General features: G+C 69.9%; 116 protein-coding genes, 2 tRNA genes, 2 pseudogenes and 1 riboswitch. Of the genes and pseudogenes, 70 read left to right on the top strand and 50 right to left on the bottom strand.

Translation table 11 applies throughout. The annotated features are described in order from the left end of the window. Positions 1-141: 141 nt before the first annotated feature. Positions 142-783: an IclR family transcriptional regulator gene (locus AQI88_RS20910; RefSeq protein WP_067001476.1), complete on the top strand. Its 642-nt coding sequence runs from the start codon at positions 142-144 to the stop codon at positions 781-783. A 6-nt stretch (positions 784-789) separates the two neighbouring features. On the opposite strand, the gene AQI88_RS20905 is transcribed toward AQI88_RS20910, so the two are convergent. Beyond that, complete coding sequence (locus AQI88_RS20905) at positions 790-2,331, bottom strand: PucR family transcriptional regulator (protein WP_067001473.1); 1,542 nt, start codon at positions 2,329-2,331, stop codon at positions 790-792. A 132-nt stretch (positions 2,332-2,463) separates the two neighbouring features. Here AQI88_RS20905 and AQI88_RS20900 point away from each other — a divergent pair, with 132 nt between their 5' ends. The 3 genes from AQI88_RS20900 to AQI88_RS20890 are packed head-to-tail and all read left to right on the top strand — an operon-like array spanning position 2,464 to position 5,177. Then, positions 2,464-3,237, top strand: coding sequence for a chorismate synthase (locus tag AQI88_RS20900; protein WP_244184240.1), 774 nt, complete (start codon positions 2,464-2,466; stop codon positions 3,235-3,237). Next, positions 3,234-4,343: an o-succinylbenzoate synthase gene (menC, locus tag AQI88_RS20895; protein ID WP_067001467.1), complete on the top strand. Its 1,110-nt coding sequence runs from the start codon at positions 3,234-3,236 to the stop codon at positions 4,341-4,343. Before AQI88_RS20900 ends, menC begins: the two co-directional genes overlap by 4 nt. Positions 4,344-4,385: 42 nt before the next feature. Continuing rightward, complete coding sequence (locus AQI88_RS20890; protein WP_067001464.1) at positions 4,386-5,177, top strand: S16 family serine protease; 792 nt, start codon at positions 4,386-4,388, stop codon at positions 5,175-5,177. Between the two features lie 91 nt (positions 5,178-5,268). Here the strand turns inward: AQI88_RS20890 and AQI88_RS20885 are convergent, their stop codons facing one another. The 4 genes and pseudogenes from AQI88_RS20885 to AQI88_RS20870 all read right to left on the bottom strand — a co-directional run bounded on the left by AQI88_RS20885 (position 5,269) and on the right by AQI88_RS20870 (position 7,757). Further along, the gene (locus tag AQI88_RS20885; RefSeq protein ID WP_067001461.1) at positions 5,269-6,159 is read right to left on the bottom strand and encodes an ABC transporter permease; all 891 of its coding nucleotides are present in this window, start codon (positions 6,157-6,159) and stop codon (positions 5,269-5,271) included. Between the two features lie 2 nt (positions 6,160-6,161). Beyond that, a pseudogene (locus AQI88_RS47800) lies at positions 6,162-6,596 on the bottom strand (ATP-binding cassette domain-containing protein); the annotation flags it as partial. Beyond that, on the bottom strand, positions 6,589-7,236 hold the full coding sequence (locus AQI88_RS20875) for an ABC transporter permease (protein WP_067001456.1): 648 nt from the start codon (positions 7,234-7,236) through the stop codon (positions 6,589-6,591). The pseudogene AQI88_RS47800 and the gene AQI88_RS20875, both read right to left, overlap by 8 nt. Positions 7,237-7,274: 38 nt before the next feature. Then, the gene (locus AQI88_RS20870; RefSeq protein ID WP_067001454.1) at positions 7,275-7,757 is read right to left on the bottom strand and encodes an Lrp/AsnC family transcriptional regulator; all 483 of its coding nucleotides are present in this window, start codon (positions 7,755-7,757) and stop codon (positions 7,275-7,277) included. Between the two features lie 122 nt (positions 7,758-7,879). Between AQI88_RS20870 and hppD the strand changes: the two genes are divergently transcribed. Continuing rightward, positions 7,880-9,028 (top strand): 4-hydroxyphenylpyruvate dioxygenase, encoded by a 1,149-nt coding sequence (gene hppD / locus AQI88_RS20865; RefSeq protein ID WP_067001451.1) that lies wholly within the window; start codon positions 7,880-7,882, stop codon positions 9,026-9,028. Positions 9,029-9,037: 9 nt separating this feature from the next. Here hppD and AQI88_RS20860 read toward each other — a convergent pair whose 3' ends face one another. Further along, positions 9,038-10,555 carry a tetratricopeptide repeat protein gene (locus AQI88_RS20860; RefSeq protein ID WP_067001448.1) on the bottom strand — a complete coding sequence of 506 codons (1,518 nt, stop codon included), beginning with the start codon at positions 10,553-10,555 and terminating at the stop codon, positions 9,038-9,040. A gap of 92 nt (positions 10,556-10,647) precedes the next feature. Between AQI88_RS20860 and AQI88_RS20855 the strand changes: the two genes are divergently transcribed. Continuing rightward, on the top strand, positions 10,648-12,054 hold the full coding sequence (locus AQI88_RS20855) for an FAD-binding oxidoreductase (protein WP_067001445.1): 1,407 nt from the start codon (positions 10,648-10,650) through the stop codon (positions 12,052-12,054). A gap of 25 nt (positions 12,055-12,079) precedes the next feature. On the opposite strand, the gene AQI88_RS20850 is transcribed toward AQI88_RS20855, so the two are convergent. Beyond that, the gene (locus AQI88_RS20850) at positions 12,080-12,493 is read right to left on the bottom strand and encodes an SsgA family sporulation/cell division regulator (protein ID WP_067001442.1); all 414 of its coding nucleotides are present in this window, start codon (positions 12,491-12,493) and stop codon (positions 12,080-12,082) included. Positions 12,494-12,726: 233 nt separating this feature from the next. Here AQI88_RS20850 and AQI88_RS20845 point away from each other — a divergent pair, with 233 nt between their 5' ends. Both AQI88_RS20845 and AQI88_RS20840 read left to right on the top strand, forming a co-directional pair. Then, the gene (locus AQI88_RS20845; RefSeq protein WP_067001439.1) at positions 12,727-14,166 is read left to right on the top strand and encodes an RDD family protein; all 1,440 of its coding nucleotides are present in this window, start codon (positions 12,727-12,729) and stop codon (positions 14,164-14,166) included. 72 nt (positions 14,167-14,238) lie between these two features. After that, positions 14,239-15,000 (top strand): RDD family protein, encoded by a 762-nt coding sequence (locus AQI88_RS20840; RefSeq protein ID WP_067001436.1) that lies wholly within the window; start codon positions 14,239-14,241, stop codon positions 14,998-15,000. Between the two features lie 93 nt (positions 15,001-15,093). Here AQI88_RS20840 and AQI88_RS20835 read toward each other — a convergent pair whose 3' ends face one another. Then, positions 15,094-15,330 carry a hypothetical protein gene (locus AQI88_RS20835; protein WP_067001432.1) on the bottom strand — a complete coding sequence of 79 codons (237 nt, stop codon included), beginning with the start codon at positions 15,328-15,330 and terminating at the stop codon, positions 15,094-15,096. Between the two features lie 364 nt (positions 15,331-15,694). Between AQI88_RS20835 and AQI88_RS20830 the strand changes: the two genes are divergently transcribed. Together AQI88_RS20830 and AQI88_RS20825 are read left to right on the top strand one after the other, a co-directional pair. Next, positions 15,695-18,049, top strand: coding sequence for an immune inhibitor A domain-containing protein (locus tag AQI88_RS20830; RefSeq protein ID WP_067001429.1), 2,355 nt, complete (start codon positions 15,695-15,697; stop codon positions 18,047-18,049). A 121-nt stretch (positions 18,050-18,170) separates the two neighbouring features. Then, complete coding sequence (locus AQI88_RS20825; RefSeq protein ID WP_067001426.1) at positions 18,171-18,512, top strand: hypothetical protein; 342 nt, start codon at positions 18,171-18,173, stop codon at positions 18,510-18,512. 275 nt (positions 18,513-18,787) lie between these two features. Here the strand turns inward: AQI88_RS20825 and AQI88_RS20820 are convergent, their stop codons facing one another. Both AQI88_RS20820 and AQI88_RS20815 read right to left on the bottom strand, forming a co-directional pair. After that, positions 18,788-19,381: an isochorismatase family protein gene (locus AQI88_RS20820; protein ID WP_067001423.1), complete on the bottom strand. Its 594-nt coding sequence runs from the start codon at positions 19,379-19,381 to the stop codon at positions 18,788-18,790. A 98-nt stretch (positions 19,382-19,479) separates the two neighbouring features. After that, the gene (locus AQI88_RS20815) at positions 19,480-20,826 is read right to left on the bottom strand and encodes a nicotinate phosphoribosyltransferase (protein ID WP_067001420.1); all 1,347 of its coding nucleotides are present in this window, start codon (positions 20,824-20,826) and stop codon (positions 19,480-19,482) included. A gap of 57 nt (positions 20,827-20,883) precedes the next feature. Between AQI88_RS20815 and clpS the strand changes: the two genes are divergently transcribed. Then, positions 20,884-21,201: an ATP-dependent Clp protease adapter ClpS gene (clpS, locus tag AQI88_RS20810; RefSeq protein WP_067001417.1), complete on the top strand. Its 318-nt coding sequence runs from the start codon at positions 20,884-20,886 to the stop codon at positions 21,199-21,201. Between the two features lie 12 nt (positions 21,202-21,213). Continuing rightward, entirely contained in the window at positions 21,214-21,819 is a 606-nt protein-coding gene (locus tag AQI88_RS20805; RefSeq protein ID WP_067001414.1) for a DUF2017 domain-containing protein, read from the top strand. A 51-nt stretch (positions 21,820-21,870) separates the two neighbouring features. Here the strand turns inward: AQI88_RS20805 and AQI88_RS46690 are convergent, their stop codons facing one another. Then, complete coding sequence (locus AQI88_RS46690; RefSeq protein ID WP_167357467.1) at positions 21,871-22,011, bottom strand: hypothetical protein; 141 nt, start codon at positions 22,009-22,011, stop codon at positions 21,871-21,873. Between the two features lie 150 nt (positions 22,012-22,161). Here AQI88_RS46690 and AQI88_RS20800 point away from each other — a divergent pair, with 150 nt between their 5' ends. The 7 genes from AQI88_RS20800 (at position 22,162) to AQI88_RS20775 (ending at position 28,576) form a co-directional block, all read left to right on the top strand. Further along, the gene (locus AQI88_RS20800) at positions 22,162-23,580 is read left to right on the top strand and encodes an amino acid permease (RefSeq protein ID WP_067001411.1); all 1,419 of its coding nucleotides are present in this window, start codon (positions 22,162-22,164) and stop codon (positions 23,578-23,580) included. 143 nt (positions 23,581-23,723) lie between these two features. Then, positions 23,724-24,146, top strand: a complete 423-nt coding sequence (locus tag AQI88_RS20795) for a M67 family metallopeptidase (protein ID WP_067001409.1) — start codon at positions 23,724-23,726, stop codon at positions 24,144-24,146. Positions 24,147-24,246: 100 nt separating this feature from the next. After that, complete coding sequence (locus tag AQI88_RS48840; RefSeq protein ID WP_020940333.1) at positions 24,247-24,342, top strand: putative leader peptide; 96 nt, start codon at positions 24,247-24,249, stop codon at positions 24,340-24,342. 86 nt (positions 24,343-24,428) lie between these two features. After that, entirely contained in the window at positions 24,429-24,707 is a 279-nt protein-coding gene (locus AQI88_RS20790; RefSeq protein WP_067001408.1) for a MoaD/ThiS family protein, read from the top strand. Between the two features lie 8 nt (positions 24,708-24,715). Then, positions 24,716-25,666: a PLP-dependent cysteine synthase family protein gene (locus AQI88_RS20785; RefSeq protein WP_067001406.1), complete on the top strand. Its 951-nt coding sequence runs from the start codon at positions 24,716-24,718 to the stop codon at positions 25,664-25,666. Between the two features lie 263 nt (positions 25,667-25,929). Continuing rightward, the gene (locus tag AQI88_RS20780; protein ID WP_067001404.1) at positions 25,930-27,999 is read left to right on the top strand and encodes a putative Ig domain-containing protein; all 2,070 of its coding nucleotides are present in this window, start codon (positions 25,930-25,932) and stop codon (positions 27,997-27,999) included. Positions 28,000-28,126: 127 nt separating this feature from the next. Beyond that, positions 28,127-28,576 (top strand): hypothetical protein, encoded by a 450-nt coding sequence (locus AQI88_RS20775; RefSeq protein WP_067001402.1) that lies wholly within the window; start codon positions 28,127-28,129, stop codon positions 28,574-28,576. Between the two features lie 6 nt (positions 28,577-28,582). Here the strand turns inward: AQI88_RS20775 and AQI88_RS20770 are convergent, their stop codons facing one another. Continuing rightward, positions 28,583-29,044, bottom strand: a complete 462-nt coding sequence (locus tag AQI88_RS20770) for a type II toxin-antitoxin system PemK/MazF family toxin (protein WP_067001400.1) — start codon at positions 29,042-29,044, stop codon at positions 28,583-28,585. A 243-nt stretch (positions 29,045-29,287) separates the two neighbouring features. On the opposite strand from AQI88_RS20770, the gene AQI88_RS20765 reads away from it, so the two are divergent. Beyond that, the gene (locus AQI88_RS20765; protein ID WP_067001397.1) at positions 29,288-30,040 is read left to right on the top strand and encodes an MBL fold metallo-hydrolase; all 753 of its coding nucleotides are present in this window, start codon (positions 29,288-29,290) and stop codon (positions 30,038-30,040) included. 72 nt (positions 30,041-30,112) lie between these two features. Here AQI88_RS20765 and AQI88_RS20760 read toward each other — a convergent pair whose 3' ends face one another. Both AQI88_RS20760 and AQI88_RS20755 read right to left on the bottom strand, forming a co-directional pair. Further along, the gene (locus AQI88_RS20760) at positions 30,113-31,366 is read right to left on the bottom strand and encodes a PTS transporter subunit EIIC (RefSeq protein ID WP_067001394.1); all 1,254 of its coding nucleotides are present in this window, start codon (positions 31,364-31,366) and stop codon (positions 30,113-30,115) included. A 90-nt stretch (positions 31,367-31,456) separates the two neighbouring features. Then, a complete protein-coding gene (locus AQI88_RS20755; RefSeq protein ID WP_067001391.1) occupies positions 31,457-32,746 on the bottom strand; it encodes a PTS transporter subunit EIIC in 1,290 nt (429 codons plus the stop codon). Positions 32,747-32,932: 186 nt separating this feature from the next. Between AQI88_RS20755 and AQI88_RS20750 the strand changes: the two genes are divergently transcribed. The 3 genes from AQI88_RS20750 to AQI88_RS20740 all read left to right on the top strand — a co-directional run bounded on the left by AQI88_RS20750 (position 32,933) and on the right by AQI88_RS20740 (position 34,510). Then, complete coding sequence (locus AQI88_RS20750) at positions 32,933-33,166, top strand: PTS sugar transporter subunit IIB (protein ID WP_067001388.1); 234 nt, start codon at positions 32,933-32,935, stop codon at positions 33,164-33,166. A gap of 77 nt (positions 33,167-33,243) precedes the next feature. Further along, positions 33,244-33,981: a ribonuclease PH gene (gene rph / locus AQI88_RS20745; protein ID WP_067001386.1), complete on the top strand. Its 738-nt coding sequence runs from the start codon at positions 33,244-33,246 to the stop codon at positions 33,979-33,981. Between the two features lie 127 nt (positions 33,982-34,108). Further along, positions 34,109-34,510, top strand: a complete 402-nt coding sequence (locus AQI88_RS20740) for a hypothetical protein (RefSeq protein WP_067001383.1) — start codon at positions 34,109-34,111, stop codon at positions 34,508-34,510. 57 nt (positions 34,511-34,567) lie between these two features. On the opposite strand, the gene AQI88_RS20735 is transcribed toward AQI88_RS20740, so the two are convergent. The 4 genes from AQI88_RS20735 to AQI88_RS20720 are packed head-to-tail and all read right to left on the bottom strand — an operon-like array spanning position 34,568 to position 37,974. Then, the gene (locus tag AQI88_RS20735; protein WP_067001381.1) at positions 34,568-35,377 is read right to left on the bottom strand and encodes a DUF1707 SHOCT-like domain-containing protein; all 810 of its coding nucleotides are present in this window, start codon (positions 35,375-35,377) and stop codon (positions 34,568-34,570) included. A gap of 9 nt (positions 35,378-35,386) precedes the next feature. Next, on the bottom strand, positions 35,387-36,355 hold the full coding sequence (locus tag AQI88_RS20730; protein WP_107118611.1) for an ABC transporter ATP-binding protein: 969 nt from the start codon (positions 36,353-36,355) through the stop codon (positions 35,387-35,389). A gap of 4 nt (positions 36,356-36,359) precedes the next feature. Continuing rightward, complete coding sequence (locus AQI88_RS20725; RefSeq protein WP_067001755.1) at positions 36,360-37,124, bottom strand: ABC transporter permease; 765 nt, start codon at positions 37,122-37,124, stop codon at positions 36,360-36,362. Between the two features lie 49 nt (positions 37,125-37,173). Beyond that, positions 37,174-37,974, bottom strand: coding sequence for an ABC transporter permease (locus AQI88_RS20720; protein ID WP_067001378.1), 801 nt, complete (start codon positions 37,972-37,974; stop codon positions 37,174-37,176). 1,096 nt (positions 37,975-39,070) lie between these two features. Here AQI88_RS20720 and AQI88_RS20715 point away from each other — a divergent pair. The 3 genes from AQI88_RS20715 to AQI88_RS20705 all read left to right on the top strand — a co-directional run bounded on the left by AQI88_RS20715 (position 39,071) and on the right by AQI88_RS20705 (position 42,926). Next, entirely contained in the window at positions 39,071-41,746 is a 2,676-nt protein-coding gene (locus AQI88_RS20715) for a transglycosylase domain-containing protein (protein WP_244184249.1), read from the top strand. Positions 41,747-41,862: 116 nt separating this feature from the next. Then, positions 41,863-42,246: a hypothetical protein gene (locus AQI88_RS20710; RefSeq protein ID WP_067001376.1), complete on the top strand. Its 384-nt coding sequence runs from the start codon at positions 41,863-41,865 to the stop codon at positions 42,244-42,246. Positions 42,247-42,350: 104 nt separating this feature from the next. Further along, positions 42,351-42,926, top strand: coding sequence for a PASTA domain-containing protein (locus AQI88_RS20705; RefSeq protein ID WP_159050368.1), 576 nt, complete (start codon positions 42,351-42,353; stop codon positions 42,924-42,926). Here the strand turns inward: AQI88_RS20705 and sugE are convergent. The 3 genes from sugE to AQI88_RS20690 all read right to left on the bottom strand — a co-directional run bounded on the left by sugE (position 42,920) and on the right by AQI88_RS20690 (position 44,154). Beyond that, positions 42,920-43,240, bottom strand: a complete 321-nt coding sequence (sugE, locus tag AQI88_RS20700; RefSeq protein WP_067001751.1) for a quaternary ammonium compound efflux SMR transporter SugE — start codon at positions 43,238-43,240, stop codon at positions 42,920-42,922. The two genes, AQI88_RS20705 and sugE, sit on opposite strands and share 7 nt — an antisense overlap. 31 nt (positions 43,241-43,271) lie before the next feature. After that, positions 43,272-43,340: riboswitch (guanidine-III (ykkC-III) riboswitch) on the bottom strand. Between the two features lie 81 nt (positions 43,341-43,421). Beyond that, positions 43,422-43,781: a GroES family chaperonin gene (locus tag AQI88_RS20695; RefSeq protein WP_067001370.1), complete on the bottom strand. Its 360-nt coding sequence runs from the start codon at positions 43,779-43,781 to the stop codon at positions 43,422-43,424. Between the two features lie 43 nt (positions 43,782-43,824). Continuing rightward, on the bottom strand, positions 43,825-44,154 hold the full coding sequence (locus AQI88_RS20690) for a DUF3618 domain-containing protein (protein ID WP_067001367.1): 330 nt from the start codon (positions 44,152-44,154) through the stop codon (positions 43,825-43,827). A gap of 93 nt (positions 44,155-44,247) precedes the next feature. On the opposite strand from AQI88_RS20690, the gene bcp reads away from it, so the two are divergent. From bcp to AQI88_RS20670, 4 genes are all read left to right on the top strand, one after another. After that, positions 44,248-44,715, top strand: a complete 468-nt coding sequence (bcp, locus tag AQI88_RS20685) for a thioredoxin-dependent thiol peroxidase (RefSeq protein WP_067001364.1) — start codon at positions 44,248-44,250, stop codon at positions 44,713-44,715. A gap of 143 nt (positions 44,716-44,858) precedes the next feature. Further along, positions 44,859-45,521 (top strand): HNH endonuclease signature motif containing protein, encoded by a 663-nt coding sequence (locus AQI88_RS20680; protein WP_067001361.1) that lies wholly within the window; start codon positions 44,859-44,861, stop codon positions 45,519-45,521. Between the two features lie 8 nt (positions 45,522-45,529). After that, complete coding sequence (locus AQI88_RS20675) at positions 45,530-46,192, top strand: HNH endonuclease signature motif containing protein (protein ID WP_079057694.1); 663 nt, start codon at positions 45,530-45,532, stop codon at positions 46,190-46,192. Further along, a tRNA-Leu gene (locus tag AQI88_RS20670) sits at positions 46,192-46,275 on the top strand. The genes AQI88_RS20675 and AQI88_RS20670 overlap by 1 nt, the downstream gene beginning before the upstream one ends. A 51-nt stretch (positions 46,276-46,326) precedes the next feature. On the opposite strand, the gene rdgB is transcribed toward AQI88_RS20670, so the two are convergent. Together rdgB and AQI88_RS20660 are read right to left on the bottom strand one after the other, a co-directional pair. Next, complete coding sequence (gene rdgB, locus AQI88_RS20665) at positions 46,327-46,929, bottom strand: RdgB/HAM1 family non-canonical purine NTP pyrophosphatase (RefSeq protein ID WP_067001355.1); 603 nt, start codon at positions 46,927-46,929, stop codon at positions 46,327-46,329. Between the two features lie 46 nt (positions 46,930-46,975). Further along, a complete protein-coding gene (locus tag AQI88_RS20660; protein WP_067001749.1) occupies positions 46,976-48,289 on the bottom strand; it encodes a DUF445 domain-containing protein in 1,314 nt (437 codons plus the stop codon). A 209-nt stretch (positions 48,290-48,498) separates the two neighbouring features. On the opposite strand from AQI88_RS20660, the gene AQI88_RS20655 reads away from it, so the two are divergent. Beyond that, complete coding sequence (locus AQI88_RS20655) at positions 48,499-49,863, top strand: SGNH/GDSL hydrolase family protein (protein ID WP_067001352.1); 1,365 nt, start codon at positions 48,499-48,501, stop codon at positions 49,861-49,863. 9 nt (positions 49,864-49,872) lie between these two features. On the opposite strand, the gene AQI88_RS20650 is transcribed toward AQI88_RS20655, so the two are convergent. Beyond that, entirely contained in the window at positions 49,873-51,324 is a 1,452-nt protein-coding gene (locus AQI88_RS20650) for an alginate lyase family protein (RefSeq protein WP_067001745.1), read from the bottom strand. Positions 51,325-51,364: 40 nt separating this feature from the next. Next, positions 51,365-51,814 carry a hypothetical protein gene (locus AQI88_RS20645; protein WP_067001349.1) on the bottom strand — a complete coding sequence of 150 codons (450 nt, stop codon included), beginning with the start codon at positions 51,812-51,814 and terminating at the stop codon, positions 51,365-51,367. A gap of 204 nt (positions 51,815-52,018) precedes the next feature. Between AQI88_RS20645 and AQI88_RS20640 the strand changes: the two genes are divergently transcribed. After that, on the top strand, positions 52,019-52,993 hold the full coding sequence (locus AQI88_RS20640; protein WP_067001346.1) for a GlxA family transcriptional regulator: 975 nt from the start codon (positions 52,019-52,021) through the stop codon (positions 52,991-52,993). Positions 52,994-53,006: 13 nt separating this feature from the next. On the opposite strand, the gene AQI88_RS20635 is transcribed toward AQI88_RS20640, so the two are convergent. Both AQI88_RS20635 and AQI88_RS20630 read right to left on the bottom strand, forming a co-directional pair. After that, positions 53,007-53,309, bottom strand: a complete 303-nt coding sequence (locus tag AQI88_RS20635) for a hypothetical protein (protein WP_067001338.1) — start codon at positions 53,307-53,309, stop codon at positions 53,007-53,009. 88 nt (positions 53,310-53,397) lie between these two features. Then, on the bottom strand, positions 53,398-53,940 hold the full coding sequence (locus AQI88_RS20630) for an MOSC domain-containing protein (RefSeq protein WP_067001335.1): 543 nt from the start codon (positions 53,938-53,940) through the stop codon (positions 53,398-53,400). A 118-nt stretch (positions 53,941-54,058) separates the two neighbouring features. On the opposite strand from AQI88_RS20630, the gene AQI88_RS20625 reads away from it, so the two are divergent. The 3 genes from AQI88_RS20625 to AQI88_RS20615 all read left to right on the top strand — a co-directional run bounded on the left by AQI88_RS20625 (position 54,059) and on the right by AQI88_RS20615 (position 55,869). Then, positions 54,059-54,583: a GNAT family N-acetyltransferase gene (locus tag AQI88_RS20625; protein WP_067001332.1), complete on the top strand. Its 525-nt coding sequence runs from the start codon at positions 54,059-54,061 to the stop codon at positions 54,581-54,583. A 78-nt stretch (positions 54,584-54,661) separates the two neighbouring features. Next, a complete protein-coding gene (locus AQI88_RS20620; RefSeq protein WP_244184239.1) occupies positions 54,662-55,498 on the top strand; it encodes an inositol monophosphatase family protein in 837 nt (278 codons plus the stop codon). A gap of 134 nt (positions 55,499-55,632) precedes the next feature. After that, on the top strand, positions 55,633-55,869 hold the full coding sequence (locus AQI88_RS20615) for a chaplin (RefSeq protein WP_067001739.1): 237 nt from the start codon (positions 55,633-55,635) through the stop codon (positions 55,867-55,869). 75 nt (positions 55,870-55,944) lie between these two features. Here the strand turns inward: AQI88_RS20615 and AQI88_RS20610 are convergent, their stop codons facing one another. The 10 genes and pseudogenes from AQI88_RS20610 to AQI88_RS20565 form a co-directional block, all read right to left on the bottom strand. Beyond that, the gene (locus AQI88_RS20610; protein WP_067001329.1) at positions 55,945-56,181 is read right to left on the bottom strand and encodes a hypothetical protein; all 237 of its coding nucleotides are present in this window, start codon (positions 56,179-56,181) and stop codon (positions 55,945-55,947) included. Between the two features lie 159 nt (positions 56,182-56,340). Beyond that, a complete protein-coding gene (locus tag AQI88_RS20605; RefSeq protein WP_067001325.1) occupies positions 56,341-56,877 on the bottom strand; it encodes a DUF6879 family protein in 537 nt (178 codons plus the stop codon). 262 nt (positions 56,878-57,139) lie between these two features. Further along, positions 57,140-57,598, bottom strand: coding sequence for a hypothetical protein (locus AQI88_RS20600; protein ID WP_067001314.1), 459 nt, complete (start codon positions 57,596-57,598; stop codon positions 57,140-57,142). Between the two features lie 117 nt (positions 57,599-57,715). Further along, positions 57,716-58,153 (bottom strand): glycine-rich domain-containing protein, encoded by a 438-nt coding sequence (locus AQI88_RS20595; protein WP_067001312.1) that lies wholly within the window; start codon positions 58,151-58,153, stop codon positions 57,716-57,718. A 206-nt stretch (positions 58,154-58,359) separates the two neighbouring features. Then, on the bottom strand, positions 58,360-59,208 hold the full coding sequence (locus tag AQI88_RS20590; RefSeq protein WP_067001309.1) for a helix-turn-helix domain-containing protein: 849 nt from the start codon (positions 59,206-59,208) through the stop codon (positions 58,360-58,362). Further along, positions 59,205-59,945 carry a DUF6879 family protein gene (locus AQI88_RS20585; RefSeq protein WP_067001306.1) on the bottom strand — a complete coding sequence of 247 codons (741 nt, stop codon included), beginning with the start codon at positions 59,943-59,945 and terminating at the stop codon, positions 59,205-59,207. Before AQI88_RS20585 ends, AQI88_RS20590 begins: the two co-directional genes overlap by 4 nt. A 406-nt stretch (positions 59,946-60,351) precedes the next feature. Continuing rightward, positions 60,352-60,399: pseudogene (locus AQI88_RS49095) on the bottom strand (hypothetical protein); the annotation flags it as partial. Between the two features lie 448 nt (positions 60,400-60,847). Then, positions 60,848-61,702 (bottom strand): hypothetical protein, encoded by an 855-nt coding sequence (locus AQI88_RS20575; RefSeq protein WP_067001302.1) that lies wholly within the window; start codon positions 61,700-61,702, stop codon positions 60,848-60,850. Between the two features lie 72 nt (positions 61,703-61,774). Then, on the bottom strand, positions 61,775-61,969 hold the full coding sequence (locus AQI88_RS20570) for a hypothetical protein (protein ID WP_067001299.1): 195 nt from the start codon (positions 61,967-61,969) through the stop codon (positions 61,775-61,777). A gap of 8 nt (positions 61,970-61,977) precedes the next feature. Then, positions 61,978-62,829 (bottom strand): helix-turn-helix domain-containing protein, encoded by an 852-nt coding sequence (locus AQI88_RS20565; protein ID WP_079057691.1) that lies wholly within the window; start codon positions 62,827-62,829, stop codon positions 61,978-61,980. A gap of 272 nt (positions 62,830-63,101) precedes the next feature. Between AQI88_RS20565 and AQI88_RS43300 the strand changes: the two genes are divergently transcribed. The 3 genes from AQI88_RS43300 to AQI88_RS20555 all read left to right on the top strand — a co-directional run bounded on the left by AQI88_RS43300 (position 63,102) and on the right by AQI88_RS20555 (position 65,188). Beyond that, positions 63,102-63,755: an ATP-binding protein gene (locus tag AQI88_RS43300; protein ID WP_107118610.1), complete on the top strand. Its 654-nt coding sequence runs from the start codon at positions 63,102-63,104 to the stop codon at positions 63,753-63,755. Further along, the gene (locus AQI88_RS20560) at positions 63,752-64,153 is read left to right on the top strand and encodes a hypothetical protein (RefSeq protein ID WP_067001296.1); all 402 of its coding nucleotides are present in this window, start codon (positions 63,752-63,754) and stop codon (positions 64,151-64,153) included. The genes AQI88_RS43300 and AQI88_RS20560 overlap by 4 nt, the downstream gene beginning before the upstream one ends. A gap of 69 nt (positions 64,154-64,222) precedes the next feature. Continuing rightward, a complete protein-coding gene (locus AQI88_RS20555; RefSeq protein WP_067001294.1) occupies positions 64,223-65,188 on the top strand; it encodes a NaeI family type II restriction endonuclease in 966 nt (321 codons plus the stop codon). Here the strand turns inward: AQI88_RS20555 and AQI88_RS20550 are convergent. The 4 genes from AQI88_RS20550 to AQI88_RS20540 form a co-directional block, all read right to left on the bottom strand. Then, the gene (locus tag AQI88_RS20550; protein ID WP_067001292.1) at positions 65,185-66,300 is read right to left on the bottom strand and encodes a DNA cytosine methyltransferase; all 1,116 of its coding nucleotides are present in this window, start codon (positions 66,298-66,300) and stop codon (positions 65,185-65,187) included. The genes AQI88_RS20555 and AQI88_RS20550 overlap by 4 nt on opposite strands. A gap of 130 nt (positions 66,301-66,430) precedes the next feature. After that, the gene (locus AQI88_RS20545) at positions 66,431-67,342 is read right to left on the bottom strand and encodes an NgoMIV family type II restriction endonuclease (RefSeq protein WP_244184238.1); all 912 of its coding nucleotides are present in this window, start codon (positions 67,340-67,342) and stop codon (positions 66,431-66,433) included. Between the two features lie 71 nt (positions 67,343-67,413). After that, a complete protein-coding gene (locus AQI88_RS43295; RefSeq protein ID WP_079057689.1) occupies positions 67,414-67,887 on the bottom strand; it encodes a very short patch repair endonuclease in 474 nt (157 codons plus the stop codon). Positions 67,888-68,212: 325 nt separating this feature from the next. After that, on the bottom strand, positions 68,213-69,223 hold the full coding sequence (locus AQI88_RS20540) for a hypothetical protein (protein WP_067001290.1): 1,011 nt from the start codon (positions 69,221-69,223) through the stop codon (positions 68,213-68,215). A gap of 163 nt (positions 69,224-69,386) precedes the next feature. On the opposite strand from AQI88_RS20540, the gene AQI88_RS20535 reads away from it, so the two are divergent. After that, positions 69,387-70,430, top strand: a complete 1,044-nt coding sequence (locus tag AQI88_RS20535; protein ID WP_067001287.1) for a permease — start codon at positions 69,387-69,389, stop codon at positions 70,428-70,430. Next, positions 70,427-71,146: a TIGR03943 family putative permease subunit gene (locus tag AQI88_RS20530; protein WP_067001286.1), complete on the top strand. Its 720-nt coding sequence runs from the start codon at positions 70,427-70,429 to the stop codon at positions 71,144-71,146. The genes AQI88_RS20535 and AQI88_RS20530 overlap by 4 nt, the downstream gene beginning before the upstream one ends. Before the next feature lie 17 nt (positions 71,147-71,163). Here AQI88_RS20530 and AQI88_RS20525 read toward each other — a convergent pair whose 3' ends face one another. Beyond that, positions 71,164-72,639, bottom strand: a complete 1,476-nt coding sequence (locus tag AQI88_RS20525) for a glycoside hydrolase (protein ID WP_067001278.1) — start codon at positions 72,637-72,639, stop codon at positions 71,164-71,166. A 248-nt stretch (positions 72,640-72,887) separates the two neighbouring features. Here AQI88_RS20525 and AQI88_RS20520 point away from each other — a divergent pair, with 248 nt between their 5' ends. From AQI88_RS20520 to AQI88_RS20510, 3 genes are all read left to right on the top strand, one after another. After that, the gene (locus AQI88_RS20520; protein ID WP_067001276.1) at positions 72,888-73,670 is read left to right on the top strand and encodes a class E sortase; all 783 of its coding nucleotides are present in this window, start codon (positions 72,888-72,890) and stop codon (positions 73,668-73,670) included. Positions 73,671-73,730: 60 nt separating this feature from the next. Continuing rightward, positions 73,731-74,297 carry an Imm50 family immunity protein gene (locus AQI88_RS20515; protein ID WP_244184236.1) on the top strand — a complete coding sequence of 189 codons (567 nt, stop codon included), beginning with the start codon at positions 73,731-73,733 and terminating at the stop codon, positions 74,295-74,297. Positions 74,298-74,385: 88 nt separating this feature from the next. Continuing rightward, on the top strand, positions 74,386-74,694 hold the full coding sequence (locus AQI88_RS20510) for an Imm50 family immunity protein (protein ID WP_244184234.1): 309 nt from the start codon (positions 74,386-74,388) through the stop codon (positions 74,692-74,694). A gap of 21 nt (positions 74,695-74,715) precedes the next feature. Here the strand turns inward: AQI88_RS20510 and AQI88_RS20505 are convergent, their stop codons facing one another. Next, on the bottom strand, positions 74,716-76,122 hold the full coding sequence (locus AQI88_RS20505) for an MFS transporter (RefSeq protein WP_067001258.1): 1,407 nt from the start codon (positions 76,120-76,122) through the stop codon (positions 74,716-74,718). Between the two features lie 68 nt (positions 76,123-76,190). On the opposite strand from AQI88_RS20505, the gene AQI88_RS20500 reads away from it, so the two are divergent. The 4 genes from AQI88_RS20500 (at position 76,191) to AQI88_RS20485 (ending at position 78,963) form a co-directional block, all read left to right on the top strand. Beyond that, entirely contained in the window at positions 76,191-76,718 is a 528-nt protein-coding gene (locus tag AQI88_RS20500) for a winged helix-turn-helix transcriptional regulator (RefSeq protein ID WP_208615844.1), read from the top strand. Between the two features lie 65 nt (positions 76,719-76,783). After that, positions 76,784-77,110 carry a DUF6412 domain-containing protein gene (locus AQI88_RS20495; RefSeq protein WP_067001256.1) on the top strand — a complete coding sequence of 109 codons (327 nt, stop codon included), beginning with the start codon at positions 76,784-76,786 and terminating at the stop codon, positions 77,108-77,110. Positions 77,111-77,249: 139 nt separating this feature from the next. After that, positions 77,250-77,966 carry a YidC/Oxa1 family membrane protein insertase gene (locus AQI88_RS20490; protein ID WP_067001255.1) on the top strand — a complete coding sequence of 239 codons (717 nt, stop codon included), beginning with the start codon at positions 77,250-77,252 and terminating at the stop codon, positions 77,964-77,966. A gap of 139 nt (positions 77,967-78,105) precedes the next feature. Then, the gene (locus tag AQI88_RS20485) at positions 78,106-78,963 is read left to right on the top strand and encodes a fumarylacetoacetate hydrolase family protein (RefSeq protein WP_067001252.1); all 858 of its coding nucleotides are present in this window, start codon (positions 78,106-78,108) and stop codon (positions 78,961-78,963) included. Positions 78,964-79,062: 99 nt separating this feature from the next. Here the strand turns inward: AQI88_RS20485 and AQI88_RS20480 are convergent, their stop codons facing one another. From AQI88_RS20480 to AQI88_RS20470, 3 genes are all read right to left on the bottom strand, one after another. Further along, entirely contained in the window at positions 79,063-79,947 is an 885-nt protein-coding gene (locus tag AQI88_RS20480; protein WP_067001247.1) for an LLM class F420-dependent oxidoreductase, read from the bottom strand. Between the two features lie 92 nt (positions 79,948-80,039). Next, positions 80,040-80,540, bottom strand: a complete 501-nt coding sequence (locus AQI88_RS20475) for a heme-degrading domain-containing protein (RefSeq protein ID WP_067001241.1) — start codon at positions 80,538-80,540, stop codon at positions 80,040-80,042. Further along, the gene (locus AQI88_RS20470; RefSeq protein WP_067001239.1) at positions 80,540-81,607 is read right to left on the bottom strand and encodes a Gfo/Idh/MocA family protein; all 1,068 of its coding nucleotides are present in this window, start codon (positions 81,605-81,607) and stop codon (positions 80,540-80,542) included. Before AQI88_RS20470 ends, AQI88_RS20475 begins: the two co-directional genes overlap by 1 nt. A 48-nt stretch (positions 81,608-81,655) precedes the next feature. Here AQI88_RS20470 and AQI88_RS20465 point away from each other — a divergent pair, with 48 nt between their 5' ends. From AQI88_RS20465 to AQI88_RS20380, 18 genes are all read left to right on the top strand, one after another. Beyond that, the gene (locus AQI88_RS20465; protein ID WP_067001236.1) at positions 81,656-82,798 is read left to right on the top strand and encodes an ROK family transcriptional regulator; all 1,143 of its coding nucleotides are present in this window, start codon (positions 81,656-81,658) and stop codon (positions 82,796-82,798) included. A 453-nt stretch (positions 82,799-83,251) separates the two neighbouring features. Further along, positions 83,252-84,250, top strand: a complete 999-nt coding sequence (locus tag AQI88_RS20460; protein WP_079057687.1) for a GNAT family N-acetyltransferase — start codon at positions 83,252-83,254, stop codon at positions 84,248-84,250. Then, positions 84,247-85,599: an ABC transporter substrate-binding protein gene (locus AQI88_RS20455; protein WP_208615843.1), complete on the top strand. Its 1,353-nt coding sequence runs from the start codon at positions 84,247-84,249 to the stop codon at positions 85,597-85,599. The genes AQI88_RS20460 and AQI88_RS20455 overlap by 4 nt, the downstream gene beginning before the upstream one ends. Next, a complete protein-coding gene (locus AQI88_RS20450; protein WP_067001233.1) occupies positions 85,593-86,543 on the top strand; it encodes a carbohydrate ABC transporter permease in 951 nt (316 codons plus the stop codon). Before AQI88_RS20455 ends, AQI88_RS20450 begins: the two co-directional genes overlap by 7 nt. After that, positions 86,540-87,409: a carbohydrate ABC transporter permease gene (locus AQI88_RS20445; protein WP_067001230.1), complete on the top strand. Its 870-nt coding sequence runs from the start codon at positions 86,540-86,542 to the stop codon at positions 87,407-87,409. The genes AQI88_RS20450 and AQI88_RS20445 overlap by 4 nt, the downstream gene beginning before the upstream one ends. A 153-nt stretch (positions 87,410-87,562) precedes the next feature. Continuing rightward, positions 87,563-88,405, top strand: a complete 843-nt coding sequence (locus AQI88_RS20440) for a hypothetical protein (protein ID WP_067001228.1) — start codon at positions 87,563-87,565, stop codon at positions 88,403-88,405. 50 nt (positions 88,406-88,455) lie between these two features. Then, positions 88,456-89,211: a GntR family transcriptional regulator gene (locus AQI88_RS20435; RefSeq protein ID WP_067001225.1), complete on the top strand. Its 756-nt coding sequence runs from the start codon at positions 88,456-88,458 to the stop codon at positions 89,209-89,211. A 143-nt stretch (positions 89,212-89,354) separates the two neighbouring features. Then, on the top strand, positions 89,355-90,479 hold the full coding sequence (locus AQI88_RS20430; protein WP_067001214.1) for a TIGR03364 family FAD-dependent oxidoreductase: 1,125 nt from the start codon (positions 89,355-89,357) through the stop codon (positions 90,477-90,479). A 5-nt stretch (positions 90,480-90,484) separates the two neighbouring features. Continuing rightward, entirely contained in the window at positions 90,485-91,183 is a 699-nt protein-coding gene (locus AQI88_RS20425) for an HAD family hydrolase (protein WP_079057686.1), read from the top strand. A 1-nt stretch (position 91,184) separates the two neighbouring features. Continuing rightward, positions 91,185-92,231 carry an ABC transporter ATP-binding protein gene (locus AQI88_RS20420; protein ID WP_067001205.1) on the top strand — a complete coding sequence of 349 codons (1,047 nt, stop codon included), beginning with the start codon at positions 91,185-91,187 and terminating at the stop codon, positions 92,229-92,231. Continuing rightward, a complete protein-coding gene (locus AQI88_RS20415; RefSeq protein WP_079057685.1) occupies positions 92,224-93,069 on the top strand; it encodes a 2-aminoethylphosphonate ABC transporter permease subunit in 846 nt (281 codons plus the stop codon). The genes AQI88_RS20420 and AQI88_RS20415 overlap by 8 nt, the downstream gene beginning before the upstream one ends. Next, a complete protein-coding gene (locus AQI88_RS20410; RefSeq protein WP_208615842.1) occupies positions 93,056-93,853 on the top strand; it encodes an ABC transporter permease in 798 nt (265 codons plus the stop codon). Before AQI88_RS20415 ends, AQI88_RS20410 begins: the two co-directional genes overlap by 14 nt. Before the next feature lie 40 nt (positions 93,854-93,893). Continuing rightward, positions 93,894-94,949 carry a 2-aminoethylphosphonate ABC transporter substrate-binding protein gene (locus tag AQI88_RS20405; protein WP_067001199.1) on the top strand — a complete coding sequence of 352 codons (1,056 nt, stop codon included), beginning with the start codon at positions 93,894-93,896 and terminating at the stop codon, positions 94,947-94,949. Positions 94,950-95,051: 102 nt separating this feature from the next. Further along, entirely contained in the window at positions 95,052-96,530 is a 1,479-nt protein-coding gene (locus AQI88_RS20400) for an alkaline phosphatase family protein (protein ID WP_079057707.1), read from the top strand. A gap of 129 nt (positions 96,531-96,659) precedes the next feature. Further along, positions 96,660-97,439 carry an HAD-IIA family hydrolase gene (locus AQI88_RS20395; protein ID WP_067001197.1) on the top strand — a complete coding sequence of 260 codons (780 nt, stop codon included), beginning with the start codon at positions 96,660-96,662 and terminating at the stop codon, positions 97,437-97,439. Between the two features lie 106 nt (positions 97,440-97,545). Continuing rightward, a complete protein-coding gene (locus tag AQI88_RS20390) occupies positions 97,546-98,115 on the top strand; it encodes a hypothetical protein (protein ID WP_067001195.1) in 570 nt (189 codons plus the stop codon). 12 nt (positions 98,116-98,127) lie between these two features. Further along, on the top strand, positions 98,128-98,790 hold the full coding sequence (locus tag AQI88_RS20385; protein WP_067001183.1) for a class F sortase: 663 nt from the start codon (positions 98,128-98,130) through the stop codon (positions 98,788-98,790). Positions 98,791-98,869: 79 nt separating this feature from the next. Next, entirely contained in the window at positions 98,870-99,886 is a 1,017-nt protein-coding gene (locus AQI88_RS20380) for a glycoside hydrolase family 6 protein (RefSeq protein ID WP_067001181.1), read from the top strand. A gap of 65 nt (positions 99,887-99,951) precedes the next feature. Here the strand turns inward: AQI88_RS20380 and glxA are convergent, their stop codons facing one another. From glxA to AQI88_RS20360, 4 genes are all read right to left on the bottom strand, one after another. Then, a complete protein-coding gene (gene glxA / locus AQI88_RS20375) occupies positions 99,952-101,892 on the bottom strand; it encodes a radical copper oxidase GlxA (protein ID WP_067001178.1) in 1,941 nt (646 codons plus the stop codon). Next, positions 101,889-103,919 (bottom strand): glycosyltransferase family 2 protein, encoded by a 2,031-nt coding sequence (locus tag AQI88_RS20370; protein WP_067001175.1) that lies wholly within the window; start codon positions 103,917-103,919, stop codon positions 101,889-101,891. The genes glxA and AQI88_RS20370 overlap by 4 nt, the downstream gene beginning before the upstream one ends. A gap of 308 nt (positions 103,920-104,227) precedes the next feature. Next, positions 104,228-104,950, bottom strand: coding sequence for a FadR/GntR family transcriptional regulator (locus AQI88_RS20365; RefSeq protein ID WP_067001169.1), 723 nt, complete (start codon positions 104,948-104,950; stop codon positions 104,228-104,230). Positions 104,951-105,016: 66 nt separating this feature from the next. After that, positions 105,017-105,090, bottom strand: a tRNA-Lys gene (locus AQI88_RS20360). A 185-nt stretch (positions 105,091-105,275) separates the two neighbouring features. Here AQI88_RS20360 and AQI88_RS20355 point away from each other — a divergent pair. From AQI88_RS20355 to AQI88_RS20335, 5 genes are all read left to right on the top strand, one after another. Then, complete coding sequence (locus AQI88_RS20355) at positions 105,276-106,325, top strand: peptidoglycan-binding protein (RefSeq protein WP_067001168.1); 1,050 nt, start codon at positions 105,276-105,278, stop codon at positions 106,323-106,325. A 65-nt stretch (positions 106,326-106,390) separates the two neighbouring features. Beyond that, a complete protein-coding gene (locus AQI88_RS20350) occupies positions 106,391-107,584 on the top strand; it encodes an SPFH domain-containing protein (RefSeq protein WP_067001167.1) in 1,194 nt (397 codons plus the stop codon). A gap of 168 nt (positions 107,585-107,752) precedes the next feature. Continuing rightward, entirely contained in the window at positions 107,753-108,358 is a 606-nt protein-coding gene (locus tag AQI88_RS20345; RefSeq protein ID WP_067001166.1) for a lytic polysaccharide monooxygenase auxiliary activity family 9 protein, read from the top strand. Between the two features lie 89 nt (positions 108,359-108,447). Next, the gene (locus AQI88_RS20340; RefSeq protein WP_067001165.1) at positions 108,448-108,909 is read left to right on the top strand and encodes a DUF3592 domain-containing protein; all 462 of its coding nucleotides are present in this window, start codon (positions 108,448-108,450) and stop codon (positions 108,907-108,909) included. A gap of 40 nt (positions 108,910-108,949) precedes the next feature. Further along, a partial coding sequence (locus AQI88_RS20335; RefSeq protein ID WP_159050367.1) for an AMP-binding protein occupies positions 108,950-109,882 on the top strand: 933 nt, incomplete at its 3' end.

The following is a 109,882-nucleotide window of genomic DNA, read 5'->3' as shown; positions in this document are numbered from 1 at the left end:
AGCGCAGCCGTGAAGCGACAAGGTCCGGAGCCGCCGGGCCGTCCTGCCGATCGGCGGCCTCTGAAGCGCGTCGCCGACGGGACTCGGCGACGCATTCAACCGCTCAGGGGACGCCGACCTCACCACGAAGGAGTGGGCGTCGTGACCGCGGAGACCTCTCAGACGCTCGACCGGGGACTGCGCGTCCTCAAGCTGCTGGCCGACACCGACCACGGGCTGACCGTCACTGAGCTTTCCAACAAACTGGGCGTGAACCGGACCGTGGTGTACCGGTTGCTCGCCACGCTGGAGCAGCACGCGCTCGTACGGCGTGACCTGGGTGGGCGAGCCAGGGTCGGTCTGGGGGTGCTGCGCCTTGGCCGCCAGGTGCATCCGCTGGTACGGGAGGCCGCGCTGCCCGCGCTGCGCTCGCTCGCCGAGGACATCGGGGCGACGGCGCATCTGACGCTGGTGGACGGGACCGAGGCGCTGGCCGTCGCCGTGGTCGAGCCGACATGGACGGACTATCACGTGGCCTACCGGGCCGGTTTCCGGCATCCGCTGGACCGGGGGGCTGCGGGCAGGGCGATACTCGCCGCGCGGCAGTCGCCGTCGGCCGACCCCGGGTACACGCTCACGCACGGAGAGCTGGAGGCCGGGGCGAGCGGGGCTGCGGCGCCGCTCATCGGTGTGACCGGGGTCGAGGGCAGTGTGGGTGTGGTGATGCTCGCGGACTCCGTGCCGGAGAGGGTGGGGCCGCGGGTGGTGGATGCGGCTCGGGAGGTCGCGGAAGCGTTGCGCTGAGCGGGGTCAACCGCCGCCGAGCCCGGCCAGCGTCCTCAGCTGAAGCCACAGCACCAGCCGTTCGTCGGGGTCGTCCAGGTCGACCCCGGTGTGCTGTCCGAGCTGCTTGAGGCGGTAGCGGCAGGTGTTGGGGTGCACGGCGAGCAGCTTCGCCGCGCCCGCCATGTCGCAGCCCGCCTCGAACCAGCAGACCAGCGTGCGGGCGTACTCCGTACCGTGCCCGGCGTCGTACGCCAGCACCCGCTGCCACGCGCCCGCGCTCAACTCCCGCCGCTCCCGCAGCACTTCGGCCAGCCGCAGCAGCGTCACGCGCGGGCGCACCTCGTCCACCGCGGCGACCGGCCGAGCGGCGTCCAGGACCCGCAGCACCAGGTCCGCATCGGCTCGGGAGTCCGCGAGGCCGCCCGCGTCCGGCACCACCTCGCCGAGAGCCGCCCGCACCGGCACCCGCAGCGTCTGCCCGGCCCGCCCGACGATGTCCTCGGCCAGCCGCTTGTGCCGCTCGCCGGGCCCCGGAAGGACGGCGTACACCACCCCGTCCACCAGCACGCACGCGTGCCGCCCGTACCGAGCCTCGCACTGCAGGCGTACGACGTCCAGCAGGCGCAGCGCGGTGCGCTCGGCGTCCGGGACGCTCGCGGCGGAGTCCAGGACGAAGGCGGCCACCCGGGCCGGGCCCGTGACCCCGAGGCGGTGCGCGGCCGTCGGTGCGTCCGCCGTGCCCGCCAGCAGGCGGCGCAGCAGGTCGCTGCCCCGGTGCCGGGCCAGTTCGCGGGCGGCGCGGGCCCGCAGCAGGAGCAGGGCGGCCGTGGCGGCGCCCTGGGCGAGGGTGTCCTCGGCGTCGGGGCCGAGAGAGCCGTCGTCGATCACCCAGACGGAGCCGAGCGTCTCCCCGCCGGCCCGCACCGGCACCGCAAGGCGGGGCAGGCCGGAACGGGTCAGCGCGGGCAGCCGCACCGGCCGGCCGGCCGCGAACAGCAGCCGGTACTGCTCGGTGTTCTCCGGGCCGGCCGGCACCTGAAGGCCGAGGATGCCCTGCCGCCGGTCCTCGTCCACCGGCTGGCCGGGGACGGTCGAGTAGGCGAGGATCCGCTGCCGGGGGTCCTCGATGGCGGTGGCCCCGCCGACCCCCGCCGCGATCGCGTCGGCCAGCGCGAACAGGTCGCCCAGGCCGGTGTCGGAGGAGACGGCGGGCCCGGCGCCGATGGCCGAGGCCAGCAGCAGGTGCACGTGGTGCCAGGCCTCGTCCTCGGCGACCGACAGCAGCGCCACACCGTGCGCCTGCGCCTCCCCGACGGGCCCGTCCGCGCCCCGCACCACGACCCCGGTCAGCCCCGCCTCGGCCGCCGCCCGCACCAGCGGCCCCGCCTCCGCGGCCGGCACCCCGACCGCCAGCAGCAGCCCGCCCGGCAGCCGGGGGAGCGGGGTGCGGCCGTCGTGGAGCACCGCCTCGGTGACCGGCACGCCGGGCCCGGCGGGTGCGGTGTGCAGGCGCAGGGTGGAGCCGCCGACGACGTCCAGGAGATCGCCGAGCGTGCACGCGTCCATGGGAGTCCTCGGGGGCGGCTTGGCTGATGCTGCAACGAACGTAGGCATGTCTTGGCCGCCTGCACAACACACGGCCTTTCGCGGCCCCCGAGACTCGTCCCCATGACAGCAGGAGTGATGACAGCAGGAGTGATGACGGCAGCAGTCATGACGGCAGAAGTCACCGTCCGCACCGTCCACGACGTCGCCGGGCTCGCGGCCGTGGCCGACTACTTCAGCGACGTGTGGCACACCCCGCGCACCGCCCCGCCCTACCCGGCCGAGGTGCTGCACAGCCTGGTGCACGCGGGCGGCGCCGTGCACGCCGCGTACGACGGGTGCCGGCCGGCCGGGGCCTCCGTAGCCGTCCTCGGCCCGGAGCAGAGCACGTACTCCCTGGTGGCCGCCGCCGACCGGGGCCTCGGGCACGCGGTGAAGCGCGCCCAGCGCGACTGGGCCCTCGGCGTCGGAGCCCGCACCATGCGCTGGACCTTCGACCCGCTGGTCGGCCGCAACGCCCGCTTCAACCTGGTCAAGCTGGGTGCCGTCGGCACGGAGTACCTGGTCGACTTCTACGGCCCCATGACGGACGGCGTGAACGACGGTGACGAGAGCGACCGGCTGACGGTCACCTGGGAGCTTGCGGCGCCCACGACCTCGTACGACACGGATGACCGTGACCTGGCGCCCGCCACGCACACGGCCCCCGACGGCGGCATCCTCGCCCGCCGTGACGACCAGTACGTGTGGTGCCGCGTCCCCGACGACATCGTCACGCTGCGCGCCGCCGACCCCGTCCTGGCCCTGCGCTGGCGGCACGCCGTGCGCGAGGTGTTCCTGGAGGCCTTCGCGGAGGGCTTCCGGGCGACGGGCATGTCCCGCGACGGCTGGTACACGCTCACCCGGACGGAGGGGAGCGCCGTATGAAGCTGGAGCGCGTCGAGATCGTGCACGTGGCGATCCCGCTGGTCACCTCCTTCCGTACGTCCTTCGGCACGATGACGACGAAGGACACCTTCCTCCTGCACGTCGTCACGGACGCGGCCGAGGGCTGGTCGGAGTTCGCGGCCGACCCCGAGCCGCTGTACTGCTCGGAGTTCGTGGCCGGCGCCGAGATCGTGCTGCGGGACTTCCTGCTGCCCCGCGCGGCCGCTCTCCCGCACCTCACCACGGCCGCGCTGGCCCCCGCCACGGCGAAGATCAAGGGGCACGAGCTGGCCAAGGCGGCTCTGGAGACGGCCGTGCTGGACGCCGAGCTGCGGGCGCACGGCATGCCGCTCGCCACCTACCTGGGCGCCGTACGGGACCGGGTGCCCGCCGGGGTCTCCGTCGGCATCAAGAACTCCGTGCCCGAACTCCTGGACGACGTGGAGCGCTACCTCGCCGAGGGGTACGTCCGCATCAAGCTGAAGATCGAACCCGGCTGGGACCTCGCACCGGTCCGGGCGGTCCGCGAGCGCTTCGGCGCCGAGCTGCCCCTCCAGGTCGACGCCAACACCGCCTACACCCTCGGCGACGCCGAGCAGCTGCGGCGCCTCGACGAGTTCGGGCTGCTGCTGATCGAGGAACCGCTGGAGGAGAACAACCTCCACGCCCACGCACAGCTCCAGAAGCGCCTGGCGACCCCTGTCTGCCTGGACGAGTCCCTGCACCACGCCCGCGACACCGCGTCCGCGATCGCCATGGACGCCTGCCGGGCGGTGAACGTCAAGCCCGCCCGGGTCGGCGGCTACCTGGAGGCCCGCCGCGTGCACGACGTGGCCCACGCCCACGGGGTCCCGGTGTGGTGCGGCGGCATGCTGGAGACGGGCATCGGCCGTGCCCCCAATCTGGCCCTCGCCGCCCTGCCCGGCTGCACCCTCCCGGGCGACACCTCGGCCTCCTCCCGCTACTTCGCCGAGGACATCACCGAGCCGTTCGTCCTTCAGGACGGCCATCTCCCGGTGCCGGACACGCCCGGCATCGGCATCGAGCCGCTCCCGGACGCGCTGCGGCGCTTCACCCGGGCACGCCGGGACCTGTACGCGGGGTGAGGGGCCGGTGGCCGAAACGGGGCGTCACGTTAGATTGACTCCGTGCTCTCACGTCTCACGCGCCCCCAGGCCGTCGCCGTCTGCGCCCTGCCCGTCGTGGCCCTGCTCGCCACGGCGGCGTTCGCGCCGCTGCCGTTCTCGGTGGCACAGCCCGGGATGACGGCGAACGTGCTCGGCGAGAACCAGGGCACCCCGGTGATCACCGTCTCCGGCGCGCCGACCCGCAAGACCAGCGGGCAGCTGCGGATGACGACCATCGTGGCGACCGGCCCGGAGGCGCGGGTGTCCCTCGGGGACGTGTTCGACAACTGGTTCCGCACGGACCGGGCCGTCATGCCCCGCGACGCGGTCTACCCGAGCGGCAACAACATCAAGGAGATCGAGAAGCACAACGCGGAGCAGATGCAGCAGTCCCAGGACGCGGCGACCGCGGCGGCGCTGAAGTACCTGGACCTGAGCGCCGACAAGGTCAAGGTCAAGCTGAAGCTCGCCGATGTGGGCGGGCCCAGCGCGGGGCTGCTGTTCACCCTGGGGATCATCGACAAGCTGGACGGCGACGGCAGCGGCGGCGACCTCACGGGCGGGCGCACCATCGCCGGTACGGGCACGATCGACGCCGGCGGCAAGGTCGGCGCGGTCGGCGGGGTGGCCCTGAAGACGCAGGCCGCGCGGCGGGACGGGGCGAGCATCTTCCTGGTACCGAAGGACGAGTGCACCGATGCCAAGGCGGAGCTGCCGAAGGGCCTGCGGCTGGTCGCGGTGACCACACTCAAGGGCGCGGTGAACGCCCTGACGGCCCTGGAGAAGGGCAAGGGTTCGGTCCCGAGCTGCTAGGACCTGTCCGGCCTGGATCCCGGGCCACTGGTCAGCCCGCACCCGGACGGTACGACCAGCAGCGCGGCCGGCAGCGGACCGGGACGGCGTCTCATCTCCCCGCCTCCAGCCCCCGCGGCCGCAGCACCACTTCCGCCAGCGAGGCCAGCCAGTCGACCAGCAGGGCGAGGGCGATGGTGAGGATCGCGCCGAGCACCAGCACGGGCATGCGCCGATGGGTGATGCCCGTGGTGATCAGCACGCCGAGGCCGCCGCCTCCGCCGAAGGTCGCCAGGGTCGCCGTACCGACGTCGAGGACCAGGGCGGTGCGGACGCCCGCGAGGATCAGCGGGACGGCGAGGGGGAGTTCGACGCGGGCGAGCACGCCGAACGGGGACATGCCGATGCCGCGGGCCGCCTGCAGCAGGGTCGGGTCGCCGGCCTTCAGGCCCGCGATCGTGTGGGCGAGGACCGGCAGGACGGCGTAGACGACCATGCCGGTCAGGGCCGCCTTCGTACCGGTGCCGAGCCAGATCACCAGCAGCGCCAGCAGGCCGATCGCCGGGGTCGCCTGGCCCATGCCGGCGATCGTCATCGCCACCCGGGTGGCTTTCCGGAAGGCCCGGCGGGTGAGCAGGATGCCCAGCGGGACGGCGATGACGAGCACGAAGAAGGTCGAGATCACCGTCAGCTTCACGTGCTGCCACAGCGCCCGGGAGACCTGACCGCCGGACAGCGCGTTCTCGGAGACGGTGTCGAGGTCCGCCTGCCGGAACCAGAGGCAGGTGGCGAGGAGCAGGGCGACCAGGAACGCGGGCAGGAGGGTCAGCCGCTGCCAGGTCGGGCGGCGCAGGGGCGGAGGCTGCCACGGCGACGGGGCGTCCTGCTCTGCCTCTGCCTCGTCCGGGAAGGCGAGCTCCTCGACCTCGTCGCGGCGGGAGAGCCCCTCGGCCTCGGCCTCGTCCTCGCCCTCGGGGCGGCGCTGCTGCTCGGCGGTGCTCACGCCTTCTCCTCCCCGCCGTGGCACTCCTGCTCGAAGTGGGTCCGCTGGGCGCGGGCCTCCTCCAGCTCGGCCTGCGCCTCCATGGCCTCCAGCCGGCCGGCCTCCGACCGGGCGATGTGCGAGCGCTCGCGCGGAACGGCGATCCGGTCCCCCCGTGACCGGATGGCGTACCCGACCTTGCGGCGCAGCCTCACCGCGTCGATGGCGGTGACGTCCTCGCCGTCGATGCGGATGCGGCCGCCGGTCGGCTCAGTCAGCCGGTTGATCATCTTGAGCGTCGCGGACTTCCCGCAGCCCGACGGGCCGACGAAGATCACCGTCTCGCCGGCCTTGATCTCCATGCTCACGTTGTCCACGGCCGGCTGCGGATGGCCCGGATACCGTGTGGGCAGGTTCTCCAGCTCGATGGTCGCTCCCGCGACGGACGCCTCAGCCACGGATCCCCCTGGGCATGGTCAGCCGTCCGACCAGGACGTACGCGGCGTCGAACACAAGCGCCAGGACGACGATCCCGAGCGTGCCCGCGAGCACCTGGTTCAGGGCGTTCTTGCTGCCCGGCGAGGCCAGCCCGCGGAAGATCTCGTTGCCGAGGCCGGGGCCCGAGGCGTAGGCGGCGATGGCCGCGATGCCCATCAGCATCGGTGTGGCGACCCGGATGCCGGTCAGGATCGGCGGCCAGGCCAGCGGCAGTTCGACCCTGAGGAGCCGCATCAGCCGGGACATGCCGATACCGCGGGCCGCGTCCACCAGGGCCGGGTCGACCCCGCGCAGGCCCACGACGGAGTTCCGCACGATCGGCAGCAGCCCGTACAGGGTCAGCGCGATCACCGTCGGCGCGACGCCCGGACCCACGATCGGGATCAGCAGACCGATCATCGCCAGGGACGGGATGGTGAGGATGGTGGAGGTGGTGAGGGTGGCGAGGTGGCCCGCCCACTCGGTGCGATAGGTGACGATGCCGATCAGCACCCCGATGACGGTGGCCACGACCATGCACGGGAAGACCACGCCGGCGTGTTGCCCGGCGTCCGTGAGCAGCTGCTGATGGCGGCCCGCCAGGTACTCCCAGAAGCTCACCCGCGCTCACCCCAGGTCGGCTAGGTCGGCTAGGTCGGCTAGGTCCCTTCGCTGTCGTCCCCGGCAGCCTGTTCCACCAGCGGGATGATCCGCAGCGGAACGGGGTTCTCCATGACGATCGCCGTGGAGGCCCGGACGATGCCATCAAAGCCGACGACCCGGTCGATCACCCGCTGAAGATCGGCGTTCGAACGGGCCACCAGCCGGCACAGCATGTCCCCGCTGCCCGTGGTGGTCAGCAGCTCCAGCATCTCCGGCACGGTCGCCAAGTGCGCCCGGACGTCGGCCCCTTGGCCCTGCCGGATCTGCAGCGTGGCGAACGCGGTGACCGGGTAGCCGAGGGCCGCCGGGTCCACCTGGGGCCCGAATCCGCGGATGACGCCATTCGACTGAAGGCGGTCCAGCCGCGCCTGGACCGTCCCCCGGGCGACCCCCAGCCGCCGCGACATCTCCAGCACACCGATGCGCGGCTCCCGCGCCAGCAGCACGATGATGCGTCCGTCCAGTTGATCGATCGCCACGCCCGCCTCCCGAGTGGTCATCCTGTACAGAAAGCCCGCCGGTACTCGCGTACCGCTGAGCAGATTGCCCAGTGAATACGGAAACTATTGCGCACCTTGCAGACCAGAGTCACCCTTCCGCTATGACGCAGACCACACACCACACTCCCGTCACGACCGCCCGGCAGGCCGATCCCTTCCCGGTCAAGGGAATGGACGCGGTCGTCTTCGCCGTGGGCAACGCCAAGCAGGCGGCGCACTACTACTCCACCGCCTTCGGCATGCGGCTGGCCGCCTACTCCGGACCGGAGAACGGCAGCCGCGAGACCGCCAGCTACGTGCTGGAGAACGGCTCCGCCCGTTTCGTCTTCACCTCGGTCATCAAGCCCAGCACCGACTGGGGTCACTTCCTCGCCCGGCATGTGACCGAGCACGGTGACGGCGTCATCGACCTGGCCATCGAGGTCCCGGACGCGCGCGCCGCCCACGCGTACGCCGTCGAGCACGGCGCCCGCTCGGTCACCGAGCCGTACGAGCTCAAGGACGAGCACGGCACGGTCGTCCTCGCCGCGATCGCCACCTACGGCGAGACCCGCCACACCCTGGTCGAGCGCACCGGCTACGACGGCCCGTACCTGCCCGGCTTCGTCGCCGCGGCCCCGATGGTCGAACCGCCCGCCCAGCGCACCTTCCAGGCCATCGACCACTGCGTGGGCAACGTCGAACTCGGCAGGATGAACGAGTGGGTGGCCTTCTACAACAAGGTCATGGGCTTCACGAACATGAAGGAGTTCGTGGGCGACGACATCGCCACCGAGTACAGCGCGCTGATGTCGAAGGTCGTCGCGGACGGCACCCTCAAGGTCAAGTTCCCGATCAACGAGCCCGCCATCGCCAAGAAGAAGTCCCAGATCGACGAGTACCTGGAGTTCTACGGCGGTGCCGGCGTCCAGCACATCGCACTGAACACCAACGACATCGTGCAGACGGTCCGCACCATGCGCGCGGCCGGCGTCCAGTTCCTCGACACCCCGGACTCCTACTACGACACCCTCGGCGAGTGGGTGGGCGACACCCGCGTCCCGATCGAGACCCTGCGCGAACTGAAGATCCTCGCCGACCGCGACGAGGACGGCTATCTGCTGCAGATCTTCACCAAGCCGGTCCAGGACCGGCCGACCGTCTTCTTCGAAATCATCGAACGGCACGGTTCGATGGGCTTCGGCAAGGGCAACTTCAAGGCCCTGTTCGAGGCGATCGAACGCGAGCAGGCGAAGCGGGGCAACCTGTAGCCGGCGGATCTAGTCGGGCAGGGGCTCGTCGGGTACCTCCCCGAGCCCCTGCAGCGCCGACCGTGCCGCCGGAGCCCGCAGCGGCGAGAAGTACGGGTTGATCCGCAGCGCCTCCGCCAGATGCCGTCGGGCCGGGCCGGACAGTTCCAGCTCCCGCTCGATCATGCCCCGGTGGAACGCGTACAGCGCGCTGCGCACCCCGCCCCCCTGCGCCTTGTCCGTCGCGATCGAGGCGTACTCCAGCGCCTGCGCGTCGTCGCCGGCCCGGTGCAGCGCCCAGCCGAGGGCGTCGGCCACCTCGATGCCGGGCTGGCGCCGCCACTCGTCCTCCAACCGCTCCACCGCCTCCTGCGGGTCCCCGTGGTCCGCCTCGAACTGCCCGATCAGCAGCTCCTCGTCGACCCCGCCGGCCACCGCCTCCCGTACCCGCGCCTTCAGCAGGCGGTACTGCGCCTGGGCGGACGGGAACATCCCCAGCGACTCGTACAGCTCGCCCAGCTCCAGCGCGTCCCGGGGGTCCGGCTGCTTGGCGAGGGCCGCCCGGTACGCGGTGATCGCCTCGTCGCTGCGGCCGAGCGCAGCCAGCGCCCGGCCCCTGCCCGCCAGCGCCGCCCGCCCGCCGGGGTCGAGCCGCATGGCCGCCTCGAAGTGCCGCAGCGCGTCCTCCCTCTCGCCGCGCTCCCAGGCCAGCTGCCCGACCCCGGTCAGATAGGCGGCCTGCTCGGCGGGTGTACGGGCGGCGGCCGCCGCGTCCGTCAGCTGGGCCACCGCGTCCTCGCGCCAGCCCCGGTCCCGGTACACGGCCGACGCCCGCGCCATCACCGCGGGCCGCGCGGCCGCCCCGGCGTGCAGCCCCATCAGCTTGTCCAGGGCGCTTCGCGCCGCCTTGAAGTCACCGAGCCCGGTGTAGGCGTCGATCAGCGGCGGATACGCCGTCCACCGCTTCGGCGCCAGTTTCAGCGCCTGCTCGCCGTACTGTTTCGCCGCCGGAAAGTCCCGCCGCACGTCCGCCAGCGCGGCCAGCCCGCTCAACGCCACCGCGTTCTCTGTGTTCTCGGGGTTCCCGGTGTTCGCCGCGCTCTGCGCGCCGTGCACCTCCAGCGAGGTCCGCAAGGCCCGCTCGGCCTTCGGATAGTTCGCCGCGTCGGCACTCTGCCGCCCCTGCTCCAGGTACGCGGCCCCCAGCACCGCCCACGCCCGCGCATCCTGCGGCCGCGCCCGCACCCGGCTCTCCTGCTGCCCGATGAGCGCCGCCAGCTCGGGCAACGCGGCCGGCACCCCGGAGGTCACCGCCGTCAGCGCCTGCGCCGGTACCTGCGCCCGCGGGCCCGCCGCCGGCCGGCTCGGGCGGCGGTGCGGCTCGGCCGGTCGCAGCATCAGCACGGCGCCTGCCGCGACCCCGCCCGCCAGCGCGGTCACCAGCACGCGCCGCAGCCACCGCAGCCACCGCCGAGGACGGCGCGGCCGGGGCGCTTCGGCCACCAAAGACGGCCCGGGGACGGAGGGGCCGTACGGTCGGATCTCCATACCGCTCACTGTGCGTCAGTACGAGGAGCGCATCCGAGTGGCCCAAGCCAGGCACGGACGGGGTTCACACCGATGGCCCCGAGTGCGACGCTGTGATCATGAGCCGCATCGAAGCGCCCCGCGACGACGTGACCGGAAACCTCACCGACCGGCTCCTGGCCGCCCTGCCCGCCGAGGCCGTCCTGACCGACCCCGACGTCACCGCGTCCTACGCCAACGACATGGCGAGCTTCTGCCCGGCGGGAGCCCCGGCCGTGGTCGTGCTGCCGCGCACGGTCGAACAGGTCCAGCACGTCATGCGCACCGCCACCGAGCTGCGCGTCCCCGTCGTCCCGCAGGGCGCCCGCACCGGCCTGTCCGGCGGCGCCAACGCCACCGACGGCTGCATCGTGCTGTCCCTCACCAAGATGGACCGCATCCTGGAGATCAGCCCCGTCGACCGGATCGCCGTGGTCGAACCGGGCGTGGTCAACGCCGCCCTCTCCCGCGCGGTCGAGGAACACGGCCTGTACTACCCGCCCGACCCCTCCAGCTGGGAGATGTGCACCATCGGCGGCAACATCGGCACGGCCTCGGGCGGCCTGTGCTGTGTGAAGTACGGCGTGACCGCCGAGTACGTGCTGGGCCTGGAGGTCGTCCTCGCCGACGGCCGCCTGATGTCCACGGGGCGCCGCACCGCGAAAGGGGTGGCCGGCTACGACCTCACCCGGCTCTTCGTCGGCTCCGAGGGCTCGCTCGGCATCGTCGTCCGCGCGGTCCTAGGGCTCAGGCCCAAGCCGCCCCAGCAGCTGGTGCTGGCCGCCGAGTTCGCCTCCGCGGCCGCCGCCTGTGACGCGGTGTGCCGGATCATGGAGGGCGGTCACGTCCCCTCCCTCCTCGAACTGATGGACCGTACGACCGTCAAGGCGGTCAACGACCTCGCCCACATGGGTCTCCCGGAGACCACCGAGGCGCTGCTGCTGGCCGCCTTCGACACCCCCGACCCCACCGCCGACCTCGCCGCCGTCGGCGCGCTGTGCGAGGCGGCCGGCGCCACCCAGGTCGTCCCGGCCGAGGACGCGGCCGAGTCCGAACTCCTCCTCCAGGCGCGGCGGCTCTCGCTGACCGCGCTGGAGGCGGTGAAGGGCACGACGATGATCGACGACGTGTGCGTGCCCCGCTCTCGGCTCAGCGCGATGCTCGACGGCGTCGAACAGATCGCCGCCAAGTACGGGCTCACCATCGGGGTCTGCTGCCACGCCGGGGACGGCAACACGCACCCCACCGTCTGCTTCGACGCCCTCGACCCCGACGAGTCCCGGCGGGCCCGCGAGTCCTTCGACGAGATCATGGCCCTCGGCCTGGAACTCGGCGGCACCATCACCGGCGAACACGGCGTGGGCGTCCTGAAGAAGGAGTGGCTGGCGCGGGAGATCGGCCCGGTCGGCGTGGAGATGCAGCGGGCGGTGAAGCAGGTCTTCGACCCCCTCGGCATCCTCAACCCCGGCAAGCTCTTCTGAACCTGCCTTCATCGTGAACCTGCCTTCATCGGGCGAGCAGCTGGTCGAGCGCGTGGTCGATGCCCAGCTGCCCGCCCTCGGTCCCCGGGGGCACCACCCGCAGCGTCCGCTCCAGCCAGGCGGACACCTGGGCGGCGGGCGCCTCCAGCAGGGCGTCGCCGTCGGGCGAACTCAGCCCCATCAGTACGACGCTGCGCCCGTCGGCCTTCGTCGGCCACACCCGCACATCCCCCTGCCCGCACGGCCGGAACACCCCCTCCACCAGGAGTTCCCGGGCGAACGTCCAGTTGACGGGGTGCTCGGAGTTGATGTGGAAGGTGACGTGGACCGCGTAGGGGTCCTCGGAGCGGTAGCTGAGCCGGGCCGGGACCGGGATGCTCCGCTCGGGCGACAGAATGAGTTTCAGCTCCAGCTCCCGCTCCACCACGGTGTCATGCATGACCTGCGTTTCCTCTCTGCCGGGGCCGCTCGGACCGGGCCCGTACCAGGGGAGAGGGGGCAGGGGCCGGGCCATTACGCGGGTTCCGGGAAATTTTTCGGCGCGCGTGTGGGATCCGTGTACGGCGTTGCCCGGAAAGGGGTGGGTACGGCGGGACTGGCGGTGCGGCCTGCCCGCGTCTGATAGATGTGGAGGCCCGCAACCAACCCCCGAGCAGATACGGGACGACGGACATGAGCGCCCCAACCCCGGCCCCCGGTGACGACAGGCCCCGCGAGGGCTACTACCCGGACCCGTCCATCCCCGGCTACGTCCGGTACTGGAACGGCGCCTCCTGGGTGCCGGGCACCAGCCGGCCGGCGCCGAAGGACGGCGAACCGCTCACCCCGCCGCCCGGCGTCCGCCCGGCGGCCCCGTCGGTGGAGGAGACGGGCCCGCACTTCTTCGACGAGGATCCGCAGCCGGGGCCCTCCCGGCAGGAGCAGAAGCCCGCCTGGGGCACCGACCCGAGGATCCCCGCGGACAATCCGTCCCGGCCGGCCGGCCGGACCGACGGCACGGCACCGACCCCGCAGGCCGAGGACGACACTCCCGACTCCGGCGGCACGTTCATCTTCCGCCGCCCGGTCCCCGGCCCCGCGGCGGTCACGGACGACGGCACGATGACGTTCCGCCCGGCACCGGGCCAGGGCCGGCAGCCGGGAGCCTCCGGCCCGGCACCCTCCAGCGCCTCCGGCACCCCCGGCTTCGGCGCGCAGGGCCCCGTCGGGGCGCCCCACGCGGGACCGGGCGGGGCCGGTGGTCCAAGCGGTGCCGCCGGACCCGGTGTGCAGGGACCGGTCGGGGCGCCCCCGGCGCAGCCCGCCCCGGCCGCAGGCCCCGGCTTCGGTGCCGGCAAGGCCGCCGCCCGGGCGGCAGCCGCACCGGCACCGCAAGCACCCCAGGTACCCCAGGTACCTCAGGCCCCGCAGGCTTCCGCGGCCCCCGCCGCCGTGGCCCCCTCGGTGCCGCAGCAGGCCGTGCCCCGGCAGGGCGGTGCCGGGGCCCCGATGAGCCCGGGCCCCGGCGGCGGTCAGGCCTCCTGGGCGCAGCAGGTGCACCAGTTGGCCGGAGGCGGGGACGAGCAGCCGGTGGCGCCGTGGAAGCCGCCGGTGGAGGACCTGTTCCAGGCGGCGGCCCGCCGGCAGGCCGCCGCCCGCCCGGCCGGCCTCGGCAAGCGCCTGGCCGCCCGTCTGATCGACAGCCTGGTCCTCGGTGCCGTCACCGCCGCCGCGGCGGTCCCGTTCGGCGCCCAGGTGGCCGACCACATCCAGCACAAGATCGACGAGGCCAAGCTGTCCGGCCGTACCGTCACCGTCTGGCTGCTCGACGGCACGACCGGCACCGCGCTCGGCATCGTCCTCGCCGTGCTCCTCCTCTTCGGTGTGCTGTACGAGGTGCTGCCCACCGCCAAGTGGGGCCGCACCCTGGGCAAGAAGCTGTGCGGCCTCGAGGTCCGGGACATCGAGGCGCACGAGCCCCCGGCGTTCGGTGCGGCCCTGCGCCGCTGGCTGGTCTACAGCATCCCCGGGCTGCTCGGCATCGGGATCGTCGGCGTGCTGTGGTGCCTGTTCGACCGGCCCTGGCGCCAGTGCTGGCACGACAAGGCGGCCCACACCTTCGTCGCGGGCTGACCGGGCGGGGCGCGTACTCCGTACGGCCGCCTGCCGGATGCGGATCCGGGGCGTTCGCGGTCCACTCGGGCCATGAGCAGCGAACCGCCCCCCGGCTCCGGACCCGAGCCCCCCGAGGACGACCCGTTCAAGAAGCGGCCCCCGTCGGACCAGGGGCCGGGCTCGCCGTACGACACCCCGTCCGGCGCCCAGCAGCCCCCACCGCCCGGCGGCCAGCCCCCGCCCGGTGGCCCCCCGCCGTGGGGAGGTCAGCAACCCCCGCCCTACGGCGGCCAGCAGCCACCCCCGTACGGAGGAGGCCAGCAACCGCCCCCCTACGGCGGCGGGCCCTACGGCGGTGGCGGCCCCTATGGCGGCCCCGGCTACCCCGCCGACCCGCTTGCCGGCATGCCCCCGCTCGCCGACAGCGGCAAGCGGACCCTCGCGCGCATCATCGACATGGTCCTCGTGGGCATCGTCGTCTGGCTGGTCACCTGGCCGCTCGGGGTCCACGAGTACACCGTGAACGGGGACAGGGTCGCGGTCGGCCGGTCCCTGTGGCAGTCCTTCGCCGCCGCCGTCCTCTACGTCGCCTACGACACCTTCATGATCGCCAGGTCGGGGCAGACCCTCGGCAAGAAGTGGCTCAACCTGCGGGTGGCGAACCTGGACAACGGTGCCACCCCCGCCACGCAGACCTCGCTGATCCGGGCCCTGGTGCTCTGGCTGCCGTTCGCCTTCTGCTGTGCCTGTATCTGGACGGCCATCTGCGGTGGCTGGAGCTTCTTCGACAAGCCCTACAAACAGGGACTGCACGACAAGGCGGCCAAGACGGTGGTGGTCAGCACCGGCTGAGGCGGGCGGGGTGCCGAAGTGTGATGGGTGCCCATACGAAAGCGGCGGGTCCGTGGGAGCAGTCACGGGTCCGCCGCTCGCGTGAACGGCCGGTCAGAGCGCGGTGGTCACCGGCTCCTCCTCGGGTGCGGTCTCGGCCGGCGAAGCGACCGTACGCGGACTCGGCAGTGGCACCGTCATGGCCACGAGCAGCCCGAGGGCCAGCGCGGCCAGGGCGATGACGGCGATCCCGAGGCCCGAACTCGTCTGGGACAGCAGCAGCATGGCGAGCGTCGAGAAGATCACGGTGCAGGAACCGTAGGCGAGCTGTGCGGCAGTCGGACGAGGCATGGCAATCGTGTCCTCGGAAGATGAAGATGGGGGGTGCCTTCGACTCTATTCGCGTGCATGCCCGAACGGGACGCCGGGTAAGCGTGACCTAACCCACGGTGCCGGTGCACAGGGGGCGCACGGAGTCATGGCGTCCGGCAAGTGGACGGGTGTACGCGCCCGTTGACCGACAGGTTCGACTGTTCGTAAAGCGAACGCCGGTTCCGCATAGTGCACTTGTCCTGCTCAAGTCAAGGTCTGTCTTTTCTTCTAAACCTCTAGTCAAATGTCGTCACTTGATTACACGCGTTGATCATGCGCGCACGGACCCTTCCATGACCCGGGACCCCCTGTCCGTGCTGCGCGGCGCGGGGGAGGAACTCAAGTGACCAGCAGACCCTGGACGTTCAGAGCCGCCGCCATCGGTGTGGCACTCGCCGCGGCCTCCGCCGGCTTCGCGACCTTCGCCGTCGCCGAGGCGAGCACCACGGCCCGGCCCGCCGCCGAGAACCGGCACGACCCGGCCCCGGTGAAGCAGCAGAAGCACGACCTCGACGGCCCCATGAGCAAGACCCAGAGGGCCCAGCGTCAGGAGGCCCTGAACCAGCTCATATCGGGCAAGGCGAAGGCCAAGGAGCGCAACGGCTCGAAGGTCGTCCAGCTCAAGGGCAAGAAGGGCGACGGCAAGTACGTCGAGCTGAGCCGCGAGAAGACCGACAAGATCTTCACCATCCTGGTGGAGTTCGGGGACCAGACCGACCCCAAGTACGGTGGCACCGCGGGCCCGCTGCACAACCAGATCGCCCAGCCGGACCGCAAGAAGGACAACAGCACGGCCTGGCAGAAGGACTACAACCAGAAGCACTACCAGGACCTCTACTTCGGCACCGGCAAGAAGACCGAGTCGCTGAAGAAGTACTACGAGAAGCAGTCCTCGGGCCGCTACTCGGTGGACGGCGAGGTCGCGGACTGGGTCAAGGTCCCCTACAACGAGGCCCGATACGGCAACAACGCCTGCGGCCAGACCAACTGCCCGAGCGTGTGGAACGTCATCAGTGACGGCCTGAACGCCTGGGTCGCCCAGCAGAAGGCGGCCGGCAAGTCCGACGCCGACATCAAGGCGGACCTGGCCAAGTACGACCAGTGGGACCGCAACGACTACGACGGCGACGGCAACTTCAACGAGCCCGACGGCTACGTCGACCACTTCCAGATCGTGCACGCCGGCGAGGACGAGTCCGCGGGCGGCGGCGCCCAGGGCAAGGACGCGATCTGGGCGCACCGCTGGTACGCCTTCGGTACCGACGCCGGCGCCACCGGCCCCGCGAACAACAAGCTCGGCGGCGCGCAGGTCGGCGACACCGGCATCTGGGTCGGCGACTACACCATCCAGCCGGAGAACGGCGGCCTCGGCGTCTTCGCCCACGAGTACGGCCACGACCTCGGCCTGCCGGACGAGTACGACACCGACGGCGGCGACAACTCCACCGGCTTCTGGACGCTGATGTCCTCCGGTTCCTGGCTCGGCACCGGCAAGGAGTCCATCGGCGACCTGCCGGGCGACATGAACGCCTGGGACAAGCTGCAACTGGGCTGGCTGAACTACGACTCCGGCAAGGCCGGCGTCTCCTCCTGGCACAAGCTGGGCCTCGCCGAGTACAACACCAAGTACCGCCAGGCGCTGGTGGTCTCGCTGCCGGACAAGGCGGTCAAGACCGAGATCGTCACCCCGGCGCAGGGTTCGGCCCAGTGGTGGAGCGGCAGCGGTGACAACCTCAAGAACACCCTGACCCGTTCGGTGGACCTCACCGGCAAGACGTCGGCGGCGCTCACCCTCGACGGCTGGTACGACATCGAGAACGGCTTCGACTTCCTCTACACCGAGGTGTCGACCGACGGCGGCGCCAACTGGACCGCGCTGGACGGCACGGTGGACGGCAAGGCCATCCCGCGCGACGGCTCCGGCAAGCCGGCCCTGACCGGCACGGTCGACGGCTACAAGAAGCTGTCGTACTCGCTGGACGCCTACGCGGGCAAGAAGATCGACGTCCGCTTCCGCTACCTGACCGACGGCGGGGTGGCGCAGAAGGGCTTCGCGGCCGACGAGATCGCGGTCACCGCGGACGGTACGGCGCTGTTCTCCGACAACGCCGAGACGGCGGACGCCGCTTGGACCGCCACCGGCTTCTCCCGCATCGGTGCGTCCTTCACCAAGGACTACAAGCAGTACTACATCGCCGAGAACCGCCAGTACGTGTCGTACGACAAGACCCTGAAGGTCGGCCCGTACAACTTCGGTTCGGCCGCGCGCCAGAGCTGGGTGGAGCACTACCCGTACCAGAACGGCCTGCTGATCTGGAAGTGGGACACCTCCCAGGCGGACAACAACACCAACGCCAAGGATCACCCGGGCACCGGTCTGATCCTGCCGGTGGACGCGCACTGGAAGGCGCTGAAGTACTCCGACGGCACGCTGCTGCGCAACCGGATCCAGGCCTACGACTCGCCGTTCGGCCTGGACGCCACGGACGCGATCACGCTGCACAAGGCGGACAAGGCGACCACGTTCACGTCGCAGAAGGGCGTGTCGGTCTTCAACGACCACACCACCTCCTACTACGACACGTCGAACCCGACCGGTGGCGTCAAGATCACTGACACCAACACGAAGATCAAGATCACCAAGCAGGCCAAGGATGGCTCGACGATCGAGCTGGAAGTCGGCCCCGCGGTGAAGTAGCGGACATTTCCGCAGGTCAGGAGCGTATCGGCGGTGACCCCCTGGCGGGTCGCCGCCGATCGTGTTTAGGTGCGTCCTGTGGCTCACTTATTGACACCGACCGAAACGGGGATGTGACCGCATGGCCGCAGGAGGCTTCTGCAAACTGCCGAACGGAACCGTGGTGGTGGCACTGAACCTGCCCCACGTCGCCGACGGCTCGACCGGAGTGCGCGTCCTGGTGCACGCCCAGAACCGCGCCCGAGCCCTGACCAGGCTCCGCAATCTGGGCCTGCGCGCGATCTACCTCCGGGGCAACGCGGCCCCGCCGACCCCGGACGAGATCACGGCGGTGCTGCACCACCCCGACGGCCTCATATGGCGCACGGCGCCCGACAACGGTGTCATCGTGGGCGAGCTGTGGCACCCGATCCGCGCGTTGCTGCGCAGGTCGGCGGTGGTGCAGCACGGCTCCGCCGGGTAGGCCGATCGCAGGTTGGGTGTGCCTTGCGAGGCGGACGACTGCGGGTCCGCGGTGGCTGGTCGCGCCCACGCGGCGGAGCCGCATATCGATACCGTCCCGCGCCCCTGGGGTGGCTGCCCGGCCCGGTGTCATCCGCTCGCCGGTGCATTCACTCCGCCGCCTGCGCCCGCCGCTCACCCTTCCTCGCCGCTCACCCTTCTCCGCCGCAACGGTGATCAAGCACGACGGCGCTGTCCGGCGGCCGAACTCGCCGCAAGCCCCTGTCGCCCGGCTTTCTAGCCGCTGACCACCGGCTTGCCGGTGAGTTCGACGCCTGCCTCGCGCAGCTCCTCCAGCGCCCGCTCGGTCGTCTCGGGAGCGACGCCGGCGGTCAGGTCCAGGAGTACCTGCGTACGGAACCCCTCCCCAGCGGCGTCCAGCGCGGTGGCGCGTACGCAGTGGTCCGTGGCTATGCCGACCACGTCGACCTCGTCGATGTGACGGGCGCGCAGCCACTCGGCCAGGGAGACCCCGTTCTCGTCCTTGCCCTCGAAGCCGCTGTACGCCGCCGAGTAGGCCCCCTTGTCGAACACCGCGTCCACCGCCCCGGAGGCGACGGCCGGCGCGAAGTTCGGGTGGAAGCCCACGCCCTCCGTGCCCGCGACACAGTGCGCGGGCCAGGAGCGGACGAAGTCGGGGTTGTCCGCGAAGTGGCCGCCGGGTGCGATGTGGTGGTCACGGGTGGCGACCACGTGCCGGTATCCGGTACCCGCCGCCTGGCCGACCAGCTCGGTGATGGCGGCGGCGACATCCGCACCCCCGGCCACCGCGAGGCTGCCCCCCTCGCAGAAGTCGTTCTGCACATCTACGACGATCAAGGCGCGACGCATGGTGGGTGTCCTTCGGCTGTCGGTTAAGTAACTGAGCCTAGAGAGTTTGTGGCCCGTTCGGGAGGGGGCTCGGACAGGGGGCGGACAGGGGGCGCGCTTCAGCTGCCCGAGCGCCCCTGGACGTACTCCGTCGGAATGACGGGTTCCCCCCGGGAGAGCTGTGTCGCGGACAGCGGAAGGTTGGCGCGGGCCGCGATGTGCCGCTCGCGGGGCACGTCGAGCGGTTCGCGCGCGACGACGGCGCCGCCCTTGACCAGCTCCACCAGCAGCTGCCGGTCGGCCAGCCCGGCCGGCACCGGCCCGGTCCCGATCACCTCGGCCTCGGCCACGCCCTCCTCGTCCAGCCGCCGAGCCGCCCACTTGCGCCCGCCGATGGAGGTCTTGCCCCCGCTGGACTTCTTCGCGACCGGCACCAGCGGCGCCCCCGGATCGGCGGACTCGGCCCGGGCGACCAGCTTGTAGACCATCGAGCAGGTCGGATGCCCGGAGCCGGTCACCAGCTGGGTGCCGACGCCGTACGCGTCCACGGGCGCCGCCGCCAGCGAGGCGATCGCGTACTCGTCCAGGTCCGAGGTCACGACGATCTTCGTGGCGGTGGCGCCCAGCTCGTCCAGCTGCTGCCGCACCCGGTGCGCCACAAGGAGCAGGTCCCCGGAGTCGATGCGCACCGCGCCCAGTTCGGGCCCGGCCACCTCCACCGCCGTACGCACCGCCTCGGCGACGTCGTACGTGTCCACCAGGAGGGTCGTGTTCCGGCCCAGCGAGTCCACCTGGGCCTGGAAGGCGTCGCGCTCGTGGTCGTGCAGCAGGGTGAAGGCGTGCGCGGAGGTGCCGACGGTCGGGATGCCGTAGCGGAAGCCGGCCGCGAGGTCGGAGGTGGTCGCGAAGCCGCCGACGTAGGCGGCCCGCGCGGCGGCCACGGCGGCCAGCTCATGGGTGCGGCGGGCGCCCATCTCGATCAGCGGCCGGCTGCCTGCGGCGGAGGCCATCCGGGAGGCGGCGGCCGCGATCGCCGAGTCGTGGTTGAGGATGGAGAGGATCACGGTCTCCAGCAGCACGCACTCGGCGAAGCTGCCCTCGACCCGCATGATCGGCGAGCCCGGGAAGTACACCTCGCCCTCGGGGTAGCCCCAGATGTCACCGCTGAAGCGGTAGTCGGCGAGCCACCTCAGGGTCTCCTCGTTCACGATCTTCCGCTCCCGCAGGAAGCCGAGGACACCGTCGTCGAAGCGGAAGTTCTCGACCGCGTCCAGGACCCGCCCGGTGCCCGCCACCACGCCGTAGCGCCGCCCGTCCGGCAGTCGCCGGGTGAAGACCTCGAACACGCTGCGCCGCTCGGCCGTACCGGCCTTCAGAGCGCCCTGCAACATCGTCAGCTCGTACTGGTCCGTGAAGAGTGCCGTCGAGGGAACGTCCACCGGCAGCCCAAGGTCCGCTGTGTTCATGGCAGGTCATCGTACCCCCATTTCGTCAGTGTGACGATTTATCGTGTGCGTGGCAGCATGGGCTGTGTGACGTCACCCGCGCCCGTAGAGATCGAACGCACCGAGTCGGCGGAGGAGGTCTTCGTCGTACCCGAGCCCGACGTCCCCTGGGTCACGATCGTCCACAACGACCCGGTCAACCTCATGAGCTATGTGACGTACGTCTTCCAGACGTACTTCGGCTACACCAAGGACAAGGCCACCAAGCTCATGCTCGACGTCCACCACAAGGGCCGGGCGGTCGTCTCCAGCGGCTCACGCGAGGAGATGGAGCGCGACGTGCAGGCGATGCACGGCTACGGTCTGTGGGCCACCCTCCAGCAGGACCGGAAGTAGCAACCCATTTCGATGCCCGGACACTTCGAACCGATTCCCGGCGGCGGCGCTGCCGTCGCACTCGACGAGGTCGAGATCTCCATCATCCGGTCGCTGGCCGTCCAGCTCCTGGAGCTCATCGGCCCCGGCCCCGCCGAGGACGCCTCCGCCGACCCGCTCGCCGAGCTGTTCGCCGAGGGCCCGAGCGAGCCGCCCGCCGACCCGGTGCTCAGAAGGCTCTTCCCGGACGCCTACAGCGACCCGGAGACGGCGCCTGCCTCCCCGGCCGAGGCCGAGGAGCGGGAGGCGCACTCCGCCGAGTTCCGCCGCTACACCGAGAACGACCTCAGGGCCGGCAAGCGGGACAACGCCCTCGCGGTGATCCGCACCCTGGATGCTCTGTCCCCGGTGGACGAGGGCGGGGCGGTGCTCAAACTGTCCCCGGAGGAGTCGAGGCGCTGGCTCGGTGCCCTCAACGATCTGCGCCTGGCGATCGGCGCCCGGCTGGAGATCACCGACGAGGACGACACCGATCTGCTCTACCGGCTCCCGGACGAGGACCCGCGCAAGCCGATGGTGATGGCCTATCTATGGCTGGGCGGCCTCCAGGAGACGCTCGTGACGACCCTTATGTCGTAACTTGTCGCGCTTTCGCTGTTCGCTCAGCGGACGCTCAAATCCGGATAACGATCACATCACCATTGCGGGCTGGTTTGGCGCTTTCGGGCATTCTTTGTCCGCTTTTGCCTGTGCGATGCGCCACACCGCGCCCCTGTGATCAATATTGCGGCCGTGATAAATCTTCACGACCGCCCGGCCGACACCACCCATGTCCGGCTGGGTGCGCCACCGAGCCGGCGACCGCCGGCCAGGCACGAGCGGGCTTTCGAAACCCGCTCAACTCCATCAATCCGGGGGGATCGAAACCCGATCCGAGGCCGACGAACGGCCCGGGTCGGCATGGAGAAAGGCGCACCACACATGACCTCTGAGAGGGTCACCGAAGCCCCTGAGGAGGGCTACGAGCGCGGGCTCGGCAGCCGCCAGGTCCAGATGATCGCGATCGGCGGCGCGATCGGTGTCGGTCTGTTCCTGAAGGCCGGGGCCAACATCGAGAAGGCGGGCCCCAGCCTCATCCTGATGTACGCCCTCGCCGGCGTGATCATCTTCTTCATCATGCGGGCCCTGGGTGAACTCCTGCTCTACCGCCCGGTCTCCGGCTCGTTCGCGGACTACTCCCGCGAGTTCCTCGGCCCGTTCTTCGGGTACTTCACCGGCTGGACGTACTGGCTGATGTGGGTGGTCACCGGCATGGCCGAGCTGACGGCCGCCGCGATCTACATCAACTACTGGTTCCCGGCCGTCCCGCAGTGGGTGACGGCGCTCGTCTTCCTGGTGATCCTCTTCGGGGTCAACCTGATCTCCGTGAAGCTCTTCGGCGAGCTGGAGTTCTGGTTCTCGATGGTCAAGGTCACCGCCCTGATCGGCATGATCGTGATCGGTCTCGGCGTGCTCACCTTCGGCTTCAGCGCCGCCGGTGACACCGCGTCCGTCTCCAACCTGTGGCAGTTCGACGGCTTCTTCCCCAAGGGCATCGGCTCCTCGCTGATGACCCTGCAGGGCGTGATGTTCGCCTACCTCGCCGTCGAGCTGGTCGGCGTGACCGCGGGCGAGTCCGAGAACCCGGAGAAGACCCTCCCGAAGGCCATCAACACGCTGCCCTGGCGCATCGGCCTGTTCTACGTCGGTGCCCTCACCGTCATCCTGTGCGTGGTGAAGTGGACCGAGTTCACGGAGGGCGTCAGCCCCTTCGTGAAGGCGTTCGCGATGATCGGCATCCCGGCCGGCGCCGGCATCGTCAACTTCGTGGTGCTCACCGCGGCCCTGTCGTCCTGCAACTCGGGCATGTACTCCACCGGCCGCATGCTGCGCACCCTCGCCGACAACGGGGAGGCCCCGCGCGTCTTCTCCAGGCTGTCGTCCACCAAGACCCCGGCGCTCGGCATCACCGTCTCGGTGCTGTTCATGGGCATCGGCGTCGTCCTGAACTACGTCGTCCCGGAGAAGGCGTTCGGCTACGTCACCTCCGTCGCCACCGCGGCCGGCATCTGGACCTGGCTGATGATCCTGGTCAGCCACGTCCTCTACCGCCGCGCGGTCGACGCGGGCCGGCTGCCCGCCTCGTCCTTCCCGGCGCCGGGCGGCGCGGTGTGCTCGTACATCGCCATCGCGTTCCTGCTCTTCGTCACCGGCCTGATCGCGTACGATGCCGACTCCCGCGTCTGCCTGTACGTGATGGCCGTCTGGGCGGTCGCGCTCGGCATCGGCTGGCTGGTCCTGAAGAACCGCACGCCGCAGATCGCCGACCGGCGCGAGCCGGAACTGGAGCAGGTGGGCTGACCACCGGGAGGCCATCCCCAGGACGTCCGGCCGCCGGGAGTACTCGTGGCACCCTCGGCGGCTGCCGCTCAGGACGTCCGTCATATGGGCCGTCCCGTACCACACCTCGGTACGGGACGGCCCCTCTGCTTATCCTGACCGACATGCTGACCATCACCCAGGCCCTCCACGACCAGATCGTCGCCCACGCCCGCAAGGACCACCCCGACGAGGCGTGCGGCGTCGTCGCGGGCCCGGCGGGTTCGGACCGCCCCGAGCGCTTCATCCCGATGCTGAACGCGGCCATGTCGCCCACGTTCTACGAGTTCGACTCGGGCGACCTGCTCAAGCTCTACCGCGAGATGGACGACCGCGACGAGGAGCCGGTGATCATCTACCACTCCCACACCGCGACCGAGGCCTACCCGTCCCGGACCGACATCGGCTACGCCAACGAGCCCGGCGCCCACTACGTCCTCGTCTCCACCGCCGACACCGACGGCCTCGGTGACTTCCAGTTCCGCTCGTTCCGGATCCTCGACGGAGCGGTCACGGAGGAGGAGGTCAAGGTCGTGGAGACGTACTGACCTCGGCCTGATCCCGGCTGGTCTCACACTGCGGTTGAAATCTGTCCGTCATGTGGGATCACATTCCAGGAGCCGGACCGGGAATCGATACGATGAGCCCATGGTTCTGAACGACGTGAGCGAGAAGACGCCGGGCATCCTGCTCGTGGCGCGGCTGCACGTCGACCTGTGCAGGCTGAACAGCGCCATCTGTTGACGTTCCCCACCGCCGTACGGCCGTGAGCCGCGGCGCGCCGCCGCGCGCGCACCAATCGACGCACCCTTTCCGACAGGAGCCCAGCCATGGCCATCGAGGTCCGCATCCCCACCATCCTCCGCCAGTACACCGACGGTCAGAAGGCGGTGGAGGGCAGCGGTGAGACCCTCACCGAGCTGTTCGCCGACCTCGAGACCCGGCATGCGGGCATCCAGGCCCGCATCGTGGACGAAGGCAAGCTGCGCCGCTTCGTCAACGTCTACCTGAACGACGAGGACGTCCGCTTCCTCGACAACATCAACACCAAGCTGTCCGACGGCGACACCGTGACGATCCTGCCCGCCGTCGCCGGCGGCATGGTCTGAGACCGGCCATGCGCTACGACTCCCCGCTGGCCGCGGTGGGCAACACCCCCTTGGTGCGCCTGCCGCGGTTGTCGCCGTCCCCGGACGTCCGCATCTGGGCCAAGCTGGAGGACCGCAACCCGACCGGCTCGGTCAAGGACCGCCCGGCCCTGCACATGGTCGAGCAGGCGGAGAAGGACGGCCGCCTCACCCCGGGCTGCACGATCCTGGAGCCCACCTCCGGCAACACCGGTATCTCCCTCGCGATGGCCGCCAGGCTCAAGGGCTACCGCATGGTGTGCGTGATGCCGGAGAACACCTCGCAGGAGCGCCGGGACCTGCTCGGCATGTGGGGCGCCGAGATCATCTCCTCCCCGGCCGCGGGCGGCTCCAACACCGCCGTGCGCGTGGCCAAGGAGCTGGCCGCCGAGCACCCCGACTGGGTGATGCTCTACCAGTACGGCAACCCGGACAACGCGGGCGCCCACTACGCCACGACCGGCCCGGAGATCCTCGCCGACCTCCCCTCCATCACCCACTTCGTCGCGGGCCTCGGCACCACCGGCACCCTGATGGGCGTCGGCCGCTACCTGCGCGAGCACAAGCCGGACGTGAAGATCGTCGCCGCCGAGCCGCGCTACGACGACCTGGTCTACGGCCTGCGCAACCTCGACGAGGGCTTCGTACCGGAGCTGTACGACGCCTCCGTCCTGACCACCCGTTTCTCGGTCGGCTCCGCCGACGCGGTCACCCGCACCCGTGAACTCCTCCAGCAGGAGGGCATCTTCGCGGGCGTCTCCACCGGTGCCGCCCTGCACGCGGCGATCGGCGTCGGCAAGAAGGCCGTCAAGGCGGGCGAGAGCGCCGACATCGTCTTCATCGTCGCCGACGGCGGCTGGAAGTACCTCTCCACCGGCGTCTACACGGCGGCCACCACCGAAGAGGCCATCGAGACGCTCCAGGGGCAGCTCTGGGCGTAGCCCCGCATCAAGCGCACGCCAGCCCCCTCCTATGAGGGGGCCAATCCCATCCTATGGAGGGGCAAAGAATTCCCTCCGGTACTGCCGGTGTTCCTCGGGCCGGGACTACGGTCCTCCCACACCCTGTCATGTCACGATCACCCGACATCGGGGTGTGCTGAGAGTGTCATGCTCATGACTGCGCGGTTCTGCCGCCGCTACGCGCGTCACGGGCCTGCCCAACCAGTGCGAGAAACCCCACTTCCCCATGGAGGCAGTACCCCATGCGTGAGTCACGCCCTAGCGGCCACAGACGGAGTCTGCGAAGACTCGTCTCCGTCGCCCTCCCCTCCCTCGCCCTGACCGTCGCCGGACTGGCCGCGGCACCGGCGGCCGGGGCCCACACCGCCACCGCTCCCGCGCCCCACACCTCCCGGGCCGCGCAGAACGCCAAGGCCCTGACCGCCCCGGAGCGTCAGACCTTCCACTCCACCGGCAAGGCCGGACAGAAGGTCCCCACGACCCATCTGTGCGCCACCGCCGAGCCGGGCCACGCGTCCTGCTTCGCCCAGCGGCGTACCGACATCAAGCAGCGGCTCGCCTCGGCGCTCGCCGCGGCGGCCCCCTCCGGCCTCTCCCCGGCCAACCTGCACAGCGCCTACAACCTGCCCTCCACGGGCGGCAGCGGCATGACGATCGCCATCGTCGACGCCTACAACGACCCCAACGCCGAGGCGGACCTGGGCACTTACCGGTCCACCTACGGCCTGTCCGCCTGCACCAAGGCCAACGGCTGCTTCAAGCAGGTCAGCCAGACCGGCTCCACCACCTCGCTGCCCACCAACGACACCGGCTGGGCGGGCGAGGAGGCGCTGGACCTCGACATGGCCAGCGCCGTCTGCCCGAACTGCAGCATCATCCTGGTCGAGGCCAACTCCGCGAACGACACCGACCTCGGCATCGCCGAGAACGAGGCGGTCTCGCTGGGCGCCAAGGTCGTCTCCAACAGCTGGGGCGGCTCCGAGGCGTCCTCCCAGACCACCGAGGACACCCAGTACTTCAAGCACCCGGGCGTCGCCATCACCGTCTCCTCCGGTGACTCCGCCTACGGTGCCGAGTACCCGGCGACCTCCCAGTACGTGACCGCCGTCGGCGGCACCGCGCTCACCACCTCCTCCAACTCCCGCGGCTGGAGCGAGTCGGTGTGGCACACCAGCTCCACCGAGGGCACCGGCTCCGGCTGCTCGGCGTACGACCCGAAGCCGAGCTGGCAGACCGACACCGGCTGCTCCAAGCGCATGGAGGCCGACGTCTCCGCGGTCGCCGACCCGGCCACCGGCGTGGCGGTCTACGACACCTACGGCGGCTCCGGCTGGGCGGTCTACGGCGGCACCAGCGCCTCCGCCCCGATCGTCGCCGGCGTCTACGCCCTCGCGGGCACCCCGGGCTCCGGCGACTACCCGGCGAAGTACCCGTACCAGCACACGAGCAACCTGTACGACGTGACCAGCGGCAGCAACGGCTCCTGCTCCACCTCGTACTTCTGCACCGCGGGCACCGGCTACGACGGCCCGACCGGCTGGGGCACCCCGAACGGCACCACCGCCTTCACCGCCGGCACCAGCACCGGCAACACGGTGACCGTCACCAACCCCGGCAGCCAGTCCACCGCCACCGGCGGCTCGGCCAGTCTGCAGATCCACGCCACCGACAGCGCGGGCGCGACGCTGACCTACAGCGCCTCCGGCCTGCCCACCGGCCTGTCCGTCAACAGCTCCTCCGGCCTGATCTCCGGCACGGCGTCCACCGCGGGCACCTACCAGGTCACGGTCACCGCGACCGACTCCACCGGCGCCTCCGGTTCGGCCTCCTTCACCTGGACGGTCGGCTCCTCCGGCGGCACCTGCACCTCGGCCCAGCTGCTCGGCAACCCGGGCTTCGAGTCGGGCAACACCACCTGGAGTGCCACCAGCGGTGTCATCACCAACGACTCCGGTGAGGCTGCGCACGGCGGCTCCTACAAGGCCTGGCTCGACGGGTACGGCTCCTCGCACACCGACACGCTGTCCCAGTCGGTGACGATTCCGAGCGGCTGCAAGGCGTCGCTCACCTTCTACCTGCACATCGACACCGCGGAGACCGGCAGCACCGCGTACGACAAGCTGACCGTGACCGCCGGTTCGACCACCCTGGCGACGTACTCGAACGTCAACGCCGCTTCCGGGTATGCGCAGAAGACCTTCGACCTGTCCTCGTTCGCGGGCCAGACGGTCACCCTGAAGTTCAGCGGAGCGGAGGACTCCTCCCTCCAGACCAGCTTCGTCGTGGACGACACCGCCCTGACGACCAGCTGAGCCGTACGGCAATCGGATCCCGCACCCGGAAGACTTCCTTCCGGGTGCGGGATCCGTCCGTGCCGGTGGTACGTCTCATCTGCACCAAGGGGCCGGTCGGCCGGCCACGGCAGAAAGGCGGACACCCATGCGTCGTACGACGCCCATCGCCCTCGCGGCGGCAGCGCTGCTCCTGGCGGGCTGCGGCTCCCAGAGCGGCGGGGACTCCGGCAGCAAAGGCAAGGTCTCGCCGTCGGCCTCCGCTCCGTCCTCCGGCAGCGGGTGCGCCGCCCAGGTGGAGCTGAAGGTGGCCGACAACGGCCGTACCGTCTGCCTGGCCAAGGGCGGCGAGCTGCGGCTCACCCTCGACGGCACCAAGACCCGCCCCTGGAAGCCGGTCGCCCTGAGCGGCACCGCCCTGGAGGCGATCAACGCGGGCTTCGTCATCCAGCCGGGCGACGCCACGGCGGCCTACAAGGCGGTGGCGGCCGGCACCGCGAAACTGACGTCCTCCCGCCCGCTGTGCCCGCCCGCCGACCCCGGCCAGGCCTCCTGCAAGGGCATCCAGCAGTGGACGGTGACGGTGAAGGTGAAGTAGGCGTGGCTAACCGGCGAGGTGCCTGACCTGGTCCCACAGGACCGGGTCGACCACACCGACCCGGCGCCGGAAATCGCCGAACGGCACCTCGCGAAGCTCGTCGGTCTGCAGGAAGCTGGGCCGCCCGTGGGCGTCACCGACCGCCCCGGGCGGCAGCGGGATCACCCCGGCACGCTCGTCGTGGTACTTGCTGGTGATCTTCGCGACCGTGGCCCGGTTGCCGCGCACGGCCAGCACCAGGCAGGGCCGGTCCTTGACGTCCGCGCGGTCCTCGTAGGGGACGTTCGCCCACCAGATGTCCCCGGGGTGCGGATGGGCCGTCCGGGCCCGGTCCCGGCCGCCGGGGCGCCCGGGCGGCCGCAGCCGGCGCCCGCCGGGCCGGCGGCCGCGGCCCCAGCCGTCGACGAGCGTGGCGACCAGCGCGAGCAGCACCACCGCCGCGAGCGCCAGCCACCAGGACGTGTCCATAAGGACGACGTTACCGGCGCGTGCCGCGCATTGCGCGCCCTCTCGCATTCCCTGTGCGCCCCCGGTCCAGCCGAACCGGTGACACCACAGGTGAGTTCGCCCACAACGGCCCCTGGCGGAGGAGCGACCCGCCCTTTTGCGCCTTACGCTCGACAAACCGCACGACCCCCGTCTGCCCCTTTTCCCGACCCCTCTCCTCAGCTCCCCGCCCACCGGTTTCCCGCCAACGGAGGTTTCTGCTTCATGAAGCTCACCGTCGTCGGCTGCTCGGGGTCGTTCCCATCCGCGGAATCGGCCTGCTCGAGCTACCTCCTCGAGGCCGACGGCTTCCGGCTGCTCCTCGACATGGGCAACGGCGCCCTCGGCGAGCTGCAGCGCCACTGCGGTCTCTACGACCTCGACGCGATCTTTCTGAGCCATCTGCACGCCGATCACTGCATCGACATGCTCGGGTACTTCGTCGCGCGCTACTACCGCCACGACGGCGGCCGCTGCGGCCCGATCCCGGTCTACGGTCCCGAGGGCACCGAACACCGCCTGACCACGGCCTACGCCGACACCCCCTCCGCCTCCTCCATGAGCGAGGTCTTCGACTTCCACACGGTCAAGCCGTCCATGTTCGAGATCGGCCCGTTCACGGTGCACACCGAGCGGGTCCGCCACCCCGTGGAGGCGTACGGCATCCGGGTCGAACACGGCGGGAGGTCCCTGACGTACTCCGGCGACACGGGTGTCACCGAGGCGCTGGACGAGCTGGCCCGGGACACCGACCTGTTCCTGTGCGAGGCCGCGTTCACGCACGGCAAGGAGAGCATTCCCGACCTGCACCTCAACGGCCGCGAGGCGGGTGAGACGGCGGCCCGCGCGGGCGCCCGGCGCCTGGTCCTCACCCACATCCCGCCGTGGACCGATCCGCAGGTCAACCTGGCGGACGCGCGCGAGGTGTTCGACGGGCCGGTGGAGCTGGCCGCTCCGCGGGTCACGTACGAGATCTGACACCCCCGCAGACACGAGAAGGCCCCCGGAGCCGCAGCTCCGGGGGCCTTCTCGTGCCTGCGGGGGCGAGCCTCACGCCTTGGTGAGGTCCTCGATCTCCTCCTCGGGTTCGCGGCCCGGGGTGGGGAGGTTGAACCTGATGATGGCGAAGCGGAACACCGAGTAGTAGATCGCGGCGAACACCAGGCCGATCGGGATGATCATCCAGGGCTTGGTGGCCAGGCCCCAGTTGAGGAAGTAGTCGATCGCGCCGGCCGAGAAGCTGAAGCCGTGGTGCACGCCCAGCGACCAGGTGACGGCCATCGAGACGGCGGTGAGCACCGCGTGGATGACGTAGAGCACCGGAGCGATGAACATGAACGCGAACTCGATCGGCTCGGTGATGCCGGTGACGAACGAGGTCAGGGCGAGCGAGAGCATCATGCCGCCGACGGCCTTGCGGCGCTCCGGGCGCGCACAGTGGGTGATCGCCAGGGCGGCGGCCGGCAGGGCGAACATCATGATCGGGAAGAAGCCCGTCATGAACTGACCGGCGGTGGGGTCACCGTGGAAGAAGCGCGGCAGGTCACCGTGCCAGACGGCGCCCGAGGAGTCCTTGAAGGAGCCGATCTCCTGCCAGGCCACCGTGTTGACGAACTGGTGCATGCCGACCGGCAGCAGCGCGCGGTTGATGGCGCCGAAGATGGCCGCGCCGACGGCGCCGAGGCCGGTCATCCACTGGCCGAAGTCGGTGATGACGTTGCCGATGGGCTCCCAGACCAGGCCGAAGACGACGCCGACAGCGGTGCCGATGAAGGCCATCAGGATCGGGACCAGACGGCGGCCGTTGAAGAAGCCCAGCCAGTCGGGCAGCTTGGTGCGGTGGAAGCGCTGCCAGACCACGGCGGCGATGAGGCCCATGACGATGCCGCCGAGCACCTTCGGGTCGTTGTAGGTCGCGGCGACGTCCGCGCCCTTGGTTATCTTGGCCTCGGTGATGGGGAACGCGGTCAGCACGTTCTTGTACACCAGGAAGCCGACCAGCGCCGCCAGCGCCGTGGAGCCGTCGGCCTTCTTGGCGAAGCCGATGGCGATGCCCACGCAGAACAGCAGCGGCAGATTGCTGAAGACGGCGTCGCCGGCGGTGGCGAACACGGCCGCGACCTTGTTCCAGCCGAGGCCGTCCTTGCCGAACACGTCGTCCTGGCCGAGTCGCAGCAGGATGCCCGCCGCCGGCAGCACGGCGATGGGAAGCTGGAGGCTGCGGCCGACCTTCTGCAGGCCCTGAAGCAGCCCGGATCCCCGCTTCTTCGCGGGGGCCGCCGTTGGTGCGGTGGCGGTGCTCATACGTCCTCCATCGGGTGGTGGTCTACACCACTCAGTGGTGTAGACCTGTTGTAGCACGATGAAGGCGGGATAAGGAACCCGCGAATCCGCTCACAGTTTGGTGACGTCCTCCACCTCCTCCTCCGGCTCCCGGCCCGGCGTCTTCAGGTCGAACTTCGTGATCGCGAAACGGAAGACGACGTAATAGAGGGCCGCGAAGCACAGGCCGATCGGGATGATCGCCCACGGCTTCGTCGCCAGGTTCCAGTTGATGACGTAGTCGATCAGGCCCGCCGAGAAGCTGAAGCCGTCGTGCACCCCGAGCGCCCAGGTCACCGCCATCGAGACACCGGTGAGCAGCGCATGGGCCGCGTACAGCAGCGGCGCGATGAAGAGGAAGGAGTACTCGATCGGCTCGGTGATGCCGGTGACGAACGAGGTCAGCCCCACCGAGAGCATCAGCCCGCCGACCTCCTTGCGGCGGTGCGGCTTGGCGCAGTGGGTGATCGCCAGGGCGGCCGCCGGGAGCGCGAACATCATGATCGGGAAGAAGCCCGAGGTGAACTGGCCCGCGTGCGGGTCGCCCGCCAGGAACATGTTGATGTCGCCGTGCACCACCGTGCCGTCCGGCTTGGTGTAGCTGCCGAACTGGAACCAGATGGGGACGTTGAGGAACTGGTGCAGGCCGACCACCAGCAGCGCCCTGTTCGCCACGCCGAAGATGCCCGCCCCCCAGGCGCCGAGGTCGCTGAGCCAGTGGCTGAAGCTCTCCAGCGCGTCCCCGACGGGCGGCCAGATCCACAGGCACAGCGCGGCGAAGACGATCGCCACGAAGGCCATGATGATCGGGACGAGACGGCGGCCGTTGAAGAAGCCGAGCCAGTCGACGAGCCTGGTGCGGTGGTAACGGGCCCAGAAGAAGGCGGCGAGCAGCCCCATGACGATGCCGCCGAAGACACCGGGGTTCTGGTACGAGAACGCCGCGGCCGTCGCGTCCGGCGCCACGCATCCGACGCCGGGCACGGCCTTCGCGCCGCCGGCGCAGTCCTTGGGGAACTGGCGCAGGACGCCGTAGTAGACGAGGAAGCCGGCGAGGGCGGCGAGGGCGGTGGAGCCGTCGGACTTCTTCGCCATGCCGATGGCGACGCCGACACAGAAGAGAAGGGGGAGGCCGAGGGCGCCGTCGAGGAGGGCGCTGCCCGCGCCCATCATGACCTTGGAGACGTCGGTCCAGCCCAGCCCGTCCGCGCCGAAGACGTCCGGCTGCCCGAGCCGGTTGAGGATGCCCGCCGCCGGCAGCACCGCGATCGGCAACTGGAGGCTGCGGCCCATCTTCTGCAGGCCCTGGAAGAGCTTGTGCCAGCGGGCGCGCGCGGGACTGACCGTGCTGTCGGCGCTCATCGGCGTCCTCCCTGAACCGCTTCGCCCGGCGCGGTTTGGCGACCGTACCCGCGGTGGTGTAGACCAGTCGGCGGACGGTTCCGCTGTCGTGATCGCCATCATTCGGCACGTGCGGCAGGACCGCTCGCAAAGATGGGCCAACTGTGGGTTACTGCGACAAAGCGGTTCGGATCAGGGAGAAGGAACATGGCCAGCAAGGCTGAGAAGATCGTCGCCGGCCTCGGCGGCATCGACAACATCGAGGAGATCGAAGGCTGCATCACCCGGCTGCGCACCGAGGTGACCGACGCCTCGCTGGTCGACGAGGCCGCCCTGAAGGCCGCCGGCGCCCACGGCGTCGTCAAGATGGGCACCGCCATCCAGGTCGTCATCGGCACCGACGCCGACCCGATCGCCGCCGAGATCGAAGACATGATGTGAACCCCACGGTTCACCCGTAAGGGGCTCTTCCCCCCGCGGGAGGAGCCCCTTGCGTCACTCCGGATAGGCTCGGTGCCATGTCTCGAATCGACGGCCGCACCCCCGAACAGCTCCGCCCGGTCACCATCGAACGCGGCTGGAGCAAGCACGCCGAGGGCTCCGTCCTCGTCTCCTTCGGCGACACCAAGGTCTTCTGCACCGCCTCCGTCACCGAAGGAGTCCCGCGCTGGCGCAAGGGCAGCGGCGAGGGCTGGGTCACCGCGGAGTACGCCATGCTGCCCCGCGCCACCAACACCCGCGGCGACCGCGAGTCCGTCAAGGGCAAGATCGGCGGCCGTACCCACGAGATCTCCCGGCTCATCGGCCGCTCCCTGCGCGCCGTCATCGACTACAAGGCCCTCGGCGAGAACACCATCGTCCTCGACTGCGACGTCCTCCAGGCCGACGGCGGCACCCGCACCGCCGCCATCACCGGCGCCTACGTCGCCCTCGCCGACGCGGTCTCCTGGGCCCAGGGCAGGAAGCTGATCAAGGCCGGCCGCCAGCCGCTGACCGGAACCGTGAGCGCGGTCTCGGTCGGCATCGTCGGCGGCATCCCCCTCCTCGACCTCTGCTACGAGGAAGACGTACGCGCCGAGACCGACATGAACGTCGTCTGCACCGGCGACGGCCGCTTCGTCGAGGTCCAGGGCACCGCCGAGGCCGAGCCCTTCGCCCGCGAGGAACTCAACGCCCTGCTCGACCTCGCCGTCACCGGCTGCACCGAACTCACCACGATCCAGCAGGCCGCGCTCGCCCGCACCCTCGAAAAGTAAAGGAACGCCAAACCCCGGGGGTGCGCGAGGGCAACCCCCGCCTCCTCCTCGGCGTCCCTATGGATACGGGCGCACGGACCACCACCGTGCGCCCGGCCAGCCGTATCAGGGGAGGGAACACACCACCATGGCCGCCACTCGACGCCGAGGCCGCTTCACCGCCGTCGCCGCCGCCGTCGCGACCGCCGCGCTCACCGCGGGCCTCACCACCGGCTGCGACGCCGTCAACAAGGCCCTGGACTGCGTGCAGACCGCCGACTCCATAGCCGACAGCGTCACCGACCTCCAGCAGGCCGTGGAGAACGCGGCGAACGACCCCACCCAGGCCGACGCCTCCCTCGACTCCATCGAGAAGAACCTGAAGAAGATCGGCGACAAGACGGACAACGCCGACCTCAACAAGGCGGTCGACGACGTGAACAAGGCCGTGGACAACGTGCGTTCCGCCATCAAGAACGGCGACAAGACACCGGATGTGGGGCCGGTCACGGATGCGGCCGGCGAACTGACCAAGGTGTGCACCAAGTAAGGGCGCGAACTCGGGGGAGCGGCCCGCCACAACCGCACCCGTGGCCGCCGACGGCGCTCAGTACCGCCGGCCCCGACGCCGCTCCCGCCGCTCCTCACGCCGCTGCCGGTGCAGCTCGTGCCATTCCTCGAGCTGCGCCCGGTGCAGCTCGTGCCCATCCTCGCGCACGGCCTGGCGCAGTTCGTGCCGGGACCGCCGGTGCTCCAGCTTCTCCTGCCGGCGCTGCTCCTTCAGGCGTTTCTGCTCGGCCCGCGTGACCTTGCGCTCCACGCCGACCCCGCCCCAGAAGGCGATCCCGCCGATGATGACCCGCGGAGCGCCCGGCTCGGCCGGTCCGTCGTCCCTCGGGTGCTCGAAGCCGCCCATGATGCCGATGCCACGCACGACGACCTCGACCCCCGGCGGGACGACGACCTGCACACCGCCCATGACCGCCACACAGTTGATCTCGACCTCGTGGTCCGCGAAGTTCGCCTCGCGCAGGTCGATCTCACCGCCGCCCATGAAGGCAAAGCAGCTGAACCGCTTCGGCACCGTCCAGCGGCCCTTGCGCTCGAACCCCGACAGGATCGCGATCCCGCCCGACGAGGACCCCTCGCCCCCGACGACACGAGACGCCCAACCCCCGCTCTCCGCCGACGCCTTGACGAACGAGACGGGAGTGGGCGTCGCTGCGCCGGCCGCCGGGAGATCACGGGTGATCGGCGTCAGTTCGCCGTAGGTGCGCGCCTTGTACACCGCCTCCAGGCGCTCCTCGAACTCCTCCATGTCGAGCCGGCCCTCGGCCACCGCGTCCCGCAGGACCTCGGCGACCCGCTCACGGTCGGCGTCGGACGCCCTGAGGTCAGGACTTGCGTCGTCGGTCATGACAGAAGCCTACGAGACCGCCTTCTCCGCGTACATCTTCGCGATGACCGCCTCGATGTCCGGCTCCCGCACCGACAGGTCCACCAGCGGATACGCGGCCGCGATGGACGCCACCAGCGGCGCCGCCGACTGCCCCGCCGGAAACGCCAGCCACTGCCGCGGCCCCTCCACCCGCACCACCCGGCACGACGGCACCTCGATCGGCGGCAACTCCCGCTCCAGATCCACCACCAGCGTCCGCTCACCCTCCCCGGCCTCGTGCAGCCCCGCCAGCGCACCGTCGTACACCAGCCGCCCGTGGTCGATCACCATCACCCGCGAGCACAACTGCTCGATGTCCTGCAGATCGTGCGTCGTCAGCAGCACCGTCGTCGCGCGCTCGGCGTTCAACTCCTTCAGGAAACCCCGCACCTTGGCCTTCGACACCACATCCAGACCGATCGTCGGCTCGTCCAGATACAGCACCTCCGGATCGTGCAGCAGCGCCGCCGCGATGTCCCCGCGCATCCGCTGGCCCAGCGAGAGCTGCCGCACCGGCACGTCCAACAGATCGCCCAGCTCCAGGAGTTCCACGCACCGGTCCAGATTCTCCCGGTAACGGGCGTCAGGGATCCGGTACATCCGGTGCGCCAGCCGGTAGGAGTCGATCAGTGGCAGATCCCACCACAGCGTCGTCCGCTGCCCGAACACCACACCGATCCGGTGCGCCAGCCGCGTCCGCTCCCGCGAGGGATCGATCCCCGCCACCCGCAGCCGCCCCGCACTCGGTGTCAGGATCCCGGTCAGCATCTTGATCGTCGTCGACTTCCCGGCACCGTTCGGACCGATGTAGCCGACCATCTCACCGCGCGCCACGGTGAACGAGATCGAGTCCACCGCCCGCACCTGCCGCCGCTCCCGCTTGAGGAACCCGGTCTTCCTGCGCACCTCGAAGACCTTCTCGACCTTCTCCAGTGCGATGAACTCACTGTCCGGCACCGCGCTAGCTCCCTGTACTCCGATACGAACGAAGCCCCGCCCGCCACGCCAGCCCGGCCAGCGCACAGCACCCCACCGCCACCAGCGGCGAAGCGAACGCGACCCAGCCCGGCAGGCCCAGCGGATACGGCCGCCCCAGCACATAGGCCGCGGGCAGCCAGTTCACGAAGGCCAGCGGCAGCACGAACGTCACCCCGCGCACCAGCTCCTTCGCGAACACCGTCGGCGGATACTGCAACAGCGTCGTACCGCCGTACGTGAACGCGTTCTGCACCTCGGACGCGTCCTGCGCCACGAACTGGAACGCCGCCCCCGCCACGAACACCGCGCAGAAGATCCCGCACCCGCTCACCACCATCACCGGCATGAGCAGCAGCTTCAACGCCGTCCAGTCGATGTCCACCCGGGTGAGCGACCAGCCCAGCACCAGCGACCCCTGCGTCACCCGGCCCAGCCGCCGAAGCGCGAACCGGTCGGCCGCCACCTGCGCCAGCACCGGCGCGGGCCGCACCAGCAGCGTGTCCAGCGTGCCGTCCCGCACCCGCCGCCCCAGCCGGTCCATCGACCCGATCACCAGATCGGCCAGCCCGAAGGACACGGCCGACAGCCCGTACAGGAACGCCACCTCCGGCAGCGCATAACCACCCAGCGCATCCACCCGCGAGAACATCAGCATGATCGCGACGAAGTCGAAGAAGGTCGCCGCGAAGTTCCCGAACGTGGTCATCACGAACGACGCCCGATAGGCCATCGTGGACCGCACCCACATCCCCGCGATCAGCCGATAGGCCCGCGCACCCTCCACCAGCCGGCTGCCCTCACCCACCCTGGACCACCACCCGCCGCGTCGCCACCGACTGCACCAGCCGGCCCACGCCCAGCAGCGCCACCGCCCACGCCCCCTGGAACAGATAGGTACCCAGCGGATCCGCGTGCCCCAGCAGAATGTCCGCCGGCGCCTGCAGCAGCGAGGACCACGGCAGCACCCGTACGACCTCCCCGAGCGCCCCCGGGAAGACGTTCAGCGGCAGCAGCATCCCCGAGCAGAAGTACCCGAGCAGCCACGCCATCTGCGACACCCCCGCGCCGTCCAGCAGCCAGAACGCACTCAGCGCCACCAGGAAGCGGATCCCGAAGCCGACCACCATCGCCAGCAGCACCGCGACGAAGAAGGCCACCCAGGTGCCCGCGTCCGTGGGCAGGTACACCGGAAAGCACAGCGCACCGAAGACGAACGGAAGCACCCCCCGCCCGAGCAACTGGAAGAACGCCCGGCCAAGATCGGCAGCAAGCCACCACAACTGGAGATCCGCGGGCCGGTACAGGTCGATCGCCACATCCCCCGTACGGATGCGTTCCATCAACTCGTCCTCGACGCCCCCGCCCCCGATCGCGAGGGTCGACAAGAACGCCTGCCCCAGCCACACATACGTCACCACCTGCGCCTGGTCGTACCCCCCGAGGTGTGGCTTCTCGTCCCACAGCGCGCGATACGTGTATACGAGAATCAGCCCGAAGACCGTGTTGGTGAACACCCCTGCCGCAGTCGCCGCCCGATACGTCGCGTACCGTCTGAATCCCCCCGCCGCGACGGCCCCGTACAACCGTCCAGCGCCCACGTCAGTCGACCTCCCTGGACCCCTCGACACCGAAGCGCAGGAGCCTAGTCCCCGGGCCCGGCGACCGGCCACGCAATTTCCGCCCCGGAAGCGTGCCGGAATCCGGGAACGGAACGCCAGGTGCGAGAGTCTTCAAACTGGGGGCGCAGAAGGCGTACGAGGCGTACGGGAAACGTACGACGCGAAACAGGAGTCCGTGCACGACATGAGCGACGAGCCGCAGCCGCAGCAGCAGAACGAGGGCGGGGCACCGAAAAAACCGCTGCCGGCTGAAGGGCCCGGAGAACAGGGGGGCCGCACCGGGGCCCACCCTCGGGACCGCGAAACCCCGTCCGCCGGGTCGAACACCCGACCCGGCGGGGCCCCCGGGAAGGGCCGCCGCCCGAGCGCCGACGAGAACGCGCCCGGGGACCGAGCGGGTTCCCGGCCTGACCGGGACGGGCAGGGCCGGGTGCCGGGCCAGGGCCAGGGCCGGGCGGCTGGGGCTCGGGAGGGTTCTGCCACCGGGTCGGCTCAGGCTGCCCAGGGGCAGACGCTCCCTGGTGCTGGTGCTGGTGCTGGTGCTGGTGCTGGTGCTGGTGCTGGTGCCGGTGCCGTGCAGGCAGCTCGGGCGCGCCGGGCGGCGCTGGCTGCTCAGGCGAGCCGCGCGGGGCGGACCGGAACGGAAGGCCGCGCGGGCGAGGGATCCACGGCGGGCGAGGCGTCCGAGAGGCCTCAGCGCCCGGAGACGCCCACGCCCAAGAAGTCCGAGAAGCCTCAGGGCTCAGCGGTACCTCCTCAGTCCAACGAGTCCCAGGGGTCCGCCAAGTCTCAGGGTTCCGTCGTACCTCAGCGGTCCAGGGAATCCCAGGGGACCGCAAAGTCTCGCGAGTCCGAGCAGCCCCAGGCGGCCGAGAGCACCCAGGTCCTCCGGCGTATCAAGCCGGCAGCGGCCCCCACGCCCGAGAAGCCAGGCACCGAAAAGGCGGCCAAGGACGCCCCCGCACCCGAGACCACCCAGGTCCTCCGCCGGGTCAAGGGCCCTCGGCAGGCCGATCCGGCCCGGCCGACCCAGCCCGGCAAGGCGAGCGGCGCGGCCAAGGGCGCCCAGGCCGGTATGGCCGGCGGCGCCGCCAAGGCCGCCGGAGCAGCAAACGCAGCTCAGGCCGGTGCGGCCGGCGCCGCGGCCAACCGCACCACCTCCACGACCGGCTCCGCCGCCACCGGCCGGACCCCCGGTACCACCGCCACCAACCGCACCACCTCGACCACCGGCTCCGCCGCCACCGGCCGGACCCCCGGTACCACCGCCACCAACCGCACCACGTCCGCCACCGGCTCCGCCCCCACCACCGGCACCCCCAAAGCTGCCCCCGCCGACGAGCCCACCGCCCTTGCAGTCGGCGGCGGAGACGGTGGTGGCGGCAAGGGCAAGAAGCCCAAGCGGCCCAAGCGGACCGGGTGGCGGCGGATCATCCCCACCTGGCGCATGGTGCTCGGCACCTTCGTGATCGGCGTCCTGCTGATCATCGGCCTCTTCTTCCTCGGCTACTCGCTGGTGAACATCCCGCCCGCCAACGCCCTCGCCACCAAGCAGGCCAACGTCTACCTCTACGCCGACGGCTCCCAGATCGCCCGCGACACACGCGACAGCCAGGTCAACCGCGAGAACGTCGGCCTCGCCGAGGTATCCAAGGACGCCCAGCACGCCGTACTGGCCGCCGAGGACCGCGACTTCTACACCGAGTCCGCCGTCGACCCCAAGGCCATGCTCCGCGCCGCCTGGAACACCGCCACCGGCAAGGGCAAGCAGTCCGGCTCCACCATCACCCAGCAGTTCGTCAAGAACTACTACCTGGCCCAGGAACAGACCGTCACCCGCAAGGCCAAGGAATTCTTCATCTCGATCAAGCTCGACCGTAACAAGTCGAAGGACAAGATCTTCGAGGGCTACCTCAACACCAGCTACTTCGGCCGCAGCGCCTACGGCATCCAGGCCGCCGCCCAGGCCTACTACAGCCGTGACGCCGCCGACCTCGACCCGGCCCGCGCCGCCTACCTCGCCGCGCTCGTCAACGCGCCCAGCGAGTACGACGTCATCGCCCACCCCGAGAACAAGGCAGCCGCCGTCGCCCGCTGGAACTACGTCCTGGACGGCATGGTCAAGAAGGGCTGGCTCAGCCAGGCCAAGCGCACCGGCATGAAGTTCCCCATGCCCAAGGAGCAGACACTCTCCACGGGCCTGTCCGGTCAGCGCGGCTATCTCGTGGAGGCGGTCAGGCACTACCTGGTCACCAACAAGATCCTCACCACGGACCAGTTGGAGGCCGGCGGCTACCGCATCACCACCACCATCCAGAAGAACAGGCAGAACGCCTTCGTCAAGGCGGTGAACGACCAGCTGATCTCCAAGCTGGACAAGAAGAACAACAAGGCCGACAGCTACGTCCGCGCGGGCGGCGCCTCCGTCGACCCGAAGACCGGCAAGGTCGTCGCGATGTACGGCGGCATCGACTACGTGAAGCAGTACACCAACGGCGCGACCCGCGGTGACTTCCAGGTCGGCTCGACGTTCAAGCCGTTCGTGTTCACCTCGGCGGTGCAGAACGGCTCGACCACCCAGGACGGCCGCTCCATCACCCCGAACACCCTGTACGACGGCACCAACGAGCGCCCCGTGGAGGGCTGGAGCGGCGGCTCCTACGCCCCGCAGAACGAGGACCAGAAGTCGTACGGCGAGATCAACGTCACCAAGGCGACGGATCTGTCGGTGAACGCCGTCTACGCGCAGATGGCCGTCGACGTCGGCCCGTCCAAGGTCAAGCAGACCGCGATCGACCTCGGCATCCCCTCCGGCACCCCGGACCTCCAGCCGTACCCGTCCATCGCCCTCGGCACCGCCAACGCCAGCGTCCTGGACATGGCGGAGGGCTACGCGACGCTCGCCAACCACGGCAAGCACGGCACGTACACCATGGTCGAAAAGGTCATCAAGGACGGCACGGACGAGATCAACCTGCCCGAGCAGCCGGTCAAGCAGGCCGTCAGCCGGGAGGCCGCCGACACCACCACGTCGATTCTGCAGAGCGTGGTCGACAACGGCACCGCCACCGCCGCGCAGGCCGCGGACCGTCCGGCGGCCGGCAAGACCGGTACCGCCGAGAACGACACCGCCGCCTGGTTCGCGGGCTACACCCCGGACCTCGCCACGGTGGTCTCCGTGATGGGCCAGGACCCGGTGACGGCCAAGCACATGGGGCTGTACGGCGCCCTCGGCCAGCCCCGGATGAACGGTGGCGGCCCGCCGACCGAGATCTGGGCCCAGTACACGCGCAACGCGTTGAAGGGCTCTTCGGCCTCCGACTTCGACCTCCAGCTGGAGCAGGGCGCCGACCAGCCGCAGCCGCCCAGCGCGACCGGCTCGGCCCAGCCGGGCACGACCGGGGCCCAGAACAACGGCGGTACGACCGCCAGCCCGAACACCGGAGGTACGACCGCCAGCCCGACTGCCGGCGGCACCACCAGTACCCCCACCACCGGCGGCGCGACGACCACCGGCGGAGACACCACCGGCGGCGGCACCACGACCGACACCGGCGGCACCACCACCGGCGGGGACACGACGGGCGGTGACACGACCACCGGCGGAGACACCACCGGCGGCGGCACGACAGGCGGTGGAACCACCGGGGGCGGAACCACCGGGGGAGGTACGACCACGGGCGGCGGCACCGACGGGGGCGGTACGACGGGCACGGCCGCCGGCGCCGGAGGCGGCGACCCAGGCGCCTGACGCCCCTTGCTCTGTAGTGGTCATGACAGGTATGAATAAGGCAAGATCACGGTGAGTGCCGCCCGCAACAAAACGGGCGGCACTCCTGTTGTTGACCTGTTCAAAAGGGGGAAATCATGAGGAAGATGATGCAAGCCGTCCTGGCGGGCGGCATAGCAGCCGGCATCGCTCTCACCTCCACTGCCGCATATGCCGACACCACGTACACCGAGTACGCGGCGCCTGGCTGTGGAGCGAAGTCCACCTTCAAGACTTACGGTGACGTCCTGAAGGTTTACGACATCGAGGCGGATGGGCACTCCGCCGTAGGCATCATCGAGAACGGCACCCAGTATTACTACTGGAATCACAGCGGTAACGGCACGGTGAAGACCTGGGATCTCGATCTGCCGGAGAACAGGGCGATTGCACTCGGTGCGATGCTCGGCGATTGGCAGGGCACCCCGACCGGCGGACTGATCTGGCCCTGCCTCAGCACCTCGACCGTCTCGACCTCGTAACTCGCCATCACCTCATCGCGGTACCGCGTTTTGACAGCAGGGGCCTGAGTAATGATCTCAGGCCCCTGCACCTTTCTGTATCCGACCACTGAGGGAGAGGCGCAATGAAGGCAAGGCATCTCGCACGGCTGGGGGGCGTGATCACGATGTCCTTCCTGCTGGCTGCTTGCAATACGGGTGCGAAAAAGGAGAGCCACAGGCGGCTTCCTAAAATGGAGTCGGCTGTCGGTAAAACGCTGAAGCAAGGCATCGACGGCGCAGTCAACGCCAGTCTGGGTGTCTCGCCGGTTGACGCGACAGACCAGCGCCGTTACATCGATGTTGAATCCGCGGACCGCTACACGATTTGTTTCCAGCAGTCAGTTCCCGAGATGCAGGCCGTGAAGTTCTACGTCGTCCAGAGCTCCACTCGGTGCCCGCGCAGCATCGGCGGCAAGGGGGCAACGTCCAGGATTCCCGATGTTGCGGGCAAGCGTGCCGAGGACGCCAAGCGTGAAATTCTGTACTCCGGATACCAGCCCGCGCGCATCCATTTCTACGATGCCACGAACGAAACCCGTGAAGTGAATGCGAGCAAGCTCGCCGGGCTGAGCGTCTGCGATCAGCAACCCGAAAAGGGCGCAGCAGCAGTGCCCACGGGAACGGTGAAACTGTTCGTCGGAACGAAGTGCCGTCAGTGACCCGAGGTCGCCTTCAGCCCCACCACGGCGACCAGGAGCAGACAGACGAAGAAGATCCGGGCGGCGGTGACCGGCTCACCCAGCACCACCATGCCGAGCACCGCCGCACCGGCCGCCCCGATGCCCACCCACACGCCGTAGGCGGTACCGATCGGCAGGGACTTCGCGGCGTACGACAGCAGGACCATGCTGGCGACGATCCCGGCACCGGTGAACACACTGGGCACGAGCCGACTGAACCCGTCGGTGTACTTCATCCCGATCGACCAGCCCACTTCCAGCAGGCCGGCGACGACGAGCAGAACCCAGGCCATGACGAGCACCTCCGAGACTTCATGCGTACGGGGTGCGTCGTCTTTGCCTTTGACCCGGTACGGCGCGTCTCGTCGGGCTCACTTTCGAACATAGCAAACGAACGACAAAGAGGGCCGGTGACAACGGTCACCAGCCCTCTTCGCCATCGATCCGGAGATCGCCGATCAGAGATCGCCGATTTCAGAGATACAGGCCCGTGGAGTCCTCCGACCCCTCGAAACGGTCCGCGGCCACGGCATGCAGATCCCGCTCGCGCATGAGCACGTACGCCACACCCCGCACCTCGACCTCGGCCCGGTCCTCCGGGTCGAACAGGACACGGTCGCCGGGCTCCACCGTCCGCACGTTCTGGCCGACCGCGACGACCTCGGCCCAGGCCAGCCGCCGCCCGACCGCCGCGGTGGCGGGAATCAGAATGCCGCCCCCCGACCGCCGCTCGCCCTCGCCGGTCTCCTGCTTGACCAGAACCCGGTCGTGCAGCATCCGGATGGGGAGCTTGTCGTGATGGGGGGTGCTGTGCACATTTCTGTTGGCGCTCACGCCTCGAACCTACCTGTCTTCGCCCGGCCCGTACGCCCCCGGGTCAGCCCTTACGCCGCCGGCCACCCACCGCGAACAGCCCGACGACACCGACGGCGAGCAGCGCGACCGGCACGACCCGCTCCATCCGCAGCCCGCCCTCCTCGTCGACGAACTGCGCCCGAACCTCACTCACCACCCGGTTGACCTGGACATAGGCCCGCCCGACCGTGTGATCGACATGGGCGGCGACCTTGGCCTTCGCATCCCCGACGATCGTCTTCGGATGCACCCGCACCCCGATCTCGTCCAGCGTCTCGGCCAGCACATCACGGCGGCGCTTGATGTCCGCCTCGATCTGCGCCGGGGTTCTGGTGTCCGACGTGTCCGCCACCGTACGGCCTCCGAAGTCTCCTGATGCTGTTCCGGACAGTTTGTCAGCTCCGGGCCGCACCGCGCGGCAAGGCCCCCCGGTTACGCTGGCCCGATGAGCGAGCGACTCCAGCCGGGGGACGTGGCCCCCGCCTTCACCCTCCCGGATGCCGACGGTAACGAGGTGTCCCTTTCCTCCCACAAGGGCCGCAAGGTCATCGTCTACTTCTACCCGGCTGCCCTGACCCCCGGCTGCACCAAGCAGGCCTGCGACTTCACGGACAACCTCTCCCTCCTGGCCGGCGCCGGCTACGACGTCATCGGCATCTCCCCCGACAAGCCGGAGAAGCTGGCGAAGTTCCGCGAGGCGGAGTCCCTGAAGGTCACCCTCCTCGCCGACCCCGACAAGAAGGTCCTCGACGCTTACGGCGCCTTCGGCGAGAAGAAGAACTACGGCAAGACATACATGGGCGTCATCCGCTCCACGGTGATCGTGGACGAGGAGGGCAAGGTCGAACGGGCCCTGTACAACGTCCGCGCCACGGGCCACGTAGCAAAGATCATCAAGGACCTGGGGATCTGAGGCTCCCTTTCTGCTTCTGCCGTTGGCGGCCCGCACCAGGGTGACCTGGTGCGGGCCGCTTCGCATTTCAGGCGTGACTGTCCGATAACCGGTTCGTTACTCCGTACGGGCGGCGAACGCACGCCCGGAACGGAGGGGGCTCGATGGGGGCCAGTGCGTACACCAAGGAGCGGCTGGAGGAGGCGGCTCGGGGGGCGCGGAATTTGTCGGAGGCGTTGGAGAGGTTGGGGGTGGATCCGGGGAGTTCGGCGCGGCGGTACGTGTTCGAGCGGATGAAGAAGTTGGGTGTGGATGTGTCGCACTTCGAGAGGGAGGGGGTGAAGTGGACGCGGGAGGTCCTTGAGCAGGCGGTGGCCGCTTCGATCAGCTTGAACGAAGTGCTGCGCCGTCTCGGGCTGGAGGTCGTTGGCGGGCATCACACGCACATCGGCCGCAAGATCAAGGCGTATGGCATCGATACCTCGCACTTCACGTCGGTGGTCCGAACCGAGCGCATGAGGTTCAACCAGCGGCGCCGAACGGCAGCGGACATCCTTGTGGAGGACGCGTCGGCGCACGCCCTGCGAATCCCGAGCCAACGGCTCAAGAGGGCGATGAGTGAGGTGGGCGTGGAGGAGCGCTGCGCCCTTTGCGGCATCGAACCGGTCTGGCTTGGCGAGCCGCTCCCGCTGGAGGTCGACCACATCGACGGCAACTGGCGGGACAACCGCATCGAGAATCTGCGGTTCCTCTGCCCTAACTGTCACTCGACGACGGACAGTTATCGGGGGCGTGGCAAGGGGCGTGCTCGGGCTGGCGCCGTATGAGCAGCCGCATGGAGTACTCCCGTGAGCGGTTGACGCAGGCGGCCGAGCAGTGCTCCAGCCTCGACGAGGTCATCGCCTTCTTCGGTGCCCGGCCGTATAGCTACCTCCGCAGTTACCTCGTGAAGCGATTCGCGCACTTCGCGATCAACATTTCTCACTTTCCACCCAGCGGCAGGAAGGCACGGCCCACGCAGGATGAGCTGCGGGCGGCTGTCAGCGAGTCGAACTCCGTTGCAGAAGTGCTTCGGCGCCTGGGTCTTGCCAACAACGGCGCACAACGCGCGAGGGTGCACAAGTGGATCGCCGCCGACGACCTGGTCACTGCCCACTTCTTGGGCCAGGCACATCAGCGAGGGAAGCCGGGTGGGAATGCCAAGCGGCCGGAGGACGTGCTGGTACGGCACGACGGCGGACACCGCATCGCAACGAAACGCCTGCGGCGCGCGCTGTTCGAAGTCGGCGTGCCCGAGCAGTGCACCAGGTGTGGTGTTGGCGCCGAGTGGCTTGGGAAGCCCATGACGCTCGAGATCGACCACATCAACGGGGACTGGCGCGACAACCGCCGGGAGAATCTTCGGCTGCTGTGCCCCAACTGCCACGCGATCACCAGCACCTGGTGCAGGGGAGGCAGAAGGCGGCCAGCGACTCCCGGTACGATGGCAGGCGGCTAGCGGCGGTGGCGCAACGGCGACGCAGCAGACTTAGGATCTGTGGCCCTTGATCGGGCTTGAGGGTTCGAATCCCTTCCGCCGCACATGAACGGCCTGCGAATCGAAGGTGCGACTCGCAGGCCGTTTTTGCGTCCTCAGCCCAGCAACTCCCGCACCACCGGTACCAACGCCCGAAACGCCTCCCCCCGATGGCTGATCGCGTTCTTCTCCTCAGCGCTCAGCTCGGCACAAGTCCGCGTCTCGCCCTCCGGCTGAAGGATCGGGTCGTACCCGAACCCGTTCGTGCCCACCGGCGCATGCCGCAGCACACCCCTCAGCTGCCCCTCGACCACCCGCTCCCTCCCATCCGGCAACGCCAGCGCCGCCGCACAAGCGAAGTGCGCCCCCCGGTGCTGCTCGGCGATGTCGGACAGCTGGGCCAGAAGCAGTTCCAGGTTGGCCTTGTCGTCGCCGTGGCGGCCTGCCCAGCGGGCGGAGAAGATGCCGGGGGCGCCGTTGAGGACGTCGACGCAGAGGCCGGAGTCGTCGGCGACGGCGGGCAGGCCGGTGGCCTGGGCCAGGGCGTGGGCCTTCAGCAGGGCGTTCTCGGCGAAGGTGACGCCGGTTTCCTTGACGTCGGGGACGTCGGGGTAGGCGTCCGCGCCGACGAGTTCGTGGGGGAGTCCGGCCTTGGCGAGGATGGCCCTCAGCTCGGTGATCTTTCCGGCGTTGCGGGTGGCGAGGATCAAGCGGGTCATGGGGGTCAGTATCCCTGGCGCCACCCCTGCCGCCGGAGTGGGCCGGTCAGGCCCCGAGCCCGCGCGACACCACGTAGATCAGCAGCCCCGCCAGTGAGCCCACCACCGTGCCGTTGATGCGGATGAACTGCAGGTCGCGGCCGATGTGCGCCTCGATCTTGCGGGTGGTGTGCTCGGCGTCCCAGCCGGCCACGGTGTCGGTGATCAGGGAGGTGATCTCCTTGCGGTAGGTGGTCACGATGTGCACGGCCGCGCCCTCGACCCAGCTGTCGACCTTGTCCTGCACCTTCGGTTCGCTCGCCATCCGGGTGCCGAGGGAGAGGAGGGCGGCCCGCACCCGCAGCCGCAGCTCGCTGCGCTCGTCCTCGGCCGCCGCGACGATCATGGATCGTACGGCCGTCCAGGCGGACGCGATCAGGTCCTGTACCTCGCCGCGGCCGAGCACCTCGCCCTTGAGGCGTTCCACGCGTGCCCGGGTGTCGGTGTCGGACTGGAGGTCGGAGGCGAAGTCGGTGAGGAAGCGGTCGAGGGCGCCGCGTGCGGGGTGGGAGGGCATGTCGCGCATCTCGGTGACGAAGCGCAGCAGTTCCTTGTAGACGCGTTCGCCGACCTTCTTGTCCACGAATCGTGGGGTCCAGCCGGGTGCGCCGCCCTCCACGGCGACCATCACGTCGTTGCGGTGCAGTATCAGCCAGTCGTGGGCGCGGGTCACCACCAGGTCGACCACGCGTCTGTGCCCGCCGTCCGCGACGATCTTCTCCAGCATCTTGCCGATGCCGGGTGCGATCTCCTGTGCGTTGGCCCGCCGGGTGATCGCTTCTCCGACGACTGCTTGGACGTCGGAGTCGCGCAGCACGGTCAGGGCGCCTCGGAGTGCGGTGGCCAGCTCTGCCGTGACGCGGTCGGCGTGTTCGGGCTCGGCGAGCCAGGTGCCGAGCCGGCTGCCGATGCCGACGGCGCGCAGCCGCTGTCGTACGACGTCCTGGGAGAGGAAGTTCTCGCCGACGAACTCGCCGAGCGAGATGCCGAGCTGGTCCTTCTTGGTCGGGATGATTGCGGTGTGGGGGATGGGCAGGCCGAGCGGGTGCCGGAAGAGTGCGGTGACCGCGAACCAGTCGGCCAGTGCGCCGACCATGCCGGCTTCGGCGGCGGCGGCCACGTATCCGGCCCAGGGGCCCGCGCCCTCGTGCGAGCCCCACTTGGCCAGGACGTAGACGAGGGCCACGAAGAGCAGCAGTCCGGTCGCCGTGAGCTTCATCCGGCGTACCCCGCGCCGGCGCTCCTCGTCGGCCGGGGTGAAGGCGGTCATGGTCCGGTACGACGTCGTCCGGCTCGGTGTTTCGGTCTCCGTACGTTCCATCAGCTCCACCCGTTCAGCTCCACCTGGTCGGTGATCCCGCACACAATTGTCCCTTCCTGACCGACTCCCGGAACGGAACAAGAGTTCCCGGCGTCTGTTCGGACGGGGGTTTGGGCAGGGCCCTGTCAGGTCTCCCGAGTCCATGACGCATCATGGGCTCATCTGATCGGAGCCTCGGGCTCCCATCTCCCGAGGAGAACAACACCAGCATGACCAAGCGTCATGACGGGGGTGCGGGGGTGTCCCCCGCAAGGCACAGTGCCGTCCTGAGTGCGCTCGTCGCGCTGGTCGTGGCTGTGTCCGCCGCCATCTACGTCACGGTGGCGGCCGATGACGGCACCCTCCGCACCAGCGCCGCCGGCGACCGTCCGCACCACGGCTCCTCCGTCGCTCCCGCCTCGACCGGCAGCTGGGTCGGCGCCTGGTCCACGGCGCCGGTGGGCGGCGAGCCGGGCACCGAGACCGGTGGCATGGCGGGCCGCTCCGTGCGCAACATCGTGCACGCGAGCACGGGCGGTACGAGTGCCCGTATCACGCTGTCCAACCTCTACGGCCAGTCCCCGCTGACCATCACGCACGCCTCCCTTGCGCTGTCGACCGGTGACGGCACCGCCGCGGCCGACGCAGAAACGATGCGGCGCCTCAGCTTCAACGGCAGCACCAGCGTCGTCATCCCGGCCGGCGGCCACATACTCAGCGACGCCGTGCACCTCACCATCCCGCACGACACGGACGTCCTGGTCACCACCTACTCGCCCACCCCGTCCGGCCCGGTCACCTACCACCCGCACGCCCGGCAGGTGTCCTACGTCGCCCAGGGCGACCGCACCGAGGACGCGACCGGCACCCCGTACACCGAACAGACCCCGTACTGGCGCTATCTGACGGCCCTCGACGTCCTGAGCAACGAGGCCACCGGCACCGTCGTCGTCTTCGGTGACTCCATCACCGACGGCATCACCTCCACCGTCGGCGCCAACCACCGCTGGCCCGACATCCTCGCCGGCCGCCTGCGCACCGCCGTCGAGAGCGGCGACGCCCTGCCCCGCTACGGCATCGTCAACGAGGGCATCAGCGGCAACCAGGTCCTCGCCGACGGCCTCGGCCGCCCGGCCGAGAACCAGAGCGGCGTCGGCCGCTTCGGCCGCGACGTGCTCTCCCGGACCAACGTCAAGGTCGTCGTCATCGACCTCGGCATCAACGACATCCTGCGCAACCCGAACCTCGCCGACCCGAACCGGATCGCCGACGGTCTGCGCACCCTGGTCCGCCAGGCCCACGCCCGCGGCCTGAAGGTCGTCGGCGCCACCCTCATGCCCTTCAGGGGCCACCGCGGCTGGACCCCGGCCCGGGAGGCGGTGCGCCGGGAGGTCAACGCCCAGATCCGGGCCGGGCGGGTGTACGACGCCGTCGTCGACTTCGACAAGGCCCTCAAGGACCCCTACGACCCCCGCCGCCTGCGCCCCGAGTACGACTCCGGCGACCATCTGCACCCCAGCGACCTGGGCTTCGCCAAGATGGGCGAGGTGTTCGACCTGGGCGCGCTGAAGGGGGCGGGGCAGGCGGAGCTGTAGGGGCTGCCGTCACTGAGCCGAGGGCCGGTTCCGCCCCCGCCGCCGGAGCAGCAGCAGCCCTCCGGCCACGGCGGTGACGCCCGCCGCGGCCGTCCAGCCGACGACGTCGGCGGTGCCGGTCGCGGCGAGGTCCGTGGATTTGCCGGAGGACGGGGACGGGGAGGCCGTCTGCGGACGCGGTCCGGAGCCGGCGGCCGGGGCCGCGGGACTGGGGGAGTCCGAGGCCCGGGACTGGGCGCTGCGGTCGCGGGTGAAGGTCAGCGTCCCGAAGCCGAGCTGGTCGTAGCCGCCGCTGTTGGGGCCGTAGTCGCCGCCGCCGCCCTCGGGCGCGGCCTTGGCGGCGATGCGGGTGAGGTAGGAGGCGGACAGGCTGCGCCGCTTGGTGTAGTGGTTGGCGATCATCGCCCAGATCGGGCGGGGCATGGCCGGGTCGGCGGCCGCGGCGGCGGTGGCCGTCTCGCTGCCGGACCAGCCGCCGATCGCGCCCTTCCTGCGGGTGTTCGCCGTGTACGGCACGGACTCCCCGAGGCTCCACTTGGCCACGTACTGGGCGCCCTTGAGGAAGCGGCTGTCGTCGTAGCCGTAGAGGTCGATGCCCTGGTTCCAGGCCATCTCGCAGATGGTGCCCATGAGGCCCACGCCGAGCAGGGCGTGCCCCTGGTCGCGGCCGGCCTCCAGCCACTCGGCGAGTCCGTCGTCGTGCACGACCGGGATGGCGTGGCGGACCGAGCCGAGGCCGGAGCCCTGCTTGAAGTACGCGACGGCCTGGTCGACCCGGCCGCGGTCGTCGCAGAAGATGCCGGTGGCCAGGACGCAGGCGAGGGCGCACAGGTCCCAGTTGGGCCAGTAGTTGGTGATGACGGCGCCGTTGTGCCGGGTGAGGAAGGACTCGCTGGGCGCGGAGAAGACGTCTGTGAGCAGCTTCTTGGCGGCGGGCAGGTCGAAGTCGGGGTGGTCGCGGACGAGTTCGGCGGCGTTGGCGAACTGGTAGCCGTACAGGCCCGCCGCGAGGAACCGGTCGGCGGAGCCGGCGAGGGAGGTGAGCTTGTGCGACCAGGCGTTGAGGATGGCTACGGCCGTGTCGGCGTACGCCTGCTCCCCGCCGACGTGGTGGCGGAGGGCGTTCTGGTAGGCGGCGTGCAGGTCGTTGTAGAGGATCTGGTAGTTCTGCGGGATGCCCGCGCCCCGGTACACGGTCGTCTGCGGGTTGGCCCGCCAGCTGCTCTGCGCGTGCCGGTTGGCGGTGAGCTTCGCGTACCCGGCGCTCCAGGGCGCGGCGCCCGCCTTCACCTTGGCCGCCATGCGGGCGAGGTCGGTACGGGTGTGCAGCAGGCCGGGGTGCGCGAAGGCGGTGTCGGCGGCGGCCGGTGTCGTACTCGTACCGAGGGCCGTTGCCGTGGTCGCGATGCCCGCGGCCTTGATGAGGCTGCGGCGGCTGAGGGTCTGAGAGGTCACGTGCATGCCCCGGAGACGCACGCGAGCGCCCGCCGATAACAGAAACTCAGGCTCCGGTGGTCGACCCCGGCCGCACGATCATCAGGATCGTCACGGCCGCCCACAGCAGGTTGAACGCCCCGGTGAACATGGCCAGTCGTACGGTCTTCTCGCGCGTACCGCCGCCCTCCACGATCGCGGTCTGGGCGGGCAGCACCAGTGCGGCGAGCACGAGGGCGGCCAGGGCCGTGAGCGCGATGGACACGACCAGCCAGGCGCTGCCGAGCACACCCATGTTGCTCGCGGTGGCGAACCCGAAGGCCGGGACGACGACGCCGACGACGGCGTAGACCTGGCAGATCCGGTGCAGCAGGTGCAGCGTCTGAGCGGCCCGGGCGTCGTCCGGAGCGGCCAGGGCCCGGCGGGCGGCGGGCGGGAACATGCTGGCGGCGACGGTGACGGGCCCGATGGCGACGATCGCGGCGAGGACGTGGACGGCGAGGAGGAACTTGGTCACGGGGGGACGTTAGGCGGTCGGCGGATCTTGGAGAAGTGGCGGGATTGCCAGGCACCGACGGATTCCGGCCAGCGTCATCGGCGCCATAGGCGCCAGGGTGCGGGTGCGCCTCTGGTCGGGGCGGGCGAGTTCCGGGCCTGCCTGGCGGGCTGAGGGGCCGGCCGTCGGGCTGGCGACAATCCGTCGCACTGCTACGTTCTCGCCATGCACACCGTGGCCGTTCTGGCGCTGGACCAGGTCATCCCGTTCGACCTCTCCGTCCCGATCGACACCTTCGGCTGGGCCCGGCTGCCCGACGGCCGCCCCGCCTACCGGGTGCGGGTCTGCTCCCCGGCCGGGGAGGTGAGCGCCGGTGCGGGTGTCTTCGCGGTGCGGGCGCCGTACGGCCTGGAGGTGCTGGCGGAGGCGGACACGATCATCCTGCCGGGCGTCGCCGACCCGACCGTGCCGTTGCCGCCGGGCGTCGCGGAGGCGGTGCGCGCGGCGGCGGCGAACGGTACGCGCATCGCGTCGATCTGCGTGGGCGCGTTCGTCTTCGCAGCCACCGGCCTGCTGGACGGATGGCGGGCGACGACGCACTGGTTCGCGGCCGCGGACCTCGCGGCGATGCATCCGAAGATCACGGTCGACCCGAACGTCCTCTACGTCGACAACGGCCAGTTCCTCACCTCGGCGGGCGCCGCCGCGGCCATGGACATGTGCCTGCACATGATCCGCAAGGACCACGGCTCGGCGGTCGCCGCGCACGCGGCCCGGATGTCCGTGATGCCGCTGGAACGGGAGGGCGGCCAGGCCCAGTTCATCGTCCACGACCTGCCCCCGGTGCCTGCCGGCGCCACCCTGGAGCCCCTCCTGGCCTGGCTGGAGGACCACTGCGACCGCGACCTCACCCTGGACGAGATCGCGGCACAGGCCCGCATGAGCAGCCGCACCCTCAACCGCCGTTTCCGCGAGCAGACCGGTACGACACCGCTGCAGTGGCTGCACCGGGCGCGGGTGCGGCGGGCGCAGTACCTGCTGGAGACGACGCCGTACCCCGTGGAGCGGATCGCCGTACAGGCGGGCTTCGGCTCACCGACGGCCTTCCGGGAACGCTTCCGCCGCGTGGTGGGGACGAGCCCGCAGGCGTATCGGCGGTCGTTCCGGTCGGCGGGGGAGGGGTCGGGCGGGGCGTCGTAGCGTTCTTGCCGGCTCAGCCCCGTCGGTCGGCGACGGCCCAGGAGGCCAGGGCCACGGCGCCCGCGACGCCGAGGACGGACGGCCAGGCGCCGACCTTCTTGGCCAGCGGGTGGGACCCGGCGAACGCGGCGACGTACGCGACGGTCAGCGCACCGGCGGCCTTCCCGCCCGCCTGCCTGCGCCACTGCTGCGCGGCGGTGGCCCCCGCGACGGCCAGGACGGCCCCGCCGAGCTGCCGCTTCTTGGTCCAGCGGGCGACGCCGTATCCGCCGACGAGCCCGGTCGCGGCGACGACCGCGCTGGGAACCCTGGCCATGACTGCCTCCTCGTGTGCCTGAGTCTGTTCTGTTTGCTTCTGCTTGCTGTGCCTTTGTCCGCGCCGAGGCTAACCCGCAGCGTCCCGCTCAGACCCGCTCAAGAGCCCGATGCGGCCCTTGAGGCAGTTCTACGGCAACGAGATCACCGGGCCGCACAACGCCCCCCACCCGCACGACCCCCATGACACCGGCCCTGTACACGACGCGTCCGTCCTCACCCCGCCCCACGACCTCCTTCAGCAGCCCGCGCTGGAAGTTGTCGATCTGGGCACAGGGATTACGCAGCCCGGTCACCTCGACGACGGCCTCGTCCCCGATCCGCAACAGGGTCCCGGTGGGCAGCCCCAGCAGATCGATCCCCCGGGTGGTGATGTTCTCGCCGAGCTCCCCGGCCCCCACCCGAAACCCACTCCCCGCAACGTCCTCGAAGAGCTCCTCATGTATGAGGTGCACCTGCCGCAGGTTGGGCTGAGTCGGATCCTGGGCAACCCGGGACCGATGCTTGACGGTCACCCCGGCATGCACGTCCCCTTCGACCCCGAGCCCGGCGAGCAGAGTGATGCTCTCCCGGTTCGGCTTGGTGAAGGAGTACTCCCCGTTGCTGCTCACAGCAGTGACGTTTCCACTCATACGGCAACCCCCGTTTCCGCGCCCCACTCCAGGATCCGCCGAGAGCCTAACCCGCGGGCCCGATCACCCCCACCATCACCCACGGCCCACCACTCGCACCCCATGCGAAGATCGCGTCGTGAACGACATACGCTTCCGCCTCGCCGACGACGCCGACGTTGCCTCTCTCGTTCACCTGCGGGACGACGCCGCCCGCTGGATGCTGGCGCAGGGCATCACCGGCCAGTGGCAGCCGGGCGAGCTGGACGAGGACCACTTCCGCCGGATCATGCAGAGCGGAGAGGTCTGGCTCGCGGAGGCCGACGGCCACCTGGCCGGGGCCTGGGAGCTGTGGTGGCAGGACGAGGACGCCTGGGGACCGCAGCAGCCGTTCGCCGGATACATCCACCGCCTCATGGTGAACCGCAGCAGTGCCCCGCCCGGAACGGGCCGACTGCTCCTGCGAGCCGCGGAGCGCCGCGTGGCCGCGGCAGGCCGGACGCTGGCACGCCTGGACTGCCTGGCCGACAACGCACGCCTGAACACGTACTACCTGAACGCCGGCTACCAGATCACCGGCCACAAGCCGGCCAAGCCGCAGCCGGGCGGCACACCCAAGTCGTTCACGCTCCTGGAGAAGGCCGTACGGCCTGAGGGCGAGTAGTTTCGACACCTCCGAACCACCGAACCACCGAACCACCGACCTCAGGACCGTCCCCGACCAGACCGGCGGTGAAGCCCTGTGAACGACCGTGACCCGGATCCCGATCAGGACCTGAACGACGACGGCCCGGACCCGGACCTCGACCGAGCCCTGAGGGTCGCGACCGACCTGGCCGCCTGGGCGTCGGAGGCGATCCGCCGCCCGCGTGGCGGCGAGGTACGAGAGAAGGCAAGCCCGGCAGACATCGTCACGCAGACGGACGAGACGATCGAGGCACACGTCCGCTCGGTCCTGCGAGCGGCCTTCCCGACCCACGGCATCGAGGGCGAGGAGTACGGCACCCACGAGCCGGCCACCCCCAACGCCCCCTACTGGGTCGTGGACCCGGTGGACGGCACCACGAACTACGCCCACGGCATCGGCTGGTGCTCCTTCTCCCTGGGCCTGGCGGCCCCCGACGGCACACCTCTGCTCGGCTTGGTGGCAGACCCCTGGCGGGACGAGACCTTTACGGCAATCCGAGGAAGAGGCGCCCATCTGAACGGCACCCCGATCCACGCGGCCACCCACACCACCCTCACCGGCCACGTCTTCCTGACGGAATGGGCAGCCCACGCCCACTGGCCGGGCCTGGACCTGCTCTTGGCGGCTCTGTCGAACCGCCATTGCACGGCAAGGGTGATGGGCTCGACGGCACTCTCCCTGGCCCAGGTAGCGGCAGGCCGAGCCACCGTCGCAGCCATCGGTGAATTCCACGCGGTGGACGGCCTGCCTGCGTACCTGATCGCGAGGGAGGCGGGAGCGGTGGCCCTCCCGCAGCTTCCGGCGTACGACGAGCCGTTGCTGCTGTCGGCGCCAGGGGTGGCGGAGGAGATGGCGGAACTATGGAGCACGATCCAGACAGGCGATGTCTAGGCCCTGTACATAGCCGAGTTGGCGGCACTTCCAACTGAACGAGTGGTTTCTCCGGACTGCTCCTGAATCGGCGTTTTCCTGTCGAACGCCGGGAGAGCTATCGAGCGATTGCCCTCCACATGAAGGAGAACACCATGCGTGGACGTATCACCCTGGCTGCCGCTGCTCTCGCTGTTACCGCTGTCCTCGGATGCACAGGCGCCGCAGCCGCCCATGCCGGGGCCGACGGCATTGCTGCGAACTCTCCCGGAGTCGTGAGCGGCAACGTGATTCAGGTGCCCGTACACGTGCCGGTCAACGTGTGTGGCAGCTCCATCGATATCGTCGGGCTTCTCAACCCCACGTTCGGCAACACCTGCGTCAACGACTAGGAATTGCCTGCTGGTCCGGCACGCGGCACCTCGCCGCGTGCCGGACCGCGTGACCACGGGCGAGGTCCCGCGGGCTCAAGCCCCGCGCAGGAATCCGTCCCCATGAGCGGCGATGTGGGCCTCCAAAGCGGAGAGGGCCTCCTGAGTGGCCTGCCCCGACCCACTGCCACGCTGCTCGGCGTAGTACGCCGCACCGAGCTGCTTCAGCAGATCATTGCCGGCGCGCTGCTGCTGGAGCTCGTCCACCTTCTGCTTGCCCTGGTTCAGGGCACTCTGAGCCTGTTCCTTGGCCCGGTCGAGAAAACCTGTCATGACTGCCTCCGATCGCTTCCCGGCATGACTTCCCATGTCCCCGGTACGCATGCGCATGCGTACGCACTGATGGACTAGTCAGCCCATACGACCGGCCGCACCTCGGAAAGCCGCGCCACTCACAGGTCACCGGGCGCTTCAGAATCGCTCCTGCCTGTCTCACATTTGATAGGCGTGGAACGGAATGGCACTCTCCAGGGCGAGATCCCGCCACGCGAGATACTTGTCGATGTTCGGCTCTCGAATCAACTCACGATTGATCTGTGTGCCGTCGGGCCGGTAGTTGAGGTGGACGACGGTCGTCTCGTCGAACATCCAGAAGTCCTGTTCGGGTAGTCCGGGATTCGGCTGGTCGGTCAGATCAAGGATGCGGTAGTCCTCCCCGACTGCGACATTTCCAGCGATGCCCCACCCGAAAAGAAACCGGCTGTATGGCGTGATCGGCCGACGAACGATCTTGGCGCGGATCATGGTCCGCCCTGCCTCCGTGTTGCTGCGGATGGTCTGATGCCAGCGCTCGTTGAAGCCGTCCGGCATCGGCTCTCCGGCCAAGAAAGAACGGAAGGTCTCAGCCTCATCAGGCAGCGTGTACGTCTGATGTACTTCGAGCCGAAACGCGGAGTGCTTGAATTCGTCGAAGTACGCATTCCACTCGTTGCCGTCCAGGTATACAGGCTCAGGGCCAGCTTCGGGCATGGTCAATCTCCTTCGGTAACTACACGGATAAGGAAGGTGAGTTCAGGCTTCGAACGGTTCAGAAACCTTCAGCGGTTCGAGCAGCTTGCACGTCCCGCGCAGCGGGGACACTGGCACGGGGGCCATTCCGAGGTGACCAGCGGAGCGAGGCCATCGGAGTTGAGCACGGCCAGCTCGGGCCCCCAGGTCTGCCCTGAGTCATGAGAGACCCGTACGGTCATCAAGGGGCGGTCGGCAAAGAGGTTTGCGTTCGTTTCCTCGCTCACAACGTGTGCGCATCTTCTTGATGCCGACGCAGCTCCACGTTTACGTCAGACGCGGAGCTTCGGAGCTGAGCGGCGCGCATAGCCAGAGAAAGAGCCGTTGATGTGCGAGGGCTCATCCCTTCTGGCCCCATTGGCTTGATCCGGCCGGTCAGCAGTACCTTGTGGTTCGCGAAGAGCGCATCGAGTGCGACGCGTCGGCGGATGTGCGCCGTCCACGTCGCGTTCGGATGGTCGCCGGACTTCACCATGCGGGCGCGGCTGGCCTGAGTGAGGATCCATCGGGCCTGCTCTTGTGTGTTGCTGCGACCGCCGAGATCGCTTGCGAGGTGCCACAGCTCCTCGCCCTCGCTGAGTTCACCGGCGATGGTGACGAGTCCGATGTCGCCCAGGCAACGCTGGTCGCTGGACTGGGTGGTGTAGGCGACGGTGAGGCCTTCGAGGAGGAAGACGGTCACGCGGCTGGTTGCGGTCAGTTCCGTGAGGGGCACGGATGTGGGTCCGTTCTGGCGCAGGATGGGCGGGCCAACGCACAAGAGGTCGGCCCGCCCTATCCAGGGGACGGTCGGGAGGGGTCAGCAGCAGGGACCGTCGCCGCAGCAGGCGGGCGCGTTGCATTCGGCGGCTGTGCCCCACAGTCGTGCGTCGACCTCGAAGCCGGCTTCCTGGATCTTGGTGACGACATCGGTCATCAGGCCGCGCGTGCGGGTCTTGCTGTTCGGCTGGTGGTGCAGGAAGTACCCGAACTGCTCGTGGCACCAGTTGGCGTACCAGTCGGTGTGGAGGATGAGGGTGTGCCATCCGGGGTCGACCTGCTGAGAGGGGGCCATGGTGGCGCCCGAGCCGGTCGTGCCCATGACGTAGACCAAAGCGAGGGCCTGGTCCATGACGCGGTCGGCGACGCAGCGCTCCAAGCCGTATTCGGCGGCGCAGAACCCGGTGAGCATGTCGAAGTCCGCGTCGGCGACGAGAGATCGGCCCGTGCGCGTTGTGGTGGCGACAGTGGTGGTCATCTCGTGGCCTCCTGAGCGCTGGCGGCCCACGTGCGCTGCACGTTGGCGGGGTTTCGGGTGCAGGACAGGAGCCAGTCCTGGCCTGCGTGCAAGAGGGACTTGGCGGGCTTTGTGGCCATGACCAGGACGTTATGCAGTGCAATTGCGCTTCCGCTCGGCGATTGCGCGTGATTGCCCACGGAGGCACGGCTCTTGCGGCTGATTGCCTAGCCGAGGTCCAAGGACGCCCTTGCCCGGCCAATCAGGCGACGTGCCGGCGCACCGTACTCGCCGGCCTCGGCCAGCCAGTCCCAGGCCCGCTCGTACAACTGGATGTCGTCCTCGCCGGTGAGCCACAGCTCTTCGCTGATCGTCTCGACAATGACCAGTCTGCGGTCGTAGATCCAGAAAGCATGCGGCGCCGTACGGCGCAACTGCGTGCCGAACGGAAGGATGCCGAGTTCGATCCGGCGCTGGCCCACCAGGTTGTACAACCTGTCCAGTTGCTCAGCCATCACGTCCACGGGGCATGAGCGGTGGTACAGGGCGGCCTCGCACACCAGGAACCGAAACGTCTTCTCGGGGTCGTACAGCGCCTCTTGGCGGCGCATCCGAGCCTCGACAGCGGCCTCGGTCGTGGGCGGGATGCCTCGGAACTCGGCGTTGGCGTCAAAGATGACACGGGCGTACTCCGGCGTCTGGAACAGCCCCGGGACGCGCGACACCTCAAGCCCTCGGATCATCTTCGTGGCCTCGGTCTGGCGCACGGCGATCTCCTGGCGGCCACGGTGTCCGCCCGCCAGCTGGCGCCGCCATGAGCGGTGCCGCTGCTTCATCTCCAGCCCGGCCCGGAGCCCCTGCAGCTCAGCCTCGACGTCCGGCCGGCCGCAGGCCTGTGCCCAGGCGGTCAGGTCGGCCGGGGCTGGAGTCTGCTTGCCGTTCTGGAGCCGGGAAACCTTCGACGGCTGCCAGCCCAGCTCGGCGGCAAGGTCTTTGCCTTCCAGACCGGCCTCGGCGCGCAGCTCGCGAAGGCGCGCGCCGAGGGCTTCTCTGGCGGTCTGGAAGTCCGTACTCACACGGTGGAACGTACCCGCCTGGCGAATTCTTCGGTACGGACCGCGTGATGCCAGGCGGCGTCCCGGGCCTGGCAGGCGGCGAGGACGTCGGCCGGGTCCTCGGTGACATATACGCCCAGGGTGGTGTCTTCGTTGTCGAAAGCGAAGCGGGCGAGGATCTTGGAGTCGAAGAGCCAGAAGTCGTAGTCCGGCAGCCGCAATTCCTCCGCCATGACGCGCGTCAGGTTGCGGATGTCCTCGCCCGCAGCGACGTTGCTGGGCGCGCTGGCGAGGAGGAACTCCTGCCCTCGGGTGAGCGGTTGGTCGATCAGGCGGACGCGCTCGAACCGCTTGCCCAGGGCCGTCTGTGCGCGGACGTTCTCCCGCCAGGCGTTGTCGGCGCCGTGGGCAATGTCCTCGCCCGCGAGGAACCGGGACCACTTGGGGTTGTTGCGGTCAGAGGCATAGCCGCGGCGCGTCTCCAGGCGCCACGCGGTGTGCTTGAAGTCGCGGAAGAGGTGAGAGATTGAGGCGAACGGCTGGAGTTCCGGGGCGTTGCTCCTCGGTGCGTACCGGGTGAGCAGGCTGCGCGGTACGCGGACGAAAGTCTCGGACTCCTTGACGTCCCGCAGCTGGGCGAGGTGCTCGGGGTCGGTCTCGCGCTCGCCCTGGACGAGGATCTCGTCCGTGCCCTCGATGTCGTACAGGGTGGGACAGTCGCCGTCGTCGCTGGTCGTGCCGATGAACCTGAGCGTCATGTGGCCCTCCGTTTACTCGGTTGGAGATCCAGGATGCGGGTGCAGAGACGGGCGGACTCGAGGATTGCAGCAGATTGCGCGTCCTGCTCGGTGGGCGCAGATTGCGCGCAAGCGGACATGACGCCGGGCGCCTTTATCGGCTCAGCGTTTCCTCAGGGCTCATGACGTCATCATGCGGGGCCTCGGCTGCGCGTTGAGCCCGGCATTGGCCCCGAGGAGTCTCCAGCACGCCTGCTCGGCCCCGAGAGCTTCGCCCGGTCGGCCGCCCGTACTGTCACGGCCGCGATCACGCCGCTCACTGGCTCCGTGCCTCCTGCTTCAACCGGGCCGCGAGGTCGATACCCTCCTGCACGGCGATGTCGAAGTCGGGGTCCTGGTAGAGGCGGATCCTGCCCCGGTAGTCCACGATGACCGCTGCGACAGCGTTGAGGTCCGTCTCCGACGATGCCTCCAGTGCACGCTGAAGATCTGCTTCAAAGGACTCCCGGTCGCCCGGAAAGCCGTGTCCGGACCGAAGAGCGGCTCGAAATGTCGCCGATGGTCTTCAACGGCAGCGCCGCAGGCCCGGGCGCGTCCGCGTACTGTGCGCTCACGATCGTCTGCTCCTTGCTGTCCGTTGTCCTACGAGGAGTGTCCTACGACGGAACGAGTACCGCTGTAGAGACTCCCTCGTCAGTGCGCCAAAGGTCCGTGCCCCAGGACACCGCCCAGGAAGGCGCGCCACGCGTCGCTACTAACAGTGATGACGGGGCCGTCTCACACTTGGAGTCGCGCACAGCACCGTCGCCGTAGGCACTGATGAACCCCGCGCACCTGGTCGAACTGATCAGTGCGCTGGCCGGCGACATCGATGAACAGGCGATCCACGAGTACCGGGACCTCCTGCGAACCCGGCTGCGCGGTCAGCTCCTCTGAAGCTCCTCGATGACCTGCTCCACCATCCGGCGTGCAGGATTCAGCCGAGGGTCCTCGGGATGCGCGTCCCGACCAAGGATCTTCGAGCACACGAACAGCGTCATCAGCTTGCCGTCCCGGCTCTCGAAGTCGCACCGGCGCTCTCGCCGTACGCGATCGGCCAGAGCCGGGACCGCAAGGGAGCTTGCCCACAGTGACGCTGAGTCCAGCCCCAGGGGTGCGATCCCCCAGTCCTCCCAGTCGAAGAGGCTGAACGTCGGCGCCGTCATATTGGCCCAGTTCAGATCCGCGTGGGCGGGCACCCATCGCTCGACCGTCGCATCGAAGCCATCAGGGAAGACACTGCGGATCGACTTGGTAACGAGCGCCTGGGTGATCGTGACCGTGTCAGGCGTGGCGATGCGCCTTGTCTCCTGGCCGGCCAGGGCGTCCAACGAGGCGTTCAGCGCCTGCCACCACTTGTCCAGCAGTACCGGGGCTTCGCTGAGCACAGCGGTTCCGATCGGGGGTCCAGGCAGGAGTCCCGTCTCGTCGGCCCGCCACATGGCAGGCTCGTCCGAGTCCTGCCAGACCATGCAGCCGAGCCATGCGGGCTGCGCGATGTCCGTCAGGCGAGCGGCGCACTCCGTGCCGTTCCAGCCCTGGACTCCGATGCTGTCGACCGTCCGCCGTTCGATACGTACCCACGTGCCGCGATCCGTTCGCGCCCCGACTGTGCGGCGCTTACGCACCACCGTATTGCGATCCAGACAAGTCTGAAGCGACCGATCCACGTGATCGAGCACTTGATCAACCGGTTCGCTCCGCAGGTCGACGGATCGAGCTGATACCGAGAGCGCCATAGGGGCGACCGTAGCAGTCGGACTCTATGCAGAGGCTGTGCTCCTGAGGTCGGTGGTCGCCCCTGGAGGGCCTCAGCGGAGCAAGTGATCCGCCTTACCTGCCTTGATGTCGAGGATCATGGTCCGCAGGGCGTCTCGGCTGTCCGTGATGAAACGGTCCTCCTCGCCGTGCACCGCTATATATGCGTTGCCGGTCGCGTCGACACCTATCCGGAAGCATGAGTTGCCTTCTCCGCAGAACGGCTCTTCCCACTGGATCTCGGACATGACGTCTCCTAGAGCTCACGTGCGATGGTGTGGATGAAGTCCCTTGAGTCGTCGGGGGACAGCGCCAGATCCTCCATCCGGTCCAAGTGAGTACGGTACTTGGCCAGCTCGTCCTCCCCGTAGAGGAAGTCCGGGCCGTGAGAGTTGTCGATCTGCACGGTGTCGAGTTGCTCCGTCGGCCCTTCTGCGTACAGGACGGTCTGACCCGCGCCGGGAAAGGCGCCGTGGGTAAAGGGGACGACCAAGACCGTCAGGCCGTGCTGCTCGGACTGGTCAAGGAGATGTTCGAGCTGATCACGGGCGACCCGAGGCCCGCCGAACTGCATGCGGAGCGCCGCCTCGTGCAGGATGCCGGTGAAGGTCGGAGCAGCCTCGGCGGCGAGTACCTCTTGGCGGCGGCTGCGATGGGCCGCTCTCATCGCCACCTCGTGCTCCGGGAGATGGGGGAGGACGGCGCGGAAGACCGCGAAGGCGTAGTCGGTCGTTTGAAGCAGGCCAGGAACGTGGACCGTGCACGCGGCGCGCATGCGAACGGCTCGCGACTCCAACTCGGCGATGTCCAGCAAGCCTTGGGGTAGGGCTCCGCGGTACTGCTCCCACCAGCCCTGGGTGCCGGCGGAGGCCATCTCGGCCAGTGCGGCCACGTACTGCTCGTCGTCGCAATGGCAGTGATGAGCCAGGGTGCGCAGACGCTCCTCACTGATGTTCCGGACCCCGGACTCCATGTTGGAGATCTTTCCGCGGTCGACGCCCAGGAGGTTCGCCGCCTGCTCTGCGGACATGCCTGCAGCCACGCGCATCCTGCGCAACTCGTGGCCGAGGCGCTTCTGTCGCTGTGTGAGGACAGCCTTCGGAGGCATGCCGTTCCTTCCGTCGTGCTCAGACGCAGTCTGCCGTGTCTTCCCGCCATGAACCACGATCGAGCTAATTTGCCGAAACCCATGGCAAATTTACCTGGAGCGGCCTACGTTGAGCACTGAGCCGCTCACGCTCAGCGACCAGAAGTGCATCGCGCATGTCTGTCGAGTTTCTCCTGCCCTGGGAGTGGCGGGCCTGCGCCGGGGTGACAAGCCACTGATCGCTACGTGGTGCTGGATCGACGCACACACCCACTGATTCAAGGAGGCCGCACGTGAACCACCAAAACTGTCTACGTCGGAAGGGGTGGGAGGTTCCCTTTGTGGCGACACCGAGAGAGGTTCCTGCCTTGCGCCGGATCATGCGAAGTCACCTGACCCACTGGGGTCTCCTCGGTGTGCTGGAGCAGGCCCAGCTCTGCGTCAGTGAACTGGTCACCAACGTAATCAAGCATGTGGGAGTAGGTGTCCCAGCCACGCTGGCCGTCTCCATGAACGGCACCAATCTGCATCTGGAGGTACAGGACCCGGGGATGGGGCAACTGCCGACGCTGGGCCGAGCGGAAGCCGACTCAGAAGGCGGGCGGGGTCTCGCGCTCATCGATGCGGTGTCTGAGTGTTGGGGTGTTCGCCTCGGTGTAGAAGGGAAGGTCACGTGGTGCGAGTTGGCCACAGCACTCACGTCCCCGCACGGGCACATTCGCGACCATCGCGTCTCGCGCGCTGACGGGATGCTTACCTCGTACGGCGTACCCGTTGCCTGCCCTGCAGAGGCAGGTGGTTTGGCCGCTGACCGAGCCGCCGAGAGAGCTGTCGATCTGATTGCAGATCTCTTGCTCTGGATCCAGGCTCATGGCCTGGATCCAGAGACCACGCTCGAGAGGGCGCAGGAGCGTTTTGAGGCTGCCGCGCCCGGACCGGTGCGATGAACGCCGGGAGCGCGGGCGGGCACTCCGATCCGGCCAACGTCTTCAATATCGGTTGGCGTGACCCGGATTCGCTGCGGGTGCTGTGCCGAGTTGCGGGGGAGGCCGGGTTCTTGGACGGCGTGGAGGTGCTGTCCTTGGCCACCAGTCCCACCGAGAGAGAGCTTCTGCTGACGGTTGCTGTCACGGAGGACCTGGTTCTCGCCTCAACGAGGTTCACGTGGAGTGAAGTTGAGCCTCCCGACGGTATGGCAGGTATCGAGGCCGCACATCACGTGCTGGGGCGCCTGGCCGAGATTGCACGGCGTGCCAGGGCTGGATTGAGCGCGTACACGTGGTTGCGGGTGGCTTCAGAACTGCAGCAGGTGCGAGTGCTTCTCCAACAAGCCTGTACGGATTGACGGTTCGCGCGTCTGATTCGTGACCGCACAGTGTGGAGAAAGGCGATGGCTGCGTTCTAGGGTGGCACCATGTCGATGGATGACAACGCCTTGTTCGATGACCCGCGCGGCCTTACGTCTGCAGAGGCCGCATCGGCAGTTGATGGGGCTCAGAACAGCGGTGTCGAGCGTGTGACGCGCTGGTTCGAGGGCCACACCGACTTGGAGAGCCGCTTCTCCTCTGTGTTCAGGCAAGCCATGGACGAAGTGCTCGACGGGCAGAGGACCGGAAGGTACGACGTTGACACCCTTGAGAAGACGGAGAAGACCTATCTCGGCACGAAGGTCGAGATTGTTTGTCGCGCCGCCTTCAATCTGCCATACGGAGACGATATGGACTATCGGATCTGTGATCAGGAGGTGGACGCCAAGTTCTCGCTCGAAGGGAAGTGGATGATCCCTCGTGAGGCGATGGGGCACCTCTGCCTGCTGATGGCCGCGAACGACCGGATGTCCAGCTTCAAAGTCGGTATCATACGCATTTCGGAAGACGTCCTGACCAGAGGGGGTAATCAGGACGGGAAGCGTTCAATTTCTCTTGCCGGACGGAGTCACATAAAGTGGCTCTGCCGCGAGGGGAAGCTGAAGAGCAATCTGCTGTTGGGGCTCGATTCCGCCACTCGGGACGTATTGGAACGAGTACCTGTGGGGCAGAGCAGAGTGGACCAACTGTTCAAGTACGTTCATGGGCGCATCATTGACAGGAACGCCGTGGTGACCGTCGCGAAGCAGCTGGATGCACCAAAGCGGGTGCGGGACGCGAGACACAGACTCGGCCCGGAGGGTGTAGTCATTCTGGGGCATCAGAAGGACAGCCCTCGTGTGGCAGCAGCTCTGGGACTGCCAACCCCGGAGAAGGGGACGTGGATAGCGACACGTCTGGTCCCCGCTCCGAATACAGGGGACGGACGGCCGCTGGCTTGGATCGGCGGAATCTCGTACGTGACGGCGAGGGCGGATGAGGCACCTCATCCGGCACCCGCCATCGACTACTAAGCACTCAGGATGTACGGCTTGATCTGACGCGCAATGGCCTCGGCAAGGACAGCCGGGACAGCGTTGCCGATCTGCTTCGCAATCTGAATCTTGGTACCGCACCACAGATAGGTGTCGGGGAAGGTCTGGAGCAGTGCGGCTTCTCGATGAGTGATGGGGCGATCCACTCGGTAGCCATTTGGGCCGGGTTCCCACTGGGGGTGCAGGTACTGCCCCTTCTCAGGCTTGTAGAACTCGGTCCGGATGGTCAGCGAAGGCTCGTCCCATCGCATCCTGCCCATGACGTCCGTGGTTCCGGAAGGCTTGTTCTTCCAGCAGTTGGGCAACAGCTCTTCCGGGAGGTCGAAGCGTCCTCCTCCTGGCGGAACGTGTGCGTACCGGAGCAGTGAAACGTCCGTAGGAGTGCGCCCGATGTGCAGGTCTTCGCTCTTGTAGATTCCCGGCACTTTCTCACCGAAGAACGAAACGGACGAGTCGGGGAGTGCCTTGACGGTCGGCACGTCGAGTAGCTGCTTCCCCTTGAAGGCATCGTGAACCGTGCGCCAACTCTTGAGCCCCATGGGATTGCCTTGGCCGTGGGTTGGCTCGGGGAGAGGGATCTTGCCGATGCGAGACCCGATCACGATCGTGCGCTTGCGCCGCTGAGGCGCTCCGTAGTCTGCGGCCAGTAGCAGGCCGTAGGTCAACTCGTATCCCTCGAGCAAGCCGCCGTGGCGAACCTCGGCCTGGAGCAGTGAGAACTCGGAGGACTTGAGGAAGCGGTCGACGTTCTCGATGACGAAGACCTTGGGGCGGGCGTGCCTGACGAAGCGGATGTACTCCTTCCACAGCTTATTGCGTGGGTCGTTCACATCCCTGGTACCCAAGTTTGAGAAGCCCTGGCAGGGCGGCCCGCCGATGATTACGTCAGCCGCTGGGATCTCATCATCTTTGATGTCCTGGATGTCTCCCCAGCGCATGTGGGACTCGCCGAAGTTGGCCGCGTACGTCGCCGCGGCGTGAAGGTCCCACTCGACTGCCATGACCGGTTTGTACCCATTTGCGGCGACAAAGCCGGAGGTCATGCCGCCGCAGCCTGCGAACAGGTCGATCATGGAAATGCGCTTAGCCATGCTGGACAGGTTAATCCCAGGGACTGACAGTTGCTCTCGATGAGGACGAGAACATCAGTGGGTGCTGGTGTTGAGAAGGTGGAAGGGGGCTGCGAGGTGGCGGTGGCAGAGTGGCCGGTTGTGTTGACCGTCACAGCGTGCTCAGGTAGCTCCGCAGCTCGTCGTAGTCGCGGATTCGTCGCTGATCGCGCATGCGCCTGAAGTTGTCTCTGATGGCGAGCCGGGGCTTGCGCTTGGTTCCCGAGCAGTACTCGTCCAGCGCGTCGGAGAGGGCGGGCAGGTGCAGGTGGTATACGCAGTCGACGTCGCCGGCCCCCCGCGCGAGGAGTGCGAGCATCGCCGGCCTCGGTTCCATCGTTACCGCGGCGAAATGCGGCATGCGACCGCGGCGGAGCGCAGCCATCTTGGCTCCCTGGCTCCTGCAGTCCTGGGCTCGGTCTGTCCGAAGTGTCCATTTCAAGGACAGTCCAGCAACAAGGTGTCGCAGGGGTGCGGAGTGCTCGACGGTGTTGGTCAGCTCCCTCGAGACGGTGATGTCCAAGTTGAGCAGTGACTCCTCACCCATCAGGTTCAGGAGTTCCCGACGGCGTTCGTCAGCCATCTGAATTTCATTGCGGATGTTGTTCAGATGTTCGTTCAACTTGCTACGTATCTCTTCGTCGAGACCGGAACGGGCTGAGTATTTGTCTAGTTCTTGGACGGCTCGCTCGACTTCCTTCGTCATGTCCCTGCGCAATTCCCGGGCGGCATTGATGTGCGCGAACTGTTCAAAGCCGGGGAATGCTTTCTCCGGTTCGACCGTAAGGTGCGGCGCCTCGTCTTTCAACGCGTCCTGGAGATCGGTGGACGTCAGGGTGGACATCAGGGTGCCGATCGTCGTCTTATTGCCGTCGTTCTCCTCCGGCGGGACTGCGTCTGTCGCGATTCCCATGGCCTCAAAGAAGAGCTTACCCAGAGCGATTGAGCCTGTGTCGCCCTTGTCGGATGTATTCGGCCTTCCGTCGCGATAGCCGCAGAGTGACTTGACGAAGGGTGCAGGCAAGGAATCCCCCAATTGTGGTGAGTAATCCAATGAGGCGATGATCTTGAATCGCTCGCCTTGTGTTCGGGATGTTATTCGCGAGGAGGTTGTTCTGGATTCTTCCGTATTTTAGGCGTTCCTCGTTGTAGGTTGAGCCGTTTCTTGGCGATGGCTTCGGCGATCGAATCCGGGACTTCATGCTCCCAGAATCGTAGGACGGTCCAGCCCTGTGATTCCAAGTGCTGTGTGGTCTCGAGGTCGCGTGCGACGTTTTTCGTCAGCTTTGTTCGCCACCATTCGGCGTTTGCCTTTGGGTGGGTGGCGTGCTCGGGGCAACCGTGCCAAAAACACCCGTCAAGGAATACTGCGATCTTTGCTCGACTGAACGCGATGTCGATCGTACGGCGTGGCATGCCAGGCACCGGGTAGTTCACTCGGTAGCGCAGCCCCGCCGCGTGCAGCAGTTTGCGCACCGCGACCTCTTGAGCCGTGTCGCGGGAACTCTGTCGGCTCATCCGAGCGGACACGGCGGGGGATGATGGGACGGCACCTGGCACGGGAAGCATTCTGCCGGCGCGGTGGTGGCATTGTGAGGTGTACGGCTGACCGGTGCTATGAGGACGTAGGGCCGATCGCTTCTCGGCATTGTTGTGCTTCCGCAGCCCGCCTCAAGGGCGCTCCCGCGTCGGCCGGGCCCCGATGGCCCTTCGGGCCACCCTTGACCCGCTGCTCCAGCACAGGGGAGAAGCGAGCGGGCGGCCCGAGGGAAGCGGGTCCCAGGGTGGGGTGCCGTTCGGTTGGCCAGGGGCTGACCGGAGCTGGGAGCGCCTCAGCGGAGTGGTGGCACGCCGGGTGGTCGGCGGCTTGTGCCTCGCTGCCGTGGGGGCGTCTCTATGCTCCATGGCAGGTGGTGTAGTCCTGGGGCGAACCACACCAGCAATCGGCCCCCCTCTGCGGCGGCCAAACCACAGCCCGCCCCCGCGCCGCCAACGTCGTCGCATACTGCGGCAGCAGCGTCCCGTCCTCCGGCGACGCCCCTTCCGACGCAGCAAACGCCTCGTACGACGGCACAGTCCCCGTCACGATCCCCAGGTTCGGCGTCCCAGAAGAGGCCAGCTCGCGCAGCGAGGACTCTATGGTCGTCAGGTGCTCCCCGTGGGACGGGTACTCGGAGGCCAGCCCCGGATACGCCGACAGCAGCTCCTCCAGCTCGGATGTCGGCCAGTGCAGGACCGCCACCGGAAACGGCCGGGACAGTGCCTCTCGGTACGCGCCCAGCTCCGCCCGCAGTCGCGAGATCTCCGCCTCCAGCTCCGCCGGGTTGTCCGAGCCCAGGGACCACACCCGTTTCGGGTCGTGGAGTTCGTCCAGGGAGACCGGCGAGGAGTGGAGGGTGTCCGCCAGGGTGTCCCAGTCGTCGTGGGCCAGGCCCAGCATGCGGCGGACGCGGTGGCGGCCGAAGAGGAGTGGATGGGTCGAGTACGGGGGTTCTGCCCCATCCGTCAGGAGCAGGCTCGTCGCCTCCGTGAAGGTCTGCTCCGCCGCCTCCAGCTCGTCGTGTGACTCCAGGGCCTCGGCCACGATCACCCAGGGCGCCGGGTCGCGGGGCGCCGAGGTCCGGATTCCGTCGATGATCGCCCTTGCCTCTGCCTCGTGGTCGTACTCCCAGAGGTTCGAGGCCTTCAGGGCGCGTACCAGGGCAGGGCTCTCCAGGCCGTCGATCGAGGACAGCAGGCGGTCGTAGAGCGTCGTCGCGGCGGGGCGGTCGCCGGCCAGTTCCAGGTGGGCCGCGGCGCGCAGGAGCAGGGCCTCGGCGTCCTCGGGATACAGGCCGGCGGTCCGCTCCAGGCGTGCCGCTTCGGCGGTGTGGTCGACGTTCTCGGCAGGCGTGTCGGGGCGCATGGGTGACACCGTACTGCCGGGCGGTGACAAACGTGAGGCGCAAAGGAGAGGGAAAGAGGTGAGAAAGGGGAGGTGGGGAAGTGAGTGTCGGCCCTTGGGTGATGGGGGTGACGGCCGATCGGGACCGCTATCTTCGAGGCGGACATCGACAAGCGGAGTCGGCATGGAGAAGACGGGCGCCCTGGTCGCCGAGGATCAGGCGGCGGCCGGTGCCGTAGCGGACGGCGCGGGGCACAGTGATGCGCGGCCCGAGTCGCCCCGGTACGGGCCGCTGCTCCTCGTGGGAGCCGCCGTCGTCCCCGGTACGGTCGTGATTCTCCTCGGGCGCTGGGGGGATGCCCCTGCCGTGCAGGCGTGGCGGACCGTGTGTCTGGCCGTCACGGTGCAGGCCCTGCCCTTCCTACTGCTCGGTACGGCCCTGTCCGGCGCGATCAACGCGTTCGTGCCGGAGCGGGTGTTCAGTCGCATCCTGCCGCGGCGGGCCGTGCTCGCCGTGCCCGTCGCCGGTGTCGCCGGGGCCGTCCTGCCCGGGTGCGAGTGTGCCTCGGTGCCGGTGGCCTCCAGTCTGATCGGGCGTGGGGTCGCACCGGCTGCCGCTTTTGCGTTCCTGCTGTCCGCTCCTGCCATCAATCCCGTCGTGCTCACCGCCACCGCCATCGCGTTCCCCGGGAACCCCGCCATGGTGCTGGCCCGGTTGGTCGCCTCGCTCGTCACCGCCGTCGTCATGGGGTGGTTGTGGCTGCGCTTCGGGCGGGCGGAGTGGTTGCGGCCGACCGCGCGGCATACCGGGCACCAACACGGGCGCAGCCGGTGGAACGAGTTCCGGCTCGGGTTCCAGCACGACTTCCTGCATGCCGGGGGGTTTCTCGTGCTCGGGGCCATGGCGGCCGCCACCTTCAACGTCGCCGTTCCCCGGTCCGTGCTCGACACCTTTGCCGGGGCGCCCTGGCTGTCCGTGCTCTTTCTGGCCGGGCTCGCCGTGCTGCTCGCCGTGTGTTCCGAGGCCGACGCCTTTCTCGCCGCCTCGCTGACCGGGTTCCCGCCCATCGCGCGGCTCGTGTTCATGGTGGTGGGGCCCATGGTCGACCTGAAGCTCATCGCCCTTCAGGCGGGGACCTTCGGGCGGGCCTTCGCCGTACGGTTCTCCGCCGCCACTGTTGTCGTCGCTGTCGCGTGCAGTTCGTTGATCGGTGGGGTGCTGCTGTGAAGCGATTCCTTCAGGCGGTGCTGCTCGGGCTCTGCGGGCTCGGGCTGCTGCACGTCTCCCTCTTCACCGACCTGTGCCTGAGGTACGTCAAGGAAGGCATGCGGCCCCTGCTCGTCGCCTCCGGCGTGGTGCTGCTCCTGCTGGGCGTGGCCAGCGCCGTGCTCGACAAGCAGAAGGAGGAGGAAGAGGGGCACAGCGGGCACGATCACTCCTCCCTGCCCCGCGTCGCCTGGCTGCTCCTCCTTCCGGCGCTCAGCCTGCTCTTCTACGCCCCACCCGCCCTCGGCGCCTACACCGCCTCCCGGCAGCCGCCCAAGGCCGTCGCCGAGCAGAGCGACTTCGATCCGCTGCCCGCCGCCTCGCCCGTCCCCATGACCCTCTCCGGCTTCACCAGCCGGGTGCAGCAGGACCGGGCGCAGGCCATCAAGGGGCGCAGCATCCGGATGACCGGGTTCGTCACACTCGGGGGGCCGCACGGCAGCTGGGATCTGACGCGAATCATCCTCAACTGCTGTGCGGCGGACGCCCAGTCCGTGAAGGTGCGGATCTACGGCGGTCCCGTACTGCCCGCCAACACCTGGGTGACGGTGACCGGGGCCTGGCATGCCGGCGGGAAGCTGGGCACCAGCTCCGCGCCGGTCGCGCTCGACGCCCGTACGGTCGAGAAGGTCGCCCGGCCGGTGAACGGATACCAGGACGCCCTTCCGCTGCCCTGATGCCCTGAGCCACCGCGCTACACGGTGACTCCGTCCACCTGGAGCGTCTGCACCGACTTCGCCGCGAAGGGGACCGACAGGGACTTGCCGCTCAGGTGCGTGTCCGAGTGGGACGTGTAGAGGTCCGAGCCGCCCGTCGTCACCGTGTTCCAGCGGGGGACCAGGCCGCCCGAGCCGCCCGTCACCGTCGTGAACTTCGACAGGTCGAAGGTGAGGGTCTGGGCGGAGGAGGAGGTGTTCGCGGCCACTATCACCAGGCGTTTTGCCGACTTGTCCAGCGCCGCCACCGCATAGCTCGCTCCCGTGTCCAGGATCGTCATCCCCGGGCGGATGTGGCGGCTGAACTGCGCCATCACGTAGTACTTGGTCTGGACGGCGCCCGGCTGGAGTGTGTTCGCGTCGTACGCGATCATCGCCCAGCCCGCGCTGGGGTCCATCACCTGCCAGTACACCCAGGCCGTGGGGTGCAGCCAGCGGAAGTCGTAGAGGAGGTTGCTGGCGAGGGTCATCCCCGTGCCGTCGCTGTCGCCCGTCTCGGAGTTCCACAGGGCCTTGCCGGCCGTCGTCACCACGTCCGTGTACAGCAGGTCCCTGCGGCCGCCCGAACCCTGGTAGCCATGGACGTTGACCCGGTTCACGTACCCCTTCGTCGTGGAGGAGAAGGAGTTCCACGTCGTACGGGCGAGGTCGTAGCTTGTTTCGTCCGATGCCGAGATCTTTGTGCTCGTCAGGCCTCGCTTGTCCAACTCGCTTCTCAGATACGGAAGTACTGCTGCCTGGACCGTCGCGTCGATGTGGCAGCCCTCCTGCGTGCCCGTCGCCGTCCACCAGGACGAGGAGGGCTCGTTGAAGGCCTCCACCGTCGCGAAGTTCACGCCCCAGTTCTGCTTCGCGTAGAGGGCTACCGCGGCCAGGTGGGAGGCGTGCTGGCGGTAGTTCCAGGACTGGAGGTTGTTGCCGCCGTCGGAGGCGCCGGAGGGGTTGTGGTCGAGGCACATCCACCACATCGGCGAGTTGGCGAACAGCTCGGTCGTGGCCCCTCGTGCCGTGGCCTTCGTCAGCATCGCGCGCTGGGTCGCGTCGGCCGTCCACTTCCAGGCGGAGGACGTGGGGTCCTCGTTGTTCCAGTCCTGCCAGTAGCCCTCGATCTGCTTGAAGGAGGGGATGTTGGGGGAGGCCGCCATCGACTGGCCGCCGACGCTGTTCCAGCTGCATGCGCCCAGGTTGTAGCGGGCGATGTTCAGGCCGAGGCCGGGGAGCGACGTGCCGTTGTACGTCGTCGTCCTGGTGGTGAAGAAGGCGTCCGCGAAGTCGTCCCGGGCGCCGAAGACGTTCGCCCACCAGGCCAGGGAGGTGCCCCAGCCCTCCCAAGTGCCGTAGGCGGCCGAAGGGTTGACGGCAATGGTGGCGTCGGCCCGGGCGGTGCCCGTGGCCAGGGCGCTGCCCAGGAGGCCGCCGCCTGCGGCTGCCAGCAGCGTTCTGCGTCGGATCATGGCTTGGTCTCTGCCTCTCCGTGCGGCTCCAGCGCCGGTTCCCGAACCGGCGCTGACTGGTCCCCCCGCATGCCAACAGGAAGCATCGGGTCTGGTGTGCGAGGTTGTCGAGAGTTGTGGCATCCCTTTCTCAAACCCATTGAGGAAGGCGGGAGGCAATGGCTCCGCGGTCGGAGGGCCTACCGCTCTGGTGAGTTGGCGTGCCTCGCCCTATCGTGCGGGCGGCTTCTGGGGAGGCGGGTGTGCGGATGCGAGTCGTACGGCACCGTGATCGGCGCAGGCGGGCGAGGTGGCGGCGGGGGCTGTGGGGCGGAGGCGAGGTGCTCGTCACCGCCGGGGTCGTGCTCATGCTGCTCGTCGTGCACCAGCTGTGGTGGACCAACCGGGAGGCCCGGCAGGGAGCCGAGCGGAAGGTGGAGGCCCTGGAGAAGGAGTGGGGCACGCGCGGCGGGGACAGCCCGGCCCCGGGTGCTGCGCCCTCCGCGTCGGCGTCGCCCCGGCCGGCGGCGACGGGCGCGTCCGGCAGCGCGAGGCCGCGGCCGGGCGGCGCCGTCACCGTCTCCGGGCGTTCCCGCGCCTCCCAGGCGTACGCCGTCCTCACCATCCCCCGGCTGCACCTGCGCGTCCCCGTCGCCGAAGGCGTGAGCAAGCCGTACGTGCTCAACAAGGGATACGTCGGTCACTACCCCGGAACCCAACAGCCGGGCCAGGCCGGGAACTTCGCGCTCGCCGGGCATCGCAACACCCACGGTGAGCCCTTCCGCTACCTCCCTCGGCTGCGGCCCGGGGACACCGTCCGGGTCGAGACGGAGGCGGCGACGTACACGTACGCGGTCGACAAGGTGCTGCCGCAGACGTCGTCGCGGGACTCCGGGGTCATCCGGCCCGTGCCGCGTTCCCTGGTGAGGCCTTCCTACGGGTACGACGAGCCCGGCTACTACATCACCCTGACCACCTGCACTCCCGAGTTCACCTCGCGGTACCGGATGGCGGTGTGGGGGAAGCTGGTGTCGATGCGGCCCAGGGAGTAGCCCGCGGGGACCCCGAGGGGACCTCAAGGGTATGGGGCGGCCGGATGAGACGATGCGGTGGTGTCGGTCTCTGTCGATGGCTTCGACGGCTTCGACGGCTTCGACGGCTTCGAAGGCTTGGACGGCTTCGGCGGCTTCGAAAGCTTCCTGGTGAACGCGGACGTCCTGCGGTCCCTTTACGGGCACGTTCCCGGCCTGGAGCGGGTACGGGTCCGTTCCGTCCATCTCAACTGGCGTGGGCCGACGGTGACATTGCGGCTCGACCTGCCCGGCTTTCCCGAGTCACCGCCCCAGGAGTGGGCCGACGCGGGCATGGACTCCGTCCAGTGTCAGTTCGCGTTTCCCGCGGTGGAACCGCTGGTGTTCGCGCAGTGGGAGCCGCCTGCTGTGGGTGACCTGCGCGCGGTGCCGTTCGGGGGCGAGCGGCGGATGCGGGTGTCGGTCGGCGGGACGGGGGTGGACCTGCGGTTCGAGTGCGCCGCGTCCGTGGTCGTACGGCATGTCAGCGCCTTCCGTCGAGGGCCCGCGGGAGCGGACGGCGGGCCGCATCTCTTCCTGAACAGGGTGGACTCCCTGCTGTTCGGCTCGCTTCCCGCCACGCATCGGAAGGTCTTCTATGAGCGGTGACTGGCTGCGGCTGCTTGCCTCTGAGGACTTCCTGGGTGCGCTGTACGGGGGTGATCCGCCCTCGCCGGATGCGTGCGATCTCTTCTCCGTGCACATCGACGAACGCGAAGACTCCGTGACCTTGGGATTCGATACGCGGCTGTTCCCTGTGAACCCTCCCGTGGAGTGGGAGGGGAAGGGCTTCAATGCGTTCGAGTTCCATCTCGTCTTCACGGGGGTGACGGGGTTTCGGGCCACGGGATGGGGCGCCGCCGAGGCGAAGGACGTCCGGGTGTTCCTCCGGGACGGTGGAGGCCTTGGTGTGGAGCTGGGACCGGAGGGGTCCGGGATCGTGTTCCGGGCGGCTGCGGTCCGGCTGGCCGGGCCCCGTGCCTACCGAGCCTCGGACAGCCCCTGAACCCCGGCGGCTCGCCTCCGCTCACCCCCGCTCCCGCACCACCCCCACACTCACAGCCCCCAGCACGGCCAGGCCCGCCGACACGGCTATTGCCACGTCCGCGCCCCGTGCCAGGCCGCCGCCCGACGACGTGACGAGGGCGATCGTCAGGGCCACGCCCGCGCAGGAGCCGATGTAGCGGAACGTCTGCTGGGCACCCGAGCCCATCGCCGCCCGCTCGGCGGGGACCGACTCCACCGCCACGAGGGGCAGTGCGGCGTTCAGGAGGCCGCTGCCCACGCCGCCGATCACCAGGCCCGGCAGCATCCGCGGCCATGAGCCCGCGCCGACCGCGCCCAGCATCGTCAGCGCGCCCACCGCGTGCAGCAGGAAGCCCACGGCCAGCTGCCACCGCGGACCGATCCGGCCCGCCAGCCGCTTCGCCTGCAGGGCCACTACGAACGACAGGCCGGACCACAGCAGGAACAGCCAGGCCGTGTTCATCGCGGACAGGTGCAGGGTCTGCTGCAACAGGGCGGGGAGGTAGCTGAAGAGGCCGATCACCGTCAGGCCGGTGAACAGGCCGCCGGCCGCGGAGGCCAGGAAGCGGGGGCGACGCAGGAGGGAGAGGTCGATCATGGGTGTTCGCGTCCGGCGTTCCACCAGCGTGAACAAGGCCATCAGGGCCACCGTCGCCGCCAGCAGCAGGGCCACCGGTGTGCGCAGCCAGCCGTCCCGGCCCAGGGTCAGGGCCGCCACCAGGGCCACCAGTGCCGAGCCGAAGGTCAGTGCGCCGAGGATGTCGGGGCGGCCGCCCCGGGGGGCCTTCGACTCCTTCAGGGGGCGGATGCCCAGGGCCGCCACCAGCAGCGCCGCCGCGCCCAGGGCGCCGTACGCCACCCGCCACGACGGCATCGCCCCGGAGACCAGCGGGCCCGCCGCGATGCCGCCGCTCACGAACGCGCCCCACACGCCGGTCGCGTGCAGCCGGCCGCGCGGGCTCGGGAAGGCCGTCACCAGCAGGCCCAGGCTGCTCGCCAGGATCGCCGCGCTCGATGCGCCCTGGGCGATGCGGGCCAGGGTGAACAGGAGGGTGGAGGTCGTCAGGCCGCCCAGGGCCGTGGTCAGGCCGAGGGCGAGCGTGCCGGTGAGGAAGATGCGGCGGCGGCCGTAGTCGTCGGCCAGGCTGCCGGCCACCAGGAGCAGGGCGGCCAGGCCCAGCGGGGTGCCGTTCAGTAGCCAGGCCTGGGCGGAGACCGGGGTGTGCAGGTCGGCCGCGGTGTCCGGGAGCGTGACCATCGGGGCCGTGTAGGTCATCAGGGCCACGGCGGTCGCGGCGCTGGTCAGGGCCAGGGTGGCGCGGGGGTGCGGGGGTGCTGAGGGGCGGGCGTCCCGTCGTGCGGCGGTGGGCTGCCGCGCGGTGACGGTTCTTTCATTGAACCTAGGCATGTTCCGTACCGTAACACCGTTGGTTCGGTCACTGAACCAAGGGAGGGGAAATGGTTACAGTGGACCGCATGGCACTGGGCAAGGACTACGCGACGCAGGAATGCTCGATCGCCCGCGCGCTCGAGGTCGTCGGCGAGCGGTGGACGCTCCTCGTCGTCCGCGACGCGCTCTACGGCGTCCGGCGCTACAACGACTTCCTCGTCCACCTCGGCATCCCGCGCGCCGTCCTCTCGGCCCGGCTCAAGACGCTCACCGAGGTCGGGGTCCTCGAAAAACGCCGGTACCAGCAGGCTCCGCCGCGCGACGAGTACGTCGTCACCGAGCGCGGCATCGCGCTGTGGCCGGCGCTGCGGGCCCTCGCGCTGTGGGGCCGCGAAAACCTCCAGGAGACCCAGCTGCGGTCCTTCCGGCACGCGGACTGCGGCACCGAACTCGGACCGTACGGCGAATGTCCCGCCTGCGGAACTGTCGTGCCGGTCGCGGACGTTGTCCTCATGCCGGGCCCGGGACTCGATCCCGACCCGGCGGATCCGGTCAGCAGGGCGCTGCTCAAGCCGAAGCGCATGCTGGAGCCCCTGGAGGCCGGTCCCGTATAGCGAGAGCGGTCCTGTATAACCAAGGTGCAGGGAACAGAAGCGCAGGTCAGCGGAAGGGGGAGGCCATGGTCCGCAGTCGTGTCGGCGCCGCGCGTCCCGTCGCCCTCCTGCTGGTCCTGGTGAACGTGCTGCTGCTCCAGGCCGCGCTCCTCGACACCGGCAGCCTCTCCACCACCGTCGCGCTCGCCGCGACCGCCGCCGCCGGTTCCGCGCTCGCCCTCTGCTCGCTCCTCACCGCCCGCTGCGCGCCCGCCGTCCCGCCCACCCGGGTCCGCACGGCGATCCGCGACCGGGCCCGCCGTACGGCCTTCCTGCCACAGTGCGACCCCGACGCCCCGGGGCGCCGCAGACCCCGGGCACCCGGACACGCCCTCGCGACGACCTGCGCGTAGGGCACCAGCCACCAGCGATACGTGACCCCGCGCGGGTCGTCATGCCGCCATGCCATGTCCCGTCACATGCCATGTCCGGTCACGGGCCATGCCCCGTCACACCGGCACGACGACGCACCCCGTCACGGAGGGTCCACCCATGTCCGTTTTCGCCCACATCGTCGAGCAGCTCGCCGACCTGCTCCAGCCGCTCTTCCACGCCGCCGCGGCCGCCGCCGCGATCGTCCTGTTCACCGCACTCGTACGACTGCTCGTGCACCCGCTGTCCCGGGCCGCCGCCAGAGGCCAGCGCGCCCGGACCGCACTCCAGCCGAGGATCGCCGAGCTGCGCAAGAAGCACGCGAAGGATCCCCAGCGGCTGCAGAAGGCGGTACGGGAACTGCACACCGAGGAAAAGGTCTCCCCGCTCTCCGGGTTTCTGCCCAGCCTGCTCCAGCTGCCCGCCTTCTTCCTCCTCTACCACCTCTTCTCCAGCTCCTCGATCGGCGGCGAGAGCAACGGGCTGCTGGCACACGAACTGTTCGCCGCGCCGCTCGGCGGGCGCTGGGCCGACGTCCTCGCCCACGGCGGGGTCTTCGGGGCGGCCGGGCTCGTCTACCTCGGGCTCTTCGCCCTCGTCGCGGCCGTCGCCGCCTTCAACTACCGGCGCACCAAGCTGATGATGGCGAAGAACCCGGTCATGGCCACGGCGGGAGCGGGTGAGCAGGTGCCGGGGCTCGGCGCGGCCAACAAGGTCATGCCGTTCATGTCGTTCTTCACGCTCGTCACCGTGGCGGTGGTGCCGCTCGCGGCCGCGCTGTACGTCGTCACCAGCACGACGTGGAGCGCGGTGGAGCGGGCCGCGCTGTACCGCTGAGCCGCTTTCCGCAGGCCAGGGTTACGGTCCAGTACGTGAACAGGGTCTTGCGGAGTGGATGGCCGAGTTGGAGGATCGACCAGTCCTCCGATGGCTGCACCCATCGGTCGGGCGCCCGCGATCGAGGGAGATTGTGACCATGAAGCTGCTGCGAGTCGGTACGGCCGGTGCGGAGCGACCCGCGCTGCTCGACGCCGAGGGGATCCTGCGGGATCTGTCGGGGATCGTGGACGACATCGACGGGGCGCTGCTCGCCGACGAGGGCGCGCTCGGCCGGGTACGGGCGGCGGCCGAGGCCGGCGAGCTGCCCGCGCTGGACGCGGCGGGCCTCAGGACCGGGCCTCCGCTCGGCCGGATCGGCAAGGTCGTGTGCATCGGGCTCAACTACCACGACCACGCGCGCGAGACCGGGGTCGAGCCGCCCGCCGAGCCCGTGATCTTCTTCAAGGCCGCGGACACGGTCGTCGGGCCCCACGACACCGTGCTCGTGCCGCGCGGGTCCGCCAAGACCGACTGGGAGGTGGAGCTGGCCGTCGTCATCGGGCGTACGGCCCGCTACCTGGAGTCGGCCGAGGAGGGGCTGGCGCATGTCGCCGGGTACGCGGTGGCGCACGACGTGTCCGAGCGGGAGTTCCAGATCGAGCGGGGCGGGACCTGGGACAAGGGGAAGAACTGCGAGACGTTCAACCCGCTGGGGCCCTGGCTGGTGACGGCGGAGGAGGTTCCGGATCCGCAGCGGCTTTCGCTGAAGCTGTGGGTGAACGGGGAGTTGAAGCAGGACGGGACCACCGCGGAGCAGATCTTTCCGGTGGGGGAAGTCGTGCGGTATGTCAGCCAGTTCATGACGCTTTACCCCGGGGATGTCATCAATACGGGGACGCCGGCAGGGGTGGCCATGGGGCAGCCGGAGCCCAAGCCGTACTTGCGGGCCGGGGATGTTGTGGAGCTTGAGATCGACGGGCTTGGTCGTCAGCGGCAGGAGTTGAAGGACGCGTAGACGCTCCGCTGGGAGCGCCCAGGAACTGCGTCTTGGCTGTCGGCCGCGGGTGGTTCGTGGCTGGTCGCGCAGTTCCCCGCGCCCCTTGGGTGTCTGCCATTACGCCAGCAGAGAGGCGAGCCTCCTCCAGGCCTCGAGGGGCAGGGCGTCTCGGGAACCGCCGTTCACCACCTGGAGTGCCACGTGGTCCGCGCCTGCCTCGTGGAAGGCGTTGATGCGGTTGCGGATGCGGTCCTCGTCGCCCCAGGCGTAGAGCGCGTCGACCAGGCGGTCGCTGCCGTCGGCGGTCAGGTCGGCCTCGGTGAAGCCCAGGCGCAGGAAGGTGTTGGTGTAGTTGGGGAGCGACAGGTACAGCGCGAGGTGATCGCGGGCCAGGGCGCGGGCGCGGGACGGGTCGGCCTCGAGGACGACCCCGAACTCCGGGGCCAGCAGCGGGCCTTCGCCCAGGGTCTCGCGGGCCTCGGCGGTGTGCTCGGGGGTGACGAGGTAGGGGATCGCGCCCGCCGCCCGGTCGCGGGACAGCTCCAGCATCTTCGGGCCGAGGGCCGCCAGGAGCCGGCGCCCGGCCGGGACGCCGGCCGCGTCCAGCGCGTCGAGGTAGGCCACCAGGGCCGAGTACGGGCGGCGGTACTGGTCCGCGAGCTTGGCGTGGCTCACCCCGAGGCCCAGGACGAAGCGGCCGGGGTGGGCCGACTCCGCCTCGGCGAAACCGGTCGCGCTCGCCTCGGCGTCGTACTGCCAGATGCTCTGGATGCTCGTGCCGACGACGAGACGGGACGTCGATTCGAGGAGCGGGGCGGCGTGCCGGGCGGCGCTGCTGCCGCCCAGCCAGGCGGCGCCGTAGCCGAGCTCTTCCAGTTCCGCGGCGGCCTCGGCGATCTCGCCGCGCCGGGCCGGGTCCTCCGAGCGCAGTCCCACGCTCCAGACGCCGTAGCGGCCGATCGTCTCCTTGAGCGGGTGCGCGCTGCTCGTCGACTGGCTCATCGGGGCTCTTCCCTCCGGGTGGGTGTCGTGCCGTGATCTTCGTGCACGTAGGTGCCAACCGGAGGGAGCCGCGCGGTAATCCCGGTGGCGGGCTACTCGCTCAGGAACTGCTCGAGCGCCTCCACCACGAACCTGTGATCCTGGAGTTGGGGGAGGCCGGACACCGTCACCGCGCCGATGACGCCCGCGTTCTCGACGTTGACCGGGAACGAGCCGCCGTGCGCCGCATACGTGTCCGGGTCCAGGCGGGAGGACTCCTCGAACGTCGTGCCCTTGGCGCGGAAGCGGGCGCCGACCAGGTAGGAGGAGGCGCCGTAGCGCTCCACCACCCGGCGCTTGCGGGCGATCCAGGCGTCGTTGTCGGGAGTGGAGCCGGGCAGGGCGGCGTGGAAGAGCTGCTGGCCGGCGCGGTGGATGTCGATGGCGACCGGGGCCTGGCGCTCCCTGGCCAGCTCGACCAGGAGGGAGCCGAGCGCCCAGGCGTCGTCGTACGTGAACTGCCGGAAGACCAGGCGGCGTTCCTGTGCCTCCAGCTCCTCCACGCTCGGGGTGATCTCGGGGGCGAACTTCGGGGTGATCTGTGGGTGGTGCATCAGAGGGTCACCGTCACCTTGTCGCGGGCGGACCGGCGGGCCGCCTCCAGTACGTCGAGGGCCGCGGCCGCCTCCAGGGCGGTCACGGGGTTGGGTCCGGCGCCGGTCAGGGCCGCCGCCACGGCCGCGTAGTAGGCCGGGTAGTCGCCCGGCAGGGTGGGTACGGGGCGGCCGCCGTCGGTCAGCGGGGATTCGCCGGCGCCCAGGCGGCCCCACAGGGACTCGGGCTCGGCTCCCCACTTGGGGCCCGGCCGCAGGCCCTCGCGCAGGGCCGCCTCCTGCGGGTCCAGGCCGTACTTCACATAGCCCGCCTGCGAGCCCAGCACCCTGAAGCGCGGGCCGAGCTGGGCCGTGGTGGCGGAGACGTAGAGGTGGGAGCGGACACCGCCGGCGTGGGTGAGCGCGATGAAGGTGTCGTCGTCGGTCTCGGCGCCGGGGCGGCGGAGGTCCGTCTCGGCGTACACCTCGGTGGCCGGGCCGAAGAGGACCAGGGCCTGGTCGACGACATGGCTGCCGAGGTCGTAGAGCAGACCTCCGATCTCTGCCGGGTCGCCGGACTCGCGCCAGCCGCCCTTCGGCTGCGGGCGCCAGCGCTCGAAGCGGGACTCGAAGCGCTGGACGTCCCCGAGTTCGCCGTTCTCCAGCAGCTGGCGCAGGGTCAGGAAGTCGTTGTCCCAGCGGCGGTTCTGGAAGACCGAGAGCAGCAGGCCGCGTTCCTCGGCGAGGGCGGCGAGGTCCCGTGCCTCGGCGGCGGTGCCGGCGACCGGCTTGTCGACCACGACCGGCAGGCCCGCCTTGAGGGCAGCGGTGGCGAGCGGGACGTGCGTCCTGTTCGGGGACGCGATGACGATCAGGTCCAGCGCGTCGGCGCGGTCGAACAGCTCCTCGGGGCCGGCGGCCACGCGGACGTCCGGGAACTCCGACCGGGCCTGCTCCTGCCGCTCGGGGTTCGAGGTGACCACCGTGTCCAGGGCGAGGCCCGCGGTGGCGGCGATCAGCGGGGCGTGGAAGACGGAGCCGGCGAGGCCGTAGCCGATCAGGCCGACGCGGAGCGGGGTACCAGTCATGCGTCCTACTTTCGCAACGCTGTTGCCAAAGTGCAAGCGGTGGGGAGAATGGACGGCGTGAACAGGACGAAGAGCGGCGGGCCGGCGGGAGCGAACCTCTTCGCGGTGCGCAGTCACAACACCGCGCTGGTGCTGGATCTGCTGCGGGCGGCCGGGGGCGAGGGCATCAGCCGTCTCGAGCTGGCCGAGCGGACCGGACTGACCCCGCAGGCCGTCAGCAAGATCACCGCGCGGCTGCGGGAGGCGGGGCTCGCCGCAGAGGCCGGGCGCCGGGCGTCCACCGGGGGCAAGCCGCGCACGGTACTGCGGCTGGTGCCGGAGGCCGGGCATGCGGTGGGGGTCCATCTGGACCGGGACGAGCTGCGGGCGGTGCTGGTGGATCTCGACGGGGCCGTGGTGGGGGAGCGGCGCGGGGCGCTGGACCTCGGGGCCGGGGCGGAGGCGGTGCTGGGCGTGGTGGCCGGTGCGGTGGAGGGGCTGGTGGGGGAGGTGCTGGAGGCCGCCGGCCCAGGGCTCGGCGAGGTCGCCTCGCTGCTCGGCGTGGGGGTGGCTCTGCCCGGTCCGCTCGATCATGCGCGCGGGGTGCTGCACCGGGTCACCCGGTTTCCGGAGTGGGACGGGTTTCCGCTGCGGGACGCGCTCGCGGAGCGGCTGGGGGTGCCGGTCGTGGTGGACAAGGACACGAACGCCGCCGCGCTCGGGCTGGCGGTCGGGGGTGAGGGCGGATCCTTCGCCTATCTGCATCTCGGTACGGGGCTGGGGGCCGGCCTCGTGATCGGCGGGAGCGTGCATCGGGGGGTGCGGACCGGGGCCGGAGAGTTCGGGCACCAGGTCCTTCAACTCGACGGGCCCGCGTGCGAGTGCGGGGACCGGGGGTGCGTGGAGGCGCTGTGCCTGGCGGCCGTGGAGCGGGGAGAGACGGAGGAGGCGGCGCGGGTGCTGGGCGTGGGGGCCGGGAACCTCGTGGCGTTGCTGGACATCGACCTGGTGCTGCTCGGAGGGCGGACGATCACTGCGGCACCGGAGGCATTCGTGGCGGGCGTCGCGAACGTTCTCGACGCCCGGGCCCGCCGCGAGGGCGCCCTCGGGACACCGACACCGGTCCGGCTCGCCCCCGGCGGCGAACGCTCCGTGGCAGAGGGCGCCGCCCAACTCCTCCTGGCCCCCCTGTTCGGCCGACCGAACACCTGAGAACGCCTGCCGACGGGCCCGGCCCCGCTTGCCGGCGCCGGTTGCGCCCCCAAGGGGCGCGGGGAACTGCGCGACCGGCCACTGCGGGCCCGCGGCCGGGTGGGGGCCCGCGGTTCAACGGCGGTGGTCCCGACGGCCACGCAGCCAAGGGGACTCTTCCACCCACTGCTCGCCCCTTCCCTCAGAGGCGTTCCGGCGCACCCGCGCCGCCCTCCGCACGGACTATTGGCAAATCACGGTGAATGCCAGGGAATACAAGTAAATTCCCGACAACCGCTTCGAGATGTCACCGGCAGACGGGGCCAAAGGATGAGCACGGACGACCGCGTCGCGGTGACGACCGGGATCGCACGACTGCACGCGCCGCCCGGCCGGTGGGCCGGCGACGACGTGCTGCTGTACCTCTGAGACCTCCTGCGGCTCCCGGCTGCGCACGGAAGGACAACCCCGTCGATGACCGATCGCACGACTCGCACGACTCGCACGACGCAATCCCGGGCCGAGCTGCGTGGCTTTCGGGCGGGCGACGGCCCGCAGGTGGTGGAGGTGTGGCGCCGGAGTGCACCGGCCGACCCCCTCACCCCGGACCGCTTCCGCTCCCTGGTGCTGCTCGACGCCAACTTCGATCCGGAGGGGCTTCGGGTCGCCGTCGACGGCGAGCGCGTCGTCGGCGCCGCCTACGCGGTGCGCCGGCTGACGCCGATGACCGGCACCGACCTGGAGCCGGAGCAGGGCTGGATCCCGTTCTTCTTCGTCGACCCGGCCGCCCGCGGGCGCGGCCTCGGCCGCCGGCTGCTGACCGACGCCCTCGACTGGCTGCACAGCCACGGCCGTACCCGGGTGGACTTCTCCTCGTACACCCCGAACTACGTCCTCCCCGGCCTGGACACCGAGGCGTACCCGGAGGCGGCCGGACTCCTCGAGTCCCTGGGCTTTCGCACTCGGTACGAGGCGGCGGCGATGGACCGCGGCCTGGTCGGCTACCGCCTCCCGGAGGATGTCGTGCGCCGCCGGAACGAACTGACGGCGCAGGGCTGCCGGTTCGCCACCCCGTCCGACGACGACCTGGTGGAACTCGTCGCACTCGCCGGGAACCACTTCAACCCGGACTGGGCGCGCGCGATCCGGGAGTGTCTGGCCGCGGGCACGCCGCTCGACCGGATCGTCGTCGCCCGGGACCCTTCGGGCCGCCTGGCCGGCTGGGCGATGCACGGCGCGTACGAGTCGGTGGACGAGCGGTTCGGCCCGTTCGGTGTGCTGGAGGAGATGCGCGGCACCGGACTCGGCAAGGTCCTGCTCCACCTGGTCCTGGAGCGGATGCGGGCGCGCGGCGCGCACTCCGCGTGGTTCCTGTGGACCGGCGAGCAGTCCCCGGCGGGCCACCTGTACCGCAAGGCCGGTTTCAGCACGACCCGGGTGTTCCGCGTGATGCGCCGGGAGGCCGCCCGATGACGCCGTCCCGCCGCACCCGGACACCGAATGGTGGCCTGAGCCGCCGTCACTTCGCGCTCTCGCTCCCCTCGGCGCTGCTCGCCTCCGGATGCGCCGCGCCGCACCAGGGCACCGGGCGGCCCGGAGATCCGATCGTCCTCACCCTGCTCTCCCACTACGCGAGCGGGGAGGCCAAGGCGGCCCTGCAGGGCCCGGTCGACGCGTGGAACGCCACGCACGAGCGGGTCAAGGTGCGGACGAAGGCCGTCGAGTTCACGGACCTGCTGACCACGTTCATGGTCCGGCAGGCCGCGGGCCAGGGCGCCGACATCCTCCACCCGTACTGCCTGTGGAACGGCCAGCTCGTCCAGGCCGGCGTCCTGCGGCCCGCTCCGTCCGAGCACGCCGAGGAGATCACGCGCGGCTACGGCGAGGCCGCGGTCGCCGCCTCGTCGGTGGGGGGCAAGGTCTACGGCTACCCCACCGAGGTGCAGACGTACGCCCTCTACTGCAACAGGCGGCTGCTGCGCGAGGCCGGCATCGACGGCCCTCCGCGCACCTGGCCGGAGCTGGAGGAGACGGCCCAGCGCACCGCCAGGCGGGACCGGTACGGCAACACGCTGGTCCAGGGGTTCGGGCTGTCCACCTACGACGACTCCACCACCGTCGGCCAGACCCTTGCCCTGCTCAACGCCGCCGGCGGAAGGTTCGTCTCCGCGGACGGCAGGCGCACCGCCATCGACTCGCCGGCCGGCCGGGCCGTGTTCGATCTGGAGCACCGCCTCGTCGTCAACGGTGCGAGCGCCCCCGGCGTCAACGTCTACAAGGCGTTCCCGTCCGGGCAGGTGGCCATGGTGGTCAGCGCGGGCTGGTGGACCGGGAGCCTGAAGGCCCTGATGGGCAAGGACTACCGCGATGTCGGCGTCGCGCCCGTGCCCGTCCCCGGGGCGGACGACAAGCGCGCCACGCTCTCCACCGGCTTCATGCTGGGGGTCAACGCGGCCAGTGAGTACCCGCGCGAGGCCTGGGAGTTTCTGCGCTGGCTCAACGCCGAGAAGGTGCGCGTGAAGAGCGCCGCGAAGGGCGCGACAGCGACCCGGATGAGCTCCTTGCAGGTGTCGGTCGGCTCCATGACCGGCCGCGCCGACGACATGCGGACGCTCCTCGGCAAGGGCAGCGATCCGAACCTGCGGCCGTTCCTGGACGCGCTGGCGTACGCGGTGCCGGAGCCCAACGTGCCGGGCGCGCAGCAGGCCAAGTCGCTGCTGCGCAAGAACATCGAGGCGTTGTGGACCGGTCAGCAGTCGGTCGACGATGCCTTGCGCACCACCCGCCGCCAGGTCGATCAGGAGGTGTCGCGCTCATGGTGAATACCCTGGCCCCGGTGACGACCGGGCGAGTGGCGCACGGGGCCGCCGTCGACGGCCGCAGCCGGACCCGTCGTCGCCGCCAGGCCGTCGTCGCCTACCTCTTCCTGGCGCCGGCGCTGCTGTTCTTCGCGCTCTTCCTGATCCTGCCGCTCGGCTTCGCGCTGCTGCTGTCGATGTCCCGCTGGGCCGGGTTCGACCTCGGCGACATCGATCCGGTCGGCCTGGACAACTTCACCGGCCTCTTCGCGGACGGATCGACGTTCCTGGCGCCGATCCTCACCAACACGCTGCTGTTCGCCCTGGGCACCGTGGCCCTCGCGCTGGCCGGCTCCGTGCTCGTCGCCACCTGCATCGACAAGCTGCGGTTCCAGGGGCTGTGGCGCACCCTGTACTTCCTGCCGATCGTCACGACCGTCGTCGCCGTCGGCAACGTGTGGAAGTACATGTACGAGCCGGGCGGCCTGGTCAACGGCGTCCTCAACGCCCTCGGGCTCGGCTCGGTGGCGTTCCTCCAGGACCCGGACACCGCGCTGCCCTCGGTCGTGGTCGTCCAGGCCTGGGCCTCGGTCGGCTCGGCGATCCTCATCCTGACCGCCGGGCTGAAGTCGGTTCCCGAGTCGTACTACGAGGCCGCCGCCCTCGACGGCGCCGGGCCCGTCACCGTCTTCTGGAAGATCACCCTGCCGCTGCTGCGGCCGTCCCTGCTGTTCGTGTGCATCACCCAGTTCCTCACCGGCCTGCAGTCGTTCGCGCTGATCATCGTGATGACCAAGGGCGGGCCGGGGGACGCGACCGATGTGGCCGCGCTGGAGATGTACCGGCAGGCCTTCTCGTACGGCGACTGGGGCACCGCGAGCGCCGCCGCCTTCGTGCTGTTCGTGGTGGTCCTCGGGGTCACCCTGGTGCAGTTGTGGATCTTCAGGCGCAAGGGGGAGGACGCATGATCCGCCGCCGTTTCCCGTGGCTGTCGTATCTGGTGGTCGTGACCGGCGCCGTGCTCACGGTGGTGCCGTTCCTCGACATGGTGATGACGTCCTTCAAAGGGCCCGGCGAGTCCGGCACGCTGCCGTACCGCTTCCTGCCCGAGGCGTTCGACCTGTCCAACTACCGGGCGGCGTTCGACCAGCTCGATCTGCCGGTGCTCTTCCGCAACAGCGTCATCGCCACCGCCCTGATCACCGGATCGGTGCTGCTCACCTCGTCACTCGCCGGCTACGCGCTCGCCAAACTCCGCTTCCCCGGCCGGGACTTCATCTTCCGCCTGGTGCTGTCGACCATGATGTTCCCGCCGTTCCTCTTCTTCATCCCGCACTTCCTGATCCTGGTGCACTGGCCGCTGGCGGGCGGCAACGACCTGTTCGGGCGCGGCGGCGCGGGCCTGACCGTCAGCATCGCGGCGCTCGCCATGCCGTTCCTCGTCAACGGCTTCGGGATCTTCCTGATGCGCCAGTTCATGGTCTCGATCCCGGACGAGGTCCTGGAGGCCGCGCGTATCGACGGGGCCGGCGAGTTCGCCGTGTGGTGGCGGATCGTGGTGCCGCAGACCAAGCCGGTCCTGGTGACGCTCGGGCTGCTGACCTTCGTCGACGCCTGGAACGAGTACATCTGGGCGCTGCTCGTCTCGACCGCCAACCCGGATGTGATGACCCTGCCCGTCGGCATCCAGCTCCTGCAGGACTACGTCGATCCGACCCGCACGATGCCCATCGTCATGGCCGGCCTCGTCCTGAGCATCCTGCCGGTCCTGATCCTCTTCCTGCTGCTGCAGAAGTACTACATCCGCGGCGTCATGCTCAGCGGCCTCAAGTAGGGGCGCGGGGAACCGCGCGACCGGCCCGCGCGGGCCCGCAGCCGGGTGACGGCCCGCGGTGCAGCGGCGATCCCCGGTCCGCTGATCGAGCGGACTTGTCCCTTGCTCCCGGAGTGGCACCCAAGGCCCCCCGCCCCCACCCGGCAGGGTCATGTGTTCATGCGACTGTGCACGTCCCTGTCCCTCTGCCTCGCCGCAGCCGCCGCTCTCGTGCCCGTGTCGTCGGACGTCGCTCACGCGGACGCGGCTGCTCCCGCCTGCGCCGCGTCCGCCGCGTCCGGCGGCCGTGCCTTCCCCCTGGCCACCCGCATCCGCGGCGGACCGGCCTCCTACGAGGCGGGCGGAGGCTACGGCACCTGGTACATCGACCTCACCAACACCACCCACCGGATCTGCACCGGCATCCACCCGGTCATCGTCCTCGTGGACGACAAGCGCGTCCTGAAGCCGTCCCAGACCGACCTGGACTTCTACGAGGGCCCCCGCGCCCACCCCGTCACCTTCGAGAGCACCGACGAGCAGGAGCTGGTCGGTGTGCTGGACGCACCGGGGTTCGACGGGTTCACCGTGGCGCCCGGGAAGACCGTGTCCGTCAGGGTCAGGCTCTCCGTCGCGCTGGACTCCGCCCCCGACCAGGTCACCGCCAATGCGGCCGTCGTCCAGCGCCGGGGCGACGACGGGGACTGGGTCGGGCAGTCCGATGACTACCATTTCGGGATCGGGCAGGACGAGGAGACAGCGGCGGCCACGGAGGGGACGGCGGCCCCGGAGACGGCCGAGGCAAGCCCGGCCGGCACTCCTGAGGCCACCCCCACAAGCGCCGACCCGGACGACGACACCGCCCTCGCCTTCGCCCAGGAGGCCGAGGAAGCCGGGGAACGGGCCCGGGAACTCGCCCGCACCGGCCTCGGACTCGCGCACGGTCTGCTCGCGGCCGGCTCCGCACTCCTCGCCGTCGGCGCAGGCGCGTACCTGCTGGCCCGCCGGCGCCGCTGAGGCCCGGACCGCCCTCCGACAGACAGGTCGCCATCTGCGACGATCCCTCCGTGGACTACCCGAACGACCAGGCCCCCGGCGCCCCCGTCCGCTCCGGCATCCCCGAGCACGGGCGCATCCCGAAGTACTACGCGGTGAAGGCGCGCATCGCCGCACTGCTGGAGGAGCTGGGGGAGGACAGCGTCATCCCCACCGAGCGCGATCTCGCCGAGCGCTACGACGTCGCCCGCGAAACCGTGCGGCAGGCCGTACGGGAGCTGGTGCTGGAGGGGCGCCTGAAGCGGCGCGGGCGCGGCACCGTCGTCGCCGGGCCCAAGCTGGCCCAGCCGCTCTCCCTCGCCAGCTACACCGAGGGAGTGCGCAGGCAGGGCCGTACACCCGGTCGTACGCTCGTCACCCTCGACCGCTTCCCCTGCCCGGAGCCCCTCGCCGCCGAGACCGGACTCACCCGGGGCGAACCCGTCTGGCACCTGGAGCGGGTGCTGCTCGCCGACGACGAGCGGGTCGGGCTGGAGAGCACGTACGTCGCCGTCGACCGGGTGCCGGGCCTCGACGGCGACTTCGACCCCGACTCCTCCTTCTACGCCTATCTGAAGGCCCAGGGCATCGACTTCGGCGACGCCGACGAGCGCATCGAGACCGTGCTGGCCACCCCCCGCGAGGCTCTGCTCATCGGCACCCCGCCGGCCCTGCCGATGCTGCTGATCCACCGCGTGTCCCGGGACACGGAGGGACGGCCGCTGGAGCGCGTGCGCACGCTGTACCGCGGTGACCGGTTCTCGTTCACCACGCACCTCAAAGGCTGAGAAAAGGGCCCTTTCCGCCTCCTCCCACCCTCCTTCGAATATCACGAAAAGATAACGGGTCTAGCCCAAACGTGATGGCTCGTTCACGCTCTCGTTGTCAGCCGGACCTTTCCGGTTCCCCGACCGCGAGGAGCGTTGCCGCCGTGAGAGTGACAGTCGTCGGAGCAGGCGTGGTGGGCACCATGCACGCCTGGCAAGCAGTGGCACGCGGCCATCAGGTCGTCCAGATCGAGCGGGAGGCCGAGGCGCGCGGCGCCTCGCTCCGCAACTTCGGGCAGATCTGGGTCAGCGGACGCGCCGGTGGAGAAGAGCTGGACACCGCACTGCGGGCGCGGGAGCTGTGGGAGGAGACCGGCGCGCGGGTACCCGCGCTCGGGTTCCGCGCCAACGGCTCCCTGACCCCCGTACGCGGCCCCCTCGAACTCGCCGTCGCCGAAGCCGCCGTGGCCCGTGCGGACGCCGCCGCCCGCGGCTACCGGCTGCTGACCCCGGGCGAGGCACGGGCCCTCAACCCGGCCCTGCGCGGCGAGTTCACCGCCGCCCTCCACTGCGAGCGCGACGCCGCCGTCGAGCCGCGCACCGCCCAGCTCGCGCTGCGCGCAGAGCTGCTGAAGTCCCCCGACTACACCTTCCTGCCCGGGCGCGAGGTGCGCGAGGTGGTCGGTGCCGGGGCCGTCCGGGACGACCACGGCGACGTGCACCGGGCGGACGCCGTCGTGCTGTGCACCGGTGCCTGGCTCGGCGGACTCGTCCGCGAGCTGGCCGGGCCCGACCTGCCCGTGCGCCGCGTCCGCCTCCAGATGATGCAGACCGACCCGCTGGGCGAGCCGCTCACCACCTCGGTCGCGGACGCCGACAGCTTCCGCTACTACCCGGCCTACGCCTCCCCGGCGCTGGACGAGCTCAACGCCCGCCGGCCGCAGCCGGCGACCGCCGCCGAGCACCGTATGCAACTGCTCATGGTGCAGCGCGCCGACGGCGGTCTGACCATCGGCGACACCCACGAGTACGAGCACCCTTTCGCCTTCGACACCGTCGAGGAGCCGTACGAGCACCTGGCCGGGGTCGTCGAGTCCCTGCTCGGCCGGCCGCTGCCGCGCATCCGGCGCCGCTGGGCCGGGGTGTACGCGCAGTGCACCGACCCGGGCCGGGTGGTGCACCGGCAGCAGGTGAGCGACGGGGTGTGGCTGGTCACCGGGCCCGGCGGGCGCGGCATGACCTGCTCGCCGGCGATAGCCGAAACCACCGCGAACGAACTGGGCTGGTGAGAGAGTTGACCACCGACATCCGCGACATCCGTCTCGTCGTCCTCGACATGGCCGGCACCACCGTCGCCGACGGCGGCCTGGTCGAGCGCGCCTTCGAGGCGGCCGCAGCCGAGCTGGGCGTGGAGCCCGGCTCCCCGGACCACGCCGAAAAACTCGACTACGTCCGCGCCACCATGGGCGAGTCCAAGATCTCCGTCTTCCGGCACCTGTTCGGGGCCGAGGAGCTCGCCCAGCGCGCCAACACCGCCTTCGAGAGGGCGTACGGCGACCTTGTCGACGCGGGCCTGATCGCCCCGGTTCCCGGCGCCCGCGAGGCCATCGAGGAACTGGCCGGCAGCGGCCGTACCGTCGTCCTGACCACCGGATTCGCCCGCGTCACCCAGGACGCCGTCCTGGCCGCCCTCGGCTGGCGGGACCTCGTACCGCTCACCCTGTGCCCGGCCGACGCGGGCGGGCGCGGGCGCCCCTTCCCGGACATGGTGCTCGAGGCCTTCGTCCGTACGAAGGCCGCCGAGGACGTACGGCAGGTCGCCGTCGTCGGCGACACCTCCTACGACGTGCTCAGCGGCGTACGCGCCGGAGCGGGCCTTGTCGCGGGCGTCCGCACCGGCGCCCACGCCGACGACGCGTTCCGCGCGGCCGGCGCCACCCACGTCCTCGACTCCGTCGCCCAGCTGCCCGCGCTGCTCACGGGAGCCCGGTGAGATGGGCATCCGCTTCGACTCCGTCACGGTCGCCTACGACGGCAACGTCGTTCTCGACTCCCTCGACCTGACCGTCGAGCCCGGCGAGGTCATGGCGCTCCTCGGGCCGTCCGGATCCGGCAAGACCACTGCGCTGCGGGCGGTCGCCGGGTTCGTCCGGCCCGCCTCCGGGCGGGTGTTCCTGGCCGAGAAGGACGTGACGGACCTGCCGCCCCACCGGCGGGGCATCGGGATGGTCGTCCAGCAGTACGCCCTCTTCCCGCACCTGCGGGTGGACGAGAACGTGGCCTTCGGACTGAAGGCCCGCAAGGCCCCCAAGGGCGAGATACGGGGGCGGGTCGCCGAGGCGCTGGAGATGACCGGCATGGCCGCCTACGCCCGCCGCTTCCCACGGGAGCTGTCCGGCGGGCAGCAGCAGCGCGTCGCCATCGCCCGCGCCCTCGCCATCCGGCCCGAGGTGCTGCTCCTGGACGAGCCGCTGTCCGCGCTGGACGCCCGGCTGCGGTCCGGGATGCTGACCGAACTCGCCCGGCTGCACCGGGAGTTGCCGGGGGTGTCGATGCTGTACGTCACCCACGACCAGGTCGAGGCGCTGACCTTGGCGGACCGGATCGCGGTGATGGACAAGGCCCGCCTGCAAGCCTGCGGTACGCCGAGGGAGCTGTACCGCTCCCCGGCCGACGAGTTCACCGCTTCCTTCGTGGGCGGCGCGAACCTGGTGCCGGTGACCGTCGGGGCCGGGGGCGTCTCCTTTGCGGGGACCGAGCTGAAGGTCGCCACCGAAGGGGTGGCCGTGGGGGCACGGGCCACGCTGTGCGTACGGCCGCACGTCGTCGGGCTGGGCCAGGGCCCCAACCAACTCGTCGGTGTCGTACGGGAGATCCAGTGGCGCGGGGCCACGCATCGGCTGTACGTCGAGGTCGACGGGCACACGGTCATGGCTGACCTGCGTGAACTGAAGGACCCGCCGGCCCACGGGGACTTGGTGAGCCTGCACTTCGCGCCTGACGACGCGGTGCTGCTGGCCGCAGGAGCCGGCCATGGCTGAGGCCGTTCGCAAACCGCGGGTTGTTCGTGGCTGGCCGCGCAGTTCCCCGCGCCCCTTTGGGGCGCGGCTGCTGTGGGTGTTGCCTCCAGTGGCCCTCCTCGCCCTCTTCTTCCTCTACCCCCTCGCCCTCGTCGTCCAGCAGTCCTTCCGGCCCGACAGCGGCGGCACCTCGCTCCAGCCGTACGCCGACGTCTTCGCCTCCGAAGCCTTCCGGCACGCGCTGTGGACCACCGTGTGGCTGGCGCTGGCCTCCACCGGCGGCTGTCTGGTCCTCGGGTTCCTGCTGGCGCTGGTCATCGCGTTCGTGCCGCTTCCCGGGGCGAAGGGGGTGGCACGGTTCATCGACGTGTACCTGTCCTTCCCGTCCTTCCTCATCACGCTGGCGCTGCTGTTCATCTACGGCACCACGGGCATCATCGGGTCCTTCCAGTTCCTGACCACCCCCTGGGGCGTGCTGCTGGCCGAGGTCACCTACTTCACGCCGTTCGTGATGCGGCCGCTGCTCGCCGCCTTCTCCCAGCTCGACACCGCACAGCTGGAGGCGGCCAGTTCGCTCGGTGCCCGCGCGCCCCGCATCGTGCGGCAGGTGATCCTGCCGGAGGCGCTGCCCGCGCTCGCGGCCGGCGGCAGCCTCGTCCTGGTGCTGTGCCTCAACGAGTTCGGGATCGTGCTGTTCACCGGCGCGAAAGGGGTCACGACCCTGCCGATGCTCGTCTACAGCAAGGCGATCCTGGAGTCCGACTATCCGGGCGCGTGCGTGGTCGCCGTCGTCAACGTCCTGATCTCCGTGGGGCTGTACGGCCTCTACCGGGTGGTGAGCCGTCGTGCTGGTGCATAGCCGCAGGGCCAAGTGGGCGGTGTGGGCGGTGTTCCTCGTCCTCTTCCTGCCCCTGTTCGCCCTGCCCCTCCTCGTCGTCCTCGGCGCCTCCTTCGCCACCCACTGGTCCGGCGTCCTGCCCTCGGGCCTGACCACCGGCCACTACCGTGCCGCCACCCGCGGCGAGGCCCTCCAGGCCCTGACCACCAGCCTGGTCACTGCCGTCACCGCGAGCCTGCTCGCCCTTGCCACCGGCACCTGGGCCGCGCTGGCCGGGGCGGCCCTGAAGAAGCGCCATCGCCGCCTGCTCGACGCGCTGTTCGTGCTGCCCGTCGCCGTGCCGTCGGTGGTGGTCGGACTGTCGGTCCTGGTGGCCTTCTCCAAGCCGCCGATGCTGCTCAACGGCACCCGGTGGATCGTGATCCTCGCCCACACCGTGCTGGTCACCGCCTTCGCCCACCAGTCCGTGTCGGCGGCCATCACCCGCCTCGACCCGGCCTACGAGCAGGCCGCCGCCTCCCTCGGCGCCCGGCCCGCGTACGTCCTGTGGCGGGTGCGGCTGCCGCTCCTGCTGCCCTCGCTCACCGCCGCCGCCGGCCTCTGCTTCGCCCTGTCCATGGGCGAGCTGAGCGCCACGATGATGCTCTACCCGCCCGACTGGACCCCGCTCCCCGTCCTGATCTACGCGGCCACCGACCGCGGCGCCCTCTTCGCGGGCTCCGCCATCGCGGTGGTCCTGATGGCGGCGACCCTGCTCGTCCTGTTCGCCGTCTCCCGCGTCCGCACCCGGGCCTCGTACCGCTGAGTCCTCAACTCGCCTTCATCTGCAAGGAGTTCGCCTCGCCATGCCCAGAAACAGCGTCACGCTCACCGTAGCCCTCGCCCTGCTCGCCACCCCGCTGCTGTCCGCCTGCGGCGGTTCCTCCGCCGCCTCCGACGCGAAGGTCGTCACCGTCTACAGCGCCGACGGCCTCAAGGGCGAGGACGGCGACGGCTGGTACGACAAGGTCTTCGCGGACTTCGAGAAGCAGACCGGGATCAAGGTCAAGTACGTCGAGGGCGGCTCCGGCGAGATGGTGCAGCGCGCCGTCCGCGAGAAGAACAACCCGCAGGCCGACGTGCTGGTCACCCTCCCGCCGTTCATCCAGCAGGCCGACGGCAAGGGCCTGCTCCAGAAGTACGCGCCCAAGGACTCCGAGCAGGTCAGCGGCGCCGACAAGGCCGTCGACGGCACCTGGACCTCCGTCGTCAACAACTACTTCGGCTTCGTCTACGACAAGAAGGAGCTGAAGCAGGCCCCCGCCACCTGGCAGGAACTGCTCGACGGCAAGTACAAGAACAAGCTCCAGTACTCCACCCCCGGTGTCGCCGGCGACGGAACCGCCGTACTGATCAAGGCGATCCACGACTTCGGCGGCAAGGACGCGGCCCTCGCCTACCTGAAGAAGCTCCAGGCCAACAACGTCGGCCCGTCCGCCTCCACCGGCAAGCTCGCCCCCAAGGTCGACAAGGGCGAACTGCTCGTCGCCAACGGCGATGTGCAGATGAACTACGCCCAGTCCAAGACCATGCCCAACCTCGGCATCTGGTTCCCGGCCGGGAAGGACGGCAAGCCCACCACCTTCGCCCTGCCCTACGCGGCCGGACTCGTCACCAAGGCCCCGCACAGCGAGAACGGCAGGAAGCTCCTCGACTTCCTGCTCGGCCAGAAGGCCCAGCAGGAGGTCAGCGAGATCGGCGGCGGCTTCAGCGCCCGCCAGGACGTGAAGGCCACCGACGCCAACGCCATCGCGCTCACCCGGCTGATGGACGGCGTGGACATCTTCGCGCCGGACTGGAACGACATCGACAAGAACCTCACGACCTACGTCGAGGACTGGAAGTCCGCCACCGGCAGCTGACCACCCCCCTGGACCTGTACCGCCCCTGGCTCCACCGGGGGCGTTGCCATGCCCGCAACACGCGCTCACCCGTTTCCTACGGAGGTCTCCGTGTCGTACCGCATGTCACGCCGCACGTTCCTCGTCTCCGCCGCCGCGGTCGCCGTATCGGCCGGCCCGCTCGCCGTCGTCGCCCGCGCCGCCGCCAGGACCCCCAAGGTCCTGGTCATCGGCCTGGACGGCTGCCTGCTCAGCCGTATCAAGGACGCCGACGCCCCGAATCTCGACGCCCTGATGGCCGCGGGGCTCACCGCGCCCAGCAGCATCTACGCCAACCCGCTCGCGCCCACCCTGTCCGGCCCCGGCTGGTCCACGATCATCACCGGCGTCTGGCCGGACAAGCACAACGTCAAGGACAACACCTTCAGCGGGGCGAAGTTCGCCCAGTACCCCGACTTCCTGACCCGGGCCGAGACGGCGAAGCCGTCGCTGAACACGTACGCCGTCTCCTCCTGGGCACCGATCACCGACACCGTCTTCTCCCCGAACGTCGACACCCGCGTCTCCACCCCGAGCGCCGAGTACGACACCGGCACCACCTCCCGCGCCCTCGCCCAGCTGCGGGACGGCAATCCGGACGTGGTCTTCGTCCAGCTCGACAACATCGACCACGCAGGACACAGCTACGGCGCCGCCTCCCAGCAGTACCTGGACGCCATCCACACCGCCGACGCCCAGGCCGGCCAGTTGGTCAACGCCGTCAAGTCCCGCCCCGGCTACGCCGACGAGGACTGGCTGATCATGGTCACCGCCGACCACGGGCACACCGACCCCGGCGGCCACGGCGGCTCCACCCTCCAGGAACGCCAGACCTTCCTGATCGCCACCGGGCCCACCCTGGCGGCCGGTTCGGTCCGCAACGACGTGAAGATGCCGGACGTCGCCGCCTCCGCGCTCGCCCACCTCGGCATCGCGCTCGACCCCGCCTGGGACCTGGACGGCCGCCCCGTCCAGCAGCCCGCCCCCGACGACTTCGACGCCCTGCGCGGCCGGTTGCAGTCCCGCGTCGACGAGACCGGCATCCCGGCGGGCATCCTCGGCTTCACCCACACCCCGCCCGCCGGCTGGTCCGTCGACAACTCGGCGATGGGCGGCGGCGGGGTCACCGAATGGCGCGGCTGGTCCTTCACCACGGACGAGTTCTGGACCCAGACCCAGCGCGACCAGAACCGCGAGTGCAACATCCGCGCCCGGAACGTCTTCGCCGTCGCAGACGGCGACGAGTGGAGCGACAAGACCCTCACCGGCAGCTTCGACTCCACCCTCGTCAGCCCCGCCCACCCGGTCACCGGCGGCCGCGGCGCCACCCTCACCTACACCACCTACTACCGGCAGGAGTCCCCGCAAAAGGGCGAGGTCCTCGTCTCCTACGACGGCGCCGCCCCCGTCCCGGTGCGCACCTACACCGCCGACGTCCCCTCCCGCACCGAGACCGTCACCCTCCAGGTCCCGGCCGGGGCGACCACGGTCCGGGTCCGCTTCCGTTACACCGGAGGAAACAACTGGTACTGGGTGATCGACGGAGTACGGATCAGTCAGTGATCAGTCGGTGATCAGCCCGTCCTGACCAGGGTCAGGATCAGGCCACCCTGATTAGGCTGGGGGCGTCGGTACGCCGTGGTTCCGGCGCCCCCGCTTCTTGACCGTACGCACGCCAGGAGACGCAAGCACATGGCAGACCGCAAGCCCATCGAGTCGTGGCTCACCGACATGGACGGCGTCCTCATCCACGAGGGGGTCCCGATCCCCGGCGCCGACGCCTTCCTGAAGAAGCTCCGCGACTCCGGGCGCCCCTTCCTGGTGCTCACCAACAACTCCATCTACACCGCCCGTGACCTGCACGCCCGGCTGCGCCGGATGGGCCTGGACGTGCCGGTGGAGAACATCTGGACCTCCGCGCTGGCCACCGCCCAGTTCCTGGACGACCAGCGGCCCGGCGGCAGCGCCTACGTCATCGGCGAGGCCGGACTGACCACCGCGCTGCACGACATCGGCTACATCCTCACCGACCACGAGCCCGACTTCGTGATCCTCGGCGAGACCCGGACGTACTCCTTCGAGGCCCTGACCAAGGCCGTGCGCCTGATCAACGACGGCGCCCGGTTCATCGCCACCAACCCCGACAACGTCGGCCCGTCCACCGAGGGCGACCTGCCCGCCACCGGCTCGGTCGCAGCCCTGATCACCGCCGCCACCGGCAAGAAGCCGTACTTCGTCGGCAAGCCCAACCCGCTCATGATGCGCGCCGGGCTCAACGCGATCGGCGCCCACTCGGAGACCTCCGCGATGATCGGCGACCGCATGGACACCGACGTCCTGGCGGGCCTGGAGGCCGGGATGCGCACCTTCCTGGTGCTGACCGGCGTCACCCAGCCCGACGACATCGACCGCTACCCCTTCCGCCCCTCCCAGGTCGTCGACTCCATCGCGGACCTGGTCGACCGCGTCTGACCAGGAACTTCCCAACCCCGTACCACCCATATGGAGCAATCGCGCGCCTCCCGAGGATGCGGAGGCGCGCCCTACGGGGGAGCCTCCCAGTATCTGGAGGTTCACGATGGGCTCACTACGCCTCACTCTCTGCACGGGACTCCTGGCCGTCACCGCCCTCGCCCCGGTGGCCCACACGGCCGACGACAGCCACGGAGTCTCCGTGACCCCTGCCTCCCCGGCCCCGGGCACCGATGTGGCCCTTCGGGTGCGCGGCTGCACCGGATCCCAGGGCACCGCCGTCTCGTCCGCCTTCGTCTCCGGCGCACGGCTGACCGGCGCCCAGGGCGCCCTGTCCGGCGAGACCCGCGTCCGCTCCACGCTCGCGCCGGGCGCCTACGACGTGAAGGTCACCTGCGCCGGCTCCGTGCTCACCGGCACGGTCACCGTGGTCGGCAAAGGCGCGGGGCAGTCCGGCCGGACCGACCTGTTCAACCAGTTCACCCAGCCCAGCGTGCCCCCCTCTCCCGTCGCCCCGGTCCAGGCGGGCGGAGGGGGCACCGCGCACTTCGCCACGGTGGCCGGCAGCGGCTCCGGCCCCGGCACGGTCCAGGCGGTGACCGGCCTGGCTCTGGCCGGGACCGCAGCGGCCGCCGTCGGGCTGCTCAGGGCCCGCCGGAGCCGCGGCACGGACTGAGAGTGCGCACCCATGTCCGACGAGCAGGGGCGCACCACCGGCACCGGACGCCTGGTCACCGGCCTGGCCTGGGTCCTCCTGCTGCTCGGGCTGTGGCTGTGGGGCCGCAGCGTGACCGGCGTACCGCAGAACCCGGCCGGACCCGCCACCGGCGACGTGGCCGGGCTCGACCCGCAGGTCCGGCTGCCTCCCGCGGCCAAGCCGCTCGGATCCGCCCTCCCGCAGCGCATCGACATCCCCGCACTGGGCGTGCAGGCGCCCGTGGTGGCCCGCGGGCTGGACAGCCGGGGCGCCGTCGACCCGCCGCCGTTCGACCAGCCCGGCGTGGTCGGCTGGTACCGCTCCGGAACGACGCCCGGCGCGGCGGGGACCGCGCTGATGGTGGGACACGTCGACACCGCGACCCGGCCCGCCGTCTTCTACAAGCTCAGCTCCCTGCAGCCCGGCGAGACGGTCCGGGTGGTCCGTGCGGACGGCAGGGTCGCCGGCTTCACCGTCGACGACATCCGCGTCCTGGCCCGCGACGACTTCGACGCCCGGCAGGCCTACGGCCCCCGCAAGCCGGGCCGCGCCGAACTCCGCCTGATCACCTGTGGCGGCGCCTTCGACCGCACGAGCCACAGCTACACGGCCAACGTGGTGGTCTCCGCATACCTCACCGGCACCGGCCCGTGAGCGCCCGTGCGACCTCGTGACCGGCACGGCCGGTATGCCACGATGGGCATTCGGAACAATGCGCCCAGGGGGGAATCGCATGTACGACAGCAGGAGGCCCCGGCCTTCGGCACGGGCGTCCGCGGCGGTACTGGGGGCGGCACTGCTGCTCGCCGGGTGCTCCTCCGGCGGGGACAAGGCTGATCCGGGGGCCACGATCACCCAGCAGCCCAAGGCCACCGACCCGTTCTGGGTGAACCCGGACGGCAACGCGGCCCGCCAGGTCGCCGCCTACGAGAAGGCCGGCAAGAAGACCGAGGCCGAGCAGATCCGCAGGATCGCCGAGCAGCCGACGGGGGAGTGGATCGGCCCGGAGAACCCCGAGCAGGAGGCCCGCGGCTTCACCGAGGCCGCCGAGAAGTCCGACCGCACGGCCCTGCTCGTCCTCTACAACATCCCGCACCGCGACTGCGGCCAGTACTCACAGGGCGGCGCCGCCGACGGCAACGCCTACCGCGCCTGGATCGAAGGCGTCGCCCAGGGCATCGGCGACCGCGCCGCCACCGTCATCCTCGAACCGGACGCCGTACTCCACCTCGTCGACGGCTGCACCCCGGGCCAGTTCCGCGAGGAGCGCTACGACCTCCTCAAGGGTGCCGTCGCCAAGCTCAAGTCCCTGAAGAACACCAAGGTCTACCTGGACGCCGGCAACGCGGGCTGGGGCCACCCCGACCAGATCTTCCAGCCCCTCCAGCAGGCCGGCATCGACCAGGCCGACGGCTTCTCCGTGAACGTCGCCAACTTCTACTCCACCAAGGACTCCATCGCCTACGGCAAACAGCTCTCGGCAAAGGTGGGCGACAAACACTTCGTCATCGACACCAGCCGCAACGGCAACGGCCCGTACGCGAACGGCAATCCCTCCGAGCGCTGGTGCAACCCGCCCGGCCGCTCCCTGGGAGAAACCCCGACGACAAAGACGGCAGACCCATCGGTGGACTCCTACCTGTGGGTCAAGCGCCCGGGCGAATCGGACGGCACCTGCAAGGGCGGCCCGAAGGCAGGCCAATGGTGGCCGACTTACGCTTTGCAGCTGGCGCGAGCGACAACTCCCTGAGGGGCGCGGGGAACTGCGCGACAAGCCACAGCGCTCCCGCACCCGAAGAACCACCCGCGGGAGCGCTACGGCACCTTCACCCACTGCGCTTTGCTCGGCGTCCCCTGACCATCATCCACAAACAGCATGTACCACCCCGACTGCACCAGATTCCGATCCGTAGGCACCGTCACCGTCACCTTGTCGCCCGACGTCTTGAAATCCAACGCGACAGACCGCTGATCCACGTCCGTCACATGCGTAGACGCACTGGGCCGAATCAACCGCACCTTCTTGATGCGTGAAGCATGCTGCGAGGTGAACGTCCCGGAAGCCCCCCGCGCAATCGTCTGCGGACCACCACTGAGCGTCGGCCGAGCCCCCCCTCGGTAGAGATACGGCGGCGTGTAGATCTCGATCCGCTGCTCGAACTTCCCCGGCTTGGTGTTCGCCGCGTCCGCATAGAGCGAGTCGGACCCGAAGAACATCACCCGCCCGTCCGGCAGCAGAAGCGAGCCGGAGTGGTAGTTCCGCCCGACCAGCGGGTCGGCGACCTGGGTGAAGCTGTTGCTGTCGGGGTGGTACAGCCGGGCCTGCAGGATGTTGGAGGCGCCGCGCCCCCGGTAGTCCTCCGAGCCGCCCGACACCAGCACGGTGTCGTCGGGCAGGATCGAGGACTGCGGATACCGGGTGCCCTTCTCCAGCTCGGGCCCGTCGACAAAGCGCGGGTTCTTCGCCTTCAGGTCGATGAGCCGCGTCTTCTTGCTGGACAGCTTCGACTCGCCGACCCCGCCCCCGCCGACCACCATGAACTTCTCGTCCTGGGCCGGGGGCAGCAGCACGGTCCCGGACGTCTCCATCATGTTGGGGTCACCGAGCCCGGGCAGCTTGGTGAACTTGTTGGTGCCGACGTCCCAGATGCCGGGCTCACGGCCGACGTTGTCCGGTCCGTACCCCGCATTGGACCCCGAGTAGAAGATCTTCCCGTTCTGCATCAGGAACAGCGCCGGATACGTCGGGAACTGCCGGAGCGTCTTCGTGTACGTCCACTTCTTGGTCTTGGGGTCGAAGATCTCGTTCTTCCCCGGCACCAGCTGACCGATGTCGTCAAGACCGGAAACGCTGAGGATCTTGCCGTCCGACAGGGTCGTGAGCGTCGGGTACCAGCGGGCCTCGTTCATCGGGTCGACCTTGATGTACCGCTCGGCGACCGGATCGAACTCGTAGGCGTCACGGATGCCCTGGAAGTCCTTCTTGTCGAGGGCGAGCTTCTGCGCGATGCCGTACGTGTTGCGTGCGTCGGCGCCGGTCAGGCCCTGCACCCGGTAGTTGTCCTGGGTGCCGGTCTCGTACTTGGAGCCGCTCTGCTTCGCCTCGACGTAGATACGGCCGAGCCCCGGGTCGTTGCGCACGAACGCGCCGGTCTTCGGGTCGAAGACCTTCTTCGCGCGCGGCACGAGCACCGGGTCCTTCGACACGAAGGTCTTGCCGTTCTCCTTGCCGGTGAACGCGGTGCCCGCGGGCAGCGTGATCGGCTTGTCCGGGTTCTCGTTGTGCACGACCATCAGGCCGCCGGCCTTGGTGACGTCACCCTTGAGCTTCTCGTACCGCCTGGTCCCGCCCGCGATCAGCAGGTTGCCGTTGGCCAGCTGGGTGTGGCCGGTGCAGAACAGGTCGGCCGGGGTCGGCACCTTCTTGATCGTGCCCTTGACCGGGTCCCAGATGCGGGTGTCGAACTTCTTGGCGTTGAAGTTGTCCTGGTTGTTGCCCGAGCCCGCGACCAGCAGCACCTTGCCGGTGTGCAGCAGCGCCGCGTGGATGGTGTCCTGGCGGTACTCCTTGGGGAACTCGATGATGTCCCAGTGGCCGTTCGCGGCCTTGTACCCGGGCTTGTTGATCTTGTACTGGTGGTACTGCTCGGTTCCGAAGCGGTAGAGCCACGGCCCGTTCATCCCGGCCAGCGCGAGTACCACCGCCGTGCCTATCGCGAGTCGACGAGCACGGCGGCGGCCGGCCTGGTCCTTCATTCCTTACGTCCCCCAAGTCCACCGAGCGCGATCTGCATGTTCTGGTCGTTGTCCCCCGCCGGTCCCCCGCCCGGCCCGTCGGGCGAGGCAGCCCAGGTGGGCCGCTGCTGACGGGCGTGCGGTGCGGGCGGGGTCTGCGGCGCGTGGGCCGCGTACCCTGCGGGCACCGCGTCCTGCGGCTCCGCCACCGCCGGTGCGGCCGCGGCCGTACCCGCCGCCTGCCGGGGCTTCTTCTTCTCCTGCCGCAGCGCGTACCGCCAGGCGAAGATCGGCGAGGCGGTGATCAGCAGGGCGAACACCGCCCAGGTGATCATCGCCGGGTGGGAGTGCCCGAACACGAAGCCGGCGGTGAGTGAGCCGGCGAAGACCAGGATGAAGAACCAGTGGATCCGGAACGTCCCGAACAGCGTGTCGGGGCTGGCCGATTCGCCCTTCGGGGTCACCACGAACTTGCTCTTGCGGCGCAGCACGGCGTCCATCAGCGAGCGGGCGTAGATCGGCGCGGAGAGGGCCGACATCATCATGCCGGCGACGCCGCCCGAGCCCTCCGGCTCGTGCGGGGAGACGTTGTGCCGCCGGTTCCAGATGTAGAGGCCGATCTGGAGCGCGGAGGCGTTGCCGTACAGCATCAGCCACACGGTCGGGTCGATGTTCACACCCGAGGCGCCCAGGCCCAGGAACAGGGCGCAACTCAGCGCCGCGAGGATCCAGTTGAGGGCGGACATCGGGTAGAAGATGATCATCATCGTGTAGTTGAAGAGCTTGCCGGGCGGCAGTGTGAAGAAGCCCTTCCAGTACTGCTTGAGGATCGTCTCGTACGTGCCCCGGGACCAGCGCAGCTGCTGGGTGAAGAAGTCGGTCCAGGCGTTCGGGCCCTCACCGACGGCGAGGACGTCCGGGGTGTAGACGGACTTCCACTTCCGGCCCGTCGCCGGGTTCTTGGCGCGGTGCATCTCGAACCCGGTGGCCATGTCCTCGGTGATCGAGTCGTACAGGCCGCCGATCTGCTTGATGGCGCTGATGCGCACGGCGTTGGACGTGCCGACGAACATCGGGGCGCCGTACCGGTTGCCGGCGCGCTGGATCAGCGCGTGGAAGAGGAACTGCTGCGACTCGGCGGCCTTGGTGATCGGGTTGTCGTAGTTGCCGTACACCTGCGGGCCGATGACGAAGCCGACGTCCGGGTCGCGGAAGAAACCGAGCATCCGCTCCAGGTAGTTGGGCAGCGGGACGTGGTCGGTGTCGACGGAGGCGAAGTAGTCGTACTGGCCGCCGTGCGCCTCCAGCCAGGCGTTGTAGTTGCCGTGTTTCGTCTTGGCGCGGTGCGGGCCCTTGGGCTGGTTCCACTGGGCGACGCCCTTGCGGGAGAAGTGGTGGACGCCGAGCCGGGCGCAGACCTCCTTGACGGCCGGGTCGTCGCCCTCGTCCAGCAGCCACACGTGCAGCAGGCCCCGGTGGCGCAGCTTGACCGCCGCCTCCAGGGTCTTCGTCACCATCTCCAGCGGCTCCTTGCCGGGCACGAAGGAGGTGAGGAAGGCGACGCGGGTGCCGGTCTCGGGCACGACCGGTATGGGGTCGCGGGCGACGAGGGTGGCGTGCGCGTTCGACAGCACGTTCATGCAGCGGAAGAACTCGATCAGACCGATCGAGACGAGCATGACGATGTCCAGCGCCGGCAGGAAGTCGTAGGCCGGGTAGTCGCGTTCGGTCCAGTGTTCGGGCTGGAGCAGCCAGAACAGCAGGACCAGGGAGAGCAGCGGGGCCGCGCCCAGCATGAGCGCGGCGCGTATGCGGTGCGGCTCCTGCGAGAGCAGGGAGCGGTACTGCACCTTGTACGGCTTGGTCGGGTCGGGCTGGGTGAGGGGACCGGCGAGCCGGCTGTAGTGCTCGTAGTCGTATCTCGGCAGGGTCTTCTTTATCCGGCGGAACTGGCCGGTCCGGTGCGTAACCGCACGGAGTTGAGCGGTCTGTGACGGGTCGTTGTGCTGTTCTTGGCTCTGCCGGGCGCCCGTCGGCGTCGACGTCATGAGTCATTCCCCCCACACGCAGGTCACTGCGTGTTCGTCGGTTCTTCCGCCCGGTCGGGGTCCCCTCGGCCGTCACAGGCGGTTCGGTGGTGAGGCACAGTCACCACGTCATGCACACCCTATAGACACGGGACCGCGACCTTCCGGTTGCATGATGCCCCCCTCGGCACCGGTTCATGAACGGGGCCCCCTCCCCGTCGGCCAGCAACCGCTTTCCCCCCAACTGCCGCGAATCCGCGGCATCGTGAACAACCAGGGTTCTACGGCGCTCAGCATGATCGCAAGACGCGAAACGCCGTGTTTACCGGTCAAACCCGTTCATTGTGGCGCGGGTGGTGCTCGGGAGGCTCGGGCGTGCCGGTGAGGGAGAGGCGGGCACGGATGTTGCCGAAGTGGTCTCTTATGGCCTCCTCCGCCCGTATGGAATCGCCGGAGCGGACCGCGTCCAGGATCTCCCGGTGCTGGCGGCAGGTGACCCGCGGGTCCTGCGGTACGTCCACCAGATCGCGCTGGACCCGGTGGAAGGCGTCCCAGAACGCCTCCAGCACCTCGCTCAGCAGGGCGTTGTCCAGCCCCCGGTAGAGGGTGGCGTGAAACGCCCGGTCCGTTTCGGCGAGGCCGCGTCCCTCGGCGGCCTCCCGTTCCATACGGTTCACGAGGGCGTCCAGTTCAACGAGGTCGGCCTGGGGCAGTCGCCCGGCCAGCCGCGAGACCAGTCCCGTCTCGACCGCCTCGCGCAGTTCCAGCAACTGGAGCAGGGAGTCCTCGCCCCGGTAGTGCCCGGCGACCGTGCGGAAGGCGAGGCCCTCGCTCATCGGGGCGAGCGACATCGGGCCGACGTAGGTCCCGAACCCGTGCCGGATCTCCACGATCCCCATCGCCTGCAGCGCCTTCAGGGCCTCCCGGACCGAGTTCCGGCTCGCCCCGAGGAACTCCATCAGCTCAGGCTCGGTCGGCAGCGGGGCGCCCGAGCGCAGCCGGCGGTCGATGATGAGCTTCTTGATCCGCTCCTGAAGGTCCCGGGCTGCCATGGCCAGAGGGTATCCGGCCAAACGACGATCAGGCCCCTCATTCGCATGAGAGGCCTGATCGGTCGGTGCGCCGCCAGGGACTCGAACCCCGGACCCGCTGATTAAGAGTCAGCTGCTCTAACCAACTGAGCTAGCGGCGCCTGCTGACAAGAGAACTCTACCCGACCTCGAGGGGTGCTCCCGACCACCTCGAGCGCCCCCGGGGAGGGGGGCGTAGGGGCTGTACATCATTCGGACCGTCAACATGCGCGTCCGGAGCACAGTTGTGAAACTGATCAACGTGCACACTCGCGGACATTTCCACCCCGAATGTGAGGCAGATCGCATGACCACTCCGGTGTTCGAGGACGTCGACCCCGTGAGCGGCTGTGACTGCCCCGGCTGCGTCCACGGGCGGCGGGCGGGCCCCGGCCCGCTGCCCGCCCGCTTCGGCGTCCATCCGGCGGCCCGGGGGGTCGTGGTCGTGGCCGCCGCATCCGCCGCCCTCGGCGTGGCTCCCGCGGCCGCTGCCCCCGCCTCCCCCCACTCCCCGCCCGGGCCCGGCAACCCGGCCAGGGACGACGGGCCCGCCACCCCGCAGGGCAAAGAGGCCCCGCTGTACGGCCTGGCCGGCAAGCCGGCGGCGCCCGCGGCCGCCCCGGTTCCCGCCGCCACCCGGACCGACATCATCATCCGGGCCAAGCTCTGGGTCGCCGCGCGGGTGCCGTACAACATGCGCAGGTTCTGGTCCGACGGGTACCGGCAGGACTGCTCGGGCTTCGTGTCCATGGCCTGGGGCCTGCCCGGCAACGAGTGGACGGGCAGCCTCGGCCGGTACGGGGTGAAGATCACCAAGGAGGATCTGCAGCCCGGCGACGTCCTGCTCTTCCACAACGCGAACAACCCCGCGGGCGGCTCCCACGTCGTGATCTTCGGCGGCTGGACGGACTACACGCACGCCTCCTACATGGCCTACGAACAGACACCCGCGCACGCCCGCCGCCAGGCCACCCCGTACCCCTACTGGAACCACGCCGACAAGTACGTCCCCTACCGCTACAAGGGCGTGACCGCAGCCACCGCGGGCACGCAGCCGGCGACCGACAGCAAGGCGCCGCGGCCCGCCGGGCCGCCCCGGACGCCCGCCTCGCACGGTGTGCCGGGCTATCCCGGCCGGAACCTCTTCCGCCCGGGCGAGGAGAACGAGTACGTCACCGAGCTGGGGAGACGGCTTGTGAAGAAAGGATTCGGCAACTTCTACGCCACCGGGCCCGGTCCGCGCTGGGGCGAAGCGGACCGGCGGGCCGTGGAGGCCTTCCAGCGCAGCCAGGGCTGGCGGGGCGGCGCGGCGGACGGCTACCCGGGCCCGGAGACCTGGCGCCGCCTGTTCGCGTAGGCGCGCCCACTCCCACTGTCGGCACCACTGCCATGACGCATCTGGCGCGGAGGCTGGAGGCACGCATGAGTACGACCACGTCACACACGCCCGAGTCCGAGGAGCATCCCGAGGGTCCGGCGGGCCCGGCGGCCACGGTGGGCCCGGGGCCCGCGGGAGGTGCGGGCGCCATGGCGGGCCCAGGGGGTACGGCCACCCGTCCGGCCCGGCTGATCCAGAACGAGGTGACCACCGAGATCCCCGTCCACCTGCTCTTCCGCGACGACCCCGAGCCGGTGTCGGTGCCGCTGAAGCCCGCCGTGGTGGGCCGCCGGCAGGGCACCGGCGAACAGCCGCGCCTCACGCGCCCGGCCCCGGCCCGCAGCCGGGCGGTGCCGCAGGTCGACCCGGAGCTGGTGGAGCGGCCGGCGCGGGTGCTGCCCGGCATGGCCGGGGTGCTGGCGGGGGCGGCCGGCCTCGCGGGCTGCCTGGTCACCTCGTGGTGGGCGGGCGTGCTGCCGCCGCTCGTGGTGGAGTCGCTGCGCCTGCCGGCGTCCACGAGTGCGAGTCTCGGGCCCGCGCAGTGGGCGGCGTACGCCGGAGCCGGGGCGCTGGGCCTGACCGGCTTCGGCGGTCTGGCCCGGGGGCGTGCCGGGCAGGCCCGGCTGCTCGGGCTGTTCGGCCGCTACCGGGGGACGGTCCGGCGCACCGGCCTGCTGTGGGTGAACCCGCTGCTGCGGCGGCGCCGGGTCGACGTACGGCTGCGGCACTGGCGCAGCGAGGCGATGCCGGCGGCGGATGCGAACGGGGTGCCGCTGCGGGTGGTGCTGCTGGCGGTGTGGCGGGTGCGGGACACCGCGCGGGCCGTGCTCGACATCGACGACCACGAGACGTATCTGCGGGAGTGTGTGGAGGCGGCGCTGGCCCGGGTTCCGGTGGAGCTGCCGGGCGGGACGCGGGGCGGGGTGGCGGCGGCGGGGGAGACGCTGACCCGGCTGGTGGCGGCGGACGCGGGGCCGATCGGCCTGGAGGTGTTCTCGGTGCAGCCGGTCCGGGTGGAGTACGCCCCCGACGTCGCGGCCGCGATGCACCGGCGCCGGATCGCCGCGCTGGACGCCCGGCAGCGCTCCAGCATGCTCAACTCGGTCGTGGACTCGGTGGAGGACACGGTGACCCGGCTGACCATGCGCGGTCTTGTCGAACTGGACGACTACGAGCGCAAGGTGCTGGTCCGGGACCTGACGGTGGCGTTCTGCTCGGGGCGCGGGGAGCCGGTGTGAGGGTCCCGGTGGGGGGCTCGTGAAGGAGCCCGTGACGGAGCTCGTGATTGGTATGGACATGTTCAACTAACGGCAATAGCCTGACACTTGGTCTAGACCTAGTGCCACAACGTGGCGCGGCACAGCTCAGCTCAGTGAACCTCCCCCACGTTCTCCAGGAGCGGCAGCATGCGCACGAAGACCAAGTTGTCCGCAGCCGTGCTGGGCGTGGCGACCGCCGGAGCCTTCGCGCTCTCCACCGGCGGCGCCAGCGGGCACGGCTACACCGACCTCCCCATCAGCAGGCAGAAGCTCTGCCAGAACGGCACCGTGGCGAACTGCGGCGACATCCAGTGGGAGCCGCAGAGCGTCGAGGGCCCCAAGGGCTTCCCGGCCGCCGGACCCGCCGACGGCCAGCTCTGCAACGGCGGCCTGAGCCGCTTCGCCGAGCTCAGCTCGCCCACCACGCCGTCCGGCGCGGCCTGGCCGACCACCAGGGTGAACGGCGGTCAGTCGTACACGTTCCGCTGGCAGTTCACCGCCATGCACGCCACGACGGACTTCAAGTACTACGTCACCAGGCAGGGCTGGAACCAGAACCACGCCCTCTCCCGCTCCGACCTCAACCTCACCCCGTTCCTGACGGTGCCGTACAACGGCCAGCGTCCGCCGGCCACCCTCAGTCACAGCGGCACCCTGCCGTCGGGCCTGAGCGGTCACCACGTCATCCTCGCGGTGTGGACGATCGCCGACACGGGCAACGCGTTCTACGCCTGTTCGGACGTCGCGTTCTGAGCCCCTCTTGAGCAAATCCGGCCCCCGGTGGGGGTACGTTCCCGCCACGTCGATCATTCGAGGCGGCGTACCGACCACCGGGGGACCCCATGGAAGCCTTTTTCTACATCGTGCCCGCGATCATGATCGCGATCGTGCTGTTCGCCGCGTGCAACGTGCTGGGCCGCTCCCATGAGATCAGCAGGGCCTGGGAGAGCGGGCTCACGGCCGAGGCGCGCTGCCTGAACGCGTACACCACGACCAGCGGTGGCGGGCAGACCTCGGTCAGTACGACGCTGCACCACGTCTACGAGTTCACCACGCGCGAGGGCCGTGCCGTCCGGTTCGAGGAGCAGAACGGCCCCTCCACCATCGTCCAGGGCGACATCGTCACCGTGCACTACGCGGCCGACCGCCCGGAGAAGGCCACCGCCAAGCCCCCGGCGCCCGGGAAGCTCGCGGCCGGCACGGGCTGCCTGCTGGCGTTCTTCGCCGTCTTCGCCGCCGGCTGCATCGCCTTCATGATCGGCGTCCACACGGCCTTCTCGATGACGGACGACTTCATGCCGTAGCCCTCCACATCTGACGATCCGTCAATTATCGTGCGCCCCCATGGAGGAGTCCAGGGAGTTCGGGGAGTCCGGGAGGCGCACGGTCGCCGAGTTGGTGGCGGCGCGGTGGGGTGACCACCGGCCGGGGCTGTGGTGCGAGGGGCGGGTGCTGACCCAGCACGAGGTCGCGGCCGGGGCGGCGGCCCGCGCGGCGCTGCTGGCCGACCTGCTGCCACCCGGCGCCGAACCGCACGTCGGTGTCCTGCTCGACAACACCCCGGAGTTCCCGCTGTGGCTGGCCGCGGCCGCCCTGGCCCGGGCCGCGGTCGCCGGGATCAACCCCACCCGTCGGGGCCCCGAGCTGGTCCGTGACATCCTGCACACCGAGTGCCCGCTGCTGATCACGCAGACCGCACACCTGCCGCTGCTGGCCGGCCCGGACCTGCCCGGCGTACGGCTCCTGGTCACCGACACCCCGGAGTACGAGGACCTCCTCGCCCCGTACGCCGGTGCCGTACCCGACCCCTCCCGGGCCACCCCGGCCGACCGGATCCTGCTCTGCTTCACCTCCGGCTCCACCGGCGCCCCCAAGGCGGCGCTCTGCTCCCAGGGCCGGCTGGCCGCCGCCGGGCACTCGCTCGTCGAGCAGTTCGGGGTGGGCGCGGACGACGTCCACTACATCTGCATGCCGATGTTCCACGGCAACGCGGTGATCGCGGACTGGGCGCCGGCGCTGGCCGCCGGGGCGGGGGTGGCGCTGCGGCGGCGGTTCTCGGCGTCCGGGTTCCTGGCGGACGTGCGCCGGTACCGGGCGACGTACTTCACCTATGTCGGCCGGGCCATTCAGTACATCCTCGCCACCGAGGCGCGGCCCGACGACCGGGACAACCCCCTGCGGACGGGCTTCGGGACGGAGGCCGGCGCCGTGGACGCGGCGGCCTTCGAGCGGCGGTTCGGGGTGCGGCTGGTGGAGGGCTACGGATCGTCCGAGGGC

Origin of the sequence: Streptomyces cellostaticus, assembly GCF_001513965.1 — a bacterium.
Classification (GTDB): Bacteria; Actinomycetota; Actinomycetes; order Streptomycetales; family Streptomycetaceae; genus Streptomyces; species Streptomyces cellostaticus.
Note: the sequence above shows the minus strand (reverse complement) of the source record. Positions and strands in the feature narration are given on the sequence as shown.

Bases quoted from the DNA above. Each gene is read 5' to 3' on its own strand.
- AQI88_RS20905 (WP_067001473.1), bottom strand. From the start codon at position 2,331: ATGGACGCGTGCACGCTCGGCGATCTCCTGGACGTCGTCGGCGGCTCC.
- AQI88_RS20900 (WP_244184240.1), top strand. From the start codon at position 2,464: ATGACGGCAGCAGTCATGACGGCAGAAGTCACCGTCCGCACCGTCCAC.
- menC (WP_067001467.1), top strand. From the start codon at position 3,234: ATGAAGCTGGAGCGCGTCGAGATCGTGCACGTGGCGATCCCGCTGGTC.
- hppD (WP_067001451.1), top strand. From the start codon at position 7,880: ATGACGCAGACCACACACCACACTCCCGTCACGACCGCCCGGCAGGCC.
- AQI88_RS20860 (WP_067001448.1), bottom strand. From the start codon at position 10,555: ATGGAGATCCGACCGTACGGCCCCTCCGTCCCCGGGCCGTCTTTGGTG.
- AQI88_RS20850 (WP_067001442.1), bottom strand. From the start codon at position 12,493: ATGCATGACACCGTGGTGGAGCGGGAGCTGGAGCTGAAACTCATTCTG.
- AQI88_RS20845 (WP_067001439.1), top strand. From the start codon at position 12,727: ATGAGCGCCCCAACCCCGGCCCCCGGTGACGACAGGCCCCGCGAGGGC.
- AQI88_RS20840 (WP_067001436.1), top strand. From the start codon at position 14,239: ATGAGCAGCGAACCGCCCCCCGGCTCCGGACCCGAGCCCCCCGAGGAC.
- AQI88_RS20835 (WP_067001432.1), bottom strand. From the start codon at position 15,330: ATGCCTCGTCCGACTGCCGCACAGCTCGCCTACGGTTCCTGCACCGTG.
- AQI88_RS20825 (WP_067001426.1), top strand. From the start codon at position 18,171: ATGGCCGCAGGAGGCTTCTGCAAACTGCCGAACGGAACCGTGGTGGTG.
- AQI88_RS20820 (WP_067001423.1), bottom strand. From the start codon at position 19,381: ATGCGTCGCGCCTTGATCGTCGTAGATGTGCAGAACGACTTCTGCGAG.
- AQI88_RS20815 (WP_067001420.1), bottom strand. From the start codon at position 20,826: ATGAACACAGCGGACCTTGGGCTGCCGGTGGACGTTCCCTCGACGGCA.
- clpS (WP_067001417.1), top strand. From the start codon at position 20,884: ATGGGCTGTGTGACGTCACCCGCGCCCGTAGAGATCGAACGCACCGAG.
- AQI88_RS20805 (WP_067001414.1), top strand. From the start codon at position 21,214: ATGCCCGGACACTTCGAACCGATTCCCGGCGGCGGCGCTGCCGTCGCA.
- AQI88_RS46690 (WP_167357467.1), bottom strand. From the start codon at position 22,011: ATGGGTGGTGTCGGCCGGGCGGTCGTGAAGATTTATCACGGCCGCAAT.
- AQI88_RS20800 (WP_067001411.1), top strand. From the start codon at position 22,162: ATGACCTCTGAGAGGGTCACCGAAGCCCCTGAGGAGGGCTACGAGCGC.
- AQI88_RS20795 (WP_067001409.1), top strand. From the start codon at position 23,724: ATGCTGACCATCACCCAGGCCCTCCACGACCAGATCGTCGCCCACGCC.
- AQI88_RS48840 (WP_020940333.1), top strand. From the start codon at position 24,247: ATGGTTCTGAACGACGTGAGCGAGAAGACGCCGGGCATCCTGCTCGTG.
- AQI88_RS20790 (WP_067001408.1), top strand. From the start codon at position 24,429: ATGGCCATCGAGGTCCGCATCCCCACCATCCTCCGCCAGTACACCGAC.
- AQI88_RS20785 (WP_067001406.1), top strand. From the start codon at position 24,716: ATGCGCTACGACTCCCCGCTGGCCGCGGTGGGCAACACCCCCTTGGTG.
- AQI88_RS20780 (WP_067001404.1), top strand. From the start codon at position 25,930: ATGCGTGAGTCACGCCCTAGCGGCCACAGACGGAGTCTGCGAAGACTC.
- AQI88_RS20775 (WP_067001402.1), top strand. From the start codon at position 28,127: ATGCGTCGTACGACGCCCATCGCCCTCGCGGCGGCAGCGCTGCTCCTG.
- AQI88_RS20770 (WP_067001400.1), bottom strand. From the start codon at position 29,044: ATGGACACGTCCTGGTGGCTGGCGCTCGCGGCGGTGGTGCTGCTCGCG.
- AQI88_RS20765 (WP_067001397.1), top strand. From the start codon at position 29,288: ATGAAGCTCACCGTCGTCGGCTGCTCGGGGTCGTTCCCATCCGCGGAA.
- AQI88_RS20760 (WP_067001394.1), bottom strand. From the start codon at position 31,366: ATGAGCACCGCCACCGCACCAACGGCGGCCCCCGCGAAGAAGCGGGGA.
- AQI88_RS20755 (WP_067001391.1), bottom strand. From the start codon at position 32,746: ATGAGCGCCGACAGCACGGTCAGTCCCGCGCGCGCCCGCTGGCACAAG.
- AQI88_RS20750 (WP_067001388.1), top strand. From the start codon at position 32,933: ATGGCCAGCAAGGCTGAGAAGATCGTCGCCGGCCTCGGCGGCATCGAC.
- rph (WP_067001386.1), top strand. From the start codon at position 33,244: ATGTCTCGAATCGACGGCCGCACCCCCGAACAGCTCCGCCCGGTCACC.
- AQI88_RS20740 (WP_067001383.1), top strand. From the start codon at position 34,109: ATGGCCGCCACTCGACGCCGAGGCCGCTTCACCGCCGTCGCCGCCGCC.
- AQI88_RS20735 (WP_067001381.1), bottom strand. From the start codon at position 35,377: ATGACCGACGACGCAAGTCCTGACCTCAGGGCGTCCGACGCCGACCGT.
- AQI88_RS20725 (WP_067001755.1), bottom strand. From the start codon at position 37,124: ATGTGGGTGCGGTCCACGATGGCCTATCGGGCGTCGTTCGTGATGACC.
- AQI88_RS20715 (WP_244184249.1), top strand. From the start codon at position 39,071: ATGGCCGGCGGCGCCGCCAAGGCCGCCGGAGCAGCAAACGCAGCTCAG.
- AQI88_RS20710 (WP_067001376.1), top strand. From the start codon at position 41,863: ATGAGGAAGATGATGCAAGCCGTCCTGGCGGGCGGCATAGCAGCCGGC.
- AQI88_RS20705 (WP_159050368.1), top strand. From the start codon at position 42,351: ATGAAGGCAAGGCATCTCGCACGGCTGGGGGGCGTGATCACGATGTCC.
- sugE (WP_067001751.1), bottom strand. From the start codon at position 43,240: ATGGCCTGGGTTCTGCTCGTCGTCGCCGGCCTGCTGGAAGTGGGCTGG.
- bcp (WP_067001364.1), top strand. From the start codon at position 44,248: ATGAGCGAGCGACTCCAGCCGGGGGACGTGGCCCCCGCCTTCACCCTC.
- AQI88_RS20680 (WP_067001361.1), top strand. From the start codon at position 44,859: ATGGGGGCCAGTGCGTACACCAAGGAGCGGCTGGAGGAGGCGGCTCGG.
- AQI88_RS20675 (WP_079057694.1), top strand. From the start codon at position 45,530: ATGGAGTACTCCCGTGAGCGGTTGACGCAGGCGGCCGAGCAGTGCTCC.
- rdgB (WP_067001355.1), bottom strand. From the start codon at position 46,929: ATGACCCGCTTGATCCTCGCCACCCGCAACGCCGGAAAGATCACCGAG.
- AQI88_RS20660 (WP_067001749.1), bottom strand. From the start codon at position 48,289: ATGGAACGTACGGAGACCGAAACACCGAGCCGGACGACGTCGTACCGG.
- AQI88_RS20655 (WP_067001352.1), top strand. From the start codon at position 48,499: ATGACCAAGCGTCATGACGGGGGTGCGGGGGTGTCCCCCGCAAGGCAC.
- AQI88_RS20650 (WP_067001745.1), bottom strand. From the start codon at position 51,324: ATGCACGTGACCTCTCAGACCCTCAGCCGCCGCAGCCTCATCAAGGCC.
- AQI88_RS20640 (WP_067001346.1), top strand. From the start codon at position 52,019: ATGCACACCGTGGCCGTTCTGGCGCTGGACCAGGTCATCCCGTTCGAC.
- AQI88_RS20635 (WP_067001338.1), bottom strand. From the start codon at position 53,309: ATGGCCAGGGTTCCCAGCGCGGTCGTCGCCGCGACCGGGCTCGTCGGC.
- AQI88_RS20630 (WP_067001335.1), bottom strand. From the start codon at position 53,940: ATGAGTGGAAACGTCACTGCTGTGAGCAGCAACGGGGAGTACTCCTTC.
- AQI88_RS20615 (WP_067001739.1), top strand. From the start codon at position 55,633: ATGCGTGGACGTATCACCCTGGCTGCCGCTGCTCTCGCTGTTACCGCT.
- AQI88_RS20610 (WP_067001329.1), bottom strand. From the start codon at position 56,181: ATGACAGGTTTTCTCGACCGGGCCAAGGAACAGGCTCAGAGTGCCCTG.
- AQI88_RS20605 (WP_067001325.1), bottom strand. From the start codon at position 56,877: ATGCCCGAAGCTGGCCCTGAGCCTGTATACCTGGACGGCAACGAGTGG.
- AQI88_RS20595 (WP_067001312.1), bottom strand. From the start codon at position 58,153: ATGACCACCACTGTCGCCACCACAACGCGCACGGGCCGATCTCTCGTC.
- AQI88_RS20585 (WP_067001306.1), bottom strand. From the start codon at position 59,945: ATGACGCTCAGGTTCATCGGCACGACCAGCGACGACGGCGACTGTCCC.
- AQI88_RS20575 (WP_067001302.1), bottom strand. From the start codon at position 61,702: ATGGCGCTCTCGGTATCAGCTCGATCCGTCGACCTGCGGAGCGAACCG.
- AQI88_RS20570 (WP_067001299.1), bottom strand. From the start codon at position 61,969: ATGTCCGAGATCCAGTGGGAAGAGCCGTTCTGCGGAGAAGGCAACTCA.
- AQI88_RS20565 (WP_079057691.1), bottom strand. From the start codon at position 62,829: ATGCCTCCGAAGGCTGTCCTCACACAGCGACAGAAGCGCCTCGGCCAC.
- AQI88_RS20560 (WP_067001296.1), top strand. From the start codon at position 63,752: ATGAACGCCGGGAGCGCGGGCGGGCACTCCGATCCGGCCAACGTCTTC.
- AQI88_RS20555 (WP_067001294.1), top strand. From the start codon at position 64,223: ATGTCGATGGATGACAACGCCTTGTTCGATGACCCGCGCGGCCTTACG.
- AQI88_RS20550 (WP_067001292.1), bottom strand. From the start codon at position 66,300: ATGGCTAAGCGCATTTCCATGATCGACCTGTTCGCAGGCTGCGGCGGC.
- AQI88_RS43295 (WP_079057689.1), bottom strand. From the start codon at position 67,887: ATGCTTCCCGTGCCAGGTGCCGTCCCATCATCCCCCGCCGTGTCCGCT.
- AQI88_RS20540 (WP_067001290.1), bottom strand. From the start codon at position 69,223: ATGCGCCCCGACACGCCTGCCGAGAACGTCGACCACACCGCCGAAGCG.
- AQI88_RS20535 (WP_067001287.1), top strand. From the start codon at position 69,387: ATGGAGAAGACGGGCGCCCTGGTCGCCGAGGATCAGGCGGCGGCCGGT.
- AQI88_RS20525 (WP_067001278.1), bottom strand. From the start codon at position 72,639: ATGATCCGACGCAGAACGCTGCTGGCAGCCGCAGGCGGCGGCCTCCTG.
- AQI88_RS20520 (WP_067001276.1), top strand. From the start codon at position 72,888: ATGCGAGTCGTACGGCACCGTGATCGGCGCAGGCGGGCGAGGTGGCGG.
- AQI88_RS20505 (WP_067001258.1), bottom strand. From the start codon at position 76,122: ATGCCTAGGTTCAATGAAAGAACCGTCACCGCGCGGCAGCCCACCGCC.
- AQI88_RS20500 (WP_208615844.1), top strand. From the start codon at position 76,191: ATGGCACTGGGCAAGGACTACGCGACGCAGGAATGCTCGATCGCCCGC.
- AQI88_RS20495 (WP_067001256.1), top strand. From the start codon at position 76,784: ATGGTCCGCAGTCGTGTCGGCGCCGCGCGTCCCGTCGCCCTCCTGCTG.
- AQI88_RS20490 (WP_067001255.1), top strand. From the start codon at position 77,250: ATGTCCGTTTTCGCCCACATCGTCGAGCAGCTCGCCGACCTGCTCCAG.
- AQI88_RS20485 (WP_067001252.1), top strand. From the start codon at position 78,106: ATGAAGCTGCTGCGAGTCGGTACGGCCGGTGCGGAGCGACCCGCGCTG.
- AQI88_RS20480 (WP_067001247.1), bottom strand. From the start codon at position 79,947: ATGAGCCAGTCGACGAGCAGCGCGCACCCGCTCAAGGAGACGATCGGC.
- AQI88_RS20475 (WP_067001241.1), bottom strand. From the start codon at position 80,540: ATGCACCACCCACAGATCACCCCGAAGTTCGCCCCCGAGATCACCCCG.
- AQI88_RS20470 (WP_067001239.1), bottom strand. From the start codon at position 81,607: ATGACTGGTACCCCGCTCCGCGTCGGCCTGATCGGCTACGGCCTCGCC.
- AQI88_RS20465 (WP_067001236.1), top strand. From the start codon at position 81,656: ATGGACGGCGTGAACAGGACGAAGAGCGGCGGGCCGGCGGGAGCGAAC.
- AQI88_RS20460 (WP_079057687.1), top strand. From the start codon at position 83,252: ATGACCGATCGCACGACTCGCACGACTCGCACGACGCAATCCCGGGCC.
- AQI88_RS20455 (WP_208615843.1), top strand. From the start codon at position 84,247: ATGACGCCGTCCCGCCGCACCCGGACACCGAATGGTGGCCTGAGCCGC.
- AQI88_RS20450 (WP_067001233.1), top strand. From the start codon at position 85,593: ATGGTGAATACCCTGGCCCCGGTGACGACCGGGCGAGTGGCGCACGGG.
- AQI88_RS20445 (WP_067001230.1), top strand. From the start codon at position 86,540: ATGATCCGCCGCCGTTTCCCGTGGCTGTCGTATCTGGTGGTCGTGACC.
- AQI88_RS20420 (WP_067001205.1), top strand. From the start codon at position 91,185: ATGGGCATCCGCTTCGACTCCGTCACGGTCGCCTACGACGGCAACGTC.
- AQI88_RS20415 (WP_079057685.1), top strand. From the start codon at position 92,224: ATGGCTGAGGCCGTTCGCAAACCGCGGGTTGTTCGTGGCTGGCCGCGC.
- AQI88_RS20405 (WP_067001199.1), top strand. From the start codon at position 93,894: ATGCCCAGAAACAGCGTCACGCTCACCGTAGCCCTCGCCCTGCTCGCC.
- AQI88_RS20400 (WP_079057707.1), top strand. From the start codon at position 95,052: ATGTCACGCCGCACGTTCCTCGTCTCCGCCGCCGCGGTCGCCGTATCG.
- AQI88_RS20395 (WP_067001197.1), top strand. From the start codon at position 96,660: ATGGCAGACCGCAAGCCCATCGAGTCGTGGCTCACCGACATGGACGGC.
- AQI88_RS20390 (WP_067001195.1), top strand. From the start codon at position 97,546: ATGGGCTCACTACGCCTCACTCTCTGCACGGGACTCCTGGCCGTCACC.
- AQI88_RS20385 (WP_067001183.1), top strand. From the start codon at position 98,128: ATGTCCGACGAGCAGGGGCGCACCACCGGCACCGGACGCCTGGTCACC.
- AQI88_RS20380 (WP_067001181.1), top strand. From the start codon at position 98,870: ATGTACGACAGCAGGAGGCCCCGGCCTTCGGCACGGGCGTCCGCGGCG.
- glxA (WP_067001178.1), bottom strand. From the start codon at position 101,892: ATGAAGGACCAGGCCGGCCGCCGCCGTGCTCGTCGACTCGCGATAGGC.
- AQI88_RS20370 (WP_067001175.1), bottom strand. From the start codon at position 103,919: ATGACGTCGACGCCGACGGGCGCCCGGCAGAGCCAAGAACAGCACAAC.
- AQI88_RS20365 (WP_067001169.1), bottom strand. From the start codon at position 104,950: ATGGCAGCCCGGGACCTTCAGGAGCGGATCAAGAAGCTCATCATCGAC.
- AQI88_RS20355 (WP_067001168.1), top strand. From the start codon at position 105,276: ATGACCACTCCGGTGTTCGAGGACGTCGACCCCGTGAGCGGCTGTGAC.
- AQI88_RS20350 (WP_067001167.1), top strand. From the start codon at position 106,391: ATGAGTACGACCACGTCACACACGCCCGAGTCCGAGGAGCATCCCGAG.
- AQI88_RS20345 (WP_067001166.1), top strand. From the start codon at position 107,753: ATGCGCACGAAGACCAAGTTGTCCGCAGCCGTGCTGGGCGTGGCGACC.
- AQI88_RS20340 (WP_067001165.1), top strand. From the start codon at position 108,448: ATGGAAGCCTTTTTCTACATCGTGCCCGCGATCATGATCGCGATCGTG.